At 48.4% G+C, this 115,343-nt stretch carries 112 protein-coding genes, 17 tRNA genes and 2 riboswitches (1 of these 131 only partly in view); of the genes, 60 read left to right on the top strand and 69 right to left on the bottom strand.

The genetic code is table 11. The features are described 5' to 3' along the window. Positions 1-173: 173 nt before the first annotated feature. Positions 174-866 carry a hypothetical protein gene (locus XMG48_RS03600; RefSeq protein ID WP_173480667.1) on the top strand — a complete coding sequence of 231 codons (693 nt, stop codon included), beginning with the start codon at positions 174-176 and terminating at the stop codon, positions 864-866. On the opposite strand, the gene XMG48_RS03595 is transcribed toward XMG48_RS03600, so the two are convergent. Continuing rightward, positions 863-1,843: a hypothetical protein gene (locus tag XMG48_RS03595; protein WP_173480666.1), complete on the bottom strand. Its 981-nt coding sequence runs from the start codon at positions 1,841-1,843 to the stop codon at positions 863-865. The two genes, XMG48_RS03600 and XMG48_RS03595, sit on opposite strands and share 4 nt — an antisense overlap. Continuing rightward, positions 1,843-2,688 (bottom strand): alpha/beta fold hydrolase, encoded by an 846-nt coding sequence (locus tag XMG48_RS03590; protein WP_173480665.1) that lies wholly within the window; start codon positions 2,686-2,688, stop codon positions 1,843-1,845. The genes XMG48_RS03595 and XMG48_RS03590 overlap by 1 nt, the downstream gene beginning before the upstream one ends. A 139-nt stretch (positions 2,689-2,827) precedes the next feature. Between XMG48_RS03590 and XMG48_RS03585 the strand changes: the two genes are divergently transcribed. From XMG48_RS03585 to greB, 10 genes are all read left to right on the top strand, one after another. Next, entirely contained in the window at positions 2,828-4,063 is a 1,236-nt protein-coding gene (locus tag XMG48_RS03585; protein ID WP_173480664.1) for a biotin/lipoyl-binding protein, read from the top strand. Then, the gene (locus tag XMG48_RS03580; RefSeq protein WP_173480663.1) at positions 4,060-7,203 is read left to right on the top strand and encodes an efflux RND transporter permease subunit; all 3,144 of its coding nucleotides are present in this window, start codon (positions 4,060-4,062) and stop codon (positions 7,201-7,203) included. Before XMG48_RS03585 ends, XMG48_RS03580 begins: the two co-directional genes overlap by 4 nt. 116 nt (positions 7,204-7,319) lie before the next feature. Beyond that, entirely contained in the window at positions 7,320-8,519 is a 1,200-nt protein-coding gene (gene dapC, locus XMG48_RS03575) for a succinyldiaminopimelate transaminase (RefSeq protein WP_173480662.1), read from the top strand. Between the two features lie 8 nt (positions 8,520-8,527). Continuing rightward, complete coding sequence (locus XMG48_RS03570) at positions 8,528-8,869, top strand: arsenate reductase (protein ID WP_254443544.1); 342 nt, start codon at positions 8,528-8,530, stop codon at positions 8,867-8,869. A gap of 15 nt (positions 8,870-8,884) precedes the next feature. After that, positions 8,885-9,916 carry a 2,3,4,5-tetrahydropyridine-2,6-dicarboxylate N-succinyltransferase gene (gene dapD / locus XMG48_RS03565; protein ID WP_173480660.1) on the top strand — a complete coding sequence of 344 codons (1,032 nt, stop codon included), beginning with the start codon at positions 8,885-8,887 and terminating at the stop codon, positions 9,914-9,916. Between the two features lie 26 nt (positions 9,917-9,942). Next, positions 9,943-11,085, top strand: a complete 1,143-nt coding sequence (gene dapE, locus XMG48_RS03560) for a succinyl-diaminopimelate desuccinylase (RefSeq protein WP_173480659.1) — start codon at positions 9,943-9,945, stop codon at positions 11,083-11,085. A 1-nt stretch (position 11,086) separates the two neighbouring features. Beyond that, the gene (locus XMG48_RS03555; protein ID WP_173505624.1) at positions 11,087-11,896 is read left to right on the top strand and encodes a putative RNA methyltransferase; all 810 of its coding nucleotides are present in this window, start codon (positions 11,087-11,089) and stop codon (positions 11,894-11,896) included. Between the two features lie 39 nt (positions 11,897-11,935). Then, positions 11,936-12,319: a hypothetical protein gene (locus XMG48_RS03550; protein ID WP_173480657.1), complete on the top strand. Its 384-nt coding sequence runs from the start codon at positions 11,936-11,938 to the stop codon at positions 12,317-12,319. Then, positions 12,304-13,287: a zinc transporter ZntB gene (locus XMG48_RS03545; RefSeq protein WP_173480656.1), complete on the top strand. Its 984-nt coding sequence runs from the start codon at positions 12,304-12,306 to the stop codon at positions 13,285-13,287. The genes XMG48_RS03550 and XMG48_RS03545 overlap by 16 nt, the downstream gene beginning before the upstream one ends. Beyond that, complete coding sequence (gene greB / locus XMG48_RS03540; RefSeq protein WP_173480655.1) at positions 13,287-13,787, top strand: transcription elongation factor GreB; 501 nt, start codon at positions 13,287-13,289, stop codon at positions 13,785-13,787. The genes XMG48_RS03545 and greB overlap by 1 nt, the downstream gene beginning before the upstream one ends. A 7-nt stretch (positions 13,788-13,794) precedes the next feature. Here the strand turns inward: greB and XMG48_RS03535 are convergent. The 4 genes from XMG48_RS03535 to XMG48_RS03520 all read right to left on the bottom strand — a co-directional run bounded on the left by XMG48_RS03535 (position 13,795) and on the right by XMG48_RS03520 (position 14,174). Then, positions 13,795-13,870 (bottom strand) — tRNA-Lys (locus XMG48_RS03535). 28 nt (positions 13,871-13,898) lie between these two features. Continuing rightward, positions 13,899-13,974, bottom strand: a tRNA-Lys gene (locus tag XMG48_RS03530). Between the two features lie 16 nt (positions 13,975-13,990). After that, positions 13,991-14,066, bottom strand: a tRNA-Asn gene (locus XMG48_RS03525). A 20-nt stretch (positions 14,067-14,086) separates the two neighbouring features. Next, positions 14,087-14,174 (bottom strand) — tRNA-Ser (locus XMG48_RS03520). A 250-nt stretch (positions 14,175-14,424) separates the two neighbouring features. Here XMG48_RS03520 and XMG48_RS03515 point away from each other — a divergent pair. Both XMG48_RS03515 and XMG48_RS03510 read left to right on the top strand, forming a co-directional pair. Next, positions 14,425-15,195, top strand: coding sequence for a class II aldolase/adducin family protein (locus XMG48_RS03515; RefSeq protein WP_173480654.1), 771 nt, complete (start codon positions 14,425-14,427; stop codon positions 15,193-15,195). A gap of 17 nt (positions 15,196-15,212) precedes the next feature. Continuing rightward, positions 15,213-16,388, top strand: a complete 1,176-nt coding sequence (locus XMG48_RS03510; RefSeq protein ID WP_173480653.1) for a mandelate racemase/muconate lactonizing enzyme family protein — start codon at positions 15,213-15,215, stop codon at positions 16,386-16,388. A 12-nt stretch (positions 16,389-16,400) separates the two neighbouring features. Here XMG48_RS03510 and XMG48_RS03505 read toward each other — a convergent pair whose 3' ends face one another. The 3 genes from XMG48_RS03505 to XMG48_RS03495 all read right to left on the bottom strand — a co-directional run bounded on the left by XMG48_RS03505 (position 16,401) and on the right by XMG48_RS03495 (position 18,815). Further along, positions 16,401-17,264 (bottom strand): amidohydrolase, encoded by an 864-nt coding sequence (locus XMG48_RS03505; protein WP_173480652.1) that lies wholly within the window; start codon positions 17,262-17,264, stop codon positions 16,401-16,403. Next, the gene (locus XMG48_RS03500; RefSeq protein ID WP_173480651.1) at positions 17,264-17,986 is read right to left on the bottom strand and encodes an SDR family NAD(P)-dependent oxidoreductase; all 723 of its coding nucleotides are present in this window, start codon (positions 17,984-17,986) and stop codon (positions 17,264-17,266) included. The genes XMG48_RS03505 and XMG48_RS03500 overlap by 1 nt, the downstream gene beginning before the upstream one ends. Positions 17,987-18,083: 97 nt before the next feature. After that, a complete protein-coding gene (locus tag XMG48_RS03495) occupies positions 18,084-18,815 on the bottom strand; it encodes a glutathione peroxidase (protein WP_173480650.1) in 732 nt (243 codons plus the stop codon). Between the two features lie 181 nt (positions 18,816-18,996). On the opposite strand from XMG48_RS03495, the gene XMG48_RS03490 reads away from it, so the two are divergent. From XMG48_RS03490 to XMG48_RS03480, 3 genes are read left to right on the top strand one after another with little or no spacing between them, the layout of a single operon-like run. After that, positions 18,997-20,349 (top strand): DEAD/DEAH box helicase, encoded by a 1,353-nt coding sequence (locus tag XMG48_RS03490; RefSeq protein ID WP_371731410.1) that lies wholly within the window; start codon positions 18,997-18,999, stop codon positions 20,347-20,349. Then, positions 20,349-21,137, top strand: a complete 789-nt coding sequence (locus tag XMG48_RS03485; protein WP_173480649.1) for a class III extradiol ring-cleavage dioxygenase — start codon at positions 20,349-20,351, stop codon at positions 21,135-21,137. The genes XMG48_RS03490 and XMG48_RS03485 overlap by 1 nt, the downstream gene beginning before the upstream one ends. After that, on the top strand, positions 21,127-21,708 hold the full coding sequence (locus tag XMG48_RS03480; protein WP_173480648.1) for a hypothetical protein: 582 nt from the start codon (positions 21,127-21,129) through the stop codon (positions 21,706-21,708). The genes XMG48_RS03485 and XMG48_RS03480 overlap by 11 nt, the downstream gene beginning before the upstream one ends. A 13-nt stretch (positions 21,709-21,721) precedes the next feature. On the opposite strand, the gene XMG48_RS03475 is transcribed toward XMG48_RS03480, so the two are convergent. The 4 genes from XMG48_RS03475 to hemA are packed head-to-tail and all read right to left on the bottom strand — an operon-like array spanning position 21,722 to position 25,659. Next, complete coding sequence (locus XMG48_RS03475; protein ID WP_173480647.1) at positions 21,722-22,465, bottom strand: molybdopterin-synthase adenylyltransferase MoeB; 744 nt, start codon at positions 22,463-22,465, stop codon at positions 21,722-21,724. After that, positions 22,465-23,289, bottom strand: coding sequence for a peptide chain release factor N(5)-glutamine methyltransferase (prmC, locus tag XMG48_RS03470; protein WP_173480646.1), 825 nt, complete (start codon positions 23,287-23,289; stop codon positions 22,465-22,467). Before prmC ends, XMG48_RS03475 begins: the two co-directional genes overlap by 1 nt. Positions 23,290-23,292: 3 nt before the next feature. Then, a complete protein-coding gene (gene prfA, locus XMG48_RS03465; RefSeq protein WP_173480645.1) occupies positions 23,293-24,378 on the bottom strand; it encodes a peptide chain release factor 1 in 1,086 nt (361 codons plus the stop codon). A gap of 15 nt (positions 24,379-24,393) precedes the next feature. Next, positions 24,394-25,659, bottom strand: coding sequence for a glutamyl-tRNA reductase (gene hemA / locus XMG48_RS03460; protein ID WP_173480644.1), 1,266 nt, complete (start codon positions 25,657-25,659; stop codon positions 24,394-24,396). Positions 25,660-25,823: 164 nt separating this feature from the next. On the opposite strand from hemA, the gene XMG48_RS03455 reads away from it, so the two are divergent. The 11 genes from XMG48_RS03455 (at position 25,824) to XMG48_RS03405 (ending at position 32,147) form a co-directional block, all read left to right on the top strand. Then, the gene (locus XMG48_RS03455) at positions 25,824-27,533 is read left to right on the top strand and encodes a tetratricopeptide repeat protein (protein ID WP_173480643.1); all 1,710 of its coding nucleotides are present in this window, start codon (positions 25,824-25,826) and stop codon (positions 27,531-27,533) included. Further along, complete coding sequence (gene lolB, locus XMG48_RS03450) at positions 27,515-28,087, top strand: lipoprotein insertase outer membrane protein LolB (protein WP_173480642.1); 573 nt, start codon at positions 27,515-27,517, stop codon at positions 28,085-28,087. The genes XMG48_RS03455 and lolB overlap by 19 nt, the downstream gene beginning before the upstream one ends. A gap of 96 nt (positions 28,088-28,183) precedes the next feature. Beyond that, positions 28,184-28,259 (top strand) — tRNA-Gln (locus XMG48_RS03445). 72 nt (positions 28,260-28,331) lie between these two features. Continuing rightward, positions 28,332-29,273 (top strand): ribose-phosphate pyrophosphokinase, encoded by a 942-nt coding sequence (locus XMG48_RS03440; RefSeq protein ID WP_173480641.1) that lies wholly within the window; start codon positions 28,332-28,334, stop codon positions 29,271-29,273. Positions 29,274-29,384: 111 nt separating this feature from the next. Continuing rightward, positions 29,385-29,975, top strand: coding sequence for a 50S ribosomal protein L25/general stress protein Ctc (locus XMG48_RS03435; protein WP_173480640.1), 591 nt, complete (start codon positions 29,385-29,387; stop codon positions 29,973-29,975). A gap of 21 nt (positions 29,976-29,996) precedes the next feature. Continuing rightward, positions 29,997-30,590, top strand: coding sequence for an aminoacyl-tRNA hydrolase (gene pth / locus XMG48_RS03430; protein WP_173480639.1), 594 nt, complete (start codon positions 29,997-29,999; stop codon positions 30,588-30,590). Positions 30,591-30,599: 9 nt separating this feature from the next. After that, positions 30,600-31,691 (top strand): redox-regulated ATPase YchF, encoded by a 1,092-nt coding sequence (ychF, locus tag XMG48_RS03425; RefSeq protein WP_173480638.1) that lies wholly within the window; start codon positions 30,600-30,602, stop codon positions 31,689-31,691. 127 nt (positions 31,692-31,818) lie between these two features. Then, positions 31,819-31,895, top strand: a tRNA-Met gene (locus tag XMG48_RS03420). Between the two features lie 3 nt (positions 31,896-31,898). Next, positions 31,899-31,973 (top strand) — tRNA-Gln (locus tag XMG48_RS03415). Positions 31,974-31,991: 18 nt separating this feature from the next. Beyond that, positions 31,992-32,068, top strand: a tRNA-Met gene (locus XMG48_RS03410). Positions 32,069-32,072: 4 nt separating this feature from the next. Beyond that, positions 32,073-32,147: transfer RNA gene (locus tag XMG48_RS03405), tRNA-Gln, on the top strand. Between the two features lie 322 nt (positions 32,148-32,469). Here XMG48_RS03405 and serB read toward each other — a convergent pair. The 7 genes from serB to queA form a co-directional block, all read right to left on the bottom strand. Continuing rightward, positions 32,470-33,681, bottom strand: coding sequence for a phosphoserine phosphatase SerB (gene serB, locus XMG48_RS03400; RefSeq protein ID WP_173480637.1), 1,212 nt, complete (start codon positions 33,679-33,681; stop codon positions 32,470-32,472). Between the two features lie 43 nt (positions 33,682-33,724). Beyond that, complete coding sequence (rnr, locus tag XMG48_RS03395) at positions 33,725-36,199, bottom strand: ribonuclease R (RefSeq protein ID WP_173480636.1); 2,475 nt, start codon at positions 36,197-36,199, stop codon at positions 33,725-33,727. 78 nt (positions 36,200-36,277) lie between these two features. Then, a complete protein-coding gene (gene secF / locus XMG48_RS03390) occupies positions 36,278-37,198 on the bottom strand; it encodes a protein translocase subunit SecF (protein WP_173480635.1) in 921 nt (306 codons plus the stop codon). A gap of 12 nt (positions 37,199-37,210) precedes the next feature. Continuing rightward, complete coding sequence (secD, locus tag XMG48_RS03385; RefSeq protein WP_173480634.1) at positions 37,211-39,064, bottom strand: protein translocase subunit SecD; 1,854 nt, start codon at positions 39,062-39,064, stop codon at positions 37,211-37,213. 70 nt (positions 39,065-39,134) lie between these two features. Next, entirely contained in the window at positions 39,135-39,464 is a 330-nt protein-coding gene (gene yajC / locus XMG48_RS03380; protein ID WP_173480633.1) for a preprotein translocase subunit YajC, read from the bottom strand. Positions 39,465-39,506: 42 nt separating this feature from the next. Beyond that, positions 39,507-40,625 carry a tRNA guanosine(34) transglycosylase Tgt gene (gene tgt / locus XMG48_RS03375; RefSeq protein ID WP_173480763.1) on the bottom strand — a complete coding sequence of 373 codons (1,119 nt, stop codon included), beginning with the start codon at positions 40,623-40,625 and terminating at the stop codon, positions 39,507-39,509. Positions 40,626-40,655: 30 nt separating this feature from the next. Next, positions 40,656-41,690, bottom strand: coding sequence for a tRNA preQ1(34) S-adenosylmethionine ribosyltransferase-isomerase QueA (gene queA / locus XMG48_RS03370; protein ID WP_173480632.1), 1,035 nt, complete (start codon positions 41,688-41,690; stop codon positions 40,656-40,658). Positions 41,691-41,799: 109 nt separating this feature from the next. On the opposite strand from queA, the gene XMG48_RS03365 reads away from it, so the two are divergent. From XMG48_RS03365 to XMG48_RS03355, 3 genes are all read left to right on the top strand, one after another. Further along, positions 41,800-41,885, top strand: a tRNA-Leu gene (locus tag XMG48_RS03365). A gap of 108 nt (positions 41,886-41,993) precedes the next feature. Then, positions 41,994-43,160 carry a DUF6538 domain-containing protein gene (locus XMG48_RS03360; protein ID WP_173480631.1) on the top strand — a complete coding sequence of 389 codons (1,167 nt, stop codon included), beginning with the start codon at positions 41,994-41,996 and terminating at the stop codon, positions 43,158-43,160. 63 nt (positions 43,161-43,223) lie between these two features. Next, a complete protein-coding gene (locus XMG48_RS03355) occupies positions 43,224-43,868 on the top strand; it encodes a TMEM165/GDT1 family protein (protein ID WP_217363803.1) in 645 nt (214 codons plus the stop codon). 137 nt (positions 43,869-44,005) lie between these two features. Here the strand turns inward: XMG48_RS03355 and XMG48_RS03350 are convergent, their stop codons facing one another. From XMG48_RS03350 to thiM, 7 genes are all read right to left on the bottom strand, one after another. After that, positions 44,006-44,419, bottom strand: a complete 414-nt coding sequence (locus XMG48_RS03350) for a cytochrome c (RefSeq protein WP_173480629.1) — start codon at positions 44,417-44,419, stop codon at positions 44,006-44,008. Continuing rightward, entirely contained in the window at positions 44,416-44,625 is a 210-nt protein-coding gene (locus XMG48_RS03345; protein ID WP_173480628.1) for a heavy-metal-associated domain-containing protein, read from the bottom strand. The genes XMG48_RS03350 and XMG48_RS03345 overlap by 4 nt, the downstream gene beginning before the upstream one ends. A 16-nt stretch (positions 44,626-44,641) precedes the next feature. Continuing rightward, positions 44,642-45,109, bottom strand: coding sequence for a c-type cytochrome (locus XMG48_RS03340; RefSeq protein WP_173480627.1), 468 nt, complete (start codon positions 45,107-45,109; stop codon positions 44,642-44,644). A gap of 6 nt (positions 45,110-45,115) precedes the next feature. Next, positions 45,116-45,583, bottom strand: coding sequence for a cytochrome c (locus XMG48_RS03335; RefSeq protein ID WP_173480626.1), 468 nt, complete (start codon positions 45,581-45,583; stop codon positions 45,116-45,118). Positions 45,584-45,762: 179 nt separating this feature from the next. Beyond that, positions 45,763-46,560 carry a bifunctional hydroxymethylpyrimidine kinase/phosphomethylpyrimidine kinase gene (gene thiD, locus XMG48_RS03330; RefSeq protein WP_173480625.1) on the bottom strand — a complete coding sequence of 266 codons (798 nt, stop codon included), beginning with the start codon at positions 46,558-46,560 and terminating at the stop codon, positions 45,763-45,765. Next, the gene (thiE, locus tag XMG48_RS03325; protein ID WP_173480624.1) at positions 46,557-47,177 is read right to left on the bottom strand and encodes a thiamine phosphate synthase; all 621 of its coding nucleotides are present in this window, start codon (positions 47,175-47,177) and stop codon (positions 46,557-46,559) included. Before thiE ends, thiD begins: the two co-directional genes overlap by 4 nt. Then, positions 47,174-47,959 carry a hydroxyethylthiazole kinase gene (gene thiM / locus XMG48_RS03320; RefSeq protein ID WP_173480623.1) on the bottom strand — a complete coding sequence of 262 codons (786 nt, stop codon included), beginning with the start codon at positions 47,957-47,959 and terminating at the stop codon, positions 47,174-47,176. Before thiM ends, thiE begins: the two co-directional genes overlap by 4 nt. A gap of 44 nt (positions 47,960-48,003) precedes the next feature. Beyond that, positions 48,004-48,092, bottom strand: a riboswitch (TPP riboswitch). Positions 48,093-48,162: 70 nt separating this feature from the next. Then, positions 48,163-48,265: riboswitch (TPP riboswitch) on the top strand. A 79-nt stretch (positions 48,266-48,344) separates the two neighbouring features. Here thiM and thiC point away from each other — a divergent pair. Continuing rightward, positions 48,345-50,234, top strand: a complete 1,890-nt coding sequence (thiC, locus tag XMG48_RS03315) for a phosphomethylpyrimidine synthase ThiC (RefSeq protein WP_173480622.1) — start codon at positions 48,345-48,347, stop codon at positions 50,232-50,234. A gap of 321 nt (positions 50,235-50,555) precedes the next feature. On the opposite strand, the gene XMG48_RS03310 is transcribed toward thiC, so the two are convergent. Next, complete coding sequence (locus XMG48_RS03310) at positions 50,556-51,272, bottom strand: hypothetical protein (protein ID WP_173480621.1); 717 nt, start codon at positions 51,270-51,272, stop codon at positions 50,556-50,558. Between the two features lie 644 nt (positions 51,273-51,916). On the opposite strand from XMG48_RS03310, the gene XMG48_RS03305 reads away from it, so the two are divergent. The 6 genes from XMG48_RS03305 (at position 51,917) to XMG48_RS03280 (ending at position 57,380) form a co-directional block, all read left to right on the top strand. Further along, positions 51,917-53,437, top strand: a complete 1,521-nt coding sequence (locus tag XMG48_RS03305) for an ABC transporter ATP-binding protein (RefSeq protein ID WP_173480620.1) — start codon at positions 51,917-51,919, stop codon at positions 53,435-53,437. Then, on the top strand, positions 53,434-54,513 hold the full coding sequence (locus XMG48_RS03300) for an ABC transporter permease (RefSeq protein ID WP_173480619.1): 1,080 nt from the start codon (positions 53,434-53,436) through the stop codon (positions 54,511-54,513). Before XMG48_RS03305 ends, XMG48_RS03300 begins: the two co-directional genes overlap by 4 nt. Next, a complete protein-coding gene (locus XMG48_RS03295) occupies positions 54,513-55,436 on the top strand; it encodes an ABC transporter permease (RefSeq protein ID WP_173480618.1) in 924 nt (307 codons plus the stop codon). The genes XMG48_RS03300 and XMG48_RS03295 overlap by 1 nt, the downstream gene beginning before the upstream one ends. A 27-nt stretch (positions 55,437-55,463) precedes the next feature. After that, positions 55,464-56,534: a BMP family ABC transporter substrate-binding protein gene (locus tag XMG48_RS03290; protein WP_173480617.1), complete on the top strand. Its 1,071-nt coding sequence runs from the start codon at positions 55,464-55,466 to the stop codon at positions 56,532-56,534. Positions 56,535-56,670: 136 nt separating this feature from the next. Next, positions 56,671-57,084, top strand: a complete 414-nt coding sequence (locus XMG48_RS03285) for a nucleotidyltransferase substrate binding protein (protein ID WP_217361984.1) — start codon at positions 56,671-56,673, stop codon at positions 57,082-57,084. Beyond that, entirely contained in the window at positions 57,066-57,380 is a 315-nt protein-coding gene (locus XMG48_RS03280; RefSeq protein ID WP_173480616.1) for a nucleotidyltransferase family protein, read from the top strand. The genes XMG48_RS03285 and XMG48_RS03280 overlap by 19 nt, the downstream gene beginning before the upstream one ends. Positions 57,381-57,422: 42 nt before the next feature. Here XMG48_RS03280 and XMG48_RS03275 read toward each other — a convergent pair. Next, positions 57,423-57,498: transfer RNA gene (locus XMG48_RS03275), tRNA-Ala, on the bottom strand. A 186-nt stretch (positions 57,499-57,684) separates the two neighbouring features. Between XMG48_RS03275 and XMG48_RS03270 the strand changes: the two genes are divergently transcribed. Further along, positions 57,685-58,443 (top strand): IclR family transcriptional regulator, encoded by a 759-nt coding sequence (locus tag XMG48_RS03270; RefSeq protein ID WP_173480615.1) that lies wholly within the window; start codon positions 57,685-57,687, stop codon positions 58,441-58,443. Between the two features lie 41 nt (positions 58,444-58,484). Here the strand turns inward: XMG48_RS03270 and gltX are convergent, their stop codons facing one another. Together gltX and XMG48_RS03260 are read right to left on the bottom strand one after the other, a co-directional pair. After that, complete coding sequence (gene gltX, locus XMG48_RS03265) at positions 58,485-59,966, bottom strand: glutamate--tRNA ligase (RefSeq protein ID WP_173480614.1); 1,482 nt, start codon at positions 59,964-59,966, stop codon at positions 58,485-58,487. A gap of 72 nt (positions 59,967-60,038) precedes the next feature. Continuing rightward, entirely contained in the window at positions 60,039-60,665 is a 627-nt protein-coding gene (locus tag XMG48_RS03260) for a transaldolase family protein (protein WP_173480613.1), read from the bottom strand. A gap of 73 nt (positions 60,666-60,738) precedes the next feature. Here XMG48_RS03260 and XMG48_RS03255 point away from each other — a divergent pair, with 73 nt between their 5' ends. From XMG48_RS03255 to tal, 3 genes are all read left to right on the top strand, one after another. After that, complete coding sequence (locus XMG48_RS03255; RefSeq protein WP_173480612.1) at positions 60,739-61,677, top strand: carbohydrate kinase; 939 nt, start codon at positions 60,739-60,741, stop codon at positions 61,675-61,677. A gap of 131 nt (positions 61,678-61,808) precedes the next feature. Beyond that, positions 61,809-62,789, top strand: a complete 981-nt coding sequence (dusA, locus tag XMG48_RS03250; RefSeq protein WP_173480611.1) for a tRNA dihydrouridine(20/20a) synthase DusA — start codon at positions 61,809-61,811, stop codon at positions 62,787-62,789. A 37-nt stretch (positions 62,790-62,826) separates the two neighbouring features. Continuing rightward, entirely contained in the window at positions 62,827-63,780 is a 954-nt protein-coding gene (gene tal / locus XMG48_RS03245; RefSeq protein WP_173480610.1) for a transaldolase, read from the top strand. Positions 63,781-63,983: 203 nt separating this feature from the next. Here tal and XMG48_RS03240 read toward each other — a convergent pair whose 3' ends face one another. Next, the gene (locus XMG48_RS03240; RefSeq protein WP_173480609.1) at positions 63,984-64,277 is read right to left on the bottom strand and encodes a type II toxin-antitoxin system RelE/ParE family toxin; all 294 of its coding nucleotides are present in this window, start codon (positions 64,275-64,277) and stop codon (positions 63,984-63,986) included. Between the two features lie 3 nt (positions 64,278-64,280). Beyond that, the gene (locus tag XMG48_RS03235) at positions 64,281-64,541 is read right to left on the bottom strand and encodes a type II toxin-antitoxin system Phd/YefM family antitoxin (protein WP_173480608.1); all 261 of its coding nucleotides are present in this window, start codon (positions 64,539-64,541) and stop codon (positions 64,281-64,283) included. A 265-nt stretch (positions 64,542-64,806) separates the two neighbouring features. On the opposite strand from XMG48_RS03235, the gene XMG48_RS03230 reads away from it, so the two are divergent. The 3 genes from XMG48_RS03230 to XMG48_RS03220 are packed head-to-tail and all read left to right on the top strand — an operon-like array spanning position 64,807 to position 67,158. Next, complete coding sequence (locus tag XMG48_RS03230) at positions 64,807-65,529, top strand: 5-oxoprolinase subunit PxpA (RefSeq protein ID WP_173480607.1); 723 nt, start codon at positions 64,807-64,809, stop codon at positions 65,527-65,529. Then, positions 65,529-66,251 carry a 5-oxoprolinase subunit PxpB gene (pxpB, locus tag XMG48_RS03225; protein ID WP_173480606.1) on the top strand — a complete coding sequence of 241 codons (723 nt, stop codon included), beginning with the start codon at positions 65,529-65,531 and terminating at the stop codon, positions 66,249-66,251. The genes XMG48_RS03230 and pxpB overlap by 1 nt, the downstream gene beginning before the upstream one ends. Further along, complete coding sequence (locus XMG48_RS03220; protein WP_173480605.1) at positions 66,244-67,158, top strand: biotin-dependent carboxyltransferase family protein; 915 nt, start codon at positions 66,244-66,246, stop codon at positions 67,156-67,158. Before pxpB ends, XMG48_RS03220 begins: the two co-directional genes overlap by 8 nt. A 204-nt stretch (positions 67,159-67,362) precedes the next feature. On the opposite strand, the gene XMG48_RS03215 is transcribed toward XMG48_RS03220, so the two are convergent. From XMG48_RS03215 to ppnN, 8 genes are all read right to left on the bottom strand, one after another. Then, on the bottom strand, positions 67,363-67,806 hold the full coding sequence (locus XMG48_RS03215; protein WP_173480604.1) for a transposase: 444 nt from the start codon (positions 67,804-67,806) through the stop codon (positions 67,363-67,365). 480 nt (positions 67,807-68,286) lie between these two features. Then, positions 68,287-68,778 carry an STAS domain-containing protein gene (locus XMG48_RS03210; RefSeq protein ID WP_173480603.1) on the bottom strand — a complete coding sequence of 164 codons (492 nt, stop codon included), beginning with the start codon at positions 68,776-68,778 and terminating at the stop codon, positions 68,287-68,289. Beyond that, positions 68,772-69,941 carry a PP2C family protein-serine/threonine phosphatase gene (locus tag XMG48_RS03205; protein ID WP_173480602.1) on the bottom strand — a complete coding sequence of 390 codons (1,170 nt, stop codon included), beginning with the start codon at positions 69,939-69,941 and terminating at the stop codon, positions 68,772-68,774. Before XMG48_RS03205 ends, XMG48_RS03210 begins: the two co-directional genes overlap by 7 nt. Positions 69,942-70,016: 75 nt before the next feature. After that, positions 70,017-70,718 carry a VacJ family lipoprotein gene (locus tag XMG48_RS03200; protein WP_173480601.1) on the bottom strand — a complete coding sequence of 234 codons (702 nt, stop codon included), beginning with the start codon at positions 70,716-70,718 and terminating at the stop codon, positions 70,017-70,019. Positions 70,719-70,795: 77 nt separating this feature from the next. Then, complete coding sequence (gene hrpA / locus XMG48_RS03195) at positions 70,796-74,710, bottom strand: ATP-dependent RNA helicase HrpA (protein ID WP_371731411.1); 3,915 nt, start codon at positions 74,708-74,710, stop codon at positions 70,796-70,798. A 99-nt stretch (positions 74,711-74,809) separates the two neighbouring features. Beyond that, entirely contained in the window at positions 74,810-76,396 is a 1,587-nt protein-coding gene (locus XMG48_RS03190; protein ID WP_173480599.1) for an AMP-binding protein, read from the bottom strand. 1 nt (position 76,397) lies between these two features. Then, positions 76,398-77,180, bottom strand: coding sequence for a class II glutamine amidotransferase (locus XMG48_RS03185; RefSeq protein ID WP_173480598.1), 783 nt, complete (start codon positions 77,178-77,180; stop codon positions 76,398-76,400). 119 nt (positions 77,181-77,299) lie between these two features. Continuing rightward, a complete protein-coding gene (gene ppnN / locus XMG48_RS03180) occupies positions 77,300-78,667 on the bottom strand; it encodes a nucleotide 5'-monophosphate nucleosidase PpnN (protein WP_173480597.1) in 1,368 nt (455 codons plus the stop codon). A 169-nt stretch (positions 78,668-78,836) separates the two neighbouring features. Between ppnN and XMG48_RS03175 the strand changes: the two genes are divergently transcribed. Continuing rightward, the gene (locus XMG48_RS03175) at positions 78,837-80,225 is read left to right on the top strand and encodes a PhoH family protein (RefSeq protein WP_173480596.1); all 1,389 of its coding nucleotides are present in this window, start codon (positions 78,837-78,839) and stop codon (positions 80,223-80,225) included. Between the two features lie 10 nt (positions 80,226-80,235). Here the strand turns inward: XMG48_RS03175 and XMG48_RS03170 are convergent, their stop codons facing one another. After that, complete coding sequence (locus XMG48_RS03170; RefSeq protein ID WP_173480595.1) at positions 80,236-80,775, bottom strand: pyridoxamine 5'-phosphate oxidase family protein; 540 nt, start codon at positions 80,773-80,775, stop codon at positions 80,236-80,238. Between the two features lie 284 nt (positions 80,776-81,059). On the opposite strand from XMG48_RS03170, the gene mqo reads away from it, so the two are divergent. From mqo to XMG48_RS03155, 3 genes are all read left to right on the top strand, one after another. After that, a complete protein-coding gene (gene mqo, locus XMG48_RS03165; RefSeq protein ID WP_173480594.1) occupies positions 81,060-82,562 on the top strand; it encodes a malate dehydrogenase (quinone) in 1,503 nt (500 codons plus the stop codon). A gap of 78 nt (positions 82,563-82,640) precedes the next feature. Further along, positions 82,641-82,946 (top strand): membrane protein insertion efficiency factor YidD, encoded by a 306-nt coding sequence (gene yidD / locus XMG48_RS03160; RefSeq protein WP_371731412.1) that lies wholly within the window; start codon positions 82,641-82,643, stop codon positions 82,944-82,946. 2 nt (positions 82,947-82,948) lie between these two features. Continuing rightward, positions 82,949-85,108, top strand: coding sequence for a hypothetical protein (locus XMG48_RS03155; protein ID WP_371731497.1), 2,160 nt, complete (start codon positions 82,949-82,951; stop codon positions 85,106-85,108). Positions 85,109-85,138: 30 nt separating this feature from the next. Here XMG48_RS03155 and XMG48_RS03150 read toward each other — a convergent pair whose 3' ends face one another. After that, the gene (locus XMG48_RS03150) at positions 85,139-85,951 is read right to left on the bottom strand and encodes a mechanosensitive ion channel family protein (protein ID WP_173480592.1); all 813 of its coding nucleotides are present in this window, start codon (positions 85,949-85,951) and stop codon (positions 85,139-85,141) included. 104 nt (positions 85,952-86,055) lie between these two features. Between XMG48_RS03150 and XMG48_RS03145 the strand changes: the two genes are divergently transcribed. After that, complete coding sequence (locus tag XMG48_RS03145) at positions 86,056-86,631, top strand: TIGR04211 family SH3 domain-containing protein (protein WP_173480591.1); 576 nt, start codon at positions 86,056-86,058, stop codon at positions 86,629-86,631. 25 nt (positions 86,632-86,656) lie between these two features. Continuing rightward, positions 86,657-86,791 (top strand): hypothetical protein, encoded by a 135-nt coding sequence (locus XMG48_RS12060; RefSeq protein ID WP_256368146.1) that lies wholly within the window; start codon positions 86,657-86,659, stop codon positions 86,789-86,791. On the opposite strand, the gene XMG48_RS03140 is transcribed toward XMG48_RS12060, so the two are convergent. The 4 genes from XMG48_RS03140 to XMG48_RS03125 are packed head-to-tail and all read right to left on the bottom strand — an operon-like array spanning position 86,788 to position 89,300. Beyond that, positions 86,788-86,991, bottom strand: a complete 204-nt coding sequence (locus tag XMG48_RS03140; RefSeq protein WP_173480590.1) for a hypothetical protein — start codon at positions 86,989-86,991, stop codon at positions 86,788-86,790. The genes XMG48_RS12060 and XMG48_RS03140 overlap by 4 nt on opposite strands. 44 nt (positions 86,992-87,035) lie before the next feature. Continuing rightward, positions 87,036-87,722 carry a M48 family metallopeptidase gene (locus tag XMG48_RS03135; protein WP_173480589.1) on the bottom strand — a complete coding sequence of 229 codons (687 nt, stop codon included), beginning with the start codon at positions 87,720-87,722 and terminating at the stop codon, positions 87,036-87,038. A gap of 26 nt (positions 87,723-87,748) precedes the next feature. Next, positions 87,749-88,738, bottom strand: a complete 990-nt coding sequence (locus XMG48_RS03130) for an NAD(P)/FAD-dependent oxidoreductase (RefSeq protein ID WP_173480588.1) — start codon at positions 88,736-88,738, stop codon at positions 87,749-87,751. Positions 88,739-88,745: 7 nt separating this feature from the next. Continuing rightward, positions 88,746-89,300: a glutathione peroxidase gene (locus XMG48_RS03125; protein ID WP_217363604.1), complete on the bottom strand. Its 555-nt coding sequence runs from the start codon at positions 89,298-89,300 to the stop codon at positions 88,746-88,748. A gap of 326 nt (positions 89,301-89,626) precedes the next feature. Here XMG48_RS03125 and XMG48_RS03120 point away from each other — a divergent pair, with 326 nt between their 5' ends. Beyond that, entirely contained in the window at positions 89,627-90,109 is a 483-nt protein-coding gene (locus tag XMG48_RS03120; RefSeq protein WP_173480586.1) for a peptidylprolyl isomerase, read from the top strand. Positions 90,110-90,460: 351 nt separating this feature from the next. Here the strand turns inward: XMG48_RS03120 and XMG48_RS03115 are convergent, their stop codons facing one another. Together XMG48_RS03115 and rlmKL are read right to left on the bottom strand one after the other, a co-directional pair. After that, positions 90,461-91,675: an ammonium transporter gene (locus XMG48_RS03115; RefSeq protein WP_173480585.1), complete on the bottom strand. Its 1,215-nt coding sequence runs from the start codon at positions 91,673-91,675 to the stop codon at positions 90,461-90,463. Between the two features lie 244 nt (positions 91,676-91,919). Next, positions 91,920-94,082, bottom strand: a complete 2,163-nt coding sequence (gene rlmKL / locus XMG48_RS03110; RefSeq protein ID WP_173480584.1) for a bifunctional 23S rRNA (guanine(2069)-N(7))-methyltransferase RlmK/23S rRNA (guanine(2445)-N(2))-methyltransferase RlmL — start codon at positions 94,080-94,082, stop codon at positions 91,920-91,922. A gap of 275 nt (positions 94,083-94,357) precedes the next feature. Here rlmKL and rmf point away from each other — a divergent pair, with 275 nt between their 5' ends. Together rmf and XMG48_RS03100 are read left to right on the top strand one after the other, a co-directional pair. Then, on the top strand, positions 94,358-94,564 hold the full coding sequence (gene rmf / locus XMG48_RS03105) for a ribosome modulation factor (protein WP_173480583.1): 207 nt from the start codon (positions 94,358-94,360) through the stop codon (positions 94,562-94,564). A gap of 99 nt (positions 94,565-94,663) precedes the next feature. Beyond that, positions 94,664-95,155, top strand: coding sequence for a peptide-methionine (S)-S-oxide reductase (locus XMG48_RS03100; protein WP_173480582.1), 492 nt, complete (start codon positions 94,664-94,666; stop codon positions 95,153-95,155). A 27-nt stretch (positions 95,156-95,182) separates the two neighbouring features. Here the strand turns inward: XMG48_RS03100 and XMG48_RS03095 are convergent, their stop codons facing one another. Continuing rightward, positions 95,183-96,220 (bottom strand): quinone-dependent dihydroorotate dehydrogenase, encoded by a 1,038-nt coding sequence (locus XMG48_RS03095; protein WP_173480581.1) that lies wholly within the window; start codon positions 96,218-96,220, stop codon positions 95,183-95,185. A 119-nt stretch (positions 96,221-96,339) separates the two neighbouring features. Here XMG48_RS03095 and XMG48_RS03090 point away from each other — a divergent pair, with 119 nt between their 5' ends. Beyond that, entirely contained in the window at positions 96,340-97,191 is an 852-nt protein-coding gene (locus tag XMG48_RS03090; RefSeq protein WP_173480580.1) for an ion channel, read from the top strand. Between the two features lie 4 nt (positions 97,192-97,195). Here XMG48_RS03090 and XMG48_RS03085 read toward each other — a convergent pair whose 3' ends face one another. Further along, the gene (locus XMG48_RS03085; protein WP_173480579.1) at positions 97,196-98,077 is read right to left on the bottom strand and encodes a TIGR01777 family oxidoreductase; all 882 of its coding nucleotides are present in this window, start codon (positions 98,075-98,077) and stop codon (positions 97,196-97,198) included. Between the two features lie 80 nt (positions 98,078-98,157). Between XMG48_RS03085 and XMG48_RS03080 the strand changes: the two genes are divergently transcribed. Further along, on the top strand, positions 98,158-98,772 hold the full coding sequence (locus tag XMG48_RS03080) for a riboflavin synthase subunit alpha (RefSeq protein ID WP_173480578.1): 615 nt from the start codon (positions 98,158-98,160) through the stop codon (positions 98,770-98,772). Here the strand turns inward: XMG48_RS03080 and XMG48_RS03075 are convergent. Continuing rightward, the gene (locus XMG48_RS03075) at positions 98,751-99,647 is read right to left on the bottom strand and encodes a LysR family transcriptional regulator (protein WP_173480577.1); all 897 of its coding nucleotides are present in this window, start codon (positions 99,645-99,647) and stop codon (positions 98,751-98,753) included. The genes XMG48_RS03080 and XMG48_RS03075 overlap by 22 nt on opposite strands. Positions 99,648-99,763: 116 nt before the next feature. On the opposite strand from XMG48_RS03075, the gene XMG48_RS03070 reads away from it, so the two are divergent. Beyond that, positions 99,764-101,377 carry a GMC family oxidoreductase gene (locus XMG48_RS03070; protein ID WP_173480576.1) on the top strand — a complete coding sequence of 538 codons (1,614 nt, stop codon included), beginning with the start codon at positions 99,764-99,766 and terminating at the stop codon, positions 101,375-101,377. 43 nt (positions 101,378-101,420) lie between these two features. On the opposite strand, the gene XMG48_RS03065 is transcribed toward XMG48_RS03070, so the two are convergent. From XMG48_RS03065 to XMG48_RS03000, 14 genes are all read right to left on the bottom strand, one after another. After that, a complete protein-coding gene (locus XMG48_RS03065; protein WP_173480575.1) occupies positions 101,421-101,807 on the bottom strand; it encodes a hypothetical protein in 387 nt (128 codons plus the stop codon). Between the two features lie 14 nt (positions 101,808-101,821). Beyond that, positions 101,822-104,425, bottom strand: coding sequence for an aminopeptidase N (gene pepN, locus XMG48_RS03060; protein WP_173480760.1), 2,604 nt, complete (start codon positions 104,423-104,425; stop codon positions 101,822-101,824). An 11-nt stretch (positions 104,426-104,436) separates the two neighbouring features. After that, the gene (locus tag XMG48_RS03055; RefSeq protein WP_173480574.1) at positions 104,437-105,279 is read right to left on the bottom strand and encodes a DUF2797 domain-containing protein; all 843 of its coding nucleotides are present in this window, start codon (positions 105,277-105,279) and stop codon (positions 104,437-104,439) included. Next, the gene (locus XMG48_RS03050; RefSeq protein ID WP_173480573.1) at positions 105,272-105,541 is read right to left on the bottom strand and encodes a YeaC family protein; all 270 of its coding nucleotides are present in this window, start codon (positions 105,539-105,541) and stop codon (positions 105,272-105,274) included. The genes XMG48_RS03055 and XMG48_RS03050 overlap by 8 nt, the downstream gene beginning before the upstream one ends. A gap of 80 nt (positions 105,542-105,621) precedes the next feature. Further along, positions 105,622-106,482 carry a rhomboid family intramembrane serine protease gene (locus XMG48_RS03045; protein WP_173480572.1) on the bottom strand — a complete coding sequence of 287 codons (861 nt, stop codon included), beginning with the start codon at positions 106,480-106,482 and terminating at the stop codon, positions 105,622-105,624. Next, positions 106,482-107,444 carry a metallophosphoesterase gene (locus tag XMG48_RS03040; protein ID WP_173480571.1) on the bottom strand — a complete coding sequence of 321 codons (963 nt, stop codon included), beginning with the start codon at positions 107,442-107,444 and terminating at the stop codon, positions 106,482-106,484. Before XMG48_RS03040 ends, XMG48_RS03045 begins: the two co-directional genes overlap by 1 nt. A gap of 2 nt (positions 107,445-107,446) precedes the next feature. Then, the gene (locus XMG48_RS03035) at positions 107,447-108,331 is read right to left on the bottom strand and encodes an NAD(+) kinase (protein ID WP_173480570.1); all 885 of its coding nucleotides are present in this window, start codon (positions 108,329-108,331) and stop codon (positions 107,447-107,449) included. Between the two features lie 96 nt (positions 108,332-108,427). Then, a complete protein-coding gene (locus XMG48_RS03030) occupies positions 108,428-109,342 on the bottom strand; it encodes a 1-aminocyclopropane-1-carboxylate deaminase/D-cysteine desulfhydrase (protein ID WP_173480569.1) in 915 nt (304 codons plus the stop codon). A 16-nt stretch (positions 109,343-109,358) separates the two neighbouring features. Further along, a tRNA-Val gene (locus XMG48_RS03025) sits at positions 109,359-109,434 on the bottom strand. A 198-nt stretch (positions 109,435-109,632) separates the two neighbouring features. Further along, positions 109,633-109,709: transfer RNA gene (locus tag XMG48_RS03020), tRNA-Asp, on the bottom strand. 4 nt (positions 109,710-109,713) lie between these two features. Then, positions 109,714-109,789, bottom strand: a tRNA-Val gene (locus tag XMG48_RS03015). 51 nt (positions 109,790-109,840) lie between these two features. Next, positions 109,841-109,917: transfer RNA gene (locus XMG48_RS03010), tRNA-Asp, on the bottom strand. 4 nt (positions 109,918-109,921) lie between these two features. After that, positions 109,922-109,997: transfer RNA gene (locus XMG48_RS03005), tRNA-Val, on the bottom strand. Between the two features lie 117 nt (positions 109,998-110,114). Further along, positions 110,115-110,191 (bottom strand) — tRNA-Asp (locus XMG48_RS03000). 169 nt (positions 110,192-110,360) lie between these two features. Between XMG48_RS03000 and XMG48_RS02995 the strand changes: the two genes are divergently transcribed. Beyond that, entirely contained in the window at positions 110,361-110,918 is a 558-nt protein-coding gene (locus XMG48_RS02995) for a SecY-interacting protein Syd (protein WP_173480568.1), read from the top strand. A gap of 21 nt (positions 110,919-110,939) precedes the next feature. On the opposite strand, the gene XMG48_RS02990 is transcribed toward XMG48_RS02995, so the two are convergent. Next, complete coding sequence (locus XMG48_RS02990; RefSeq protein ID WP_173480567.1) at positions 110,940-111,611, bottom strand: DNA-3-methyladenine glycosylase I; 672 nt, start codon at positions 111,609-111,611, stop codon at positions 110,940-110,942. Then, positions 111,611-112,009, bottom strand: a complete 399-nt coding sequence (gene msrB, locus XMG48_RS02985) for a peptide-methionine (R)-S-oxide reductase MsrB (RefSeq protein ID WP_173480566.1) — start codon at positions 112,007-112,009, stop codon at positions 111,611-111,613. Before msrB ends, XMG48_RS02990 begins: the two co-directional genes overlap by 1 nt. A gap of 163 nt (positions 112,010-112,172) precedes the next feature. Here msrB and XMG48_RS02980 point away from each other — a divergent pair, with 163 nt between their 5' ends. From XMG48_RS02980 to htpX, 3 genes are all read left to right on the top strand, one after another. Continuing rightward, the gene (locus XMG48_RS02980) at positions 112,173-113,387 is read left to right on the top strand and encodes a pyridoxal phosphate-dependent aminotransferase (protein ID WP_173480565.1); all 1,215 of its coding nucleotides are present in this window, start codon (positions 112,173-112,175) and stop codon (positions 113,385-113,387) included. Between the two features lie 80 nt (positions 113,388-113,467). Then, positions 113,468-113,836: a hypothetical protein gene (locus XMG48_RS02975; protein ID WP_173480564.1), complete on the top strand. Its 369-nt coding sequence runs from the start codon at positions 113,468-113,470 to the stop codon at positions 113,834-113,836. An 80-nt stretch (positions 113,837-113,916) separates the two neighbouring features. Further along, complete coding sequence (gene htpX, locus XMG48_RS02970; RefSeq protein WP_173480563.1) at positions 113,917-114,804, top strand: protease HtpX; 888 nt, start codon at positions 113,917-113,919, stop codon at positions 114,802-114,804. Here the strand turns inward: htpX and XMG48_RS02965 are convergent. Continuing rightward, on the bottom strand, positions 114,801-115,343 hold the 3' portion of the coding sequence (locus XMG48_RS02965; protein WP_173480562.1) for an ATP-NAD kinase family protein. It continues 570 nt past the right edge of the window; only the last 543 of its 1,113 coding nucleotides appear in the window; its start codon lies off the right edge, out of view; it ends in the stop codon at positions 114,801-114,803. The genes htpX and XMG48_RS02965 overlap by 4 nt on opposite strands.

Raw genomic sequence — 115,343 nt, 5'->3', positions numbered from 1 at the left:
GGCGTGGCCTTATACATGCATCTACGGTGTTGCTTCTCTTGCTAATGGCTAGACCATTAGCGGCGAAAAGCGCCTTGTATCTGCAAATATCAGGCCTCGCTGAGATACTATGTACTTGTTCGTAGATTCCCTAAACATATTATTACCGGTATCTGATCAGGATCCCAGCTCAAATGGCTAGAACTGCACAAATAGTGACGCTCATCATGGCACTCGCTCTTAGCGGCTGTGTCGGTGTTCAAAACAAAGAGCTTCGCCTGCAGAATCTCGCCAAGTCTGACGTCGATATGATCGTTGATCAACACATTAAGACGATCAACGCGATGAGTCGTGAACTCACCATCAAACTCTACAAACGCAACCCACGCGAACTCAAAAAAGCGGCCGCTGGTACGACCGTTGAGACGCGTCTGAAACAGCTTTTAAGCTACCCAAGGCCTATCAGTCATCCAGAACTCAATCACCTATACGGAGTTGATGCGCTCAAACTGGCTTTTGATGAGGAGTATCAAGGGGACCGAGTCTTCGCTCTAATGGTCGCTATCACAGGTATGGTTCACGCCTCATACAACTACCGTGAAGAGTTCTTTATGCTCAACGAGATCGATTCACAAAAACTGTATAACTCGGCACGTAATTTAGAGAAGATCGCTTGGCAACTGCACAACTTCAAAACATCAAGTGGCGAACTGTTCATTCTGACTGACAGCATGAATGAGGGAGTGATTAACCTCAGCTACGAGCGACTCTTCGGGAAGATGATTGCCACTCAGGATATGCTCGCTGAGATTGTTGCGCAGACGACAGATCGAACCATCAATCGAATTGTTCTAAGTGTTGCTACAGCTCCATTTCTGCCTATTTAAGGTAGTATAATCTTCTCGATCTTGTGGTTAGCATTCAGCGCTAACGTAATGTCCGCTCGTGTTGGAATCTCATCGAGCATCCAGCGCGTCAATCGCTCATAGTGAGCAATAAAGCGTGTAATCTCAGTGCCATCCATAATCCGCAATGGGTCTGCAGGTGCTATCTCGTCATACAGCAATGAGGCTCGATCTTTGAGTTTCTGCTCTTGGACCGTACGCCAATCGTACACCGCCTGCATGTTGGGCACTTTGAGCATGACGAGCATATCTAAGAAGCTGAACAGCTCTTGATAAGAGGTTGCCAGCTGTTGATTGACATAGTGTCGCCAGACACCCTCAGGGTCTTCGAGGGTCTCTAACTCATTAATAGGTGAAGCGAGCGACTCTTCAGGCTCGGCAATACCACCGACACACCAACCATCAAAAATAATGACATCCGCAGAACCATGCCACTCTTGCCACATCTGTTCTGGTACACGCTCATCGGTCGATTTATCAAAAATTGGGATCCGAGTAAGGTCGTCTGGCCCCGCGTGCTTGAGTCGATTTAATAGTTCTATACCCAAATCAACATCATGGGTACCAGGCACTCCACGTGTCTTTAAAAGAGGGTGAACGGACTGTGCCAACGCGTCCCTCTCAGCACGCGTCAGATAGAGATCATCGATTGAAAACCCCGTTACTTTCAATCCAAAACCCTCGGTGAGAATCACCTCTAGGAGGTTATAAAGTGTCGCTTTTCCTGCCCCTTGTGCACCATTAATTCCGACAATTAAAGGGGAACCCGGCGTTAGTCGATCCAATATAGAACAAGCAACGGGCACGTAGATCTGCTCAAACAGCTCATTCAAACCTAGATCGACATCTAAAGATTCGACGGTCGGCGCAAATGCTCGAGTGACCGCATCAAGCGCCTTTGCTCTCATCTCTGGGGAACCAGGCAACCTATGTTTAGGCCAGGTCACTATGCTGCCCATTAGGCATCACTCCTTTTAAGAAACACTGTAATTGCTTGGACCTCAAAGGGCGTCATTAGAGGCGGCGCGTGTCCAAGACCCTGCAACTGCAACAACTCCAAATCGGGCTTGTGTTCAAGCATTGCATCCACAATCTCTTGCGTCAGCAAGTCAGATGCGGTGCCGTGAATCAGCATCTGCGGGCACTCTATCGTTTGCCATAATGGCATAAGATCAATGTCTTCGTTAGAACCCAAGCGAACGTTAATGGCAATCGCTGGGTCATAGTGAAGATGCAGGCCATCATCAGCCTGTCGCGAACCATATTGAGCCACTCGTTGCCATTGCATTTCGGTTAAATCGCGAAAACTGGGGTAAGTGCATTTGATGTGATTAATAAGCGCCTGTTGATCAGTAAACAGAGGATCTTTAACGTAGGCTGCAATGCGCTGCAGAGACGCTTTGGGTATGTGACAACCCACGTCATTCAGAACAAGTTTTTCAATGTTGGCTATCTTCAGGCTAGCAGCAGCCATTGCCAGAATCCCGCCAAGGGAGGTTCCTACCCAATGGACAGGCCGGTTATCTACAGCGTTCAACACCGCACTGATAGCCGGCAGATAGCTCTCTGGACTGTACTGCTCAGGTTGTTTCAACCAATCACTCTGACCACGTCCAGGCAGATCAATAGCAATACAAAGAAAATCATCCCCTAGCGCTTCGATCAACTCATCAAAATCACGACTACGGCCTAACAATCCGTGAACACAAAACAACACTTTTTTTGCCAAAGGAGAACCACTCTGCCAATAAGCGACACGATAGTCGTCACCGTCCAAATGATAAGTAGTCGATTTTAATTCCATGAACTCTCAAACGCTGGGTAAAGTTTTGTAAAATCTTGCCTGATCTCATTGAAACGGTCCAGTTTCGCTGTGCGAACGTAGATCTCAAGCTGTATACTAACTGACACTTTAATTTAACTTCGTAGGGAGAAAAGCCTCCGTGAAACGGTTACTGAAATGGCTTCTACCAATCATCATTCTTGGCATCGCTATTGCTGGATTCATCTCGTTAAAATCAAGCAAACCCAAAATGCCACCCAAACCGATCACGGAACGATCTTGGAGCGTCAATGCAATTGCCGCGTCACCTCAATCGATCGCGCCAGAGATTGAGCTCTATGCTGAAGTTGAAAACCCCCGCCAGGTGGTTCTGCGCGCCTCCATTGCTGCCGATGTTCAATCGGTTGAAGTGCGCGAAGGTGCAACAATTAAACAGGGCGATCTACTGATTCAACTCGACACCCGAGACATCGATCTTCAAATCGCTCAACAGCGTGCCCAAATCGATGCTCTAAAAGCACAACTGTCGGCAGAACTGCTTCGTTTTGAAACCGATAAAAAAGCATTGGCGATTGAAGAAGAGATGCTAGTGATTGCGCAACGCTCTCAACAGCGCCAGCTTAACCTGTCGGGTAAAAAACTCGCCAGCCAAGAGCAGCTCGACACCGCTGAGATGAACACCCAACAGCGCCAATTGAGCCTTGTATCTCGCAAGCAGTCTTTAGCGGACCACCCCAACCGCGTTGCGCAACTCAAAGCATCGATTGCCCAGTCACAGGCTCAGTTAGATAAATCGCTGCTTGATCGCGAACGCGCTTTCGTGAAAGCACCTTTCGATGGTCGTGCAACCAAAATTTCAATTGCCGTCGGTGACCGCCTAAGAGCCAATGATGCGCTTGCCTCTGTCTACCCAAATTCAGATCTTGAAGTTCGTGCTCAACTACCTAGCCGTGCACTAGCACTTATCAAGAGCCAATCGTCACTCGCTGACCTTGAGGCGGTCGCAAAGATTGATGGTCAGCAGTTCGAACTTGAACTTGATCGTCTCAGTGCCGAAGTTGCGACTGGATCGACCGGTGTGGATGGCCTGTTCCGTTTTGTCGATTCAGACTACCTTCCCGAGCCTGGTCGCACCATCAGCGTTGCACTGACGCTACCAGAGCTGAATGATGTCATCGCACTGCCGCCAGTGGCGCTTTACGGCACGGATCGCATCTATCGTATCACCGACTCTCGACTCGAAGCGGTTACAGTCAACCATCTAGGTTATCGAACTAACTCAGATGAGAAGCGTGAGATTTTGATCAAGAGCGATCAGCTCAACGCCGGTGATAAGATCATTACAACCCAGCTACCCAACGCGGTCAGCGGCATGTTGGTTGAGGTGAAACAGTGAGTCAGGCAACCGGTCTTAAAGGGTTTGTCAGCCTATTTACGACCCACCGGGTTGCGGCAAACCTGTTAATGATATTGATGTTAGCGGCCGGTCTATTGGGCCTTAACCGTCTTAACATCCAGTTCTTTCCAACCTTTGAGCTCGATATTATCAACATAACCGTTCCCTGGAGCGGTGCCAGTGCTGAGGATGTACAAACCTCTATCGTGGTTCCTGTAGAGGAGGAGCTTCGTGCGCTTGAGGGGATCAAAAAGCTCTCGGCCATTTCACGTGATGGCAGTGCCGTTTTTCGTCTAGAGATTGAAGACGGTACCGATGTAGATTACACCCTGTCAGAGGCAAAGCAGAAGATGGATGGCGCACGTTCAGCACTGCCTTCTGATGCCGAAGATGCTGTTGTACAGCTGCTGACACGATACGACAACATTGCTGATCTGATCGTCACCAGTGATCGTGCCTCACTTGAAGAGCTAAGAACTCTGGCGCGTACCTACGAGCAGCAACTTCTACAGCGCGGCATTCGTAAAATCGATTTCACCGGCATGCCAGAGCAAGAGATTGCTATCCAGTTCAGTCCAGACAACCTTAATCAACTAGGCCTCACGCTTAGCGATATTTCGGGATTAATTCGCCAACGCTCAGTTGACCTACCTGCGGGCGTTGCAGCACAGGATGATGGCGCTCGAAGAATTCGCAGTTTAGGCCAACAGCGCGATGTTACCGGCTTTGAAGAACTACCGTTGATCACTGCAGGCCAAGGCAAACTGGTTCGCCTTGGCGATATCGCGTTGATCGAGCAGCGCGACAAAGAGGATCAAGTACGCCTCTACCATGAAGGCAACCCAGCGATTGTTCTGAGCCTGAAACGAACAGAATCAGAGAACAGTTTAACGACCGCCAATCTGTTTAACACTTGGCTGGAAGAGACCCGCCCCACTCTGCCAGAAGGCGTTGAACTACTGACCTACAATGAGCAGTGGACACTGATCAAAGACCGTATCGACCTTCTTATCGAAAACGGTGCTAGCGGCTTAGTTCTAGTTGTCTTGATTCTATTCCTCTTCCTAAACGGCCGTGTCGCCTTCTGGGTAACTATTGGTATTCCAACCTCATTCATGGCGACCCTAGCGGTGCTCTACCTAGTAGGCGGCTCGATCAATATGATTTCGCTGTTTGCACTGATCATGGCACTGGGCATCATTGTCGATGATGCGATTGTCGTTGGTGAAGATACCCTCGCACATGCTCAGATGGGAGAGAGCTCTCGACGTGCCGCAGTTGGTGGCGCGCTTCGCATGCTCGCTCCTGTGACCGCCTCATCGATGACCACCATCGCGGCCTTTCTGCCACTGATGATGATCGGCGGTATCATTGGCAACATTCTGTTTGATATCCCGCTGGTGATCATCTGCGTCATCATCGCATCGCTGGTTGAGAGCTTTTTGGTGTTGCCAGGCCACCTCCACCACTCATTAGCACGAGGGGATGCAGCACACCCATCGAAAATCCGAATCAAGCTGGATAATGGGTTTAACTACTTCCGAGACCGCATCTTCAGACGCTTCGTTGAAACGGCAATCAACTATCGTTGGGCATCCATTGCAACCGGTGTCGGTGTACTGATCTTTGCTGTTGGCTTGCTTGTCGGTGGTCGAATTCAATTCACCTTTTTCCCAAGTACCGACCAAGACACCTTCTCGATCAACACTCAGTTTGTCTCTGGCACCAGTGGTGATCAGGTCAGTGAGTTTCTCTTCTACATCGAAGATCAACTTCACAAAACAGATGAAGAGTTGGGTGGCGGCATTCTTAAGTTCGCACTTATTCGCCAAAACATCTCCCAACCATCACGTAATGCGTCGCCTAAACGCGGGGATATCTATGGTTCAATTCAGGTTGAGCTAACCCCAGGGGACAACCGAGAGGTCTCGACCAAAGCGTTTACACGAGCACTGCGCAAAAACATTGAGCAACCTGCCGGCCTAGAGCGCTTATCGATCGATGTCGATCGAGGCGGTCCTCCAGGCAAACCAGTTGAAGTTCAACTCACGGGAAGCAATATCAACCTGTTGAAACAAGCCTCACTTGAGCTCCAAGAGAAGCTGAAGGTTTATAACGGGCTCAGTAATATCGATGATGACCTCCCGTTTGGTACTTCTCAGCTAATCTACACCCTGACTCCGGCTGGTGAAGCGGCAGGTTTAAGACTTGAGCAGGTTGGACGTCAGTTAAGAGCTGCCTTTGATGGCCAAGAGGTACAGAGCTACTTTGAGGGCCGTGATGAGATCAGCGTGCGCGTTCAGATGCTCGATGAGCAGAAAAATCAACTAAGCTCGCTCAGTCAGCTACCGATCGTGTTACCGGATGGTCGAGTGACACCGGTATCCAACGTCGTCAACTTCACCGCACGTCAGGGTTTCGATTCACTGCAGCGTATCGATGGTCTTCTGTCGATCAACGTATCGGCTGACCTTGATGAGAGCGCCAACAATGCCAATGAGATCATCGCTGACCTGCAGCAGAAGGTAATGCCTGAGATCCTCGGTAAGTATGGAGTTGACGCGAGCTTTGAGGGTAAAAACCGTGATCAACGCGAAACCCTTGGTGATATGAAAACCGGCCTAGTCATTGCACTGGTGCTGATCTACGTGATTCTGGCTTGGGTCTTTGGTTCCTACAGCTGGCCAATCACGATCATGCTGACCATTCCGCTTGGATTGACCGGCGCACTATTGGGACACTGGGTATTAGGACTGGATCTGACCATCCTGTCACTGTTTGGCTTCTTCGGTCTTTCCGGGATCGTGATCAATGACTCAATCGTCTTGGTGACGTTCTACAAGAAGTTACGTGAACAGGGTATGGCGATTAAAGAGGCGGCTATTGAAGCCTCCTGCCAGCGCCTGCGTGCCGTGCTGCTAACATCACTAACAACCATTGGCGGCCTGACACCCATCCTATTTGAAACCTCCATTCAAGCTCAGTTCTTGATCCCAATGGCGGCTGCCATCGTATTTGGATTAGGTTATGGCACCTTGTTAATACTGGTTGTGGTTCCATCCCTGCTGACACTGATCGAAGGGGGTCGGGAGAAGCTAGGAATGAAACCGATCAGCTCTTACTCGGTCGATACACCTTAAAGCAAATTACGACCTGTGTTCTAAGGCGGCGATCCATTTATTGGATCGCCGCCTTACGTTATACTGTCGCACCCATTTTTAATGACTAGAGCGCTTGGTCGCTTGAGACACTGTTTATGAATCGAGATCTTTCGTTACTACAGCCTTATCCTTTTGAAAAACTGGCAAAGCTATTGGGCGGTCTAAGACCACCTCAAGAGATGGAGCACATCTCATTGGGCATCGGTGAACCGAAACACCCTGCCCCTGAGTGTGTGACTAAGGTGTTAAACGAAACCGTCGATCTTGTTGCAAACTACCCAACGACCAAAGGCAGTGCCGAGCTTCGCGATACGATTGCCGCTTGGGCCACACGACGCTTCAAACTGAAGAGCGATAGCCTAACTGGAGAGCAGAACGTGCTACCGGTAATGGGTACTCGTGAAGCGATCTTTGCTTTCACTCAGTGTGCAGTCGATCGCAAACCAGGGGCTTTGGTACTATCACCAGATCCCTTCTACCAGATCTATGAAGGGGCCGCTTACCTAGCGGGAGCAGAGCCTTACTTCTTACCCACTTTGGCTGAAAATGGGTTTATTCCAGATTACGACTCGATCACTGATGATATTTGGGAACGTTGTGAGCTGCTATTTATCTGTTCACCCAACAACCCAAGCGGTTCAGTCCACTCTGCAGAGACCATCAAAAAGCTGATTGCGCTAGCGGATAAATTCAACTTTATCCTAGCCTCTGATGAGTGCTATTCCGAGATCTATTTTGACGAAGCGAACCCACCCGTAGGTCTCCTAGAGGTCTGTGCGCAACTTGGCCGTCACGATTACAAAAATTGTGTCGTATTCCACAGTCTCTCAAAACGTTCCAACCTGCCTGGACTTCGCTCAGGTTTTATCGCCGGTGATGCCGCTCTAATCAAGCCGTTCCTGTTGTTCCGCACCTACCATGGATGTGCGATGCCACTTCAGGTTCAGAAAGGCTCCATTGCCGCTTGGAATGATGAGACTCACGTCCAAGATAACCGTGAACAGTACCGTCAGAAATTTGCAGCTGTTCTTGAGATTCTTGAACCGGTTATGGATGTCAAAATGCCAGATGCTAGCTTCTACCTTTGGGCGAAGACACCGATCGATGACGACGCTTTTACCGCAGGACTGTTTGAACAACAAAACCTAACAGTACTACCCGGTCGTTACCTCTCGCGTGAGACCGATGCAGGACTCTACCCTGGTGCCGGTTATGTTCGTATGGCACTGGTAGCAACGGTTGAAGAGTGTGTCGAAGCGGCTTGGCGAATTCGCCGTTACATCGAGTCGCTGTAAGGATGGCTATGAACCTTTACGGCATTCCAAACTGCGACACGGTAAAAAAAGCGCGCAAGTGGCTCACTGATCAGGGTGTGGAGTTTACCTTCATCGACTTTAAAAAGAGCCCACCCACAGCCGAACAGATTAAGCAGTGGGTTGACGCGGCCGGTATTGAGGTTGTCCTAAACAAACGCGGTACAACCTGGCGCAAGTTGGACGATGCCACTAAAGCGATTACAGATGAGTCTGTATTGATCAATATGATGAGCGAACAGCCCAGCATGATCAAACGCCCAATTTTTGAATTCAATGGTCAGATTGAGGTCGGTTTTACCACTGATACTCAATCGGCATTAACGATTTAACACGAGGATATAGAGATGACTAATTTTGCATTTGGCCTAGGTGTAGGTACTAAATCAGCGGCTGGCGACTTGCTAGAGGTCTACTACAACCAACCACTACTTAATGCAGACTCAGCACTGGTTAATGCTGCAGGTAAAGCCGTGGGTTACACCGGTGGCAACGCTGCGATCGAGGTAGATGCCGCTCAGCTAAAAGCTCTAGAGGCTGCATTTTTGAGCGTTGGCGCTGAAGATCAAGCCGAGATTGTCGAGGTTCTTGAAGGAACCGCACAGCCCGTCATCTTGACGATCCTTGAATCTGACGATGCACCAACGACCACGGCTGAAGTCTACCTTAAGCTGTCATTGATCTCGCACCGTCTCGTTAAGCCTCACGGCCAGAACCTAACCGGTATCTTTGGTCTGCTACCGAACATCGCCTGGACGAACGAAGGTCCAATCGCGGTCGATGAGCTCTCTAAGCGCCAGCTAGCCGCTCGTGCACAGGGTCGCATGCTTCACGTTCACTCAGTCGACAAGTTCCCACAGATGGCGAACTACGTTGTGCCAACGGGTGTTCGTATCGGTGCCGCATCTCGAATCCGCCTAGGTGCTCACGTAGGTGAAGGCACCACTGTTATGCACGAAGGCTTCATCAACTTCAACGCAGGCACTATGGGTGTCAGCATGGTTGAAGGTCGTATCTCTGCCGGCGTCGTCGTAGGAAACGGCTCAGACCTAGGCGGTGGTTGTTCGACTATGGGCACTCTCTCTGGCGGCAACAATGTCATCATCTCTGTTGGTGAGAACGCACTGCTAGGTGCCAATGCAGGTCTAGGCATTCCACTAGGGGATCGCTGCACACTGGAAGCGGGCCTCTATGTAACAGGCGGCTCGAAAGTGACCATTCTTGATGACCAAAACAACGAAGTAACCACGGTTAAAGCGTCTGAACTGGCTGGCAAGTCGGATCTACTGTTCCGTCGTAACTCACAAAACGGCCGTATCGAAGTTAAAACAAACAAGTCAGCAATTGAGTTGAATGAAGAGCTACACGCTCACAACTAATCCTGAAAGACAAAGGTAGATAGAAGATGACTCAGCGCTCCGCCACTCTCGAACTTGCTTGCGATCTAATCAGCCGCCCTTCTGTTACCCCAGAGGACGCAGGTTGCCAAGCAATGATGTGTGAGCGCCTTGAAGCGCTGGGCTTCACTATCGATCATATGCCGTTTGAAGAGGTGACCAACTTCTGGGCACGTCGAAACCAAGAGGGTCCTGTACTCTGTTTCGCAGGACACACAGACGTCGTACCAACCGGCCCTATTGAGCGCTGGAAAACTCCACCCTTTGAACCGACCATCATTGATGGTCAGCTGCACGGGCGCGGCGCGGCTGATATGAAAGGCAGTATAGCTGCCTTTATGACGGCACTGGATCGATTCGTTGCTAAACATCCGGATCATAAAGGCTCTATCGCTCTTCTGATCACCAGTGATGAAGAGGGTCCCTACGTCAATGGCACAACGCGAGTCATTGATACCTTGGAAGCTCGCAACGAGAAGATCACCTGGGCAATTGTGGGCGAGCCATCGAGCACAACCTTGGTTGGCGATGTCATCAAGAACGGTCGTCGCGGATCGCTTGGCGCCACCCTGAAAGTGAAAGGGGTTCAAGGCCATGTCGCCTACCCTCATCTGGTGCGCAACCCCATTCACGAATTCGCGCCAGCATTAGCCGAACTGTCACAAACTGAGTGGGATCAGGGCAACGACTTCTTCCCACCCACCAGTTTTCAAGTCTCTAATATCAACGCAGGCACCGGTGCGACCAACGTTGTACCTGGCGAAGTCGAAGTGAAGTTTAATTTTCGTTTCTCAACCGAGGTGACTGACACTGAACTGCGAACGCGTGTTGAATCGATTCTAGAGAAGCACAATGTTGAGTATGAGATTGAGTGGAACCTATCGGGTCAGCCTTTCCTAACGGCAGCCGGTGATCTAGTCGATGCGGCTCGTGATGCCATTCGATCGGTCACAGGCCGAGAGACCGAACTGTCAACAAGCGGTGGTACATCAGACGGTCGCTTTATCGCTCCGACAGGTGCACAGGTGGTTGAGCTAGGTCCTGTTAATGCCACCATTCATAAGATTGATGAAAACGTTTCTGTCGCCGATCTAGACACCCTCTCCGAGATTTATGAACAGGTCATGATCAACCTGTTGACTGACGCCTAACATGGAGCTGATCTGCCCTGTCTGTCAGGAGCGACTATCACTCAACGAGCAAAAGAAAACGCTCCGATGTGATAACAATCACAGCTTTGATCGAGCCAAACAAGGCTACTGGAACCTGCTTTTAGTGCAAAACAAACGCAGTAAGGATCCTGGTGACAACCCCGAGATGATTGCTGCGCGAAGTGACTTCTTGAATGCCGGCTATTACGCCCCAGTCTCAGACACTTTGAACGAACTAGCTCGGCAATATACTGACACCCACCCAAGCGTTATCGATTTAGGCTGCGGCGAAGGCTACTACACCCTCGCACTGCAAAACACCTTAGATCAGGCCGAGATTCTAGGCTTAGATATTTCCAAACACGCCATCAAAGCGGCCTGCAAACGCTCGAAGTCAATCACCTGGGTGGTTGGATCATCAGCTAACATCCCAACAGAGAATCACAGCTTAGATCTCGCTGTCATCGTATTCAGCCGCATACTCGGCGAGCCTATCGCAAACGCCCTGAAAGAAGATGGACACTTAATCATTGCCTATCCAGGCGAGCGCCACCTCTACTCACTGCGCGAAGCGATCTACGATGAGGTGCGAGAAACCGACTCTTCACCCGAAAGCGCTTTAGGTACACAGTTCGAACGCATTGATGAGCGACGTGTTCATTTTGAGATTGAACTCACCTCACGCGACGCACTGCATAACCTATTTATGATGACCCCCCACGGCCAACGCGCAGCAAAACAGCTGGCTGATTATCAACAATTCACGACCGAAGTGGATATTCATCTCGCAGTTTTCAAGAAAAGCGCCTAAATTACCCCTATACCCTGTCATTCGCGTTAAGGAACAGTGATGAGCGAGCAACGCCACCCCGACATCGAGGTCTACGTCAAAGAGCGCACAGCCCAACAGATCCTAGAGTGGGTCCAAACACTCGGCACCCTGACAACCGATAAGAGCACTAAAGAGTCGATAAAATCTAAGCTCCTCATCGGCGATGTTGAAATCCCCGTTTTGATTCAACAGCGTGTTATCGGTAAAGCGTGGAGCTCTGTTTGGTTTGATAGCAGCGAGACACCCTGGGCAACCGATCTCGAATGTGCGCATCAAATCGCGAAAGAGATGGAGACTCAAACTCGCTGTATCGCCTCCGGCTGGCAAGAGGGAGATGAGCCCGATGAGTGGTATAAAGTCCACCAGGGGGTCGAGGAGAAAATTGTATGGAATACGAACTAAAACAGCCTGCACTACTCCACGCTCTTTTGCTAGATGGTCAGGGCGGTGCTATTGCACTGAATTCTGAACAGATCTCTCAGCGGAGTGAGCTTGACGGTGAAGTTTGGATACATTTGGACTACACCGAAAAAGAGAGCCACACCTGGCTAGAGGAGCACTCAGGTCTATCGCAATCAGCGATCGATACCCTTCTAGCAGATAAGGTGCGTCCAAGAACAACCAGACTCGATGATGAACTGCTCATCGCATTGCGAGGGGTCAACTTAAACGTCAATTCTGACCCTGAAGACATGGTCTCTATACGCCTTCTTCTTAAACAGAATTGTCTCATCACGACACGCAAGCGTCGCCTACAATCTGTGACACAACTGGTTGAACAGCTCCAACAGGGCAAAGGCCCAAACACCCTCTCGGATCTGATCACAGAGTTGGCAGACGGCCTGACAGAACGTATTGGTCGTTTAGTAGAAGAGTTAGATGTGCGGCTTGAGTCCCTTGAAGAGCAACTGGAGCAACAGGGCTCAAAGAGCCTGCGTGAACCGCTAGCCGAGATGCGTACGACTAACGCTCGACTCAAACGTTATTTAGGCCCACAAAAAGAGGCTCTGACACAATTGATAGCCTCTAAGAGCACTCTTCTCAATGACGATCATCGCGCCTCGCTGTTTGAGACGAATGACCACCTCACTCGTCATATAGAAGATCTAGACATGTTGCGAGAACGCGCAGGTGCGGCACAAGATAGCATCATGGCCCAGCTGTCAGAGCAACTGAATGAGCGTCTATACCTTCTCGCCATCATCTCCGGACTCTTTCTACCCTTAGGATTTTTAACCGGTCTACTCGGAGTAAATCTTGGTGGTATACCCGGTGCTGACAACAGTTCAGCGTTTTTCATTTTCCTAGCAGCTCTATCGGGTACGACCGGCTTACTGGTCTACCTACTTAAGCGCAAAGGCTGGCTCTAGTGGGCCGTTGGCGACCCCCTGCAGAGAAGAGCTCCCCCTACATTACCAAAGAGGGGTATGAGCGCTTGAATGCAGAGCTTAAACATCTTTGGAAGGTAAGACGCCCAGAGGTCACACAAGCCCTCAAAGAGGCTGCTGCAGAGGGCGACCGTTCAGAGAATGCAGAGTACATCTATCGTAAAAAAGAGCTCAGAGAGATCGATAGGCGCGTTCGATACCTCGCTAAACGTATGGATCACTTTAAAGTGGTCGAACATCTACCAGAGCAACGCGATACCGTCTTCTTTGGTGCCTGGGTGACCCTAGTTGATGAAGAGGATAACGAGATTGAGTACCGAATTGTCGGAGCCGATGAGATCAACCCTAAACTAGGTTACATCAGCGTTGACGCCCCACTGTCGAAAAAACTGCTAAAGCGTCAACTGGGCGAAGAGATAGAACACAATACACCAGACGGAAGAACACTCTGGTATGAGATATTGGCGATACGATATGAGTAGCAAGAAATGGTGGGTCGTATAGGATTCGAACCTATGACCAATTGATTAAAAGTCAACTGCTCTACCAACTGAGCTAACGACCCTGAACAGGTAATGTGAGATTTGTGAGAATGGTGGGTCGTATAGGATTCGAACCTATGACCAATTGATTAAAAGTCAACTGCTCTACCAACTGAGCTAACGACCCACTCCAAATCTCGGTTTGGCTCCTCGAGCTGGACTCGAACCAGCGACCAATAGATTAACAGTCTACTGCTCTACCAACTGAGCTATCGAGGAATAAACCTTGGACATCCTAATGGCGGAGGGACAGGGATTCGAACCCTGGGAGCCTCTCGACTCGTCGGTTTTCAAGACCGGTGCTTTCGACCACTCAGCCATCCCTCCGTTAGGATGGGCGCAGATGTTACCGTCCTCAGTTTTTCTGTCAACCATTAGCCACAAAAAATTCACAAAAAAGTGAAAAAAAGTTCTTTTTTGATCACCCAATGATCAGTTTGTTCAAGGATTGATCAGACAAGCGACATAAATCGGAAATCTTCCAACAAACGCCTTAGCGAATTGTGATGAATGTCAGTACTTGCAGCGACCGCCCTGTGATAGGATTCGACTAACAATTTCTACATTGAGTAACGCTATGTACAACATTCCTCAGGTCAATCTTCGGGGCAAAGTATCCGATATCGAGTGGCAAACGCGCATCGATTTAGCCGCAGCCTACCGACTGGTCGTACTGCATGGTTGGGATGATCTTATCTATACCCACATCTCGGCACGCATCCCAGGTACAGAAGAGCTACTGATCAACCCGTTCGGCCTACGATTCGATGAAGTAACCGCTTCCAATCTGGTCAAGATCGACATTGATGGCAATAAAATCGATCCAGACTTTCCGTACGACATTAACCCTGCAGGTTTTACCATTCACAGCGCGGTGCACCTTGCACGTCACGAAGATCAGTGCGCATTTCACTTGCATCACCCCGATCTGATAGCAGTTGCGACTCGCAAAAAGGGACTACTGCCATTAAGTCAGTACTCAGCCTTTGCGCTAGCCAGCATCGCCTACCACGAGTACGAAGGTTTGGCGGTTAACCCAGAAGAGATAAAGCGTCTTCAGGATGATCTTGGCACCGCCAACTTCTTCATGTTGCGAAATCATGGTGCGCTGACAATGGGCAAAACCATTGGCGACGCTTTCATGCACATGTACGACCTGATTATGGCCTGTGAAGTACAGGTCAAAATGCAGCATAACGCGACTGATATTGTTCCTGTTCCACAAAGCGTGATCGATGGCATCAAAGCCCAGGCAAATGTCGTACATACCGGAACAACGGGTGGCCAAAAAGCTTGGCCAGCGATGCTACGAAAAGTTAAACAAGCTTACCCAGAATTTGATCAATAATTATTAGAGTTTAAGCAATGAAAATCACCGAAGTAGAGATTTTTGATATTCACTGTCCAGAGCGCCCGCCCTGGAACCCTGTCTTTGTCCGCATTCATACCGATGAAGGTATTCACGGCCTCGGTGAAGCGGGCCTCGCCTACGACTGGGGACACAGTGCAGCGGCCGCAATGGTTAAAGAGATCGCCGAAGCGGTTTTGATCGGCTTTGACCCGTTTAAGACAGAGCTTTTATGGTCACGCATGCTACGTGAGAGCTTCTGGGGACTTGGCGGAGGCCCTGTTCTCTATTCGGCGATGAGTGCCATCGACACCGCACTGTGGGATATCAAAGGTAAAGCACTGGGTCTGCCTGTTTACCAACTTCTCGGTGGTAAGACGAATGACAACCTGCGCACCTATGCCAGCCAACTACAGTTCGACTGGGATAAAGATTGCACCAAGATGCTGACGCCTGCTGATTACGCCCGTGCGGCCTCCAAGGCGATGGCAGAAGGCTATGATGCCGTTAAAGTCGATCCGATCGTCTACGATGCTAACGGTGATTCAAGCTTTGACCGCACCAAGCTCTTTAAACCAGCACAGATGAAGCTGTTTGGGGATCGACTGCGTGCCATTCGTAACGAAGTCGGTGACGAAGTCGACATTATCTTCGAATCACACTCTTTAATGGGTGCCGCATCGGCCATCCAGATGGGTAAAGTGATCGAAGAGGTGGGCTGCATGATGTACGAAGAGCCGGTGAACTACCTCAACTCTAAAGTGCACAAAAAAGTATCCGAGGGTGTTAACGTGCCCATCGCAGGGGGTGAACGCCTATATCACCGCTGGGATGTTCGTCAGTACTTTGAAGATCAATCGATCGATGTACTTCAGCCTGATGTCGGCCTCTGTGGCGGCTTCACTGAAGCTAAGAAGGTGTGTGACTACGCCGATGTCTACGACATTCGCATTCAAGCCCACGTGTGTGGTGGACCCGTAGCAACCGCCGCGTCACTGCAACTGGAAGCGGCGATACCTAACTTCCTTATTCACGAGCACCACACCTATGCCATCAAATCGTGGAACCGTGAGCTCTGTATTCAGGATTATCAGCCAGTAAACGGTAAGTTCAGTGTTCCAGACCTTCCTGGTATCGGCATTGAACTGAACGATGAGATTGTCTACCGCTCACCGAATGTGAAGGTTAAGTAGTCAAATAGAAGACTAGAATCGGTAGATCTCACGCGCGTTGAGGTCTACCAACTTTTCAATTGGCAAACTTGCCTCTTGCAACACTCGCACAACCATCGACCAATAGTCGCTATAGCTCATAGAGAGTGTAATCAGAGGAAAGTTGGAAGCGACCATCACCCTACTCTCACCAAAAATCGAAACGACAGTTTCAATCGTCTGCTTAAGTGTTTTTTCGGTAAACGACCGATCGAGCATTTCAAAGCCAGAACATTTCACTTTTAGATTAGCCAATCCAGATAGCTTTTTAAGTCCAGCCAGCCACATCTCACTCTCTGTCTCAGGCAAAGCAGATGAACCGAAACCCTGATGGTTCAGAACAACTTGAAGTGCAGGAAATTGTTTAAAGAGATTAAACACCTTATCAACATCATCGAGCTCGGTAACATCAAACTGCAGTTCAAAGATAAGGTCAGCCTGCTCTAAACTTCGCAAATTAAGCAGGGTATTCGGGCTACTAAGAATCGTATCTAGCTGATCATCAAAAATATCTCTAACTCCAACAAGTGAAGTGCGTTTAGACAATTCAGATAGCTGCTGATTAAACTGGTCAGGGCTTACACAAAGATCAACACAACCCACTGTCTTGATGGGCAGCGCTGCTTGAGACTCTACCCAATCAACCTCCAACCAAGATTTTGAATTATTAAAGCCCGCCTCTATATGAGAGTATCCAGATAGGCTTAGCCCATCAGATAGAAACAGATCAGACGCTCCAAAATCCCTGAGTAGTTTCGATTTATCAGGCCAGTATGGGGCTGAGTTTGGCTGCAACCAACCATACTCACCTTCAGCAAGATTAAACAGATGCAGGTGCGGATCAGTAATATTGATCATTAGCGCGTGGTGTATCCGCCATCAATCGGCAACATGGCACCGGTGACAAAACCCGCCTCATCACTGGCCAAGTAAGCCACCATTGCGGCCACCTCATTAGGTTGCCCAATGCGCCCGATAGGCTGCTCATTGGCCTCTGCCTGATGCACTTCATTGAGATCTGAACCTGAGCGAGCACAATAGGCTTCAACCGCTTTGGTGTAGAGCGGCGTCTCGATCGTACCTGGGCAGACAATATTGGAGCGGATATTAAACTGGGCGTAATCGATTGCAGTGGTTTTGGCGAGTGAGGCCAGAGCGTGCTTGGTCATGTTGTATGCACAGGAGTTCGACTTAGCGACTGACGATTGATCTGAACCGATAAAAATGATCGAACCGCCCTGCTCTTTCATGTGCGGCACAGAAGCTTGAACAAGCGAGAAGGCACCCTTCACGTTCAGATCAAACATCGAAATAAAATCCGCTTCGCTCGTCTGTTCAATATTAGCGGATAGATGACGCCCAGCGTTGGATACAACCACATCGATGCTGTATTGATCGGCAATATGATTAACAGCGTTCGTTACCTTTTGATGATCCGTCACATCGCAGATCAACGTCTCGCCAACGGCGCTTGGGCTGATGTCGAGGTTAAATACCCTATCGCCCAGCTCAGCAAAGCGCTCTGCAATCGCCAAACCTATCCCCGAAGCACCACCTGTAATCACAACTGTTCGCTGCATAACTCACCTATCTAGATTGATGAGCCATTGTAACCAGCCAGTGCCAGACAGGTCTATAAACCTGTCTGGCACTGTTTGATAAGGGTTTAGCTATATATTATTTGGCCAACCAAGCCTCTAGTTCATCAGCACCACCAATACGCTGCCCATCGATAAATACCTGAGGGGTGGTTCCCTGACCGGTAACAGCCGCTAAGGTTGAGTAACTTAGGCCTTTTGCACCTAGGTTTATCTCTTCGTAGCTGTATCCCGCTTCGCGCAGCGCCTTTTTGGCACGAGTACAGTGCGGGCATCCTGGTTTGGTAAACACAGTAACGCGCATAGGCTGTTCCGCATTCGCATTGATGTAGTTCAACATGGTGTCAGCGTCTGACACTTTGAATGGGTCGCCTGGCACATCCGGTTCGATGAACATCTTCTCGATGACGCCATCTTTAACCAGCATCGAGTAGCGCCAGCTGCGCTTACCAAAGCCAAGATCCGCTTTATCAACCAACATACCCATGCCGTCGGTAAACTCGCCATTTCCATCAGGAAGCATGTAGATATTCTCTGCACCCTGATCACCAGCCCAGGCATCCATCACAAATGGATCATTCACTGATAGGCAGATGATGCTATCCACACCCTCTTTGGCGAAGACAGGAGCCAATTCGTTATAGCGAGGCAAGTGCGTGCTTGAACAGGTCGGTGTAAATGCACCCGGTAATGCAAACACAATGACCGTTTTACCCTTGAAAAGATCATCTGTTGTGACTTTAGCCCACTCGTTATTGTCACGAATTGGAAATGTAACCTGTGGAACTGCTTGTCCTTCACGGTTCGTCATGGCTTAACTCCTATATGTAAAGCTCGTTCGTTTCGATAGATTTAGAATATGAGAAACAGATCTTTTAATAAAATTAATTAAAACTAATCACTCCATATTTAAAACCTATAACAACAATAAATAGAGAGCCCTGTTGCCTAATCTGATAGAATCGCGCCATTCATTTATGTAGGAACTTTGCGTGTTTAGCGAACTCGATATCAGTGATCGTATCTTAAAAGCGATCGACCAAATGGGCATTACTCAACCCACCCCAGTGCAACAGGAGAGCATCCCTGTCGCGTTAGAAGGTAAAGACCTTCTGGTTGGTGCAGAAACAGGCAGCGGTAAAACACTCGCTTTTGTTGTGCCACTGCTGCAAAAGCTGCTCGATACGCCTAAACCTCGCTCGGGCACACGCGGATTGATTCTGACCCCTACTCGAGAGCTGGCTGAACAGGTCGAAAACATGTGCGCCGAGCTAGCGGCATTCACACAAATTCAGGTTCAGAGCGTATGTGGCGGTGAAAACTGGTCAAACCAGGTTGCTCGCCTACGTAAAAACCCAGAAATTTTAGTGGGCACACCAGGTCGCTTGAAAGAGCACCTTGAGCGCAACACCCTCGATTTTGATGATCTTGAGTATCTTGTTCTTGATGAAGCCGATCGCATGCTCGACATGGGCTTTAAAGATGAGATGAGCTTTATTATTGATGCCTGCCCTACAGAGCGTCAGACGCTACTGCTCTCTGCAACGCTCAACCACAGCAAACTTCAAAGCCTGATCAATGTTGGTCTTAAAGAGCCGGTTCGATTGCAGCTAGCGACTGCACAAGATGCTGTTGAGACGATCACACAGCAGATGATCCTAGCTGATCACCCTGGTCACAAAGAGAAGATACTACTTTGGCTTCTAGATAACGAAGAGCATGAGAAAGGGATTATCTTCTGTAATACCCGTGCCTTTGCAGAGCAGCTTGGTACTAAATTACAACGTGAAGGTCGTCGCATTGGCATTCTTCATGGCGAGATGGAGCAGCCGGAACGTAAACGTATTCTCCAGCTATTCAGAGATGGCCGCATCAACCACCTAATCGCAACCGATGTTGCTGCACGTGGATTGGACATTGAAGGTGTCGACCTCGTCATCAACTTTGATATGGCGCGTAAGGGTGACGAGTACGTTCACCGTATCGGCCGCAGTGGTCGACAGGGACGCAAAGGTTTGGCCATCAACCTGATCATGTCGAACGAGTGGAACCTATCCGCGACCATCCAGCGCTACCTTAAAGTGACGTTTGAGATGCGATCCATTGCGGGACTAAAAGGTCACTACAAGGGGCCTGAAAAAGTTCGTAAGAACGGCCGCGCAGCGGGTACTAAAAAGCGCAAAGAGTCTGATAAACGTAAGAGCAGCGATAAGCCTAAGGTTAAACAGCGCGCTCGCGATAAGAAGGATATCGGCAAGCGTCGTCAACCAACAGCTGCTGCATTAGGCGATGGCAATGCACCAATGATGCGCCGTAAGACTACGGGACTGGATCCAAACGACTGATGAAACAAGCACTGCCCTCTTTCTATTTGAGCCACGGCTCACCGCTTGATGCATTGGTGTTCGGGGAATCTGAACAGCAGCGCCTTGATGAGCTAGAAAAATACCCGCAACCCAAGGCAATACTCATCATGTCGCCCCACTGGTTTACTGGCGGGATTAAACTGACCTCATCACTCCAGCCTGAAACCATTCATGATTTTTACGGTTTCCCTGATGAGCTGTTTGCTATTCAATACCCTGCCAAAGGGGATTTAGAGTTGGCGATTTACACGCAGTCGCTACTCACCTTTGCCGGTTATGAAGTGGAGTTGGATGCACAACGCGGTTTAGACCACGGAGTCTGGGCCCCGCTTAGACATCTCTATCCAGACGCAGATATTCCGGTTGTGGCTCTCTCTATGCCAAGAACCAGCACGCCTGAATCACTCTACAAAATGGGGTATGCACTGCGTTCCTTAAGACAAGAGGGGGTGCTCGTCATTGGATCCGGCAGCACGACCCACAATCTAAGAGATGTTCGCCAACCTGGTCAGCCTGAGTACGTAACCGTGTTTACCGACTGGCTAAAAACTCGACTGGAAAAACGTGAACTGGCCACTCTACTAAACTACCGTTCAGTGGCCCCTTATGCACAAGCCGCCCACCCCACTGATGAACACCTTATACCGCTCTACTTCGCACTGGGTGCGGCAGGTGATGAGTGGATCAATCTGAAACATATGAACGACGAAGTCCGACACAGCGCTATCGCCATGGACTCTTGGATGTTTGGCATCAATGCTGAGTAAGCTGTTTAAATCAAACATCGATAAACTCAAAAAGGCTCTACTCAAAGAGGATCTCAAAGGCTTTAGGGAGATCCTAAACAGAGTCGACCCTGCTGAACTATCAACTGCATCAACACAGCTCATTGAAGCGACGATTAACGAGTCCGCACCTGACTATCTAGAGTCACTTCTGCAGAAACTGCAGATCGCTGACACTGAGACACTGCTTAATTACGGGCTATTAGCCTGCACCACTGAACAGCCGATCAAGACCCTAAGAGTGTTACTAAGAGAGGGGTTAAATCGCATCTCCAACCAGCAAATCAATCAGCTGAGTAGGTTTATTGTAAACAATAGGGAGAGTGATCGAATGGCCCTGCTCAGCCTAGTGTCACAACATGGCTGTGACCTCAACGGTGCGACTGAAGCGATTGTGTTCGCAATTAAAAATGAAGATAGAGAGCTGATGAAGTTTTTGATTGAGTCCGGTGTCAGACTGAACGAGCAACAGTTAACAGAAGCCTCTGAAACCTTTCAAAGCTACGCCAGCCGCATTGTAGCTGACAAAACATTGAGAGACAGTTGGCTTTAAATCCCACTAAGATTTAACCACAGACCTCACAAGTTGCTCGCTTAGATAACTTCAACGTTTGAAATTGCATCGTCTTGGCATCAATAAGCAGCAACCGCCCTTCTAAAACCTCGCCGATGCTAGCCAACACTTTGAGTGCTTCCGCTGCTTGAATCGTACCGACCATACCAACAAGAGGCGCAAACACGCCAGAGGTTGAACAGTTTTGATCAACATTGGCATCCGCAGGATAGAGGCACTGATAGCAAGGTGTTTCAGGGTGGCGAGGATCATAAACACTGACCTGCCCTTCAAAACGAATCGCAGCACCTGAGACCAGCGGCTTACCGGCCTCAAAACAGGCTCGATTCAGTGCATGGCGGGTTTGGAAGTTATCGGTACAATCAACGACCAGATCCACACTGCTGACGGTGCGTTGCAACAACTCACCATCTAATCGATCAGTGATCACGCTGGCCTGGGTATTGGGATTGATCTCAGCAATCTGCGCTTGGGCCGACTCTACTTTAAACTCACCCAATCGTTGATGCGTATGGATCACCTGACGCTGAAGGTTGCTTAGCTCGACTCGATCATCATCAGCCAGTACCAACTCACCCACACCTGCCGAAGCCAAATAGAGTGCAACTGGGCTGCCTAATCCACCCAAGCCAACGATCAACACTTTGGCGTTTAACCAAGCCTCTTGACCGGCCGCGTCGACTTCCGGCAACAGAAGGTGTCGGCTGTATTGCAATAACTGTTCATCATTTAACATCAGACTCTCCAACAACCACCGGTAATTCTGGGATTACCCCCATAATCTTGTCGTGTTTCAACCTGTTCAAATCCAACCTGTTTAAGTTTATTGGCCACCTGCTCCGCTTGATCATAGCCATGCTCTAGTAGCAACCAGCCATCACCCTTCAAATAGGCTGGAGCTATCTCAATAATATAGAAGAGATCGGCTAGCCCTTCATCCTCGGCAGTCAATGCCGTTAGGGGTTCAAAGCGGACATCACCCTGCTCTAAATGAGTATCTTTAGGATCAATATAGGGTGGATTTGAAACGATTAAATCGTACTGACCGGCCAAAGGTTCAAACCAAGAACCGGATAGCACCGTTAAATTAGAGGCGCCTAAACGAACTGCGTTTCGTCTTGCCAACTCAGCGGCCTCTGCAACGAACTCCACAGCACTCACTTGCCATGCAGGGTTTTCCAGCGCCAACGCGATGGCGATAGCACCCGTTCCTGTACCTAGGTCGACTGCAGATGCTTTCGAATTGAGAGGCAACTCAAGGGCCCACTCAACCAAGGTTTCGGTATCAGGACGAGGAATTAACGTGTGTTGATTGACCTCTAGATCAAACGACCAGAAGCCACGACGTCCCGTTAAGTGAGCGACAGGAGTGCCCTGTGACCGTTTAACTAGGAGTGAATCAAACTGGCTAAGCTGCTCTGCTGTCAGCTCTTTTTCCGGCCAAGTTCTAAGATAACTGGGGTCTTTTTGAAGGACAAAGCAGAGTAGATGTTCTACATCGACGCGAGCAGAGTCTGATTTCAGCTCTGCCGATTTCGCTAGGGCCTCGTCGATGCGCATCAATTAATCGTCAGACAGCGCCGTTAGCTGCTCTGCCTGATACTCCTGCATTAGCGTATTGAGAACCTCATCCATATCACCCTGCATCACCTCATTTAGCTTGTAGAGGGTCAGGTTGATACGGTGATCGGTCAGACGTCCCTGAGGGTAGTTGTAGGTACGAATACGTTCTGAACGATCGCCCGATCCAACCAAGCTTTTACGGGCGCTGGCCTGTTCCGCTTGCACCTTATCGATCTCTGCCTGCTGCAGACGTGAGGCGAGCAGCGCCATCGCTTTAGCACGGTTTTTGTGCTGCGAACGCTCCTCCTGACACTCAACCACTACACCTGTTGGGATGTGCGTAATACGAATTGCGGAGTCTGTTTTGTTGACGTGCTGACCACCGGCACCGGATGCACGGAAGGTATCAACTCGCAGGTCCGCTTTATTGATATCGATTTCGGCCGACTCATCCATCTCAGGCATTACCGCAACGGTACAGGCCGAAGTATGAATGCGTCCCTGGGATTCGGTTTCAGGCACACGTTGTACACGGTGCGCACCCGATTCGAACTTCAGTCGAGAGTAAACGGCATCGCCGATAACACGAGTTATGATCTCTTTGTAACCGCCGTGCTCACCTTCATTCGCACTGATGACCTCTACCCGCCAACCGATCTTCTCGGCATAGCGTGAGTACATTCGAAACAGATCACCGGCAAAAATAGCCGCCTCATCACCACCGGTTCCCGCTCGAATTTCAAGAAAGACGTTACGACCATCATTAGGGTCTTTCGGCAGCATCAAAATTTGCAGATCAGCATCAAGTTGCTCTTCTAGGGCTTTAGCCTCTTTGAACTCCTCTTGCGCCATCTCTTTTAGATCAGCGTCGTCCTCTTCCATCATCAGAAGCGCGGTCTCTTGATCCTCTTTCGCCTGATTCCACTGGTTAAAGGTGGCGACGATCGGCTCTAGGTCCGAATATTCACGTGAGTAATCACGGAACTGATCTTGATTGCTAATAACACTCGGATCGCTCAGCAGAGCCGACAGCTCTTCAAAACGATCAACCAACGACTCCAGTCGCTGACGTATGGATTCTTTCATCTTTAATTTCCGACGCTAATCTTTCGATTGCGGATTGAGTTGAAACAGCTCTTGAACCGATCGCTGCAGATCGTCACGACCCTCGGCAGACGCTTTGCGCAACTGCACACTAGGCTCGTGTAAAAACTTGTTGGTTAAACCATTCGCTAAACGCTTTAGCACCTCTTCAGGTGACTTACCATTTTGCAGTTGCGATAGCGCCTTCTCTAGCTCTTCATCGGCTATGCTCATCTGCTGCTGTCGAAGAGCAGTCAATGTATCGACGGCATCCAACTCACGCAATTGACGCATGAAAAGTTCTGCACCCTGCTCAATGATCGCCTCAGCCTCTTGCGCGGCCTCCTGTCGTGAGCGCTGATTCTCTTCGATCACCTCCGTCAGGTCATCAACGGTGTAGAGGTAGACATCCTCAAGATCGCCCACCTCGGCTTCGATGTCACGAGGAACGGCAATATCCACCATAAACATAGGACGGTGACGACGAACCTTGAGCGCACGCTCAACACTGCCTTTACCCAAAATAGGCAACTGCGATGCCGTAGAGGTAATCACGATATCCGCGTTAGGAAGCTCATCAGGGATAGAGGCAAACTCAACCGCTTTACCATCTACCTCATCAGCCAATGCCAGAGCACGTGATAGCGTTCGGTTCGCGATGGTAATCGATTTGATTCCAGCATTTTTCAGGTGTCGAGCCACCAGCTCGATGGTTTCACCGGCACCAATCAGTAGCGCTCGGCTATCCGCCAAATCGGCAAAAATGTGCTGCGCCAAGCTGACCGACGCATAGGCAACAGAGACTGGGTTCTGTCCAATACTGGTCTCGGTTCGAACCTGTTTGGCCACAGAAAAAGTCTGTCTAAAGAGTCGACCTAACTCTGCATGCGCTCGTCCCGCCTCTTGCGAAACAGAGTATGAGTCTTTCAACTGCCCAAGGATTTGAGGTTCGCCCAACACTAAGGAGTCCAAACCCGATGCGACACGCATCATGTGACGTGCAGCACCTAAATCCCAGTGCTCATAGATACAGTTGGCGAGTTGTGACTTATCGACCTGGTGATAGCTAGCCAACCAGTTGAGCAACTGATCTGATCCATCACCCTCTAAACGGCAGTACAACTCAGTACGGTTACAGGTAGAGAGTATAGCCACCTCTTCAAGTGCGGCCTCTTCACAGGCTTGCTTTACAGCGTCAACCAAAGACTCGGGCGCAAAGGAGACACGCTCCCTGATCTCAACCGGAGCGGTTTTATGGTTAATCCCTAAAGCGAGTAAAGACATGAATCCCTTTTGTACCTAAATATTACAGGTCGCTAATAATACACGGTAAAGACTAGTCTAATAAGACCTAGACCACTGTTTTTGTTCTGTTTTGCAGCTTATACACATGACAACACCCGATCGGTTTTCTATAGTGATGAGATTGGTAACCTAGGAGTTGAGATTTGAGATCGACAATAATCAGTGCATTGGCCCTTTCGGCTCTTCTAGCGGGTTGTACTCCTACAAAACCAAACAGCCCTTCAGAGCAGGCAGAACTTAAAAGCGCCGACTCGACTACCATCTATACACCGGGCGAACTTAACCAAGAGTCTTTGCTAGATTTGATCAGCGCTGAGCTCTATGGTCAGAATCGGGACTTTGCTCAATCCCAAGCACTTTTTTACAAGCAAGCACAACTCTCGCAAAGCCCTGAACTGGCTGAACGCGCTACTCGCATTTCACAATTCATGCGTGATGCAGAGCTTGTCGAGCAGTCGGCAACACTATGGCAAACGCTCGATCCAAACAAAGCCTTACCCTTTCAAATTTTGCTTAACCTCTACTTTCAAGAGGGCAAAATCGATCAAGCGTTGGAGCTCCTAGCAAGCCGTTCCGAATTTAGTGCTGAGACTTATGGCCTGATCGAAAGCCACCGTGCAACCTTACAACCCACGGAACTCAATGCACTGTTCGATCTCCTTCAGCATCTAGGGCCAGAGCAACAACAAAAGCTACCCAATATTCTGCTTCAAGCGCGCATCCAACGCTCACTTCAGCAACCCAACAAGGCCATTGATCTACTTGATCAGGGGCTGGCCATTGATCCTAATAATGCCGATCTAACTTTGGATAAGGCACGCGTCATTGGCATCGACCTTGAAGAGATCCCACGCGCACTGGATCTCATGCAGCCTGCACTAATAGAGCATACAGACCACAGAGAGCTTCAGGCTTTCCAAATTCGACTGCTTCTAATAGAGAGCCCAGATCAAGTCCCTAACCTAGTTGAGTCGGCCATCAACGAGAGTAATGAAGATCCACAACTGATCTACTACTACGCACTGCTACTGCTGGAAAACGAATTGCTCGACCCGGCTGAGCGTTGGATAGACCGCCTGATTGCCATGGATCCAGAGAACAGCGATATCTACCTCTACAAAGGAGCCATCGAGCAACAGCGTGGCAACACCGAAGCGGCTCTGAACGCTTACGGCAAGGTTAAATCAGGTGACAATCTACTAAACGCTTTTGCAAGAACCTTAGAGCTCATTGATCCAGCAACATCTAGCAGTGAGTTAGAGGTGCGCCTAACGACGCTCATCAAACAAGATCCAGAACGTATAGAGCCTTTGACCCGCATCGCCGCCGAATGGTTACTGGATCAACAACGCAATCAAGAGGCGATCGACCTGATCGACGAACAGCTAAAAATTGTTCCACAAGCCAACTCGCTGATTTATGCGAAAGCGATCGCTTTTGAACCGATCGATCCTGAGCAGATGCTGATCAACCTTGAACTAGCACTCTCATTGGATGAAGAGAACCCAAGCCTTAAAAATGCTCTAGGCTACTCAATGCTGCTCTATTCAGACGATTTTGAGAGGGCATTTAACCTGATTAAAGAGGCTTACCAGTCAACCCCGGACGATCCAGCAGTCATCGACTCTATGGGGTGGGCGTTTTATCTATCAAATAACTATCAAGAAGCTCTGATCTACATCGAACAAGCCTTTAAAGCTTTTCCCGACCCAGAGGTCGCTAAACACTACATTCAGGTGCTGGCCAAATTGGAACGGATTGACGAAGCCAAGACATTACTGGACACTCTGCTTCAAGATCACCCTGAAAACCGTCATACCCTTGAGGCCGAGCAGTGGCTAAACAGCTTGTAAAACTTTTTATACTGATCAGCTCAATCGCGTACCTAAGCGGGTGCATAACAAAACCTAAACCTATTCCTGTGCAACCGCTGACTGAACCCGTTCACTTCTCCTTTAGTGTGAGCGGAAAACTCGGTGTACGCGGAGATCAGATCAGCGAAAGCGCCCGCTTTAACTGGACCCAAAACCAACAGACGTTTGACCTAGCGCTGATCGACCCCTTTGGCCGCCAGGTCATGAGACTGACCGGCAATGATCGTTTTGCAAAGCTCGAAACGGACGATCAACAGAGCTACGTAGCAGATTCAGCCGAAGCCTTGATGCAGGAGTTATTGGGCTGGCAACTTCCAGTAAATCATGCCCTCTACTGGATTCAAGGCAGACCCGATCCAAGACAACCCTTCGTTGCAAAAGAGCCTGGGCAATTTCTGCAAAACGACTGGCAGATTAGCACGCTCGCACAGACGACTCTTAGCAGCGGCAAGACAGCACCTCGCAAGCTTAAAATGAGCCACACCCAACTGGATGTCACCTTAATCATCTCTGACTGGCAATTCCCACACTGATTCTGTGTAAAAAACAGTCAACAGGGGTTGATTTATAGCGCCTCTAATTTAAAATGTGCGCCTCTTAAATTTAGTGGGAAACCACTGGAGAGCGCTAGGGGTATAGCCAAGTTGGTAAGGCACTGGATTCTGATTCCAGCATTCGTAGGTTCGAGTCCTGCTACCCCTGCCATTTATTACGATGACAGATCCTCAACAAACGACTTCATCATACATTTCTTTTGACAAAGAGCAGGACTACGACGTGTCTAAGATGATGGTATTTACTGGCAATGCAAACCCAGCATTGGCAGAACGTGTAGCAGAGCGCCTAGATTTGGATCTTGGCCAAGCGACAGTATCCCGCTTCAGCGATGGTGAAGTAAGTGTAGAGATTCAAGAGAACGTTCGCGGTAAAGACGTTTTCATCGTGCAGTCGACCTGCGCACCGACAAACGACAACCTAATGGAGCTTATGGTCTTCATTGATGCTATCCGTCGTGCGTCAGCAACACGTATCACAGCGGTAATTCCTTACTTCGGTTACGCCCGCCAAGATCGTCGTCCACGTTCAGCACGTGTACCGATTAGCGCTAAAGTTGTGGCGACCATGCTAACCAACGTAGGCGTTGACCGCGTTTTGACAGTAGACCTGCACGCAGACCAGATCCAGGGTTTCTTCGATATCCCTGTTGATAACGTCTACGGTTCACCTGTTCTTCTAGACGACATTAACGACCAGAACTATGACGATGTTGTGGTTGTATCACCAGACATCGGTGGTGTTGTTCGTGCTCGCGCAGTCGCCAAACAGCTTGATACGGATCTTGCGATCATCGATAAGCGTCGTGAGCGTGCGAATGAATCACAGGTTATGAACCTCATCGGCGACGTTGAAGGTCGTACTTGTATTCTTGTTGATGACATGTGTGATACAGCAGGCACACTGTGTAAAGCAGCAGCTGCATTGAAAGAGAAAGGCGCGAAACGCGTTGTCTCTTACATCACACACCCGGTTTTCTCTGGCCCAGCCATTGATAACATTGCAAATTCTCAGCTTGATGAGATGGTTGTTACTGACAGCATCCCACTAAGCGAAGCCGCGAAAGGCTGTAGCAAAATTCGCCAACTTTCACTGGCACCCATGTTGGCAGAAGCGGTACGCCGTGTCTGCAACGAAGAATCAATCAGCGCGATGTTCCGTTAAGAACAGCTGATTTTAAGAGCTTCGGCTCACTAAACGCCCTTCGGGGCAAACAAAGCTGTAGAGATCTGGTCGCGGGTCCCTGCAGTTTTTAAATTTATATAGGTATATAAAATGTCTAACTTCACTCTAAATGTAACTGCCCGCGAAGATCAGGGGAAAGGTGCGAGCCGCCGCCTGCGTCGCGCTGGCCAAGTACCAGCAATCGTTTACGGTTCAGCTGAGCCACAGAGCATCAGCCTAAGCGCAAACGAACTAAGTAAAGCACTTCAAAACGATGCGTTCTACTCATCGCCAATCGCGCTAGACCTAGACGGTACTAAGACAGTTGTAATCATCAAAGATCTACAGCGCCACCCTGCGAAGCCTGTTGTTCTTCACGCTGACTTCCAGCGCATCGATGACAACCAGCGCATTAAGATCCGCGTTCCACTTCAGTTCGTTAACTTCGAAAAATCAGCGGCTGCTAAAGCATCTGCTAAATTCGCTGCAGAAACAGCTGTTGTAGAAGTAACTTGTCTAGCTAAAGACCTTCCTGAGTCAGTCTCTTGTGACCTTTCTCAGATCCAGACTGGTCAGATTGCTCACCTTTCAGACATCGCTCTGCCAGAAGGTGTTGAAATCGTTGCTCTGCGTCGCGGCGAAGACCACGACCAAGGCATCGGTTACTGTTACTCACCACGCGGTGCTAAAGTAGCAGGCTAATAGCCTAATACGTGCCAGCTTATGGAAGGTATCAGCCTCATTGTCGGACTAGGCAACCCAGGTGCTGAGTATCACGAAACACGCCATAACGCTGGTGCAGAACTGGTTGAGCAGCTCGCTGCTCAACACAGTTCACCTCTTCAGCCCAACAAAAACTACTTTGGGCTCTACAGCAAGATCCTAATCAACGGACAACCCGTTCATCTATTGGTCCCAACGACCTTTATGAACCGGTCAGGCAAAGCCGTTGCAGCACTTGCAAACTTTTTTAAGATTCCCATTCAATCCATTTTGGTCGCTCACGATGAGCTAGATCTACCACCGGGTGTATCACGTCTAAAAAAAGGCGGCGGTCACGGTGGACACAATGGTTTGCGTGACATTATTGCCAGCATGGGCAATAACAAAGATTTTTACCGCCTCCGTTTAGGTATTGGACATCCGGGCAGCGCTCAACAGGTTGCAGGATTTGTACTGCGCAAAGCACCGATTGCTGAACGTAACTCTACCCAACAGGCGATTGATGAAACGTTGAGATACATCCCGATGATTGTCTCAGGGGATCATGCCAAAGCAATGAACACACTTCACAGTTTTAACGCATCAGCGAAATAGGACAGTATCATGGGATTTAAATGTGGCATCGTCGGCCTACCAAACGTCGGCAAATCAACGCTCTTTAACGCGCTTACTAAAGCGGGTATCGATGCAGAGAATTTCCCATTCTGTACCATCGAGCCGAACTCAGGCATCGTTCCTATGCCAGATCCACGCCTAAACGCACTGGCGGAGATCGTAAACCCAGAGCGCATCCTGCCAACCACGATGGAGTTTGTGGACATTGCAGGCTTGGTAGCAGGCGCCTCAAAAGGCGAAGGTCTTGGTAACAAATTCCTTGCTAACATCCGTGAAACGGATGCCATTGCACACGTGGTTCGCTGTTTCGAAGATGATAATGTCATTCACGTCGCTAACCGTATCCACCCACTTGAAGACATTGAGACGATCAACCTAGAGTTGGCTCTGTCGGATATGGAGTCCTGTGAAAAGCAGCTGCAGCGTGTACAACGTTCAGCTAAAGGCGGTGACAAAGAGGCGGTTGCACAGAAAGCACTGCTGGAAAAACTAATCCCTCACCTATCAGAGGGTCAGCCAGTTCGCTCACTAGAGCTCTCTGATGACGAGCAGAAACTAGCGAAGGGATTCCACCTACTAACGACTAAACCGACCATGTACATCGCTAACGTCTCTGAAGAGGGTTTTGAAGATAACCCTCATCTAGATGCGGTTCGTGAGTTTGCCGCTAATGAGAACGCTGAAGTCGTTGCGATCTGTAACAAGCTAGAGTCTGAAATCTCAGAACTGGAAGATGACGAACGCCTTGAGTTCCTACAAGACATGGGTATGGAAGAGCCAGGCTTGGATCGTGTAATTCGTGCAGGTTACCAGCTACTGGGTCTGCAAACTTACTTCACAGCCGGTGTTAAAGAGGTCCGCGCTTGGACCGTCAAGATCGGTGCTACTGCACCCCAGGCTGCAGGCGTCATCCACACCGATTTCGAAAAAGGCTTCATCCGTGCTGAGACGATCAGCTACGATGATTTCATCGAATATAAAGGTGAAAAAGGCGCTAAAGAGGCGGGTAAAGCTCGCCTAGAAGGTAAAGATTACATCGTCAAAGATGGCGACGTTATCCACTTCCGTTTCAACGTTTAAAACGAAAATTTGTGAATTGATCAGCGATTGATCGATTCACAATTTTATCAGGCCGAATTTGGGTTTTTCCCTTAGATTCTATTGACATAGAAGCCTATAGAAGGAATAATTCGCGGCCTTGAAAGATGGCAATGTAGCTCAGTTGGTTAGAGCAACGCATTCATAATGCGTGGGTCACAGGTTCGAATCCCGTCATTGCCACCATCTAGGGGTATAGCCAAGTGGTAAGGCAGGAGGTTTTGATCCTCCCATGCGCAGGTTCGAGTCCTGCTACCCCTGCCATCTAAGTCTTTCAAGCATGGCAATGTAGCTCAGTTGGTTAGAGCAACGCATTCATAATGCGTGGGTCACAGGTTCGAATCCCGTCATTGCCACCATTCTAGGGGTATAGCCAAGTGGTAAGGCAGGAGGTTTTGATCCTCCCATGCGCAGGTTCGAGTCCTGCTACCCCTGCCATTTTTTTGAGTAATACTGCTTCATCACCACATCAATCTCATATTTCCATCGCGACCTTTTCAAGGACGCTCCAACAGTTAAAACTAAACACTAATGACTTTAGCATTGTTGGAGCCTTATCGCAGATGAGGCGATTTTCTAGGTATTGATCGCGACCTTTTCAAGGACGCTCCAACAGTTAAAACTAAACACTAGTGACTTTAGCATTGTTGGAGCCTTATCGCAGATGAGGCGATTTTCTGGGTATTGATCGCGACCTCTTTAAGAGATGCTTCAACAAAAAACCTCGCCGTGGCGAGGTTTTTTTGATTCAGACGCTCAATCACACATCCCGATCGCGGAAACCAATCAGGTAGAGAATGCCATCTAGGCCTAGGGTGCTGATCGACTGCTTAGCATTCTCACGCACTAGAGGTTTCGCTCTAAAGGCAATGCCTAAGCCCGCGATAGAGAGCATTGGCAGGTCGTTTGCACCATCCCCCACTGCGATGGTCTGTTCTAGAGAGACACCCTCTTTGGCAGCAATCTCACGCAGCAGCTCCGCTTTACGCTCACCATTGACTACCGTACCGACCACTTTACCGGTCACTTTGCCATCTTGGATGTCGAGCTCATTAGCGTGAATGTAATCAAAACCTAAGCGCTTCTGCAGGAACTTAGCAAAGTAGGTAAAGCCACCTGAAAGGATGGCAGTCTTATATCCAGTGCGTTTAAGCTGTGACATTAACTGTTCGGCACCTTCGGTCATTTTCAGGCGCTGAGCGATGCCTTCAAGGACCGACTCATCCAACCCTTCTAGCAGAGCAACACGACGCTTAAAGCTATCATTGAAGTCGATTTCACCGCGCATAGCCGCTTCGGTAATCTCAGAAACTTGCTCGCCAACACCGGCCTCTTTGGCCAGTTCATCGATCACTTCCGCTTCAATCAGTGTCGAGTCCATATCGAACACCACCAGACGGCGGTTACGACGATAGATGTCGTCACGCTGGAAGGCGATATCCACACCCAGCTCTGATGCCAAAGTTAGCAGAGTCGCTCGCACTTCAGCTTCATCCGCAGACATATCACGTACAGAGAACTCGACACAGGCTTTACTGCTCTCCTCTTCAACTGCATCAATTGAGACGCGACCAGATAGGCGTGAGATGTTATCGATATTAAGATCGTAACGCGCAGCCACCTCAGTCACTTTGGCGATATGCTCAGCCGAAATGCGTCGTGCTAGCAGAGTGATGATGTGACGTGACTTACCCTGTGCACCGACCCAGCTTTGGTACTCATCTAGAGTGACCGGTTCAAAGCGCGGCACCATGTTCATCTCGTGCGCTTTGAACAGCAGATCACGCAGCAGCGGTGAAGATTCAGCCTCATGAGGTACTTTTAACAGTAAACCTAGGGATAGGGTGTTGTGAATGACTGCTTGACCGATGTCTAGAACCTCAACATCGTATTTAGCCAAAATCGTAGTAATACCCGCGGTGACGCCCGGTTTATCGGAACCAGACAAGGTCAACAAAATCAGTTCGTTCATTCTCTTACTCGAGTCAAAGAAAGCTGTATGCGATTATACCCAGTTAAGAGCGCTTGCGCTTAGACGCGCCGCTCTTTTTTGCTCCACGGCTTTTGCTGGCTGTCTTACCGCCAAACTTTTCACCCGAGCTACCGCCTGAACGACCACCGCTTGAACGCCCAGAGCCTGAACCCTTAACGCGCGCACCTGATTTAGCACCACCCTTACCTTTCTGATCAAACAGCCCCATGGCCAAACGCTCTCGGACTGATGGTTTTTTCGTCGGTTTGTTTTTCTCTGAATCGAGCAGTTCGAAATCGATCTTACGCTCATCCAGATTGACTTGTGCAACGCGCACGCCTAATCGATCACCTAGCTTAAAGACGCGTCTTGTACGTTCGCCGATCAAACGCTGCTTGCCCGCTTCGAACTGGTAGTAATCACTTGGTAGGCTAGTGATATGAACGAGGCCATCGACAAAAAGATCATCCAACTCAACAAATACACCAAAGCCTGTTACCGCAGAGACAACGCCAGTGAACTCTTCACCAATCTGGCTCTGCATGTACTCACACTTCAGCCAAGAGACCACGTCACGTGTCGCCTCATCGGCACGACGCTCAGTCATCGAGCAGTGTTCACCGAATTGCAGCATCTGCTCTGCACTGTAGTTCATGACAAAGCTTGGGTTGCGTACAAAACCATCCGGTCTCGCTGCCCCTTTAATCTTCTTATCTTCGTGAATCGCTGATCGAATCATCCGGTGGACAAGAAGATCAGGGTAACGTCGAATCGGTGAGGTAAAGTGAGTGTACTCCTCATACGCCAAACCAAAGTGGCCATGATTATCAGGGCTATACACAGCCTGCTGCATCGAGCGAAGCATCATGGTTTGGATAATGTGTCGATCCGGGCGGTTTTCGATCGCCGACGCCAGTTTAAGATAGTCTTTAGGCTCCGGTGAATCACCACCCGGCAGCGCCAAACCCAACTCTCCTAAAAAGGCACGCAGGTTTTCCAGACGCTGCTCTTTAGGGCCGTCATGGATACGGTAGATAGCAGGTTTTTTGCGCTTCGCTAAGAACTTAGCCGTTGCCACATTGGCAGCCAACATACACTCTTCGATGAGCTTATGCGCATCATTACGTGTCACAGGTACTATGTTCTGAATCTTACGCTCATCACTAAAGACGATACGTGTTTCGGTGGTATCGAAATCGATCGCTCCACGATCATCGCGCGCTTCGCGAAGTCGGTGGAACAACCCATGAAGCGTCTGTAGGTGAGGTAGCACCTGTTTATATTGATCACGCCATAACTCAGCGTCAGCCGAGTCATCATCGCGATCCAACATAGCACCCACTTTGGTGTAGGTCAGACGGGCTTTAGAGTTTATGATCCCTTCAAAAAACTCCGCATCACCGATAGAGCCATCTCGTTTAATATTGAGCTTACAGACCATCGCCAAACGATCAACGTTGGGATTCAGCGAACAGAGTCCGTTGGATAACAGCTCAGGCAGCATCGGCACAACATACTCGGGGAAGTAGACCGAGTTACCCCGTTTAACCGCCTCTTTATCCAGCTCGCTATTCGGTTTGACATAGTAAGAGACATCCGCAATGGCTACCCATAGACGCCAGCCACCCATACGCTTCTTCTCAGCATAGACAGCATCATCAAAGTCGCGAGCATCTTCACCATCAATCGTGACAAACGGGAGATCACGCAGATCGACACGATTGGTCTTGTCCTTTTCCCTAACCTCAGGAGTTAAATCACCGATCTCTTGATGGACGCCGGCACTCCACTCATTGGGAATGTCGTGGTTATGAATGGCAACTTGAATCTCCATGCCCGGCGCCAAGTGATCACCCAGTACTTCAACCACTTTGGCGCGCGCCGGGTGGCGTTTATCCGGTTGTTGAACCAACTCAACAACAATCAGCTGGCCATCTTCGTATTTAAGATCTTTATCAGGATCCGGCATGACCACAATCTGATTGGTAATACGCTGATTTTCTGGGATCAATGAGCCGAAACCATTCTCACCATCAAAACGTCCCACCACCTTTTTCAAAGGACGTTCTAGCAGTTCAATCACTTTACCTTCAGGTCGACCACGATGGTCAGACCCGATCTCTTGAACAAGAACACGGTCGCCATCAAATAGCTGCTTCATCTGGCGAGCACTGATAAACAGATCATCACCTCCGGCATCGGGCTTCACAAAGCCAAAGCCATCACGGTGACCAATGACACGACCTGGAATCAGATCCATCTTCTCAATCAAGCCGAATTGATTGCGACGATCCGAAATCAACTGCCCATCACGGCACATTGCGATCAAACGACGACGCACCGCTTCAATATCATCTGGATGACTGAGCTTGAGCTCGGCACACAGGTGCGCATGGCTTATAGGAGCACCCCACTTACGAAGAAACTCAATAATGTAGTCTCGACTGGGCACAGGTCGGTCGTATTTACCCGCCTCTTCCTGTGCGTTAGGGTCATTTTCGCGCCACTGTTTACTCATTAATCATCCAATCCATAAAAGTGTTTCATTCATATTAACCTGAAATAAAAAAGCCGGCATCATGAGCCGGCTTTAGCGTTAGGGCATTTCGTCTATTTCTGACTCTTCTTTAGGCGGAGGAATCAGATCCTCTTTCGTAATCTTGAGTGCCAACAGCAGATTCGCTGCGACATAGATTGAAGAGTAGGTACCAATTACAACACCCGCCAGCAATGCAATCGCAAAACCACGAATCGTCTCACCACCGAAGACCAACAGCGCAACCAGCACAAGCGCGGTAGTTAAAGAGGTCACCAATGTACGGCTCAACGTCTGCGACAGCGAGCTGTTCAATATCTCAAGCGGACCACCTTTACGCATGATGCGGAAGTTTTCACGGATACGGTCATAGACAACTATCGTATCGTTCAACGAGTAACCGATCACCGCAAGCACCGCCGCTAAAACTGTCAGATCGAAATCCAACTGCATGATCGAGAAGAAGCCAAGCACGATGGTCACGTCGTGAACCAAGGCCAATACAGCACCAAGAGAGAACTTGAATTGGAAACGGAACGCTAGGTAAACCATGATCATCGCAAGCGCCAGCAGCATGCCTAGGCCACCCTGTTCGCGAAGCTCTTCACCGACCTGTGCACCGACGTACTCGTTGCGACGCAACTCGACTGCCGAGCCATCAGCTTTAAGCGCCTCAACCACTTTGTCACCCAACTTAGGGTCGTGCGTCTCACCCAAGCGGATTAGCACATCGGTACTGGACCCAAAGTTTTGCACAACAGCATCTTCATAACCCGCCGTCGACAGCTGCTGACGAATAAGGTTCAGATCCGCTGAGGCTTCATAACCCACTTCAACCAAGCTACCGCCTGTGAAGTCGAGACCAAAGCGAAGACCGTTAACCGCTAATGACGCGACTGAGGCGATCATCAAAACGATCGAGAAGATACCAAAGGCCTTACGTAGGCCCATGAAATTATAGAGTTTATGAACTTCTGACATCTCTAGACCTCCTTACAGCTTGATCGACTTAAGTTGTTTGCCGCCATACACCAGATTCACCATCAGGCGAGTCACAAGAATGGCTGTAAACATTGAGGTCAAAATACCGACTGACAGCGTAATTGCGAACCCTTTCACCGGCCCCGTACCCATCGCAAATAGGATCAACGCTGCGATCAATGTCGTGACGTTGGCATCCAGGATCGTTGTGAAGGCACGTGCAAAACCGGAGTGAATCGCTGACTGCACCGGCATGCCGACTTTAAGCTCCTCTTTGATGCGCTCAAAGATCAGCACGTTGGCATCCACCGCCATACCGACAGTCAAAACAATACCTGCTATACCAGGCAGGGTCAGCGTGGCTGAAAGAATCGACATAACCGACACCAACATCACCAAGTTCAGTGTCAATGCAATGTTGGCAATTAGACCGAATACACGGTAGTAAGCCAGCATAAAGAGCATCACCAACGCGAAACCAATTTGAACGGACGTCAAACCAAGCTCGATGTTTTCAGCACCCATCGATGGACCTACGGTGCGCTCTTCGACGAAGTAGATAGGTGCTGCTAGTGCACCAGCGCGTAGCAACAGCGCCAGCTCAGACGCTTCTTGCGGGTTATCTAGACCGGTAATACGGAAGCTAGAGCCCAACGCACTCTGAATCGTTGCAAGGGAGATGATCTTCTTCTCAACGTATGGCACACGTTTTTCAACCTGCTGACCATCAACAGTCTCAGTCACCATACGCGCCTTAAACTCGACAAACAGAACCGCCATGCGACGTTGAATAGCATCACGCGTCGTGCGGTTCATTAACTGACCCCCTTTGGAATCAAGGCTGATTGATACCTGAGGCATGCCGTTCTCATCGAAGTTCGACTGCGCATTAGAGACGCTAGAACCGGTAATGATGACATCACGCTCAAGATTCGCTTTACGGTTCTCGTCTGAACGGAATGGGTAGGTTTCAGTCAGCGCACGAGAGGTGTCAGGTTTTGCTTCTAGACGGAACTCAAGGTTAGCCGTTTTACCAATGATACGTTTGGCGGCGGCCGCATCCTGAATACCCGGCAACTGAACCACGATACGGTTACGACCTTGACGCTGTACCAGCGGCTCAGCCACACCCAGTTCGTTGACACGGTTACGCAGCGTTGTCAGGTTCTGCTTAACGGCATAATCTTCAATATCACGCAGTGTCTGCTCACTCAAAGAGATCTGCAGGCTCGAGTAGTCCTCTTCATCCAGATCAGTGATCAAAAACTCCTGGTAGCTCTTTCTGAGTAGCGAAGAGGCCTCATCACGCGTAGCAGCATCGGCAAAGCGAACCGCTAGCGTACCATCATCCAGAGTCTCTACCTGACGGTAACGCAGACGCTCTTTACGCAGGTTAGATTTGATCTCACTGACGTACACTTCAAGACGCTGAGAGACGGCAGTCACCATATCCACTTCTAGCAGGAAGTGGACACCACCACGAAGGTCCAGACCCAGTTTCATTGGGCCGGCACCGATGTCTGTCAGCCAGCTAGGTGTCGTGGGTGCTAGGTTTAAAGCTACGGTGTAATTTTCACCCAGGATACGGCCGATCACTTCACGGCCACGTAGCTGAGCATCACCATCGGCAAAGCGGATCAGACCTTTACCCTCTTCTGCTTCAAGCGATTTGTACTCGATCTGGTTGTTATCCAGAGCAGCCGTCACGCGAGCAAGAGTGCGATCATCCACTTTAAAATCTTGTTTGGAACCCGACACTTGAACCGCAAAGTCGTCAGGGTATAGGTTTGGCATAGCGTAGATAGCTGCGAACAAAAGTGTCACAACAATCATCAAGCTTTTCCAAAGGGGAAAACGATTGAGCATTACAGGCCCATCCTTTTAAAAACAGAAAAGCGCCGTTACCGTTCAGTAACAGCGCTGTAAGCAAGGTCGATTAAATACCTTTAATAGTGCCTTTTGGCAGTTCAGACGCAACGTGAGTCTTCTGGAACTTAAGCTCAACACCTTCTGATACTTCAAGTGCAATGTAGTCGTCAGATACACGAACAACCTTACCGATGATACCGCCAGCAGTGATCACTTCATCACCTTTAGCAAGACCAGAAACCAGTGCTTTGTGCTCCTTCTGACGTTTTGCTTGTGGGCGCCACATGAAGAAGTAGAAGATCAGACCGAAACCCAGTAGGAAAATAAGGTTAAACATACCTGGATCGGTAGCACCAGCTGCACCTTCAGCGTAAGCAGGTGAAATAAAGAAGCTCATTAAAAGCACTCCTGTAACATCATTTATATAAGTTTATTTAAGTTATTCAGCCAACGCTGGCGTTTCCATGCCACGTCGACGGTAGAACTCATCTACGAAGGCGGTCAATGTACCCTGTTCAAGGGCTCCACGCAAACCTGCCATCAAGTCTTGGTAGTAGTGCAAGTTGTGAATCGTATTCAACTGCGAACCTAGAATCTCGCCGCACTTATCAAGGTGGTGCAGGTAAGATCGACTGAAGTTCTGACAGGTGTAACAACCGCACTCCGCATCCACTGGTCCAATATCTGTTTTATGGGACGAGTTACGGATTTTTACAACCCCTTCACGGGTAAATAAAAAGCCGTTTCGTGCATTACGGGTTGGCATGACACAATCGAACATATCAACCCCACGACGCACCCCTTCCACCAAATCTTCAGGCTTACCCACGCCCATCAGATAACGTGGCTTATCCTCCGGCATCTTATGCGCCAAATGATCCAACACTTTGATCATCTCATGCTTAGGCTCACCCACCGACAGACCACCAATCGCATAGCCGTCAAAGCCAATATTAGTGAGCCCCTCTAGAGATTCATCACGCAGGTGTTCATACATACCACCCTGCACAATACCGAACAGAGCCGAAGGACTTTCACCGTGCGCATCTTTAGATCGCTGTGCCCATCGCAGAGAGAGACGCATAGAGTCAGCCGCCTCCTGCTCAGTGGCAGGGTAAGGCGTACACTCATCAAAGATCATGACGATGTCAGACCCTAGCTTGCGCTGGACTTCCATCGAGACTTCGGGGCTGACAAAGACCTTATCGCCATTCACAGGCGATTGAAAAGAGACACCCTCTTCTGTGATCTTGCGCATTTTACCTAGGCTAAATACCTGGAAACCGCCTGAATCTGTCAGTATCGGTTTATCCCACTGCATAAAGTCGTGCAGATCGCCATGAAGTTCGATCAGATCGGTACCAGGACGCAACATCAGGTGGAATGTGTTACCTAATAAGATATGAGCACCTGTCGCCTCAACATCACGTGGCAGCATACCCTTTACAGTTCCATAGGTACCCACAGGCATAAACGCAGGGGTTTCGACCTCACCACGCGGGAAGGTCAAACGACCACGACGCGCTTTACCTTCGCTCGTAATCGTCTCAAATTTCATAAAACAGTGACGGCTCATCTACTTTCCTGCTTAACCTTGGGTGTTGCGCGTTAAGAACATCGCATCACCGTAACTAAAAAATCGATATTTCTGTTCAACGGCCTCTTTATAAGCCGCCATGGTGGTTTCATATCCAGCAAACGCAGAGACCAACATCAACAGTGTCGACTCCGGTAGGTGGAAATTGGTGACCAGAGCATCCACCACTTTGTATTGATAGCCTGGGTAGATAAAGATCTGCGTATCGCCAAAAGTTGGCTCAATACGGCCTGATTGGGCTGCTGATTCAAGCGAGCGCACACTGGTCGTTCCCACCGCAATGACTCGATTCCCCCTCGCCTTGACCGCGTTTACCGCATCACATACCGATTGATCGACCTCGATGTACTCGGCATGCATCTCATGGTTTTTAATGTCATCCACCTTTACTGGACGAAAGGTACCCGCGCCGACATGCAGAGTGACAAACGCACGCTCTACACCTTTGGCTTCTAACTTAGCGATCAACTCATCATCAAAGTGCAGACCAGCAGTTGGCGCTGCGACAGCCCCGGGCTTTTTGTTGTAAACAGTCTGATAACGTTCACGGTCAGAGAGTTGGTCCTCACGTTTGATATATGGCGGCAATGGCATGTGGCCAACACGCTCTAGCGCTTCAATGATCGACTCGTCAATATCAAACTGCAGATCGAACAGGCCATTTTCACGACCTACGACCTCTGCGTTTATACCCCCTTCGAACTGCAGTTTAGCGCCCTCTTTTGGAGTACGACTGGCACGCAGATGGACAAGGGCACGCTTCTCACCGATGACACGCTCCACCAACAACTCAACCTTTCCGCCACTCTCTTTCTGCCCAAACAGACGTGCCGGAATGACCCGAGTATCGTTAAAGACCATCAGATCACCAGGTTCGACCAGATCGAGAATGTCGCCAAACGAGCCATGCACACGTTCACCCGTATTCCCATCGACCTGCAACAGGCGACTGGCGGTACGTTGTTCTAACGGGAAGTGTGCGATCAACTCTTCAGGCAGATCAAAATCAAAATCACTAAGCTTCATAGATACCGAGCGTTAAAATTGCGGGGCGCAAATATTAACAAAATCTACTTAAAAACGTCACAGAAGATTGACCTATTCTGAAACCCGCTTATAATGCGCCACACTCTCTGCCGGTGTGGTGGAATTGGTAGACACGACGGATTCAAAATCCGTTGCCTATAAAGCGTGTCGGTTCGAGTCCGACCATCGGTACCATTTATTTGGTATAGATTACAGAGAGACACTTTAGAAACCTTGAGATCCCTTAAGGTATCCCATTGTTTTCCTTGCGAATCCTCATGATCCGCGTCCAAGGAGTAGACAATGGCGTATACACAAAAGCATCCTTCGTACACCTTCGTTAAAGACTCTATCTATTATTTTTCTAGAGCTGTTCCTAGCGATCTTAGACACCACTACAAGTCTTCAAGGATTGTTCAGAGCCTTCGCACCAAATCATCTACACGAGCAGCAACAGCATCTAAACTTCTTTCATCTCGCTTAGATGACTACTGGCTAGGTCTGCGTCTTAAGGAGATGAACGTGCCTGCAGCACACCTACTGACCTCTCAAGCAACAACCAACCTGGACTCCACTCTTCCTACAATTGATGAAGCTATGGAGACTTACCTTTCAGTTAAGGGGCGGAGTAAAGGAAAGTATTTCTTTAGCCATACCAAGAGAGCCATAGGATATCTGAATGAATGCTTGGGTCTTCGCTGCTTAGACCAATACACAACAGCAGACGCATCCAAACTAAGAGACTGGCTGCTTGAACGTGGGCTTCAAATGAGTTCCATTCAGCGTAATTTCACGTGTATTAAAGCCGTTGTGTCTTTTGCAATTAATGAGCTTGGTCTTGAGTGTAATAACGCGTTCCAAGGTGTTTACCTTGCTAATGATAGTGATAAGCATAAGCGCCTGCCCATTCCATTAGATAGCATCAAAAAGATTCAACAGGAATGCATGGTTTTAGATGATGACCTAAGACATCTCATAGCTCTCATAAGCGACACAGGTATACGTTTAGGAGAGGCTGTAGGGCTTCTTAGAACAGATATTATCCTTGAAGCAGAAACACCGCATATCATAATCCAAAAGCACTCACACAGGCCCTTAAAGACCTCTGCAAGCGCTAGAGTTATTCCTCTCGTAAGGTCTTCATTGTGGGCTGCTAAACGACTCCTAGAGAGCCCCCTAAATGAGTTTTGCTTCCCAAGATATGCAAACCAAAATGAATGTAAAACAAACTCTGCAAGCGCCGCTTTGAACAAGTGGATAAAAATAATTGCAGGAAAGGACGCCGTTATTCACGGACTACGCCACAGTTTTAGAGATAGATTGAGAGCAGCAGATGCACCTTCAGAACTTATAGACCAGTTAGGTGGCTGGAGTGTTCAAAGTGTTGGGCAAGGCTATGGTAATGGCTACCCACTTAAAACCTTGCACAACTGGATGACCAGAGCTATGCGCGTTAATGATGACGACTAACGGCACAAAGTAGCCATATTATGAAGATCAATTTAATGTAACGAATTAACTAAAAAGTTTCTTTTGAAAAGATTAGAATCTTTAAAACTCCATAAGGCTCCTATTGTGATTCAGTCTGAGTTTGTTACAACTTTGGTCTCTACATTTTCTTTAGTTTCACTAGCAGAAATTGGCGATAAAAGTCTGTTGGTCTGTATGGCGCTTGCTACACGCTACCGTCATTGGCCAGTATTTTGGGGTGCAGCAATAGCATTTCTAGTCTTAAACTTGCTAGCTGTTATTTTTGGTTCAACCATAGCGGCGTTGGTACCTGAATCAATAATTTTAGCGACTGTAGCAGTGATGTTTATCGTTTTTGGTGTGTTGGCACTTAGAGCTACCGAAGATGAGGAAGATATTGAGCTAGAAGAGAAAGCGAGTCATGGTATCTTCATAACAACCTTTTTAATGATTTTAGTTTCAGAGTTTGGTGATAAAACCCAAATAGCTGTAGCGGCATTATCAACCACTATGGATGCTCTATCCGTTTGGATTGGCGGTAGCCTAGGTTTGATTGCGATATCCGTATTAGGAATTTGGGCGGGTAAAGCTCTTGTTAGAAAAATCCCGCTTCATTGGCTGCACAGAGCAGGTGGAGTTCTTTTTTTAATGTTTGGTGGCTTTGCAGGGTATAAGTTTATTAGCACTTTAGGCGCTAATTATTTCTGAGCCTAACTTCGTACTTTTCGACTGTGGCAAACCAATTAATTTGTAGTGACGTCTGAAGGTCATAAACAGTCGTCAGCTAAAGAATATTCAGTTGTGGCTCACAAAAAATAACCATGAGCCACGCCCAGACAATCTTTTTACATCTTATGTGGAACCGTTTTGATTCCATTTATCTCCTGCATTTCACGTATATATTGAATGATTGCAGGAACTTGCATGAATGTAATCTGTTCTTGTGCAGGCATATCACCAAATGGCCAGTGATGTTGCCGTGTACCGTTTTTAATAGCACTCACAATAGACTGATTTGAATGATGCCCTGGATTGTAAATTGAGTGAATTAAAGGAGGTCCCTTATCACTACCTGATCCATTTTCACCATGGCATTGCGCACAGTTATCCTTGAATACTTTGGCGCCAAACTTGGCTCTATCGCTCAGCGCACCAGTTTTAACATCGACGTGATTCTCTTTATGACCTGCGTGTACTGGAACACTTAACCCCAGAACAAACGAAGAACAAAGAAGCATTTTTAAACTTTTATTTATCACTGATTTACCACTTCAGATTCATAGCCTGCATCTTGGAGTAGACTTAGAACTTCATTTATGGGTTTTTCTGTCGCCAGTGAAACTGTTTTACTATCAAGATCTACACTGACCTCACTGATTGCAGTATCTGCAGCCAATGCTTCCTGAATTGATGATACGCACCCTCCGCAGTTCATCCCTTCAACATACAATTTAATGTTATTCATAGTAATTTCCTCTACGTTATTTATTGTTAACCATCTCTGTATGTCGTTGAGCCAAGTCCTTAGGCCACTCAGATTTAATATAAGCTAAAACATGCCAAATTTGCTCATCTGTTAGCTTTTTCTTGAACGCTGGCATATTTGATTTGTACTCTTTGCCTGCAATTGCCTGTACACCAAATTTAGTAAGCTTAAACAAAAGCTGATCATCGTGATGCCAAGTGTGTCCTGACTCATCATGCGGTGGAGCGGGTAAGTAGCCCTTTAAATCACGTTGTTTCCAATTAACTTGGCCCTCCAGACTGGAGCCGTGGCAGGAAGCACACTCAGCGAAGTAAATTGCTTTTCCCTTCGCTACAGCCTCTGCATCTTTGTAGGGGATACGCTCATCTGGTTGCTGGAAGCTGAAATATAGAAATAGTGACACTGCAAGTAAGGCACTGATAACGATGACTACAGTGTGATTCAAACTCTTAATTTGGAACATAGTTATTTAATCTTTGTACCTGTCATGACAAGCCTTACAGGACTTCGCTAATTCACCATATGCATCCCTAACAGCATCGAGATCTTGCAATGTGGCGGATTCTACTAGGGTAATTGAATTTAATAGGTAAGTTTGACGATGCGCATCAAATCTACTCCACTCTTGCCAAATTAATGGCATAGCTTCAGATGGCTTTTGGTTTGAACCCACTGGGAAATAGTTAAGCATTTCATTCCCCCACTTTACCAACTTCTCCGACTCTAAAGTGATTGTTTGAAAATCAGGAGCTTTAATCGCCTGCTTGATGGTTTTCATGGATTTCTTAGCCTGCTTAAAATTATCCATTCGCTCCTTAACAACTCCAGTTGCACCAGAGTGTGCATAAGCAGCAAATGCAGCAACAAATAAAACACTGGCCAAGGTAAGTCTAAGTGATTTTTTCCGCATTACTTTTACCTTCAAGATAACTTCCATCAAATCATGCAACCTAAACCTGTCATTAGATTGAAAGGCGATATAAAAACATCAATAGTTACACTTGAAGAATAACTAGCTTCTCCTTTTGACTGAGCTGCAGAGTTTACGCGAAGTGTCTCTTATGGGTCGAATACAGACAACTGCTATGTTGAAGTAACTAAGTTAGGTTCAAACTATTATTCTGCAAGACTCCAAAAGTGATTAGTGGGGCCATGACCATTGCCTACGCAAAGCCTATCTGCTGCTTTAATAGCGTTGGTAATATAACCTTTAGACTCTAAAATGGCTTCTTGGATCGAGTAATTCTTACCAATAAGGGTGGCTAGTGCTGAACTAAGAGTGCATCCTGTTCCATGAGTGTTTTTCGTTTCAAAACGCTTTTCCTCAAACCATATCAGACTGCCGTCGGTTGCTAAAAGGTCTGGACTGTCTTTACCCTTTAGATGCCCTCCCTTAAGTAAAATGGATTCTACTCCTTGATTCAAAAGGTCTTTGGCTTGAGCTTCCATTTCAGCTCTACTAATAGCTTCTTTTTGACCCAGAAGCACAGCAGCCTCCGGAAGATTTGGCGTTATTAAAGTGGCTAGTGGTAGAAGAGAATTTTTTAGTGCATTTACGGCATTTGAATCCAACAAAGGATCACCACTTTTGGCGACCATCACAGGATCTAAAACGATAGGAACATTTTTGGTTTTCAAACATTCTGCGACAGTTGTAATTATTTCGGTTGATCCCAGCATTCCAATTTTTATGGCATCCACACGAATATCATCAAAAATAGCATCTAGCTGAGCTTTGATTAAACTAGCTTCTATCAACTTTACAGCCTTAACCCCAGAGGTGTTCTGTGCAGTCACTGCTGTGATAACCGACATTGCGTAACCACCTAATGCAGAGATAGTTTTAATATCTGCTTGAATGCCCGCCCCACCTGATGAGTCTGAGCCAGCAATAGTAAGAATGTTCTTGATCATGTTTTGCTCCATTCTTTTCTAAGGTTTTCTACCGATTGTTTTGGGTCATCCGAACGTGTAACTGTTGATACAACTGCTATACCTGAAACTCCAATAGATTTAAGAATAGGGATATCAGATGATGACATTCCTCCTATCGCATATGTTGGAATAGATGACTGCTTGACAGCATCTTTCAAACCATCAAACCCAATAGGTGGAGCATGATCTGACTTTGTTTGAGTTGCTCTGATAGGGCCTATACCGAAGTAATCAGCAATCTGCTGATTCGCTTCATTGATTTGAGAACTATGCTCAATGGACAGACCCAAAATTTGAGTTGGGGCAAGTGATGCTTTGATAGCAGCTAATTCACCATCACTCTGACCTACATGAAGTCCGCACTGAGGCAACTCTTTAGCCACGTTTACTCGGTCATTCAGAATTAGCTCACAATCATATCCCTTGAGGTCTTTCATAAGCAGAACTGCTTTACTGAAATAGCCAGCATCACTGATATGTTTGTCACGATACTGAATTAAATGCGCACCGCCTTCAGCCGCAAAGTTAACCTGATCTCTAATAGACCAGGGTGATTCAGTATCGGTGATGACATAAATAGGGCCAAGTCTGTTCACAATGTAACCTGTGAACGACTAGTCACTGCCTCCCCAGACAGAGATGCAAGTGTATCTATGAACTCTACCCAGAACGAACCAGGGCCTTTACATTTATTCTCTGCAATCTCACCCGCTATACCGAAGTACGTTAAAGCTGAAACAGTAGCTTCAAATGATGGTTGACCAATACAGAACGCAGCAATAACGCCATTCAAAGAGCAGCCCATAGTCGTTACTTTACTCATGTAATAGCTGCCATGAGGGATCTCTACAGTTCGCTCACCATCAGTGACGACATCAATCGCCCCCGTAACTGCGACAACAGATCCGAGCTGATTAGCTAGGGTGCATGCTGCATCAATAGCTGACTCTACTGAATCTCGCCCATCAACGCCTTGGCCCGAACTTTCAAGACCAGCGAGAGCCATGATTTCAGACGCATTACCACGTATTACGGTTGGTTTTAAAGCCAGTAATTGTTTAGAGGCTTGTTGTCTATACTTGGTTGCACCAACGCCTACAGGGTCAAATACCCAGGGCTTACTCTGAGAATTCATCTGCTTGGCTGCTTTACACATAGCTTCCAACCAAGCAGGCTCCAGGGTTCCAATATTCACAGTCAGTGCATTTGAAATTGCGGCAAAGTCTTCAACTTCTTCTAGGCTATGCACCATAGCTGGTGATGCACCAGCAGACAGCAAAACATTTGCCATACTGTTCATGGCTACAAAATTAGTGATGTTGTGAACTAGTGGTGATGCAGAACGCATCTGATCAAGGTAGTGTCCGATATTTTCCATGGTCTCTCCAAGGCCACAGAGAGACGGGGAATCCTAGCTTTATGACTAGTGGATTCTCGACTCCCTACGCCAGCATTATCTGGTTCAGGTACTAAGGGTGCTTCTCAGCCTTTTGGCGCCCCTGTCTTTTTTCAATGTATTTTTTACGCTCGCATTTGTAAATAGATCTCTGTTGATTTGTTTCATTTTTGTGTTTATTTTAAAAAAACTTGTCGGAGTGCCTTATTGGCTGAGATCGCACATTGTGCGGGATCCGCAGAACCTGAACGGGTTAGAACCCGCGTAGGGAACAAGATTTCTTGATTCTGCAGTCACCCTTATCTTGGGTCGCCACGTATCTATTCGATACCACTCGACAAGCAATCCAGTTAGTTCAGGAGTGCTTATGTCAGAAAATACAAAACCTACCAGCTCACAAACAGCTCAAGAGTCTGCGAGAGACTTTATCTACTCACTATCATCTAACCCTTTGCCGGGTTCGGAGAGAATCTATGTCCAAGGATCTCGAGCGGACATACAAGTTCCCATGCGAAAAATTAGTTGTAATCCAACACCGATAGCTGATGAGAAAGATGCCTCAAATTGGGAGCAGAACGAACCTATCTATGTTTACGAAACAGCGGGTGCATACTCGGACCCCAATAAGCACATAGACGTTACAGAAGGGCTTGAGCCTCTTCGTGAGGGATGGATCACTGAGCGTGGAGACACAGAGGTCTTAGATGTTTTAAGTTCTGAATATGCTCGCTTACAACAGATAGATATTCGAGGAGAAGCAAAGCGTTTTCAAAAACGAGTTCGTATTCGCAAAGCCTTGAAGAGCAAATGTGTTACTCAAATGCACTATGCGCGAAAAGGGATCATCACCCCAGAAATGGAGTTTATCGCTATCCGTGAAAATCAAAACCTGGAAGCGATAAAAAGCGAGCTGCTACGTAAACAACATCCAGGTGAGAGCTTCGGAGCCAATATTCCTGAAAAAATAACAGCAGAGTTTGTGCGTACAGAAGTTGCAGAAGGCAGGGCTATTATACCCTCTAACATCAACCATCCTGAGTCTGAACCTATGATTATTGGGCGCAACTTCCTAGTAAAAGTGAACTCTAACATTGGTAATTCAGCAGTTACTTCTTCAATAGAAGAGGAGGTAGAAAAGCTTGTATGGTCAACTCGATGGGGTGCGGATACATTGATGGATCTATCAACTGGCGATGACATCCATCAGACGCGTGAATGGATTATTCGTAATTCACCCATACCCATCGGAACAGTACCCATTTATCAGGCACTAGAAAAAGTTGACGGGATTACAGAGAACCTTAGTTGGGAAGTCATAAAAGATACGCTTATTGAACAAGCAGAACAGGGCGTAGATTACTTTACGGTCCACGCAGGGGTGCTTCTTGAATACGTACCTATGACTGCCAATCGTTTAACAGGGATTGTCTCTCGCGGTGGTTCCATTATGGCTAAATGGTGTCTCTTTCATCATCAAGAAAACTTCCTTTACACTCACTTTCGGGAGATATGTGAGATCTGTGCCGCCTACGACGTAGCATTATCTCTCGGTGACGGGCTGCGTCCAGGCTCAATCATGGACTCGAACGATGAGGCTCAATTTAGTGAGCTTCGAACACTCGGTGAGTTGACGAAAATTGCTTGGGAATATGATGTTCAGGTCATGATCGAAGGTCCTGGTCATGTTCCGATGCAGCGAATTCAGGAAAATATGACTGAAGAGTTAGAACATTGCCATGAAGCACCGTTTTATACTCTAGGACCTCTGACTCAGGATATAGCACCTGGTTACGACCACTTCACTTCAGGGATTGGTGCAGCTCAAATTGGTTGGTATGGATGCGCTATGCTCTGTTACGTGACCCCGAAAGAACACCTAGGCCTACCTAACAAGGAGGATGTGAAGGACGGGCTGATAACATATAAAATTGCAGCTCACGCCGCTGATCTCGCTAAAGGCTTCCCTGGCGCACAGGTTAGAGATAACGCCCTGTCAAAAGCTCGATTTGAGTTTCGCTGGGAAGATCAATTTAATCTCTCGCTTGATCCATACAGGGCTAGAGAGTTTCATGATGAAACGATGCCTGCACCCGCAGCAAAGGTAGCCCATTTTTGCTCAATGTGTGGTCCTAAATTCTGTTCAATGAAGATCAGCCAGGAAGTAAAAGAATATGCTGATATCAAAGCACATGGTATGAAAGAGATGTCAGGTAAATTTGAAGAGCTTGGTTCATCTTTATATCACGCTAGTAACTAGGAAAATATTGGGCAAGTAACACTAGCTACCTTTGGGGACCCATTGTCTACTCCTTGGACGCGGATCATGAGGATTCGCAAGGAAAACAATGGGATACCTTAAGGGATCTCAAGGTTTCTAAAGTGTCTCTCTGTAATCTATACCAAATAAATGGTACCGATGGTCGGACTTAGAGACTGCCCAAGTACACCACCTTTCCTTGCAAAACATATACTTACATACCTTAGGTTCACCCTCAAGAGACCTTTTTGTGTCTACGGTTTTGTCTACGGATAAGTCCCTTTACCCGTAGGACGCTCTAACTCTCTTTCTGAGCTAAATTCACCGAAAATCTTTAAGACACTCATCAATTGAATCGGATAATGAGTAACCCCCCTTCACCCTGGGCTTTATAGATTTGTACCAATCATCAACAGGGCTGCTTTTCTGACTTAAAGGCATGCCACGATACATTAGCAATGGATTTACTTGCACTAGGCTCAATTGCTTAGGAAGCCGTGTTTTAACGTTGCGCAAGAAATTGAATCTGGTCAACTCAAGCTTAGCTTTTCTATAGGCGTCTCCAACGTATGCCGTCAGGTCACTAATGTTTACCAAACAGTAATTTCTTCCTAATACATTATCTTGTAGATAAGTAAGGTATTTGCGCGCAGCTTTGCTAAGGTTCTCAGTCAAAGCATAGGACATGCGATCGACAGTTAACTCCATATGTTGATAGGTTTTAAAATAGAGCCTGACATGGTCTTCCTGAGAAAGAGACCATATTGGATGGGACTGTCTAAAGTTGACTACTTCGTCCTTTAAATTGCATGGTCTAACATCTAGAACCAAACCAGTATTAATTGAGTAGGTTACTAGTTGTTCATTTGCTTCATTATCTAGACAAACTTGTGATGCGATATCTGGCTCTCCTTCCTGCTTGAGACATTCAACGATCTTACGCTGCATAGAATGGTTATATCTTCCCCAAGATCGTTCTTCATATGGAAATGTTGGTTCTGCAACTTCAAAAACGGAAGCATCTAGTCTACAAGTCAATTTTTTATCCCCTTTAGTATCTAATTGAAAGAAACTAGAAAGTCAGGTTTCATGCGGGTTGCAATGATTTAAGTGTTCCATATAGAGAACACTTACGAGCTAACTTTCTATCGTTAGGGGAACTTAAGAATCTGAATTTCAATCTACTTGCTAATTAGTGCTTGCGATTTTTGATAGGGTGAAGGGGGGTTACTCATTATCCGATTCAATTGATGAGTGTCTTAAAGATTTTCGGTGAATTTAGCTCAGAAAGAGAGTTAGAGCGTCCTACGGGTAAAGGGACTTATCCGTAGACAAAACCGTAGACACAAAAAGGTCTCTTGAGGGTGAACCTAAGGTATGTAAGTATATGTTTTGCAAGGAAAGGTGGTGTACTTGGGCAGTCTCTAAGTCCGACCATCGGTACCATTCATTAGGTACAAAGAGAGCATCTAGAGAAAACACGACCACGCGTCGTGTTTTTTTATGCCTAAAATTACTAAGAAAACCTTCCCAGTTACCAAATACTTTATCTAACCCCTAAATATAGAATCACTCAGTGACAGAGTGATGACATATGATCCTTCCCTAGGTATTCTTACTCAATTGTTAACCAGACAGTCAGACAGCGACTGTTCTTTCAGCCACCAAGAGAAAGCGATTTAATGGCAGATGCGCTCTTAAAGATTAATGGCCTGACGAAGGCATACCCGGGTGTTGTCGCCAATAACAATGTCTCTTTCGAAATCAAAAAGGGCGAAGTTCATGCCCTTTTAGGTGAGAACGGTGCCGGTAAAAGCACACTGGTTAAGATGATCTACGGCCTGGTTAAACCTGACTCTGGCCAAATGACACTCAACAACTCCGACTACTCGCCAGTGTCGCCCAACGCGGCTCGCTCATCAGGTGTTGCGATGGTGTTTCAGCACTTCTCCCTTTTCGATGCGTTAACCGTTGCTGAAAACATTGCACTGGGCATGGATGACGCACCCAAGCCACGTGAGCTATCCAAAAGTATTGAGCTCGTCTCACATGCCTATGGATTACCGCTTGAGCCAAACCGTATTGTAGGGACCCTGTCGGCGGGTGAACGTCAACGCGTTGAGATTATTCGCTGCTTGTTACAAAACCCTGAGCTTTTGATTATGGATGAACCCACGTCGGTTCTGACTCCCCAAGAGGTCGAGATCCTATTCAAAACTTTGCGCCAGCTTAAAGAGGAAGGCACCTCCATTCTTTACATTTCACACAAGCTTGAAGAGATTCGTGCTCTGTGTGATGAAGCGACCGTACTTCGCCATGGTGAGAAGGTCGCAACCTGTGTGCCGTCAAAAACCACGGCTCGCGAGATGGCGGAGATGATGGTGGGTGCCAGCTTTGCAAACCCGGTTAAATCCAGCCGAAATATTGGTGAAACCATACTCTCTGTTAAAGCCCTCTCTTCGTCCTCACAAGATCAATTTGGCACTTCACTTAAATCGATCAATATCGACCTTAAAGCCGGTGAGATACTGGGTATTGGCGGAGTTGCTGGTAATGGTCAGGATGAACTCCTTTCGGCACTCTCTGGCGAACTTAAAACGAACGCAAATGCCATTCAATTTAATGGCGAACCCATCGGTGAGCTAGGCCCTATCAAACGTCGTCAGCTAGGTCTTCTGAGTGCACCCGAAGAGCGACTAGGCCATGCAGCCGCTCCTGCCATGTCACTGAAAGAGAATACTGTGATTACTGCAGCTCGCCGTATGGGGCTTTTGAAAAGTGGTTTTGTGAACTGGTCTAGCGCCAATGACTATGCCGAAGAGGTTATTGAAGACTTTGACGTGCGCACCCCTGGCACTCACACTCCAGCCGGCTCTTTATCAGGCGGTAACTTACAAAAATTTGTCGTGGGCCGTGAGGTTTTGCAAAAGCCAGAAGTGCTGGTCATTAACCAACCTACTTGGGGAGTCGATGCGGCTGCAGCGGCTTCTATTCGGCAAAAACTATTGGACCTTGCTGATAATGGTGCGGGTGTCGTAGTGATCAGCCAAGATTTGGATGAACTGTTAGAGATCAGTGATCACTTCTGTGCGCTAAATGAGGGCTCACTCTCTGAAATCGTTCCCACTGCAGGGTTAGGTATGGATCAAATAGGTTTGATGATGGGCGGATCGACTGCCTCTGTTGAGGAGAGTGCACAGTGATACGTTTTGAAAAACGGTTAGCGCCGTCACGAACAACCACCATCCTGACTCCAATTATCGCAGTCATCCTTACCATGATTGCCGGCGGCATTATGTTTGCAGCCTTGGGTAAAGATCCGTTTGAAGCCATACGCATCATCTTTTGGGATCCACTCTTTGATGAGAACTTCGCCTCCTACTCACGACCACAACTACTGGTTAAAGCAGGCCCACTGATTCTGATTGCTATTGGTCTGTCGGTCGGATTTAAAGCGGGCATCTGGAATATTGGCGCTGAGGGTCAGTACATTATGGGGGCTATCTTTGGTGCCGCTGCTGCACTGGCCGTCTACCCTGCTGAATCACCGTTTATTTTCCCCACCATGATCATTGCTGGCGCTTTCGGCGGATGGCTCTGGGCTATGATCCCTGCAGTTCTTAGAACCAAGTTTAAAACGAATGAGATTCTCGTCTCGTTAATGCTGGTCTACGTAGCTGAATCGATTCTAGCTTCCGTAGCGCAAGGGCTTTTAAAGAACCCTGACGGATATGGATTCCCGGGTTCACGCAACCTGCAACAGTACCCAAGTGCGTTCAATGGTGAAGTGATTGCCAATTCCGGCATGCACTGGGGCGTCATCACTGCATTTATTGCGGTGATCTTTACCTACGTCATGATGACTCGTCACATTCGCGGATTTGAAGTTCGTCTAATGGGTGAAGCACCTAAAGCAGCCCAATTTGCCGGTGTCTCTACGACACGTCTAATTGTCTTCTGTCTTGGTTTCTCTGGAGCCTTGGCGGGTCTAGCAGGAATGTTTGAAGTGGCAGGCCCAGCAGGCCAAATCACCATCGACTTCAACTCTGGATACGGCTTTACAGCCATCATCGTTGCCTTCTTAGGACGACTTCACCCAGTGGGTATTCTGTTAGCTGGTCTATTAATGGCACTGACTTACATCGGCGGTGAATTAGCACAGTTGATGTTGGGACTTCCCGGCGCCTCCATCCAGCTATTCCAAGGTATGTTGCTTCTATTCTTGCTGGCGACGGATATGTTTACCAACTACCGAATTCGATTGGGAGCGGCTCAATAATGGATCTTTCAGGAATCAGCCCCGTCCTTTTGATCGCCTCTTTAATGGTATCAGCCACTCCGATCTTGCTGGCTGCCATTGGTGAGACCGTCGTAGAAAAGTCCGGCGTGCTTAACCTAGGTGTTGAAGGCATGATGATTGTCGGTGCGGTGGTCGGTTTTATAACGGCCGTTAATACGACTAGTCCTGCACTGGGGTTTGTAACGGCGGCTATTGCCGGTGCGTTGCTATCGACTATCTTCGCAACCTTGGTGCTCTTCTTTAAATCGAACCAAGTGGCGACTGGCTTGGGGTTAACCTTAGTCGGCTTAGGTATCTCTGCGCTGTTGGGTAAACCTTATGAAGGGATCAAGTCACCCACCCTTCAAGCCTTCGAGATTCCCGTTCTATCAGACATCCCTGTATTGGGGCCTATGCTGTTCTCACACGATCCAATGGTCTATATCTCTATTCTGATCGTGGCAGCCGTTTGGTTTGTTCTTAAGTACACGCGCATCGGTTTGGTACTTCGCGCAGTAGGTGAAAATCACGATGCTGCTCACGCCCTGGGCTATAAGGTTATCCGTATCCGCTTCATGGCGATCATGTTCGGTGGTGCTTGTGCTGGCTTGGGCGGTGCATACATCAGTCTGGTTCGTGCCCCACAGTGGACCGAGGGTATGACAGCGGGTGCGGGTTGGATCGCACTGGCAATTGTTGTATTCGCCAGCTGGAAGCCTTGGCGAGCACTATTGGGCGCTTATCTATTTGGTGGCATCACCGTGCTGCAGCTTAATCTGCAAGCAGCTGGTGTCGCAATTCCAGTTGAGTACTTGTCTATGTCACCGTTTTTGATAACAATTCTCGTACTGGTCATTATTTCGGCAAAAGGGAATCACGGGGCACCCGCCTCCCTTGGCCGCCTGTTCCACGCCTCAAACTGAGGTTAAAAAACTCACTAGGGAGACCCTATGAAACTTAAATCAATCCTTACTACTGCGGCTGCGGCGATCACGCTTAGCTCTGCAGCAATCGCAGCCGACGTTAAAGTTGGTTTCGTCTACGTTGGCCCTGTGGGTGACGGTGGTTGGACTTACGAGCACAACCAAGGCCGCCTAGCGGTTGAGAAGCACTTCGGTGATCGCGTTGAAACGATCTACCAAGAGAGCGTTCCAGAAGGTGCTGACTCTGAGCGTGTTATGACTCAGATGGCTCTTCAAGGCGCTGATCTGATCTTCACAACCTCTTTCGGTTACATGGATCCAACCATCAACGTTGCTAAGAAGTTCCCTAAAGTGAAGTTCGAGCACGCGACTGGCTACAAGCAAGCAGACAACGTATCTGTCTACTCTGCTCGTTTCTATGAAGGCCGTGCAGTTCAGGGTCACATCGCGGGTAAAATGACTAAAACCAACAAAGTTGGTTACATCGGTTCATTCCCAATCCCAGAAGTTATCCGTGGCATTAACTCGGCTTACATCCACGCTAAGAAAGCGAATCCAAATGTCGAGTTCAACGTTGTTTGGGCTTACACTTGGTTCGATCCAGCTAAAGAAGCAGATGCAGCTAAAGCTCTAATCGAGCAAGGCGCTGACGTTATCCTTCAGCACACTGACTCAACTGCACCACAGGCTGCTGCACAGGAAGCGGGCAACGTAATCACTTTCGGTCAGGCATCTGACATGGCTGAATACGGTCCAATGCCACGCGTTTCATCGATCATCGATAACTGGGCACCATACTACATCGCACGTACTCAAGCAGTTCTAGACGGTACTTGGGAATCAGTAAACACTTGGGACGGTATCGGCGCTGGCATGGTTGGCATCGGCGAGATCTCGTCTGCAGTACCTGCAGACGTGAAAGCTGAAGCAATCGCACTACGTGATGCACTAGCTTCTGGCGAATACCACGCATTCACTGGCCCAATCAACAAGCAAGACGGTTCTGCTTGGTTGGCTGAAGGCGAAACAGCGGATGATGGTACTCTTGCAGGCATGAACTTCTACGTAGAAGGCCTAAAAGGTTCTATCCCACAATAAGCTGAAATTGCTTTGAAAGAGCCCTGGTAACTGAGTTGCCGGGGCTTTTTTATGGGCAACTATTTGAAGTTGTCTGGGCATCAATTTGAGTGGAAAGTGTGTTTAAATAAGACTTAGTTCAAACAATGTGATGATTATGGAATTAGATCTAACACCATTTAACAACGCTCTTAAGAAGCTAATAGAAGGATTGGAGCGTTATCAGCTTGATACCTCAGACGATCAAGTCCGTGACGGTTTAATTCAACGCTTTGAATTCACGTACGAACTCGCACATAAGATGATTCGCCGGTACCTTGTTGAGAGTTCCGCCAACAGTGACAGTATTAATGAACTCAGTTTTCAGGGTTTAATTCGCACGGCTTCTGATAAGAAATTAATTAAAGGCAACTGGTCAGATTGGAGCACTTATCGAGAGATGAGGGGTAAAACTAGCCATACTTATGACGAAAGCGTTGCCATCCAAGTAGTGGAAGGAATTCCAGCATTTATTGATGAAGCTGTTCACCTGCAAAAGATATTAACGAACAAATGCCAGAACTCAATCTAGATCATTTACGGATCAGTGAGCACGAATTAGAAACGGTAAGAGGCATCCTTGAATCGGAAGTCTCTGGCATTTCAGTCATAGCATTTGGCTCCAGAGTAACTGGAAAATCTCGACCCTACTCAGATCTAGATTTAGCTATTATGACTGAGACCCCTCTTGGCTTGAGCAAAATTGCTTCGATCAAAGACGCATTTGATCGGTGTGACCTAGTTTGGCCGGTAGACGTTGTAGACTGGTCTACAACCTCTGAACGATTTAGAAAAATCATAAAAGATTCATACGTTCGAGTTCAGTGAAGTTCAAACAAAAAAGGCCACCTTACGGTAGCCATTTTTATTTGGTGGAGCCTAGGAGGATCGAACTCCTGACCTCTTCGCTGCCAGCGAAGCGCTCTCCCAGCTGAGCTAAGGCCCCATCAGAGCAAGCAGGATATTAATCAAACCGAACAGCCCTTGCAACTGCTAATCTCTCAAGAGTGCGAGAGAGATAATAATTTTCATTCTGAAATAAATTCACAATATGAAATATTCACTATTTGAAAAACTTACTGCATCATGAAAAATACACTAACTAGATGACAATATTATTGAGAAGCCCAAAATGAGTGATAATTCCGGATCTAAAATACAGGTAATCGATCGTGCTGTTCAAATCTTAGAAGCACTGGCTCGCTACTCAAAACCGGTTAAATTAAAGATCCTTAGCGCCGAAACGGGACTTCACCCATCGACTGTTCACCGTATTTTGCACTCTCTTAGCGACAACAAATTCGTTGAAGCCAGTGGTAATGGTGAATATCGCCTTGGCCAAAAACTGATCCAGCTGACTAGCGGCTTGCACTCAGAAGTCGATATTAGAGCCGTTGCCCTACCCCACATGGAAGCACTGCGTGATCGTACCGGCGAAACGGTGAACCTGACATTGCGCGAAGGCGATGTCGTTATCTATTTTGAGAAAGCGACACCTAATCGTATGATGCACGTTAACCAACTGATCGGCAGCCGTGCACCACTGCATGTCACAGCAGTCGGAAAGCTGATGCTAGGCTTGGGAGGCGACTCCAGTATCGATGGTTATGCAAAACGAACTAACCTACCTGCATACACTCGCAACACACTTAGCGACATAGACGCCCTTAAAAGAGTTTGTCACGAATCGGTTGAACGAGGCTATTCACTGGACGATGAAGAGGCCGAAATTGGTGTGGGCTGTATTGGCGTGCTGATTTACGATCGCAACGGTAAGGTGGCTGCAGGACTTTCTGTATCAGCGCCTATCGAACGACGCAAAGAGGAGTGGATCGCTGACCTAAAGGCAACGGGAGAGCGAATTTCTGAGCAGTTGGGGTTTAGATCTTAGTTGAGCACCAGACAGGCATTTAAACCTGTCTGGTTTTCTCATTAAACGATCGAGCGAAACTCTTTCTCCCAAGCCTTCGTCTGCTTCTTGGACGGGCCACCGACGATGTCCAACGCATGACGCAAGCGAGCACGGCTCATATCCGGACCCAGAATCGACATTGAATCTACGACAGAGACAGACTGTGACGTACCTGCAATCGCGACAAACAGCGGGAATAGGAAGTCACGGATCTTGAACTCCATCGCATCACTCAAGCCTTTTAGGCTATTAAAGAGTGAGTCACGATCCCATTCGCGCTGCTGATCAAGATGCCATACTGCAAATTGCAGAATACGACGAACATCTTCCTCTTGAAGCGACTTATGAGCAAAGCTCTCTAAGGTGATTGGCATCATGCCCGACAGGAAGAAACTCGCTAAAGGTGCCACATCAGAGAACTTCTCAACACGTGGTTGGATCAGTGGAATAATCTGCATCAGATACTCTGGATTAAGTGCCCACTTCTGGAACTCAGCGGCAAATGCAGCAGGATCCAACTCTTCACGAATCCATAGGCCGTTCAACCAACTCAGCTTCTCCTGATCGAAAACAGGACCACCGAGTGATACACGCTGGATATCGAAGTTTTCGAACATCTGATCACGAGTGAACTTCTCAGACTCGTCTGGCATCGACCAACCCATACGGCCAAGGTAGTTCAACAATGCTTCTGGTAGGTAACCCATGCGTTTGTAGAACAGGATCGAAGTTGGGTTCTTGCGCTTGGAGAGCTTTGACTTATCAGGGTTACGCAACAACGGCATGTGGCAAAGCTGAGGCATATCCCAGCCAAAGTACTGGTATAGCAACTTGTGCTTAGGCGCCGAGTTAATCCACTCCTCACCACGAATCACGTGCGTGATCTCCATTAAGTGATCATCAACTACGTTCGCTAAATGATAGGTTGGCATGCCATCAGATTTCAGAAGAATCTGCGCGTCTACTAAAGCCCAGTCAAGCTCAATGGTACCGCGAAGCATGTCATCAACTTCACACACACCGTCAACAGGCACCTTCATACGAACAACGAATGGCGCACCCGCAGCCTGACGTTTCTCAACCTCATCAGCAGGTAGAGCCAAATCACACTCTTTAAGCGCACGATTTATGCCCTGCTCTTTTAGAGATGCACGTAGCTGATCAAGCTCCTCTCCGGTACGGTAACAGATGAAGGCATTACCCTCTTCAACAAGACGCATCGCAAAGTCTTTGTAGGCATCTTTTCGCTCAGACTGACGGTAAGGACCGTGCGGACCACCCACATCTGGACCCTCATCCCATTCCAAACCTAACCAGCGCATAGAGTCGAGGATTGCCTGCTCAGACTCAGGCGTTGAACGAGTCTGATCGGTATCTTCGATTCGCAGAATAAATTGGCCGCCATGCTGGCGAGCAAAGGCAAGGTTAAACAGTGCGATGTAGGCAGTACCTACGTGTGGATCGCCTGTTGGAGATGGAGCAACACGTGTACGAACGGTCATAAACTTAATAGATCCGAAAATTAATAATGGCGTGAATTATAAAGAACTGTTGTCTGATCTTAAACCGACATTTCAGCTCTTCGCGGCCTCTTCAAACTGCGCGATGGCTGCTTCCGTCATCTCATCACTCAATAGATCATTCAGCAAGGCACCCGGAATCGTAAAGCAACGATGACCGAGCGTGACCAAATGCTCGAACTGATCGATCGAGCGCAGGCTTGCGACTAGGATCTTTGTGTTCTGACAGGCAGCGCGCAAGCCTGTAAAAATAGCGTCCACATCACGATTGGATTCCGCCAATCGGGCGTAATAGGGAGCAGCATAGGCAGCGCCTAGGCGCTCTGCTGCAGCTCCTAAATGGACTGAGTAGACACCCGTAATGGTCGTACGCTCAGGCACGGCCAATTGGGTTGCCAGAACAAAGCCTCTTTCATTGGCTGGGATTTTAACGAGGGTGTTATCACTGATCGATAGAATCTGTTCTGCCATCGCTTCCCAATCGTCACCGAAAACCTGAAGTTGCAGGTGATCAAAGCCTAGATCCATCGCTTGATCAAGCAGCGCTTTATAAGTGTCGATTGAGCAGTGCAGACCGGCTCTTTGAATCAGAAGTGGATTGGTCGTGACGGCCGAGAATAGACCCGTTGGTGATACTCTCTTCCAATCTTTTACGTCAGCACTATCAAGCAACCATTCCATGAGGTTAAAATCCACTTATAAAACTAAAGTTTGACATTATAGAGCGTTATAACGCTCTACTTAAGGAGTTTTGATGTTTTTGTGTTGCGGCGATGCCTTGTATGACGTTTTCCCTGGCGATTCTGCCTCTACTGGTCAGGTGACATTAAATGCGACGGTGGGTGGATCCCCCCTGAATGTCGCTATCGGCCTAGCACGCATGGGCAACCCTACCGGTTATTTAACCGCAAACTCCAACGATCCATTGGGTCAAAAATTGGCGGGGCACCTTGCTGCTAACGGCGTAGAGACTAAGTTCTTAGCCAGTAGCGATCTCAACACGTCACTGGCGATGATCGCTCTCAACGAAAATGGCCACCCTGCCTACTCTTTTTACATCGATGGTTGTGCAGATGTCTCTTTAACTCAAGAACAGTGCCCAGATCCCTCTCAGTTTACAGCCATCTCGTTAGGCTCCTACAGCACGGTTGTTGAACCGGGTGCAAGCACACTGGAGTGGTTTGCCAGTGAGGCACGAAACGCGGGTGCGTTGATTGCCTATGACCCCAATGTACGCCCAAGCATTCAACCAGACCCCGCTGTATGGCAGGCCAAGGTTGATCGTTTAGGCAAAATCGCTCACGTAATGAAGATGTCCGATGAGGATATCGAGTTCCTGTTACCTGGCAGTTCAATCGAAGATTACGCCAAAGCTTGTTTAGCACTTGGCCCACGCTGGGTGTTTGTTACTCAGGGTGGTGACGGAGCGCATGCTTTTGGAGCCAAAGGAGAGTACTTCCACTCACCGGCACCAAAGATTACCGTTAAAGATACCGTTGGGGCAGGTGATACCTTCCAGGCTGGATTAATTCACGAAATATTCCAACAAGGTGGCCCTGATAATCTGGATAACCTTGATGCGGCAAAACTGATAAAATTTGCAGCCCATGCTGCGGCAGTAACCTGTGAGCGAAATGGTGGTGATTTGCCAATGCTTGCCGATATTTCAGCGCGTTTTGGTGATTTGAGTTAACCGATGTTGGAGCGGTCTTGAAAAGGCCGCGATTCTTGCAAGTCTGATCGCCTCATCTTCGATAAGGCTCCAACAGATACAGTGTAATTAGAGAGTAGGGTCAGACCGAAGGTCAGACCTTGGTGTGTTTAATGACTACAACAAGCTTCTCCCGCAAATTTTCAGTCGCTCCCATGATGGATTGGACGACGCGTGATTGTCGTTTCTTTCATCGCCTGATGTCTCGCCATACTTTGCTGTATACCGAAATGGTGACGACGGGTGCACTGATTCATAACGACCCTGCTCGCTGGTTGGACTATAACGCCGAGGAACACCCGCTTGCTCTGCAGCTTGGAGGTAGTAATCCTGAGGATCTCGCTAAGTGCACAAAGTTTGCCGAAGAGTGGGGTTACGATGAGGTGAACCTTAATGTGGGCTGCCCGTCGGATCGTGTCCAGAACAATATGATCGGTGCCTGCTTAATGGCACACCCTCAATTAGTTAAAGAGTGTTTGGGCGAGATGCAGGCAGCGGTATCAATCCCAGTGACCGTTAAACACCGTTTAGGCATAGATGATCTCGACAGCTACGAGCTGCTAGAGCAGTTTGTTGAGACGGTTGCTGAAAGCGGTATCAACAGCTTCACCATCCACGCTCGTAAAGCCATTCTGGATGGCTTAAGCCCTAAACAGAACCGCGAAGTACCACCGCTTATCTACGACAATGTCTATAAGATCAAACAGCGGTTTCCAGAGTTAGAGGTTGTGATCAACGGTGGCATCAAAACACTGGATGAGTGCGAAGAGCACCTGCAGCATGTAGATGGTGTGATGATTGGGCGTGAAGCTTACCAAAACCCCTACCCGCTTCTTAGCCAAGTAGACTCAAGACTCTTTGGTGAAACTGGCACACCGCTTGCTAGAACCGAAGTGGCAGAGCAGTTCATCCCTTACATTGAACGGGCCATGGCCAATGGCCATTCGCTCTATGGTGTGGTGAAACATTTGCTAGGACTATTTCATGGCGAGCGCGGTGGTAAGCAGTTTAGACGCCATCTCAGTGAAAACGGACATAAACGCGAAGCGGGTGTTGAAACCTTCCGCGAAGCTCTTAAATTTGTAACAGAGTAACGATACTCTAAGTCGATCAGCTACAAGGACGAGATAGATGAATCAACTAGACCAACTTAAATCCATGACCACCGTCGTTGCCGACACTGGTGACATTGATGCTATTCGACAGTTCACGCCACAGGATGCGACCACCAACCCCTCACTGCTTCTAAAAGCGAGTGAAGATCCTAAGTACGCTCACCTGCTAGAACAGTCGATCAACTGGGCTAAAGTACAGGGCGGAAGTGACAGTGAGCAGCTGGCTAACATGACCGACCACCTCGCAGTTTTGATTGGTAGTGAGATCACTAAAATTGTACCGGGCTACATCTCTACCGAGGTTGATGCACGCTTCTCTTTCGATACTCAAGCGACACTTAAAAAGGCCTACCGTCTGATTGAGCTTTATGAAGCGCAGGGCATTAGCAAAGACCGTGTGCTAATTAAGATTGCTTCAACTTGGGAAGGCATCCAAGCCGCTCGTGAACTCGAGAAGAACGGCATCCGTTGTAACCTGACGCTGTTATTCGGATTTGCTCAGGCACAGGCTTGTGCCGATGCTGGTGCTTACCTGATTTCACCTTTTGTCGGTCGTATTTTGGACTGGTACAAAAAGCAGACTCCTGACGCTGATTTCACTGGTGATAATGACCCTGGCGTGCAGTCAGTGACGCGTATCTACAACTACTACAAAGCGAATGGCTACGACACCGTTGTCATGGGCGCCAGCTTCCGTAATACCGGCGAGATCATCTCTTTAGCGGGTTGTGATCGTCTCACCATTGGTCCAAGCCTACTTGAAGAGCTAGCTGCTGCGACAGGTTCTATCGAACAGCGTCTCGTTGCAGCGAATGCTAGCAGCCAGGATGCCAAAGTGGGCCCAACCGAATCAGCGTTCCGTTGGGGCATGAACGAAGACGCTATGGCGACTGAAAAGCTGTCAGAGGGTATTCGTAACTTCGCGATCGATCAGGTTAAGTTAGAGAAGCTGTTGGCTTCAAAAGCCTAAGGGTTGGAGCAGTCTTGCAAAGGCCGCGATTTCTGTAAGATCTAATCGCTTCATCTTCGATAAAGCTCCAACAACTCCCCAATGTTGGAGCGGTCTTTGTAAGGCCGCGATTACCTTTAGTCCTAATCGCCTCATCTTCGATAAGGCTCCAACAGCTCTCCAATGTTGGAGCGGTCTTTCAAAGGCCGCGATGATATTTTAGGCTACTCTGAAATTGGCTTCATCAACCTCTCTGAGCGCCAAACTCTGACGACTGTAATCCAATTTTCTGTGATTCGATAAACGACTCGATATGGAGGACGGATGAGCTCCCTCAGTGTATCGACTTGGAACTCAGGAACAACTCGCCCCATTTTAGGGTTTTCTAACACCAACTCCATTGCGTGAATAAGATCACCCACTATCTCTTCGCCTCTCACCTCTAAACCTTCAGATTTGAAGTGTTCCAATATCTCTTTTAGATCCGTTCGAGCTGAGTGAGTGAATTTGATCTGCACGATTTAGATCCCGAGATCCGCTTTAAGCTCATCGAGGGTTAGAGTTTTCTCCTGCTTTTCTTCCAACAAACCTTTAGCGACGGCTTTAACAAACTCTAACTGATCACTCTGCTCTTCAAACTCAGCTAAGCTTTGAATAACAGCAACACCACGACCGCGACTGGTTAACAGAACAGGACGTTTGGCTGTTTGTGTATGTGTGACCACTTTTCCTGGATTAACCTTTAAATCCTTCAGCGGGACGATATCTTCTGAGAAACGCATTAAGAAACCTTTTAGCTGGACCTGTTAATAGAACCTTTATACTAGACATTAGTTTTTGATTCTGCAATTCGTTAGAGGAAGCTCGCTAAAGCTGGGATCACTCTAGATCTAATCGCTGCATCTGCGATAAAACTAAAACCACCTGTTGGAGCGGTCTTATAAAGGCCGCGATTTATTTTATTAGATTTTCTATCGCCTCATCTTCGATAAGGCTCCAACGTAGTCGTAGATAGACTCAAAAGTTGGGGGCGATTAAACTGAGTGCATGAAATTAAATGCAGATTTAGGCGAACGCGTTAACGGTAAACTGCTTGGCATGGATGCTGAGCTTATGCCGCTGCTTGATCAGGCTAATATCGCTTGCGGCGTGCATGCTGGCGATCTGAAGACCATGCGCGACACCCTGCGACTCGCAAAAGAGTACGGCGTCGAAGTAGGCGCACACCCCTCCTACCCTGACTCTGAAAACTTTGGTCGCACCTCTATGACTCTGCCTAGGGAAGAGTTGATTGAGGTGATCACCCATCAGGTCGATACCCTCAGTCAGATAGCTGAAGAGGAGCAATACCCGATTCACTACGTGAAGCCACACGGTGCACTTTATAACGATATGATGGCTGATAGTGAGCTGTTTGATACTGTTTTGGATGCTATCAAGCGCTGCTCAAAACCACTCAAACTGATGCTATTAGCCAACGACAAACACACTGAGTTTTCGGCTTTGGCCGATCGTAAAAAGGTTGAACTGATCTTTGAAGCCTTTGCCGATCGCGCTTACACTGACCAAGGTCAGTTGGTCTCCAGAGGCCAAGCCCATGCGGTCCATGCGGCGTCTGATGCAATTAATCAAGTGCTTCGATTAGTTGAGGAAGGGGTTATCCTGTCTGAAAACAGCCACCCTTTAATATTCCCTGTCGAATCAATCTGCGTGCATGGTGATAATCCAGAGGCGCTTAAGGTTGTGCAACAGATTCGAGCGCTAATCTAATGGCACAGTGGCGATTTGAGACCGCCTCAGAGTGCGCCATCATGATCTACTTTGATGGTGAGCTGAGTGTTTCATTAAATGAGTCTGTTGGGCAGCTCAACTCACTACTTATAGAGCGACTAGCGCCTATTCTTATCGATTTGGTTCCATCCTATAGCTCTATTTTGCTGAGCTATGATGTCTGTAAAATAAGTGAGTCCGAGCTCAAACAGGCTCTAATCCTTCTGCAACAGGAGCCTTTAGAAGCCGGTCAATCGATTAACCCATCATTGGTCCACCTGCCGGTCTGGTACTCTGAAGAGGTCGGTCAGGATCTAGAGCGTGTGGCACAACAGTCCCGCCTGGAAGTTGATCAGGTGATTAAGATCCACAGCGGTACTGACTACCGAGCCTTTGCACTGGGGTTTGCTCCTGGGTTTGCTTATCTAGGCGAAGTAGACCAACGCATCGCAACTCCAAGACTGGAAACGCCAAGAGTCTCTGTACCTGCTGGGTCTGTTGCCATCGCCGATCAACAGACGGCTGTCTACCCTGCTGCGTCACCGGGTGGCTGGAATATTATTGGTCAATGTCCGGTTGAGCTGTTTAATCCAACTCAAGCACCCTACTCTCTGATTCAGCCTGCCGATCGGGTTCGATTTGTCTCCGTCAATCAGGATACATTTGAGCGGATCAAACAGTGCCCAGAACACTGGTCTCTGTCGGAGGGCAGTTATGTCTAGCTGGACGATCACTAAGGTACTTGGTCAGGTTGCGATTCAAGATAACGGACGAACCGGATTTGCTCATTTAGGGATAACCGAATCAGGCGCGGCCGATAAGTGGGCGATGCGCTGCGCCAATGCACTGGTGGGTAATGCGGAATCTGAACCAGTTTTAGAGATCACGCTAGGTGGTTTTGCGTTTACCAGTGGTTGTGACGTCAGTCTGGCCGTCACCGGTGCAAAAGCGCCTCTGCTTCTTAACGACACTCCAATAGACCAGTATCAGACCATTAAACTGCACAAAGGTGATCGGTTTGAAATCAAACCCGCTTCAGAAGGGGCTCGTCTCTATTTAGCGGCATCGGGTGGGTTTGATACAGAGAGACTGTTTGGCAGTGCCTCGACCTGCACCCGAGAAGGCTTAGGCAGTGAATTATCGGTTGGTGATGAACTTCCACTTTCAAAACCCAGCATCACTGATTCGGTGGCTCTCTCAGTTGATCAAATTCCACAGTTTAAACGCTCGATTCGATTGGGCTTAGTGAAAGGGTTACAGAGCCACCTTTATGACTGGCAGGCTTTTGATCGTTTTTTCCAAACGCGTTTTGAAGTCTCTCCACTGGCAGATCGAATGGGTTACCGATTGATAGCCGATAACCCTATCAAGCCACCTGTAGGGGGTATTCGATCTGAGGGTATCAATCTAGGCGCCGTTCAAATCCCCGCCGATGGCCACCCCATCATTATGCTCAATGATCACCAAACGATCGGGGGATATATGAAGATCGGCTCGATCTGCCGAGCCGATCTAGCACTTCTAGCCCAAGCCACACCTGGGACCGAGGTTTTCTTCTACCCGATCTCTGTCGAGCATGCACAGCATCGCCTTAGACATCAGCTAAAACGCGTTCCTAAACTGGTTTAATTGTTGGAGCCTTATCGTAGATGAGGCAATTGCACTTAAACCGAAAACTTCGCGGCCTATTCTAGACCGCTCCAACAAGAAAACGGCTCGAGCTGTTGGAGCCTTATCGCAGATGAGGCGATTGGACTTAAACCTAGTGCTTCGCGGCCTTTGCAAGACCGCTCCAACGAGAAAGGCTAAGTGCTCCAACGAGGCGATTCATATTCAAACCCACTTAGCATCCCAGTGACTATATTCTCGAACCGTTTTCACCAACCCTGCTCTGACAGGGTTGTAGATTATATATCTAGCAATATCTTCGATAATTTCTTCACTGCGAATGGCATGATCATAGAAACCTTGCTGCCAAATATTTCCGTGGCTGAAACGAAGATAATGCTTGCGTGATACGGATGTTTTAACTGATTGCATCAGTTTTCCCAAATCAATAGCGTCATGCCCCATCTGTAGTAACCAATGTATGTGATCTGGCATCACGACGTAGGCTAACGTGGATATTGGTTGGCTATTGATAGCATAGACCGCTGATCGGGCTAACCGAAAATCGTTAAACACTGGACGTCGGTCTTTTGTTGTCGCGATTAGATGGTAGATCTGATTAGGGATTGAGGTTCGCCCTTTGCGAAGGGCTTTGGTACCCGGTTTCATACATTCATCCTTGACTGCTATGAAACGTTTAGCTTAGATGAAATTTCTGGGTTTGCTTGATTATTTTTATCGCGGCCTATTCTAGACCGCTCCAACTAGGGAACGGGAGGAAACGTTGGAGCCTTATCGTAGATGAGGCGATAGGGACTTTAACCGAGAACTTCGCGGCCTATTCTAGACCGCTCCAACTTGGGAACGGGAGGAAACGTTGGAGCCTTATCGTAGATGAGGCGATTGGAACTTTAACCGAGAACTTCGCGGCCTATTCTAGACCGCTCCAACTAGGGAACGGATCGAACTGTTGGAGCCTTATCGTAGATGAGGCGATGGGACTTAAATCGAGAGCTTCGCGGCCTTTGCAAGACTGCTATAACTGGGGAGCGGGTTTAACTGTTGGAGCCTTATCGCAGATGAGGCGATTGAGCTTGAATCTGGATTTTTCGCGGCCTTTGTAAGACCGCTCCTACGGTGGAGCAGGCGTTATTTTTGGCACTCTAGGACTTCGACTAGGCCTTTGAATTCGTCTCGGTTTTTGTCGTTTAGGTCGATGAGAATGCGGTGGGCTTCGATGATTTTAGCGCGCACGGCTTCGTCGGACTCTTGAACGAATGGCACTTCGGTTAGATCTTTCTTACTGGTGGGCAGCTCTTCTAGAAGCAGGAAGATGTGATCGAATCCCATGGCGTATAGGATTTTGGTGATGTCTGGGTTGGTTGATACGATGGTTGGACGGGGCATATCACATTTGGCGCTTTTAACGGCCAGCTTTGCGATCAGTCCAAGAGAGGTGCTGTCGATATTGGTGGTCTCGGTCAGATCGATCAATGTATGAGTGACATCATCTCGACTGAGCATTGAGCGCAGGTGTTGATCTATTGTTGAGCAGAGCGTCAGACGCACATCACCAATAAATTTAACCACATAGTGGCCATCTTGAAAGGCGAACAACAAGCCGCCATCTGTCGTTAACATCGACGTGAAACCATCATTATTGCAACATCATCAGGCAACTCCGCCTCTTCATCTACGACCCGTTTTAACAAAGTCTCTGGAGAGGGCTGTTCAGCCTGACACAACCGGAGCAGATTCTGCTCTTTCTCTTCGAGTTTGTCACCCTTTATGATCTCTAAAATACCGTCCGAAAAGAGGTAGATTGAGAAGTCAGAAGCCAATTCGCAGCTGTGCTCTTCATAGAGCGGCTCTTCAAACAGCCCCACTGGCATTCCCCGCCCTTCTAAGTAGTGCGCTTTATCGCCCTGCACTAACACCATAGAGGGGTGATGCCCACCTATACTATAGGTCAGTTTTGCGGCTTTGGTATCAACCACACCAATCAACATCGTCATGTGCTTACCAAAACTGGTCAGTAGAATCTCTTTATTGAAGTGCTCTAACAGCTGTTGTGGATTCTCCAACCGATCACTTTCGCCTTTAAAGTAGGCTCGTTGTAGGCGATTGGTCATGTTTTTCAGTAGTACTGTCACCAGTGCGGACGAGGCTCCGTGTCCTGACACATCAGCCAAATAGAATAGATACTGATCGTTTTTCAGCGGAATCAGATCGATAAAGTCACCGCTCAACAGAAGTGAGGGTCGCAACAGATATTCGCAGCTAAGCGATTCATCAAGCGATTGATGAGTAGGCGGCAGCAGTCGCTGCTGAATTTGCGCAGCCGCATCCTGATCGGCTTTTAGCTCTTCTAAACTCTGGCTCAGTGAATCTCTTAAGTAGCGCGCCGATTCAATCGCGATGGCACGGTCTAGTTGGCGATCTAATGAGCGCACCAGACTTAACGGGTCATTGCGCACTTCATCAAGACTGAACACACCATCGGCCCCATTACGAAGGGCTCGCACGAGCGTGTTTTGTTCAAGCTGAGAGATAAATGCGATGGTCGGTTTTGGACTGACTCGTTGCGCTAATTCACTGAGTTGCTGAGTTTCAGGAAAGGAGTGGAAATCGAAAAAGAGAAGCGAGGTAGAGTGGTGTTCTAGATAATCTTCGACGGCATCGAGTGTCGCGCAGGTGGCCAATCTAAGACCATCCACCTGGCTCAATTCACAAAGATCAAAAATAGCATCTATGGTCTCGGTATCCGAGGAGTAGATTAAAATTCGAGTCTCTTGTGAATCCATCGCAGGTTTCGTCAAACAAGTAGCAACATATTAAGTACCGAGACTACTCCTGCGAAGGTGTGAAGTAAACTGCTGTTAGAAGTCGTCTGCGTTGTATTCTACACGACCATCATTGACTTCGAATTCACGCTTCTGCAGGTAGGCATCTCGAATGAACGTGTAACGATCACCCGTAACAACCCCTTCACGATCAAGCAACGACGCACGCTTATCAACCACTTTCAGCGCTTTTAAGCCGTAGCGTAGCTCATCAGACTCAACCTGGTTCAGTGGGTCTAGGTACATATCGGGAATAATACCTACCCCATCACGAACAGTGGAAGGTCCAAACAGAGGCAGAACAAGGTAAGGGCCTGATTCAACACCCCATGCACCTAAGGTTTGTCCAAAGTCTTCATCGTTTTTAGGAATATCCATGGCTGATGCCACATCAAACAGACCACCAATACCGATGGTGGTGTTGATGAGAACGCGCGATAGATCCTGGGTTGCTTCAACGGGTTTAAGCTGAAGAACGTTATTAAAGAAGGTGACCACATCACGCAGATTATCAAAGAAGTTACTGACGCCCTGCTCGGCCACATCTGGCATGATAAAACGGTAACCTTGAGCAACCGGCTTAAGAATGGCGCGATCTAGGGATTCATTAAAGTTGAAGACACCACGGTTAAAGCCTTCCCAAGGGTCATTTAACTCCGAATCTTGAGCCACTGCTGTGACCGAATTGAGTGACAGACTCAGTACAAAAAGAGCCAACAACTTATTTAAAACGTTCATTAAAAACTACCTAATTATCCGTTAGCGCCTAACCAATGATTTATGAAGTATAGGCCAAGAATTCTTTAATGGATCTATTATCCAGAAACTTCTGTGAACCTCTGCTTAAGACGCTTCTCAGAAATTTTAAATTCTGTGCCAAGCTCTTGAGCAAACAGTGAGACTCGGTACTCTTCGATCCACCACTTAAAGTCGATCAACTCGCTACCCACTTCGCCAGTATCACGCGCTTTGGCAACGGCTGCTTCATACTGTTGTTGCCATTTAACCAGCTCATCCGACCACAAAACCTGCTGGCGTAGGGTTCTTTGGTACTTATCTAATCGCACTTCAATCGCTTTGAGGTAGCGCGGTAGATGTGCCAGCCACTGCGGTGGCGTCTCGGTGAGGTAGGTTTTATCAATCAATCGATCAAGTTGCGCACGAATGTCATTCAGTACCGGTACCGTCTCTAATGAGACCTTACCGTTCAACGTCTTCGATATGCGATGCACGCGTTGATGAAGTTCTATGACAAAGGCTGCAATAGTTTTGGCCTGTTCATGCAGATCGGCTCTCACCCGATCTCGCGTCTGGCTAAACTCCGACTCACTGGTAGGAAGATTGTCCTGATCGATCAGGCTCAGTGCCGCGGCCATAATGATCTGCTCTTGCAGGAAGCGTTCATTATATTTTTTACCCGCCTGCAGAATCGCTTGCGCCAAATTAGGCAGGCTTTTACGAATATCTTTAACCTGAGTTTGCAGAGATATCAGCACCAAACGTGCCACACCTCGATGTGACTGGCGTTGTGCATCCAAGGGCTGGCTCAATAAGGTCAGCTCGACATTCTCACCCTTATCGATCAGTGCAGGGTAGGCTTCCACTTCGATACCGCCAGCATGTTTAACGGTTTTCTGTTTATCGAGTTTGCCAAAACTCCACTCCGTTAACTCTGTCTCACCCCAACTCTGTTTAGGTGCTTGCTGAATCGCTGTCTGTGCCGCATCACCGAGCTTACGTTGTAGCTCGGACCAATCACGCCCCTGCCCTAATAGGTTACCCTGCTCATCGATTACGCGAATATTGGCTTGATGAATCGGCTCAAGCTGCACACTTTTCAGCTGATCCACCTGAACACGGTGCCCAGTCAGACGCAGCAGTTGCAGTGACACCGCCTCAAACAGATCGCCATCACCAAATGCCAGCTTCTCCATTAACTCGGTGACGTAGTTAGGGATCGGCACAAACTGTTTACGCTCAGCCTTAGGCAGGCCACGTAGCAACGCCTCAAGCTTGGCGGCCAACATACCCGGTACCAGCCAGGCTAGACGTTCGGTACTGAGTCTGGGCAGCAGTGGCAGAGGGCAATCAATACTCAAGCCATCATCGACCGCACCTAACTCAAATTTGTAGCTCAGTTTTAAAGGCGCACCCTCGATCAACAATACTTCTGGGTACTGTTCATCTCGAACATGATCTGCCGAGCGTTGCAGCACATCCTGCTCGGTCAAAAAGAGCAGCTTAGGGGAGGCCTGTTCTGCTTTTTTGCGCCAAGATTCAAACCCAGCTCCGTTGACGATATCTGATCCCGCGTGTTGATCCAGACGCTCTAAGTAGAACTGAAACAGTGTCTCTTCATCGACCAACAGATCGCGTCGGCGCGACTTATCCTCAAGCGCGGCAACGGACTCTAAAAGATCTCGATTGTGTTGGAAAAACGGCGCCTTAGTCTGATATTCACCCTCGACCAGTGCACTTCGAATGAAAATTTCATGGGAGACTTCGCGATCGATCGGACCATAGTGCACCTTACGTTTAGGCACAATAACTAGGCCGTAAAGTCTGACCTGCTCACTGGCCACTACCTGAGCACGTTTTTTCTCCCAATGCGGCTCTAAGTAGCTACGTTTGATGAGGTGCTTAGCCAAGGGCTCAACCCACTCTGGGTTAATCTCGGCAAGGGTATGAGCAAACAGCTGACTGGTCTCAATCATCTCTGCAGCGACCACCCACTTCGGTGCCTGCTTAAATACGCCTGAGCCAGGGAATATTTTAAAGCGGCGGTTACGCGCACCAAGATACTCACCACGCTCCTGCTTGAAACCGAGGTGTCCCAAGAAACCCGAGATAATTGCTCGATGAACCTGATCGTAACTGGCCGGTTCACTGTTCTCTTTCAGATCAAGCGACTTGATGCTCAGATGCAGCTGTCGATGCAGATCTCGCCACTCTCGCATTCTTAGGTAGCTAAGGTAGTGTTTAGTACACCACTTGCGCAGTTGATTCTGGCTCAGCTCAAGGCGTTGCTCCTCAAAGGCATTCCACAAATTAATCAGAGTGATGAAATCGGACTTCTCGTCATGGAACAACTTGTGTTTTTCATCGGCTGCTTGGCGCTTATTCTGCGGACGCTCGCGAGGGTCTTGGACACTCAGTGCACTGGTAACGATCAATATCTCACGCAGTGAGTGCTGACGACCCGCTTCAACAATAATACGTGCAATCCTTGGGTCGACAGGCAAGCGCGCCAGCTGTTTACCCAAATTGGTGATTGAACGCTTTGCATCGACCGCTTGCAGTTCTTCAAGCAGTTTATAACCATCATTGATGAAGCGTTTATCGGGTGGATCGATAAAGGGAAAACGATCAATATCACCCAATCGAAGTTGCAGCATCTGCAGAATAACGGAGGCGAGATTGGTTCTACGAATTTCCGCATCGGTGAACTCAGGACGAGAGAGAAAATCCTCTTCCGAGTAGAGTCGAATGCAGGTGCCGGGAGCTACTCGCCCACAGCGACCTGCACGCTGGTTGGCGCTCGCTTGTGACACTGGCTCAATCGGTAAGCGCTGTACCTTAGATCGATAACTGTAGCGCGACATGCGAACCAGACCGGGGTCAATGACATAACGAATCCCCGGCACTGTCACGGAGGTCTCTGCCACGTTGGTGGCTAAGACGATACGACGCCCTGCTGAGCGACCCGAGGTAAAGACCTTGTTCTGTTCCGCTAACGACAGCCTTGCATAGAGCGGCATAATCTCGACATCTCTGAGATCAGCCCTGCGCAATTTCTCTGCACTCTCTCGAATCTCTCGTTCACCCGGTAAAAAGATCAGAATGTCGCCAGGCATACCACTCGGTTTAGCTCTGTCGATGGCAATGAGTTCATCGACAGCGTTGAGAATGCCCTGCTGAATATCACCACTCGCCTCATCATCCTCATCCGTGGATTCGTTCAATGGGCGGTAGAGTGTCTCTACCGGGAAGGTTCTTCCGGAGACCTCTATCACAGGTGCATCACCAAAGTGTTTCGAGAAACGCTGCACATCGATGGTTGCAGAGGTAATGATCAACTTAAGATCGGGGCGTTTAGGCAAAATTCGTTTGAAGTAGCCCAATAAGAAGTCGATATTGAGGCTGCGCTCATGCGCCTCATCGATGATGATGACTTCGTATTTGTTCAGGTATCGATCGTGCTGAGTTTCGGCCAGAAGGATACCGTCCGTCATCAGTTTAATCTGAGTCTCTTCGCCAATCTGATCGTGGAATCGAACTTGATAACCGACTCTAGAGCCCAGTTCAGTTTTCAACTCTTCAGCAATGCGACTGGCAACCGTGCGCGCGGCTAATCGTCGTGGCTGTGTATGTCCAATCAACCCTTTACAGCCTAACCCCAACTCTAGGCAGAGTTTTGGCAACTGGGTCGTTTTACCGGACCCGGTTTCACCTGCGACCACCACCACTTGGTTATGCTGGATTGCATCGAGTATCTCTTGGCGTGCACCCGTCACCGGCAGGTCTGGGTAGTCGATCGGTAGCAGAGCTTTTTCGGTCTTCTGCGCCACTATCGCTTCCGATCGCTCTATGCGTTCAACCGCCTTTTGCAGTGCCGTTTCATCGATTTCTGCTGCCTCGGAGAGTCGTTCCAATGCACGACGAATAGGGTATTGGTCGCGTATTTGGCAACGCTCGAGGCGGTCAATAAACGGTTTTAATGTCGGATGCACAATGGGACTCATAATTTTTGATAGCCGCGAATTTTACCCAACTGGTAAAAAGGCTGCCAGAGAAGCGATTAAATAGTTGGTTTGGCCCAAGGGTTAGGGTTAATCAACCAGTCCCGATCGTAATACTCGACCGACAGAGCTATGGGGCAGAGCCCGTCTCAGCTCAATAAGATGTGGGACTTTATAGGCCGTTAAACGTTGACGACAGTAGTTACGGATCATTTTCTGCGTCAAACGACGGTTGTTGGTCACTACGAATAGACGGAGCTTGATTTCGCCATCCTCCTGATAACTGCCGAAGGCACAATCGGTGATGTCAGGGTGCTGGGAGATGAGCGCTTCGACTTCAGAGGGGTAAATCTTAAAGTTTCCAACCAGTGAGATGACATCAGACTGGCGCTCAATCATATGCAGTGAACCATCTGGGTCCACACGTCCTATATCACCTGTCCTAAACCAACCTTGCTCAAACTGGGTGTCAACTTGACCGGCATACCCCAACATCACTTGGGGGCCTCTAATGCAGATCTCTCCTGCACTGCCTTGAGGCAGTTCACTGCCAGACTCATCTTGAATACGTACCTCAGTCTCTTGCAGCGGTCGACCGACTGCGCCGGTCACGAACCTGCCACTCGAGTCCAGCGTCACAACGGGTGAACACTCGGTTAGGCCATAGCCCTGCGAGATAACGCAGTGAGTGATCGCTTGCCATTGATCACCAATGGCTTGATTGAGTGGTGCACCACCTGACAGAGTGCATTTGAGCATTGAGAAGTCGAGTTGAGGAAAGAGCGGATGCTGTACTAAGCCCATAAAGAGTGGAGCCACACCGGCAAACAGGGTCGGGCGAAAACGATCAAACAGCTCTGCAATGTGATTGATCTCTTTGACATCCGATGCCATCTCAACCACCCCACCCTGACACCAGGTCATTAAACAGATCATTGAGGGGTAGCTATGATAGATCGGCAAGGGCATCAGTAATCTTTGCGGGCCAGAGATACCGATATCTACAAGCCGATGATTTAACTGCCCAACATTACTGAGCAGGTTTCTGTGACTCAATTGCACCGCTTTTGCCTGCCCCGTGGTAGCGCTGGTCAGCTGTATCATTGCCACCTCATCCACCTCTGATCGTGCACTGAGCATCAAGGAGTCTGAGTGATAGACAATCGCTTCACGAAATTGAAAATCCGCCAAATTGGGTGAGCGTTTGCATATATGGCGCCAAAGTCGCTTAAGTGGAAACAGAAACCAATTTGAAAAGTCTTCAGGGGAGCAGCTTACAGTGGTTAGGCCATGGCCTCGACGGACTGCTAATTCGGCTAAGTTAGAGTGTGAGTGACAGGCAATCAGTGCCTTGGCTTGCGTCAGTTTCGCGACCCGCTCTAACTCGGTGATATCAGCGGAGGTTGTCAAACAGACTGGAACCAAACCGACACGCCAAAGCGACATTAACAGCACCGGGTAGTGAGCACCATTGGGCATCTGAACAATGACTCTATCCCCTGCTGAGAGGTTTAGAACCTCGACAAACCATTGTGACACGGCGCGGCAGTGACCATTCAGCTCAGAGAAGGATAGCTGTGTATTACCCTCCCGTACGGCAGGTGCATTGGCGTATTGGTTTGATAACCATTGAGGCAGTTGCGAAAGGCTGTTTATTGAGAGGGGCAATTGAGACATCTTATTCACTGCGATAGAAGCAGGTCTCTCCCTCTTTGAATACCCGAGCTTCACCTGACTGAATAGGCTGCCATACCTCGTTATCGGTCAGTGGCTCTGTCGCGATCACTGTGACGATATCGTTCTCCTGTGTCTCCCCTCTAAAATCGACCGTCAAATCACAATCTTTTAGCTGAGCGACACCAAAAGGCGCGCGCCGGGTAATCCAATGCAATTTAGTAGTGCAGTATGAGAAGAGCCAGTCGGAGTCACACAGCAGCATATTGAAAACCCCTAGCGCACGAAGCTTATGACAGCACTGGGTAATCAATTCAAACAGAGGTTCCGATTTTTGGGGAGGTTCTGGAAAGGCTAGTCGAACCTGATCCAACAACCAACAGAAGGCATACTCCGAATCGGTGGTACCCACTGGTTTGTAAAAGCGTAGAGGCCAATCAAAAATCACCGGATCCAACTGTCCGTTGTGGGCAAAGGTCCAGGTAAAACCCCAGAGTTCGCGACTGAATGGGTGGGTATTTTCTAGATTGACTGAACCTACATTGGCTTGGCGAATATGGCTGATGACGTTCTTGCTTTTGATCGGGTAGTGACAGACCAACTGAGCAATGGGTGAGTCGACACTGGGTTGCGGGTCATGAAAGGCTCGCTGAGCCTTTCCTTCGTAGAAACCGATACCCCATCCATCCTTGTGCGGTCCAGTACCACCGCCACGCTGCATCAAGCCGGCGAAACTGAAACAGATATCGGTGGGTACATTAGCGCTCATACCCATTAACTCACACATAGCGACTCCCTGTCTTTAAGCTAGTGGAAGTATAACTGATTAAACGACCGGGGGCTGACCTCTATTTTGGAGATTAACTAGATTGCGGATGACAGGCTAAAGCCAGTCATCCTTCTAAGTTAACTAGCAAGCTTAAAGCAGGGAACGTAACCCGCAAAATCAATCTTCATTCGACGCTGCTCAATGAATCCATTCAACAATTTATCGAGTGCAGTGATCACCTCGGGATCGCCATCTAGGATGAAAGGCCCCTTTTCCGCAACCGCTTTAACAGCAGGCTCTTTAACGTTGCCTGAGACAATACCCGATAGTGCTTTACGAAGTTCTGACGCCAGTTCAGAGATCGGCTGACCTTTGTGAAGATTCAGCGCGGCCATATTGTCGTGTGTCGGTTCAAAAGGCAGTTGCAACTCGTAAGGTATCTGCAGTTGCCAGTTGAAGTGGTAAGCCTCACCGGACTCTTTACGCTGTTCGGTGACTCGGTTGAGACCCTCTTTCATCAATGCAGCCACTTTCGACGGATGATCAATCACAACCTGATACAGCTTGCTGGCCTCTTCACCGAGCGTCGCTTTAACAAACTGATCGATCTGCTCGAAGTAGGCCTCGCTACCTGCAGGGCCTGTAAAGATAAAGGGCATCTCTACATTGCGATTCTGTTCTTGAAGCAAGATGCCAAGCATGTAGAGAATCTCTTCTGCTGTGCCCGCTCCGCCTGGGAATACAATGACGCCATGACCGAGTCGCACAAAAGCTTCTAGGCGTTTCTCAATGTCCGGCATGGTAATCAGTTCAGAGACAATCGGATTGGGCGATTCAGCCGCAATGATGCCGGGTTCAGTAATGCCTATGTATCTTGGGTCGCTAATGCGCTGTTTAGCGTGTGCAATGGTGGCCCCTTTCATTGGACCTTTCATAGCACCCGGGCCACAGCCGGTACAGATATTGAGGCCTCTTAAGCCCAGTTCGTAACCCACTTTTTTGGTGTAGGCGTACTCATGGCGAGCAATAGAGTGACCGCCCCAACAGACCACAATGTTGGGTTTAATGTTGGGTCTTAGCGATTTAGCGTGTCTTAAAATGTGAAATACTGTATTGGTCAGTTTCTCACCTGGCGTTAAGCCCTCACAGACATCATTAAGCTCGTCTACTACATAGACAAGGTCTCGTAACACCGAGAAAAGGTGCTCACGAATACCATCGACCAACTCACCATCCACAAAAGCCGACGCTGGTGCATTGATCAGATCCAGCTGCACACCACGGTGTTTATTGACGATGTGCACATCAAAATCTTGGTATTTCTCAAGCACTTCGGCCGTACAGTCCATCTCACTACCGCAGTTGAGTACCGCCAAAGCGCATTGGCGAAATAGAGGGTATAGCCCAGAATCGCTTCGATCCCGAATACGCTCTACTTCATAGGGTGAGAGCATATCCAAACTCTCAAGAGGTTTGACACTGGCACTGACAAATAGATCGCTCATAACACTCTCCTTCGCGTAATCACGATGTTATTATTTACGTTTATACATGAAGGATAGATGACATTCAGCTAATCGGCAGAACATATTTGCCAAAGGCGAATGCATCGATTAGTTTAAAGTTATCGGTGAGTTTTTCATCGATCCCTCTCTGCTGCAGAAGGAACCGCCAATGAGCGCATCCAAGCTTTATATCCTTGATACCAACGTGCTGTTGCACGACCCCAAGTGTCTTGTCGAATTTAAAGAGCAAGATATTGCCATTCCGATGACCGTGCTTGAAGAGCTCGACGACATCAAAGATCGGAAGAAGAACGTAGCGGCAGAAGCGCGTGCTGCGATTCGCGAAATTGATAAAATTCTGAGCAACGCCAAAGACCCTTCAGAGATTCTAGACGGTGTGCAGATTTTATTGGATGGTAAAGAGCGCGAGATCGTATTTGGTAAGCTCTCCATCTACCCTGATCATGAACTGGCTCATGACAAAGGGTTCTTGCCAGCAGACCACAATAAAGACAACCGAATCATTAACTGCGCCCTTCACTTACAGCGAGTGCTTCCTAAGCGCCAGGTGATTCTGGTCACTAAAGATTTGAATATGCGTCTTAAGGCGATGGGAGCTGGCTTAAAACGCGTTGAGGATTACCGTACCGACCAGCTCGTCTCGGACATCGATCTACTCCCTGCGGGCCATCTTCATTTAGAGACCCCTTTTTGGGAGGGGGTTGATTCCGTTGAAAGCTATCACGAAAACGAGCACACCTGTCACAGAGTAGACCGCGAGGTGCTGCCAGAGACCTACCCTAATGAATATATTTGGGACGACTCGCAGGATTTTGCCGCTAAAACCAGCCGTGTCGAAGGTGACAAGGTCATCCTTCAGGATCTGGGCTACCAAAACCTGATGCAGCAAAACTGCTGGGGCATTTCACCCATCAATATTCAACAAGCCTTTGCCATGGAAGCGATGCTGGATCCTAATATTGATCTAGCCGTTCTGCTTGGGTCCGCCGGTTCGGGTAAAACCTTGGTTGCCCTAGCCAGTGCTCTGGAGTTGGTTATTGAACAGCGTCGCTACAATAAAATTATTGTCACTCGCTCGACGCCACCGGTCGCTGAAGATATCGGCTTTTTACCAGGCACCGAAGAGGAGAAGATGACTCCATGGATGAGTGCGATTAACGATAACTTAGAAGCGATGCACGAACAGGACGAACGCCCGCAAAGCAGTGTTAAGTATGCGATTGAGAAGGCTAACATTCAGTTCAAGTCTCTCAACTTCATACGTGGGCGAAGCATTCAGAACGCCATTGTTTTGATTGATGAAGCCCAAAACCTAACGCCGCAACAGATGAAAACGATCCTGACTCGCTGTGGTAAAAACACCAAGATGGTCTGCCTAGGAAACTTGGCCCAGATTGATTCAAACTACCTAACCGCACTCACTTCAGGCTTAACTTACATTGTTGAACGCTTTAGAGACTATGAGGGCTCTGCCAGCGTTCACTTTGAGGGAATCTTCCGCTCTAAACTGGCCGAATACGCCGAAGAGCATCTCTAAACATCCCGTTTTAGGGTACCAGTGCTGTGACTCCATCTGGGGTCACGGCCACTCTTTGATGACCCTCGCGATTTAGCTGCAGAAGATCAAACGAGCTGATCTTAATCTCCACCACACAGAACCAGTTCTGTTCGACAAATTCCACCAGTGGATCAATTTCTGAACCCGGTGGTAACTTGGTCGTGTAGTCCGCAACCGTCGGCCCCTCTTTGACCCTATCCCAACGTTCATCAATGGCTTCCTTGTCACTCATTAACGTCGCTAACCCTTCAGCTCGTAACTGCTGTTTTAACTGTGGATTCCAGAAGCAGAGTGAGACATTTGGATTATGTTGCAGCTGCAAAATTTTTGGTGATCGGGAGTCACTATAGAAACGCAAAAGCCAGTTATTCGATTCGATCTCTCTTAAGACAACAGAGCGTGATTGCGGTCGACCAGCATCATCCACTGTAGAGAGAGTAAACACCCTCCAAGGGTGCCCTTTTTCCACCAGCGCATCTTCAACAAATCCCCACAATTCAAGGGGTTTTAGACTTTTTAAGTCGATCATTGGATACATCCATCTGAGACATTGGTCTATCTTGAAAAACCGTCCATTTCGCCGAAGTCCAGTAACTACGTGGCTTATAGTTATCTGTCATAGCTGTATAACAAAACAGTTAGGCGATAGAGACTAGAAACCATGATGCGGCGCAATATAATTGGCACCACTGAAATATGGGTGACACATTTATCTGTTACCCACCGCCTCACTTCCAAGGCCTATTTGCCAAAAGCTTATAGGAGATTGAGTCGTAAGGCACATTTGTTCAACACACAGATGGTAGTCGAGTTATGGATTCAGAAGTAGATGTATTGTTAGTTGGCGCAGGAGCGATGAGTACGACGCTTGCCGTTATGCTCCAGGAGCTGGACCCTAATCTGAAAATGATGATGGTCGAACGTCTCAACCACGTGGCTAGCGAAAGCACCGATGGTCTTAATAACGCGGGTACTGGGCACGCAGCCTATTGTGAGTTGAATTACACCCCTCGCCAGGCTGACGGCTCAATTAACTGCAGCAAAGCTTTCTCAATTAACGAATGTTTTGAGATCAGCTTGCAGTTTTGGTCATACCTTGTGAATAAAGGTGCGCTTCCTCATCCTAAGAAGTTCATCAACACAACGCCCCACTGCAGTTTTGTCTGGGGTGAAGATAACGTCGATTTCCTTCGTAAGCGCCACCAAGCACTTTCACAGCACCCTCTTTTTGAGGCGATGGAGTACAGCGAAGATCCTGAGCAAATTCGCGAGTGGATGCCTCTAGTGATGCAAAACCGCGAAGATAACCAGCCGATTGCTGCTACTCGCGTGCGATATGGATCGGACGTTAACTTTGGTGAACTTGCGCGCTTCATGGTCAATTTCCTTGAAGTTAGTGGCAACTTCGAACTCAAACTGTCGTCAACAGTCCAAGATCTTAAACAGGAAGAGGATGGCCGTTGGTGCGTCAAACTGAAACACTCTGCTAAGCCAGACACCTACAAAGTCCGTGCGAAGTTTGTCTTCCTCGGTGCCGGTGGTGGAGCTCTACCTCTGTTGCAAAAATCTGGCATCCCTGAAGGTGAAGGGTACGGCGGCTTCCCAGTTAGTGGTCAGTGGTTGATCTGTAAGAACAAAGAGGTCATCGAGCGTCACCAAGCCAAGGTATACGGCATGGCCCCCATTGGTGCGCCACCCATGTCAGTACCCCACTTGGATACCCGTGTTATCAATGGTGAAAAAGCACTGCTGTTCGGTCCTTTTGCAGGGTTCACTACTAAGTTCCTAAAAAATGGCTCGTTGATGGATCTGCCGATGTCATTGAGCCCAGACAACTTGATGCCAATGATGTCAGTTGCCCGCAACAACATGGATCTGACCAAATATCTAATCAGTGAAGTAATGCAGACGCACGGTTCACGTGTAGAGTCACTTCGCAACTTCTTCCCAGATGCTGAAGAGAACGATTGGGAACTCTCTTACGCCGGTCAGCGTGTCCAAATCATCAAACCGGGCAATGAAACCAAGGGTAAGCTAGAGTTCGGTACAGAGGTGATCTCTGCAGCTGATGGTTCGATAGCGGCACTATTGGGCGCATCACCGGGTGCATCAACGGCAACCAGCACGATGATCTCGATCATCGAAGAGTGCTTTGCTGAGCGCATGCAGAAGTCGAACTGGTCCGAGAAGCTAAAACAGATGATTCCATCCTACGGTGAATCATTGGCGACCAATAGCGATCTTCTTCGCACGGTGCGGGCTAAAACGCTTGAGACACTACAACTGGATGAGAAAAAGGCCTCTCAAGCGGCCTAACTCTTTCTATTTCTGGGACCCCACCGGATTGGTTTATTGGCGTTAAAGGACTACCATTGCGTCAATAAGGAGTCCGGTGTGGTTAAACATTTTTTTGAACATCTTCTCGTACTGACGGTTCGGTTCTATCAACTGTTCATCAGTCCTGTACTGGGTCCGCGCTGTCGATTCTACCCAACCTGCTCTAGCTATATGATCGAAGCGATTCAACTGTACGGCCCCCTCAAAGGCACACTGCTCGGTTTAAAACGCATTGGACGCTGCCATCCAGGGTCTGATGGTGGGATAGATCCGGTTCCAGGCAGTGAGCTTGAGAGCAGTTATCAACAAGAACTTGCCGAACAAAGCTGCGGCTGTTCACACCCTGAGAACAAGGAGCACTGATCGTGTTTTCTACTGCCAGCCTTACAGGCATTGCTCTGCTCTACATGGCTCTTCTGTTTGCATTAGCGATTTTTGTTGAGCGTAAGGTAAGGAAACAGTCTGGTCTTAGCTTCCAGGGACCCATCTACGCCCTCTCATTAGCGGTCTTTTTTACCTCTTGGACCTTCTATGGCAGCGTTGGATTCGCGCTCGAGAACGGACTCCAGTTCTTTGCCATCTATATCGGTGCCATTTTAGGTCTACTCTTTGGTGCCAAAGCGATCAAAAAAATGGTTCTGGCCAAAGAGAGTTTTCGTTTAACGTCCATTGCCGATTTCATATCAACGCGTTACAGACGCTCTCAGCGCATTGCCGCTCTGGTGACCATCATTGCGATTCTAGGGCTGCTGCCTTACATCGTTCTTCAGTTGCGTGCGATCAATAGTGCGTTTGATGTACTGACCAACGACTCAGCAACCCAAGGTAGCTGGTCGGCTGCCATCATCACACTGACGCTCGCGTTTATTACGATTCTTTTCGGTGCCCGAAAAATTGATCCGACTGAACGTCACCAGGGCATTATTGCCGTGTTAGCCGCCGAGTGTCTGGTAAAGTTGTTTGCCTTCATTGCCCTGGGTCTGTTTGTCACCTTTGGTCTGTTTGATGGGTTTGACGATCTCCTCAAGCAAGCGGAGCAGGCCAACTTACAGTCGGTTTACAGCTTTGGTGGATCGGACAGTTTCTTAACCTGGGTTGCCCTAATCATACTAGGCGCAGCCGCCATCCTGATGCTGCCAAGACAGTTTCATGTCACGGTCGTTGAAAATCCGGGTACGACACACATCAAGAGCGCCCTGACGCTCTTTCCTATCTACACGCTTGGCATCAACCTATTTGTTATTCCTATCGCACTGGCCGGGCTGTTGCTCGGGCTTCCAAAAAGCTCTGGTGATCAGTTCGTTCTATTGATACCTAAGCTCGCTAATAGTGAGGTGATGGCCCTGGTGGGTTACCTAGGCGGATTCGCCGCCGCCACGGGTATGGTCATCGTTACCCTAATTACCCTAGCGACGATGACATCAAACCACTTGGTGATTCCCATCTGGCGTCGTTTTAAACCGGATCTCAATTTAGGCGCCTCACTGCTCCATCTGCGCTGGATACTCATTCTAGGCATTGCGTTAATTGCCCATCTGTTTGCCAACCAACTCGATGCACCTTACTTGTTAGTTGCATTGGGTTTAATCTCGTTCGCGGCAGTTCTGCAGTTAGCACCCGCTGGGTTAATCGGTCTATTTTGGCGTAAAGGGAATAGTTTAGGCGCAGCACTGGGCTTATTGTCTGGCTTTATTCTCTGGGGCTTCACCTTAGTGCTACCGCCTATGGTTGGTGAGGGCTGGATCGATGCCAGTGTTATGACGAATGGACTGTTTGGCCACTCATGGCTGCGTCCTAATGCACTGTTTGGACTGGAATTTTTACCCCCACTCGCCCACGGCGTATTCTGGTCACTCTTGTTTAACATCACGCTGTATGTGGTTGGCAGTAAACTCTACAAGCCTCGTAAGGTTGAGAGAGCTCAGACAGAAGAGCTGTTTAACGCCACTAACGAGATGTTAACGGACCGATATCGCAATGCCCGCCCCACTGGGCTTGAAGCCTATATTGAGCGTGAGCCGAAAACCCAAGAGGCTGAGCTTCTTCTCAACCGTTTTCTAAGCAGTGATGCGGCGGATCAGGTACTTGGCAGCATTTTGACGGACCTCCAGCTAGGTGCTCGCACTCATTTCACCATTGTCGAATTGATGGAGTTTCATCGACTACTCGAGCAACGATTAGCCGGCTCTATTGGCGCAGCAGGTGCACATTCAGCAATTGAAGAGTCTATTCGCTACTCCGACCGAGAATCCGCCGATCTAAAAGCGCTCTTCTCTCACATTGCCAGCGAATTAAAATTGAGCAGTTCAGAAACCGAAAACAGTCCTCTGTTTGAGTCGCTGCAAGATAATAACGAACAGCTTAACAACGAGCTCGCTAAGCTAAAAAATGCGAACAAGGTGTTAGAGGAGAAGGTTGATCGTCAGTACGAAGTGATTCATGGGCATCGCTTAGAGATACAGAAGCTAACCCATGAAAACCAGACACTGAAAGCACGATTGGGGCTCTCAACTGATGAGAGTTAGTACCCGCAGAGTAAAGAATCAGAGGAGGCTTTAGGCCTCCTCTTTTTTGAGATGAACATCCATTTGCGGGTAAGGAATAGAGATGCCTTCCGCATCAAAACGCACTTTAATCTCTTCGGTCAGTGCCCAACGGACCTCCCAATAGTCTTCGGTTTTAACCCATGGGCGCACAATGAAATTAACGCTGCTATCGGCCAATTCTGATACCGCAATTTTAGGGGCAGGATCCTCCAAGACTCGACTATCGGCCGTCACAACCTCTGTTAAGATCTGTTTTGCTTTACGCAGATCATCGTCATAACTGATACCAAAGATCATATCGATACGACGTGTCGGTCTACGGTTGTAGTTCGTGATGATCCCTGAATAGATCGAACCATTTGGCACAATCACTTCGCGGTTATCTCCGGTACGCATCACCGTATTAAAAATCGTGATCTCTTCAGCTACGCCGGATATGCCAGCCACTTCGACAAAGTCACCCTCTTTGAATGGGCGGAAGAAGATCAGCAAGACACCCGCAGCAAAGTTTTTCAACGAGTCCTGCAGTGCCAGACCGATTGCCAAACCTGCGGCACCGACCAGAGCGATCAATGAGGTGGTATCAACACCCAATTGACCCAGCGCGGCAACGATAACCAGCAGCGTCAACAGAATGCTGATGACGGAGCGGACAAAGTTGACCAGCATATTGTCCATTGATGTACGGTGCAGCCCTCTCTCAAGCAGTCGGGTTGCAAATTTGACTAACCAACGACCCACCACAAAGATGGCCAAAGCCGTGGCGATATTGATAGACCATGGGACTAAGTAGGTATCCATAAGAGATTGCAAATCAGGCATAGTTAAACGTCCAAAAAGGCTAAATTTAAGCTGCGGGTAAGGTTGATAGTGATAAAATCACTCCCATATCTACACTATAACCTAGGTAAAGCAGTTTCCCAGCTATGCGTTCAGTTTTTTCTCTATTTGCTCTTCTAATGTCAAGCCACCTCTATGCGGCTGATTACCATATCGCCGATGATGTTCAGCTCTTCATGCACAGCGGCCCCTCTTACGAATACCGCATCGTCTCTAGAGTTCGCAGTGGCGATCCCGTGACTCTGTTAGAGCGCGGCAAAGATTACACCAAGATCAAACTGGCCGATGGCAAAGAGGGTTATGTTCTCACTCGCTACTTAGCAGAGGGACAAAGCAAACTGACAGTTCTGCAGACTGAGCTACCGGATCTAAAACAGCAGCTAGCGTCGCTTAGTGAAGATTTGGCAAAGAAAAACGATCAAATCGCCCAACTCGAAACAGAGTTGGCAAGCTACCGCGATGAAGCGACTGACTCGACCACAGAGCTTGTCATCAAAGATAAACGGATTCGCGAACTTGAGTTTCAAGTCGCTAATATGGATCAATCAAACCTAATGCGCTGGTTAACGCATGGCGGACTGATCGCCTTAGCAGGTTTGATCGTTGGATTGATCCTTCCCCACCTTCCTCGTCGTAAGAAGAGACAGGATGAGTGGTTTTAATTAACAAAAACAGAGAGAAGTGAGTATGGAAATGGTTATTCTAGGCGCTCTGTGTATTGCTGCAGCACTGTACATCATCAGCACAAATATTCAGTCTAAAAAGCCTGTTCTGCAGCCGATTCGTATCGAAGAGCGCAGCCAGAAAAAGCGTCGCCGCTAAGCTAAGTCTTCATCGGTAATGGGACGTGGCGTAAAGTCTGCGATCCCATTTTCAATGGTCCATGCACGACGCCCCTGCTCGACACGAATAACACCTTTGAATCGTGCTTGAAGGTAAGGTACGACCTCTTCAAGGGTGTCGATATCACACAAAATCACACCACCACGATCATCTTCAGTCGAAAATAGAAACGATTGCACCGTACACCTCTAATAAACAGTCACGCCAGTCTAACAACTTACCTCTACCAGTTTAAGTAGGCGAAGCGATCTTTTATCTCTTGTTTGGCCAACTGATAGTCTGGAAAGAAGCGGCTAACCAGGGCCCAAAAGCGTGGACTGTGGTTCATCTCTTTCAAATGACAGAGTTCGTGAATGATCACATAGTCCTGCAGAGTGTGTGAAAGGTGTATCAATCGCCAGTTAAGCGTGATCTCACCGCGACTGGAACACTGCCCCCATTTACTCGTATAGCTGCCTATATTGACGGATGAGGGCTTTAGACCAGTGAAACTCGATAACTGCTCAGAACGTGCAATTAACTGCTGTTGGGCAGCCCCCTTTAGTGAAGATTGAAGCTGTCGTCTGATTGACTGATCTGTTGAGCGCGCATTGACTTTAACCCTGACGGAACGGCCAGTGTGACAGATTGTTTTCTCTTCGGGTGTTAATTGAGAGACCTTCTCAAGTTGGTAGTTGATGCCATTAACGACCAGAGTCTCTGAATGCAGATCAATGGAGTGCTTACTCAATGCTTTCTGCTGTTGTACTAGCCTAGGAGTGACCCAGGCCTGTTTGCTCAGAACCCATTGCTGAATATCAGCCTCACTAATGAATAGTGGTGCTTTGACAACGACTCTACCCCTGTCGATTTGAATCGACAGAGTTCGACGTCTACTGGATCGCTCTAGGGTATATTCGAACTCAATCAATCTGTGCCATCTTAACTATGCGGGTGTTAGGACAGACTACCGCTTGTACTATAAGAGTCAATAATGACATCGGCCAATTCATTGGCACTCTTCCAAGCTCCTGCCAAACCGGGCTCATTAATCCAGTCTCCACAGGCGCCAATCGAAAGTTCAGCATCCCACAAAGGTTCCGTTAATTGAGCACTCTGCAGAGTTCGACTGTAGAGCCAACGGTGAATTTTTGAGGCGCTAGGCTCTATCGATTCACCCAGCCAATCAGACAATAAGCCCTCTATTTTTTTCAGCAGAGCCCCCCGATCATCATCAATGTGTGATTCGCTCCAAGATTCACGCATTTCAACTCGAACCAACAGCCCCTCTCGGCCAGGTTTGTCACTCTCGACCACGATACGGTAGAACTCTGGATGCTCTCCCTCAATCACAGAGACTCCGTCTAAGCGCGATGGTCGCGTCTCTAACTGAAACAGTGCAATCCAATTGGCTGAGGTTGCTGCTTGCTCAGCGCGATGAGCAAAGCGTGGTGAGGTTTCAAGAAGTGGCACCGCCTGTGGCGCGGGCGCGGCAACAACTACCGCATCAAAATAGTCGATCAGTTCACCTTGATCATCTCGAATCAGTACACCCTGCTTATCGCTCCACACGACACCTATACGGGTTTCAGTGTGGAGAGTAGTACCTTTGAGAAGTTCACGAGTAAACAGACTGTTACGACCCGCGCCGATCTTGTACTCAACGGACTCATGTTGTGTGAGGCTAAAATCCGAGCGCGTGGTACTCCAGGTCTCAATCACACCGGTGTCGACATAGGCATTTAAGAAACGCTCAAACTCGCTGGAACAGCCATCTAGATAGGGAGCACCTAGATCAGCAGAGAGTTGACCCACGCGAGAAGAGGCTAAACGCCCACCCGTTCCTCGTGATTTCTCAAACAGATCAACAGTAAAACCTGAAGTGGTCAGTCTATTGGCGAGTGTAGCACCGGCTAAACCAGCGCCGATAATAGCTATCCTTGGCATATTGATCCTATGAATTGGGCTCTACCGCAATGGCCTTTTCAACGGTATTAATGAAGCCTCTGTTTTCGGGCGATGTGACACTTGAGTAGACATCAATGACTTTACCATCACGGCCAATCAGGTACTTGTAGAAATTCCATTTCGGGGCGGTTCCTGTCGCAGCAATCAAATCCGCCCATAGAGGGCTCGCTTGATCCCCACGAACCACTGACTTCTCAAACATCGGGAACTTAACACCGTAAGTTAAACGACAAAACTCTCTGATCTGCCCCTCCTCACGATACTCCTGATTGGCGAAATCACCGCTAGGGAAACCTAACACTGCAAAGCCTTGGTCTTTGTACTTAGCATGCATCGCTTCAAGACCTTCATACTGCCCGGTAAAACCACACTTACTGGCTGTATTGACGATCAAGACCACTTTGTCTTTGTACTCTTCGCAGAGGTTGACCTCTTTTTCACCGGCTAGCTCACGAACGGTATGATTCAGCACGTTAGTGCAAGTATCAGCTGAGGCTGTTTTAAAGCCAAAAACGGCTGCCAGTAGGGTTAATATTTTCATAAGCTTCATTGTGCGCCTCGGTGTTGATTTTTACTTCAATATTTACGCTCAGATAGAGGTTTCGGATGACCGATACAGAGGATGACAGGTTGAAACCTGTTAAGTACACGGATGTGCTGTATGCGGTAATTGCAGGAGCAAATTACTGTCACCGGTGCTTTGAACTATCTACGGAGTAACCGTGACTGGCTTCAGCCTGTCATCGGCTCTTAGTCATCGGTGATTTACCCTACAACCTGCCCTTGTAGTTTGTTAGCATAGTCGCCTACATTCACGGAGCACTGCGATTCACTAATGGTCTGCATCTCCAATATAAGGAGAGAAAGATGCAAATCGCTGACAAAACTGTTGTCTCTATTCACTACACTCTTACCAATGCTCTGGGCGAGACGATTGATAGCTCTGTAGGACAGGATCCTCTTGTCTACCTACAAGGTGCTCAAAACATCATTCCCGGTCTAGAAAACGCCCTAACTGGCAAAGCGGTTGGTGATGCACTTCAGGTTACCGTTGAACCGGCTGAAGGCTATGGCGAGATTCGTGATGAATTGATCCAAGAAGTTGATCGCAGTGCGTTCCAGGGCGTTGATGATATCGATGTTGGCATGCAGTTTATGGCTCAAACACCTTGGGGGGAGCAGCCTGTAACCGTTGTTAAAGTTGAAGGCGACCAGATCACTCTTGATGGCAACCACCAGCTTGCTGGTGAAACGCTCAACTTTGATGTTGAAGTGGTTGAAGTACGTGAAGCAACCGCTGAAGAAGTTGAGCACGGTCATGTTCATGGAGCTGGCGGTCACCACCACTAATCCACCATCGATCTAACATTAAAAAAGCCGAGTTAAATAACTCGGCTTTTTTGTGATTGTTGCAAGGGAACCTGCGAACAAGTCCATAGTATCTCAGCGAGACCTGAAATGTGCAGATACAAGGCGCTTCTCGCCGCTAATGGCCGTAGCCCTTAGCAAGAGGAGCAACGCCGTAGATGCATATTGCAGGCCACGCCCTTGGGGGCTTACAGTCAAATCCACCCTCTGTGTTGCGCTTTCTTGACTTAGCCCGCTAGGCCTTCGAAACCACGCCTTGATGATGAATTCGACTGTAAGCCTGAGATGCCATGGACTTATTCGCAGGTTCCCTAGAGCAACGGGATCAATCGCTTATTTGCGATCATCCGAAGTGGCTTCGATACGGTGAATACTTAGATCCGCACCACGGAACTCGTCCTCTTCATCCAGACGGATGCCCGCTACTGCATTCACAATACCGTAAACCAGGAAGCCACCGATCAAGGCCACTGCGATACCTGCAAGAGTACCCACAACCTGAGCACCTAGGCTTACGCCACCAAGACCGCCTAGTGCTTGGCTACCGAAGATACCTGCTGCAATACCACCCCAGGCGCCACATAGACCGTGTAGAGGCCATACACCCAGTACGTCATCGATCTTCCACTTATTCTGAGCCAGTGTGAACAGCCAAACAAATAGTGCACCGGCAATACCACCTACAAACAGCGAGCCCATTGGGTGTAGAACGTCAGAACCAGCACAGATCGCAACAAGACCCGCAAGCGGACCGTTGTGAATGAAGCCTGGGTCGTTCTTACCAAGAAGGGTCGCAACGATGATGCCGCCGACCATTGCCATCAAGCTGTTGACTGCAACCAGACCAGAGATACCGTCCAGTGTTTGAGCCGACATCACGTTGAAGCCGAACCAACCGATACATAGGATCCATGCACCTAGAGCGAGGAATGGAATGTTTGATGGTGGGAACGCCACAACACGATCGTTACGGTAACGACCTTTACGTGAACCTAGAACCAAAACAGCCGCTAGGCCGATCCAACCACCGACACCGTGGACTACGACAGAACCAGCGAAGTCGTGGAAGCCTGCACCAAAGGTCTCTTCAAGCCAGCCCTGGAAACCGTAGTTACCGTTCCAGATGATGCCCTCGAAGAACGGGTAGACTAGACCCACACAGAGTGCAGCTGCGATAAGCATTGGGTAGAAGCGAGCACGCTCAGCCACACCACCCGAGATAATTGCAGGAATCGCTGCCGCAAAGGTCATTAGGAAGAAGAATTTCACCAACTCATAGCCGTTACCTTCCGCTAAAGTGGCTGCATCGGCAAAGAAGGTGACGTCGTAGGCAATCCAGTAGCCAACAAAGAAGTAGACCACTGCAGAGAAACCGAAGTCGGTCATGATCTTAACCAGTGCGTTGACCTGGTTTTTATGACGGACAGTACCTACCTCAAGGAATGCGAAGCCAGCATGCATCGCGAATACCATGATGGCACCCATCAAAATGAATAGTGTATTGGAACTTTGTACCAGTGTTTCAACGGCACTGTTGATCGTTTCCACCCTTAATCTCCTCAAATTGCTTAGAAATGCACATATAGGGTGCAGCTCTATATTTCATGCACACTTTTGGTGCATTTAATGACTATGCGATGAGTTTTAGACGGCTTAATAAAAAAAGATAAAATGTTTTTTCTATCTACTTTCAATAACTTAAAAACTAATCACTCACTTTCAGCAAACTCCGTGCTGCAAGACTGTGCATTAGTTAGCAAGTAACGTACCAACTTTGGGCATTAAACGAATTTTATGCCTTATGGCGGATCTCAAAGCTGTAGTGAATCTTCGAGTTACGTTTGAAATCAGGATCAATCGTACGATGAGATGTATCCACAATCTCAAAAGCGTCGAGCTGCTCGTAGTCCAACTTAAAACGACGATAGTTATTTGAAAAGATCAGAAGACCACCGGGTTCAAGCAACGCCATTGCCCCTTTAATCAGCATGACGTGATCACGCTGCACATCTAGGATGTCAGTCATTCTCTTAGAGTTAGAGAAGGTCGGTGGATCCATAAAGATGAGATCGAAGGTCTCTGAACGAGGGCGATCAAGCCACTGGATACAGTCCGCTTGAACGAAATCAGCACGTTTAGCATCCAGTTTGTTCAGTTCAAAATTGCGTCGGGCCCAATCGAGGTAGGTTGCCGACATATCGACACTGGTCGTGCTGATCGCACCACCGGCAGCCGCATGGACACTGGCGGTAGCGGTGTAACAGAAAAGATTTAGGAAACGTTTACCCTTAGCGAGAGACTGAATCTGTTGCCTAACAGGACGATGGTCTAGGAAAAGACCTGTATCTAGGTAATCTCTTAGGTTGACCTCGAACAGACAGCCATGCTCTTGTACCGTCAGCGTCTCACCCTGTTCGGTCTGTCGTTGATACTGATCGCTGCCCTGCTGACGCTTGCGTTGTTTCAATACAATCGAGTCTGTGCCCAAAGCAAACACTCTTCCTACAACGGCCATCACATCTTGAAGTCGCTTAAAGGCCTTTACAGGATCGACTTTCGCAGGCGGCGCATACTCCTGAACCACAATCTGATCAGCGTATCGATCGATTGCGACCGCGTACTCTGGCAAATCAGCGTCATAGACTCGGTATGCCTCGATTGACTCACGTTTCACCCACTTAGAGAGCTGTTTAAGGTTTTTCTTAAGTCGGTTCTCTAACATCAGCGCCCCTTCAGACAGGGGTGCACTATCTTGGTGCACAACATCCGAATCGGAATCTGCACTGTTTTGCGGCACACCCTCCTGCGGGTAGACGGTAAATAGCAGTAATTGACTGGGCAGTGCGCCATTAAAGAGCTTGTAGAGCTTGTCTGCACGCAGACCCATCACCTTGCCAAGCTCAGGGTTCGAAGTAAACACCCCCACACGCCAGTGATGCGCTTGGGCTTTTAAGAAATCACCCAGCTGGCTATACAAAAATCTTAGGCTTGAACGATCACCCAATCGTTCACCATAAGGGGGGTTAGTAATTAACAACCCTTTATCTTCTGGTGATGGAAGTGACAAGCTAGCCAGATCACAACGTTCAAAATGGACGAGTGACTCGACACCTAAGGCTTGAGCGTTGTTGTTTGCACGCTGCAGAACATTTGAATCGGCATCAAAACCAGTTAGACGAGGGTAACCCTCTCTGTTTAGCCCTGCTTCACGGCGCTGTTTTGCATCTTGGTAGATCTCTTGCCAGATAGACGGCTGGTGTTGGCACCAACGATCAAAGCCCCAGCGACGACGTAACAGACCCGGCGCAATATCCGCCATCATCAATGCAGCTTCAGTGATTAAGGTTCCAGAACCACACATAGGATCAACTAGCTGTTTAAAGTCACCTTGATTGGGCCAACCCGCACGCATCAATAGCGCTACTGCAAGGTTCTCTTTAAGCGGCGCAGCACCGGTTTGAAGTCGGTATCCACGGCGGTGCAGACTCTCACCGGACAGATCAATTGCTACCTGAGCTGTCGTTTTGCGCAGATGAACGTTGATGCGCAGATCAGGGTACTGTTTGGCAACGGAGGGACGACTGCCGGTCTCTTCACGAACGGAGTCAACAATCGCATCTTTCACTTTAAGAGCGCCAAAGTGGGTGTTATTGATCGACTCATTACGGCCGTTAAAATCAACGGCCAAAGTCCCCTCAGCCCGGATGTGCTCCAGCCAATTAATCGACTTAATATCGTTATAGAGTGCTTCTGTCGAAGTCGCATCAGCCTCTTTCAATAGCAACAGTACTCTGTTTGCAAGACGTGACCACAAACAGATCGTGTAGGCTGTGGCAAGATCACCCTCTACCTGAACCCCTGCTTGAGTCTCTTTTAACCCCTCTATACCGATCGACTTCAACTCGGCTAGCAGTAGAGACTCAACGCCCTTGGGGCAGGTAACGAATAATTTCATTTCAACACTCAATTTGGTTAACGCCGAATGAAATGAAAAATTTTCATCCGCTATATTGGCCCTATTTTAAAGCATTACGCTTCATCTGTAAGTCACTGATTCAGCCGACTTTGCTGCTGACGCGAAAAGGTTAAATCTATTAGATGGGGAATTTAAATTGAGCAATACAATTACTTTAAATTGCCAATCTGGTCTATTACTAAGCTGTGACTACCAATTGTTGTCGCCAAAAAATCACTGCGAAAGCAGATACTCACTCAATACGAGGCGTATATATGAAAAGACAGAAACGAGAACGTAGCAATTCACTATACAAACGCGGTTTTACTGCCGGACTGGAGGGTAAATCACAGTCAGATTGTCCGGTATCAACGACAGACTTACGCAGCCACTGGATGACAGGATGGCGCGAAGGGCGAGAAGCCCACTGGAATGGCCAATCAGGTGTTTCAGCGATACAGGTCAATCCAAGTTATCACTAACAACATTTAATCAAGTAAGGCTCCTAATGATACCCATAGGAGCCTTTTTCGTTTTAAGATCCCACCTTCACAGTTAAACACCAATTTTGAGCAGGGCTAATGGAACAGATTTACTTTGCTGGGGGCTGCCTATGGGGTGTCCAAGAGTTCATGAGGCATGTTCCTGGCGTCATCACCACGCAAGCAGGCCGAGCTAATGGCACGTCTAACAGGACAGACGTTGAGTATGATGGCTATGCGGAGTGTGTACAGATCGACTTCGACCCTGAACAGATAGCCCTAGTCGAGCTGATCGAGTGCTTGTTTGAAATAATCGATCCCTACAGCATCAACCAACAAGGCCAAGATATTGGTCCCAAATACAGAACGGGGATCTACAGTCGAGAGCGCGAACACTTGGACGAAGCACACCGAATACTCAAAAGCCGCGAGGATTATAAACAGCTGGCTATTGAGGTACTCCCCCTATCCAACTACGTCAAAAGTGATGACGAGCACCAGGACCGACTGACACGTCATCCCGAGAATCATAGTTTATGCCACATCCCGCTAACACTGCTCTATAAATACAAAAAAGCCGCTAATCGATAGCGGCTATTCAGTGTCAAAGCGTTGAGCTTAACGGTGTCCCAACAAACGACGATCACGAATCGCCTCAGCCGCTTCAGTGATCAGTTTAGGACCACGGTAGATGAAGCCTGTGTAGACCTGAACCAAGCTAGCACCCGCCTCGATCTTCTCGACAGCGTCAAAACCTTCAGTGATACCACCAGCACCAATGATAGGCAAAGCACCATCCAACTCACGTGCCAAGATTTGGATCGCACGAGTCGATAGGTTGCGTACTGGAGCACCGCTCAAACCACCCGCCTCTTTTGCAAATTCAGAGCTCTCTACACCACCTCGTTCAATGGTGGTATTGGTCGCAATCACACCATCCATCTCGTAAGTTTTGAGAAGATTAGCGGTCGTTACGAAACCCTCTTCATCCATGTCGGGCGCAATTTTGATCGCGATCGGGACGTATTTGCCGTGAATACCTGCCAAGCGGGCCTGTTCATTCTTCAGCATGTCCAAAAGAAGGTTGAGACTCTCACCCTGCTGAAGATCACGAAGACCCGGCGTGTTCGGGGAGGAGATGTTAACCGTAATATAAGTAGCGTAGGGGTAGACCTTACGCAAACAGATAAGGTAATCATCGGCCGCATTTTCATTAGGGGTATCTTTGTTCTTACCAATGTTGATACCCAGTACGCCTTTAAAGTTCGACGCCTCAACATTCTCGATCAGTCGATCTACACCCAGGTTATTAAACCCCATGCGATTGATGATCGCGCTGTGCTCAGGTATGCGGAATAGACGGGGTTTAGGGTTGCCCGGTTGAGGACGAGGAGTCACGGTACCGACTTCAACAAAACCAAAACCCATAGCCGCCAAACCGTTAATAGCACCCGCATTCTTGTCCAGACCAGCCGCTAATCCAACGGGGTTTGGAAAACGAATGCCCATGACTTCTGTTGGTGCTTCCACCATTTTCGCACCAAGAAGCTTCGGCATACCCAGATCGGCGGCCAAGTTCATACTGCTCAGTGCAAGGTCGTGAGACTTCTCGGCATCTAAGCGAAACATCAAAGAGCGGGCTAGGTCGTATAACATGATTATCCAATCGAAATTTTAGTTGGGCGAATTATACAGAGTGGTCATTCTGAATGACAGTTTGCTTAAGTCACCGGTGTCATAAATAATATTCATCTATCTATTCAGGAGATCAACCGGTGACTCAGCACAATAAGCACAACCGTTTAATGGGCATTTTAGGGGTCCAAGGCGTTGATGTCCGTGAGAACCATAGAGCCAAACAGTGGGGACGACTCTTTGAGTGGCCACTCCTATTTCTGGCGTTTTGGATACTGATCGACTGGTATTTTCAAACCACAAACCATCACGAACAGCTCGCCATTATCGGTCTCAACGACTGGGTGATCTGGGGCTTTTTTGCCTTAGATCTTGTGGTTATGTTGGCGTTGGTAGACAACAGACTACGATACCTAAAAGGCAACTGGATGAGTCTGGTCATCGTGCTAACCGGAATACCGATTTTATTGAACGCTTTAGGCTTACAAAGTGGCGTCTTAAGATCGCTGAGATTGCTGATTTTTGCCAGTATATTCACACGCCTATCTAGCGACCTTCGCTCGGTGTTGGGCCGGCATAACCTTGGAGTAACTCTGGCGATCGCACTGGGATTTCTGATCCTAGCCGCCTTCCTCATCTCTGGACTGGATCCGGCGTTTAAAAACCCGATCGATGGCTTCTGGTGGGCTTGGGTCACGATGACAACCGTCGGCTACGGCGACCTTGTTCCAACCACCCTTGAGGGTCGTATCGTTGGCATGCTTCTGATTTTGGTTGGCATCGCGATCTTTTCAATGCTGACCGCTAGTTTCTCTGTCTTTTTTATCGAAAAAGATGAAGAGGAGAAAAATGACCGGGAAGACGCTATGGTGCGACGCCTTCAGATGCTTGAAGCTCGTTTAGAGCGAATAGAACAAAACCTCAATAAAGCGGTGACTTCGTTGGAGCAGATTCAAACGCTCGAGTCTGAAAAGCGCTCACCCAAAGATTAAAGGATTAGATAACAGCGGTTAATGCTTGATCCAGTGAAGGGTATTTGAAATCAAATCCGTGCTGAGTCAACTTCGCAGGAATCACAGCCACCCCTTCAGTCAGCAGTGCAGCCCCCTCTTTGCCAAGCATCAACTTGGGCATAAAAGCTGGCATTGGGAAAAAGGTTGGACGCTTCAAGACTCTGCCAAGCTCCTCTGTAAAGACTTGGTTGGAAACTGGGTTAGGTGCGGTCAAGTTGAAAGGCCCACTCGCATCTGGGTTATCAATCAAAAATAGAATGGCGTTGACCTGATCGTCTAGATGAATCCAGGACATCATCTGCTGGCCGTCGACAATGCGACCACCTAAGCCCAGTTTAAAGGCAGGTAGCATCTTCTTCAGGGCGCCACCCTTACCAAGCACGATGCCTGTTCTCAGTAGCGCCACTCTGACACCCTCTTGTTCAGCACTTAAGGCAATGTTCTCCCAGCTTTTGCAAAGCTCACTGGAGAAGTCTTGAACCAGAGGTTGATCCGCCTCAGAAAGCGTCTGATTACTGCGAGTCGCCCCGTAAAAACCGATCGCTGAGCCACTGACTAGCACCTTGGGTTTAACCTCTTGTTGAGCAATCCAACGCACTAACTGCCCCGTAACTCCTTCACGACTGGCACGCAGGGCCACTTTTCGCGAGTGAGTCCAAGGTTTATCAGCGATCGGTAAGCCTGCTAAATTGACAATGGCATCGACAGCGGTGTTCAAGTCAGACAAATTTGAGATTGTTTGAACACCGGCCACTTTCGAGGATCGTTTGTGTATCAATAGAGTGACTCGGTCACCTCGAGCGACGAGCGCTCTAGCGACTGCATCACCAATAAACCCTGTACCGCCTGTCAAAAGAATGTGCATGCTGTTAAACCCTTAACTGTTTGCTTTATCTACGTCCCATGCTAGCGTTCGGACTGCTAAAGCTAAAGGAAGAATCGATAATGTTTACTGGTATTGTTCAAGGTGTGGCGACAGTCACTGCCCTCACCCCAGCCGATAATTTTATGACATTGCAGCTTGAGTTCCCGGAAAACTGTTGTGATAACTTCCAGATCGGAGCCAGTGTCGGACTTAATGGTACTTGTTTAACGATTACCTCATTTGAAGGTAACAGAGCCAAGTTTGATGCGATCCAATCGACACTAGAACTGACCAACCTTGGCGATTTGCAGGTCGGGTCACTGGTCAATTTTGAACGTGCCGCTAAGATTGGCGATGAGATTGGTGGGCACCTAATGTCGGGCCATATTTGCGACCGAGTAGCGATAACAGCGATCGAAAAGACAGAGACCAATTGCCGAGTTGAGTTTGATCGTCCGAGCCAATGGGCACCCTATCTATTGGATAAAGGGTTTGTCGGACTGAATGGCTGTAGTTTGACGATGACGCAAGTAACGGATGACCGTTTCTCTGTTTGGCTAATCCCAGAAACCTTGGAGCGCACACTGTTTGGCAAAGCTAAGGTAGGTGATCTGATCAACCTAGAGATCGACCCTCAAACGCAAGCGATTGTCGATACGGTCGAACGATACCTTCAGGAGCGCGGCAAAAACTGATCTCTGTGCTGCGCGATTAACTGCTCTAACTCAGTTGAGATAGAACGAACATTGGCGCGACGCCTCAGCTCTAGAGGCGTCAGCAGCCAGTAGCTTCGTATAAAGCTAATCTCCTTTGGCAGAACCTGAACAAAACGCGGGTCATCTTGCACCATATAATGGGGTAACACCCCAAACCCTCCACCATTAGCAATAAACTGGAATTGGGACATCACGGTTGCCCCCTGAAAGCGCTCAATCAGTTGGTCATCGATCAATCGGTTAAACCCTAACTGCTCAGTGTAGAGTATATCGGGAATATAACCGGCAAACGGGTGCTGTTTAACCGATTCAATATCCTCTAAATCTACGGAATTATTCTGCAGATACTCACGACCTACATAGAGAAAAAGCTGGTAGTCCGTCAGTTTCTTACAATGAATATCCCGCCTCTCAGAGGGCTCCAATGTGATCGCTATGTCCACCTCACGCTTCATCAAGTTAAGGCTCTGTGGAACGGGTACCAAGCGTAGGTTTAGATCAGGGTTACGATGGACAAAATGGGTTAATTGATTTGCTATAAAGAGGTTTCCCAAACCATCTGGCGCCCCAATTCTTAGGTTCCCGGATAGGGATCGCTGATCTGAAGCCGCTCTCTCTTTGGTCAAGACAGTAATGTCTTCACACTGTTGAGCCAGAGGCAAAACAGCTTCACCGGCCGGAGTGAGGTGCAAGCCTTTATCATCCGCCTCAAACAGTGGGGTTTGCAACGCATCTTCAAGAGCGGCTATTCGACGCGACACCGTTGTATGGTTCACGCCCATTCGTTTTGCTGCAGTCAAATAACGACCCGCGCGAGCGACCTCGAGAAAGTAACGCAGATCGTTCCAATTCAATTTATCATCCATCATCTGTGCAATTTAGCACAACAAACCAGCAAAATAATCAAAAATTACTGCACAAATAATCATAAGATGGTGCACACACTAATAAGCATAGAAAGGATAACGCCATGTCTACTGTCAAAGATCTTGGAACTTACGATTACGTCATCGTTGGCGCTGGGTCTGCCGGCTGTGTATTAGCCAACCGTTTGAGTCAAGATCCAAATACTCGTGTGCTTCTGCTTGAAGCGGGTGGCAGTGACAACCAGTTTTGGGTACATGTTCCAGTGGGTTACCTCTACTGTATAGGCAACCCAAAAACTGACTGGTGTTTCTCAACCGATGCCGAAGAGGGGCTTAATGGTCGTTCACTTATCTACCCTCGCGGTAAAGTAATGGGGGGCTGCTCTTCGATTAACGGCATGATCTACATGCGTGGGCAAGAGCGTGACTATGATGAGTGGGCATCATTAGGCAATCAAGGCTGGAGCTGGCAAGAGGTTCTTCCTTATTTCAAACGCTCTGAACGACACTACCAACCCGCTGATGAGTTCCACAATGATAAAGGGGAACTGTTCGTTCAAGAGCAGCGCTTGAGCTGGCCGATTCTAGAAGCCGTTCGAGAGGCGGCTGAAGAGGTTGATGTACCGAAAACCTCAGACTTCAACCGTGGTGATAATGAGGGTTCAGGTTATTTCCCAGTTAACCAAAAAAATGGCATTCGCTGGAATGCACGCAAAGCCTTTATCAACCCCGTTAAAGCACGTCCTAATCTCACCATTATGACTCACGCTCAAGTCACCAAGCTGCGTATTGAAAACCGACGCGTTGTGGGTGCTGATCTCATCGTTAACGGGCAAGTTGCGAGCGTAACGACCGATAAAGAGCTACTGCTCAGTGCCGGTGCGATCAATTCGCCACAAATTCTACAGCTTTCTGGCATTGGCCCTGCCAAGGTTTTAGCGGAGCACAAAATCGAGATGGTGCACGAGCTCCCTGGTGTCGGTGAAAACCTACAGGACCACCTACAGTTGCGAACCATCTACACCGTTGAAAACACAAAAACTCTGAATGAGTGGCAGTCAACCCTGTTGGGTAAAGCGCAAATTGCGGCTGAATACTTCTTAAAACGTTCAGGCCCAATGTCAATGGCCCCCAGTCAGCTCGGTATCTTTACTAAATCCTCGGATGAGCATGCTACGGCGAACATTGAGTATCACGTTCAACCTCTATCGCTTGAGAAATTCGGTGAGGATCTGCACGAGTTTCCGGCTATCACCGTCTCGGTCTGTAACCTGCGTCCAGAGAGCCGCGGTACCTGTCATATTCAATCGACCGATCCTAATGTTCCGCCAGCAATTAAACCGAACTACCTTTCGACGGACGGCGATCGCAAGGTTGCAGCAGATAGCTTACGCCACGCTCGCAAGCTAATGGCGACTCAGCGTTTACGTGAATTTAATCCAATTGAGTTAAAACCGGGCGCACAGTTTCAATCGGATGAAGAGCTCGCGAAGGCCGCAGGTGATGTCGGTACAACAATATTCCACCCGGTCGGCACCGCAAAAATGGGCAGTGATGAGATGTCCGTTGTGGATGCGCGATTGAGAGTGCACGGCATTGACGGTCTGCGCGTAGTGGATGGTTCAGTGATGCCAACCCTTACCTCGGGTAATACTCATGCACCGATCACTATGATTGCAGAGAAAGCGTCTGACATGATCCTTGAGGATAACGCTTAAACTAAAAGGGGCAGATCAATGATCTGCCCCTTTGGGATTGAGACTATTTGTAGATTCGCTCATCAAAAGGATCTACAGGCTCTTCCAGCATTTCGTCCTCTTTGAAGAAGAGTACGCGTCCTTCGAACTTAAACCCCTTAGTCGAGAACCAGCGTTCTGCCTGTTCACGCTCCTCTTCCGCTTTTCTCACCTCCAACCAAGCCATCACGACTCGATAGAAGAAGATACCAAACAGAGCAGCACTCGCGCCTAAGAAGAAATCAGAGGCTAGAGCGAAAATCAGTAGCACCAATGCAACAATCCAGACCTTAGAGCTTCGCGCATTTTTCAGTGCATCGTTTTCAGCCCCGTACTGATCTAGAAAGTTCAGGTAACGACGGTAGTTCTGTTGCAGATCAAACTTAATCGCAGAATCGATAGAGATAGCCATACCGATGACTCCTATTACACCAAGCTCTTACTGACGACTTCATAAACATCGGGCGACAGCGCCTTCTGCTTCATGATGCGTTCCAGTTGAGCTCTCATTAACTTTTGCTTATCACTAGTATAGCGCTTCCAGCGAGTTAAAGGCGTTAACATTCGCGATGCAATTTGAGGGTTCTGTTCATTCAAGCGAATGATCCAATCAGCCAAGTATTGGTAACCCGAGCCATCCGGCGCATGGAATTGAACTGGGTTTGCACTGGCAAAAGCACCAATCAGACTGCGCAGTTTATTGGGGTTTTTTGCATCAAATAGCTCATCGTTTTCAAGTGCTTTAACTCGATCCAGAGCGCCCTCTTTGGAGTCACAGGCCTGCAGTGAGAACCAACTGTTCATCACCAGCGCTTCACCTGACCACTGCTGCTTGAATGCCGCAAGCGCCTGTTTAGCTGCTTGGGCATCTTCAGAGTGAACCAGTGCCGCCAGTGCAGACTGTTGATCCGTCATATTGTCAGCGCTGTTGAACTGCTCCATTGCTAACTCAATGGCGCCTTCATAGTTAGCCGCGATCAGGTAACTCAAGGCTAAATTTTTCAGACTGCGCTTAGCCACTTGATCTGCAGTTGGTTGGTAAGCCTCTTTAGAGGTGCAACGCTGATAGACTGCCAACCACTCTGGTGCTAGGGCTTTGCCTAGGGCTTTAACAAAGGCTTTACGAGTCGCGTGAATTGCTTCAACGTCAATGACCTCAGCCAATTCACTCAGATAAGCCTCGCTTGGCAAAGTGCATAACTTAGCCAGCATCGCCTCATCTAAAGACTCATCTTCCAGTAACGCTCGCCAAGCATCTAAAAGCGCTGAGTTGGGTTCGACCGCCGCACCCGCAATGCCTGCTTGCAGTTTGTTCACTAAGTAGCGCTGTCCCGACTCCCAACGGTTAAAGCCGTCAGTATCAAAACGCATCAGATGCAGCAGTTGCTCATCCGTGTAGTTAAAACGCAACTTAATCGGTGCTGAGAAGCCGCGAAGCAGAGACGGAGTTGGCTGTTCAGAAAGGCCTTCGAAACTAATGCTCTGTACCTCTTCCGTAAGTTCCAAAACACCTGAAGAGAGTTCCGTCCCCTCCTGTGTGAGCAGTCCAAAACGGATGGGCATATGGAAGGGTGCTTTATGATCTTGACCTGGAGTGCTTGGGCAGCTCTGTTTAAAGGTCAGCTGGTAGGTTCCTGATGCAGCATCCCACTGATCAGAGACCTCAACCACAGGAGTACCTGCTTGGGAATACCAGCGTTTAAACTGTGTTAAGTCGCGCCCTGAAGCCTCTTCCATCGCGGCCACAAAGTCATCCGTCGTAACGGCCTGGCCATCATGACGATCAAAGTAGAGATCCGTACCTTTTCTGAAGGTCTCTTCACCCAAAAGCTGATGGATCATGCGCACCACTTCTGCGCCTTTCTCATAGACGGTCAGCGTGTAAAAGTTTGAGATCTCGATAAACGATTCCGGTCTCACCGCATGCGCTATGGGGCCAGCGTCTTCAGCAAATTGTGCCGTTCGCAGCAGTGTCACATCTTCGATTCGCTTCACGGTTCGCGAGTTCATATCGGCCGAGAACTCCGCATCACGAAAGACGGTAAAGCCCTCTTTAAGACTTAACTGGAACCAGTCACGACAGGTGACACGGTTGCCTGACCAGTTATGGAAGTACTCATGAGCAACCACCGCCTCTACTCGCTGAAACCCAAGATCTGTTGTGGTCTTTTGACTGGCTAATACACAACTGGTGTTGAAGATATTGAGCCCTTTATTCTCCATCGCACCCATGTTGAAGAAGTCGACGGCCACGATCATGTAGATATCAAGATCGTACTCACGGCCATACACCTCTTCATCCCAGCGCATCGATCTCTTTAGGGAGTCCATCGCATAGGCAAGCTTGTCGTGATCTTTAGGTTCAGCAAAAATTTGCAGCTGAACTTCACGTCCAGAGGCTGTTGTGAACTGATCTTCAATGCAGCTTAAATCACCCGCCACTAAAGCAAATAGGTAGGCGGGTTTGGGGTGTGGATCCTGCCAAGTAACCCAGTGACGTCCGTCATCAGTGACCCCTTTATCAACGGCGTTACCGTTGGATAGCAACACGGGATACTGTTCGGGATCAGCAATGATGGTTGTCTCAAACAGGGACATCACATCAGGGCGATCAAGGTAATAAGTGATGCGTCTAAAGCCCTCTGCCTCACATTGGGTACAGAAGACACCATCCGAACGGTAGAGACCCTCCAATGCAGTGTTCAGCTGTGGCTGAATGCAACAGAGCGTTTGCAAGGTAAATTGATCAGGAACAACCGCAATCGTCAGTGATTCATCCGTGACCTTATACTCGCCTTCAGGCACCTGTTGGTCATTAATGCAGATTCGTTTGAGCTGAAGGTCTTTATCGCCATTTAAAATCAGAGGGGCATTGCGAAGATGAGAGTCGGGGTTACGACGCATCTGCAACGTCGCAAAGACTAACGTCTCCTCTTCATCCAACTCAAAACGAAGCGCTACTGAATCGATCAAAAATTCAGGAACACGATAATCTTTTAGATAAATTGTGTTGGGTTGTGCACTCAAGATTGTCTCTCCAATCACGCGAAAAATTTAATGTTGTAGGCGCCAAACTTGCGCAGGTTGATCACGCCCGTATCTAACATGAGGTACTGGCCTTTAACCCCTTCTAGGATGCCCTCTACAACGGGCGTTTTATCAAAGTTAAAACTGGTTACCTTGGCAGGGTGGTTACGCACTGGGAAGTTAATTTTAACGACCTCTGCATCAAGCTTACGGATCGCATCGCCAGATTGAGCACTGATGAGCTGTTGCAAGGGCTCATCACAGAGTTCAAACAGACGATCGCGCTCCTGTTTCAGATCAAGAGGCAGAACATCGCCTTTCAACATGGCACGCCAATTGGTTTTATCGGCCACCTGTTTAGCAAATATCGTTTCAACAAGACCTGACTGCAGGCGGTTATCGACCTCCATAATCGGAAGTGCTTGCACAGCACCCTGATCAATCCAGCGAGTCGGGATCTGGGTTTTGCGAGTAATTCCCACCTTGAGCCCCGAAGAGTTGGCTAGATAGACGATGTGTGGGGCAAAACAGTTCTTCAAACCCCAGCTTTCATCACGACAGGTTCCTTCGGCAAAGTGACAGGTTTCAGGCTTAACGATACAGGTGTCACAGCCCGGAAGTTTTTTGAAACAGGGGTAACAGAAACCTTGATTGAAACTTTTATTGGATTTACGACCACAGGAGAGGCAGTTGATTTGTCCGATGTATTCAAGGCGAATGGGTTGGCCAATAAAATCATTCACTAACGGACCAGCCTCGCCGTTCAGGGATAGCTCATAACGGACAGGAGAGTCGAGATGCACTCGCATCTTCTCCAATATACCCTCTGCTCGCAGCGATAAAGCGTCATTAGTCATCGGTTAGGATTCTCAACACGTCAGGCTGCATTGGATCCGAACCATGCTGTTTTCCATCAGGACGAGTACGATCGATGAAACCTACACGCTGATCCTCTGGAATATCACGCGCCACCTCATAGGCAATGACCGCACGCATACTGGTCTCACGCTGTTCAGGAGATAGTTTTTCACCATTGGGCCATTTACCAATTTCAACGGCCACTTTGAGCGCCTGATAGACATCAGGCGTCATGGTTTCGATCATTTTTTCGTAATTCAAACCGCTACCCATTCATTCAAATTTCAAGCGTTCAGAATACCATAGAGAGGATCGTTTGAGAGGGCTTTTGATACTGGCTTTTAAGAGGATTTGGGCAGCCAAACTCGGCTAATCAGTGCGAAGGCCAAACCCGACAGCAGACCGGCCAAATGAGCGGTATTAGCAATAGCCCCTAAACCTATGAATTCCAGCGCTCCGGTATATCCCAGAGCCAACCAAAAAATCATGAACCCAAACAGCGCTTTAGGGAGCCTAAACAATGGCCTACTGCTCAATTGATCCCATAACCAGGTGTAACCCAACACAGCAAAGACGACACCAGAGAGGCCACCAAAGAGCGGGCCCGTCACCCAAAACTGAGCCAGATTAGAGAGAGCTGCCGAGAAAAGCACCAGCAGCAAGAAGTGGGTCGTCCCCTGAAGGCGCTCTATCGAACCACCGATCATCCAGACCCAAAGCAGGTTAAACAAGATATGTAGCAGAGAGAAGTGCATAAACATCGGAGTCCAAATCCGCCACAACTCTCCCGATGAGAGCATAGTACTCAGTGTGTGATACTCAATCTGGCTGGAGCTGAGTGTAAAGTCGGCAAAACTGAATCTCACCATCCAGCTGGCATTGCCACCGAAATCGATGAGCAGCGTGATGATGGCCGATAGGAAAATCAGTAAAGCCGTCGCAGGCAGTTGTTTTAGCTCTGAAATTTTAAAGGGGGATCGGCTTTTAGGGTTGTGAACTTGCACATTGATGCTAGCGAGATCCCCACCCTCTCGCCAATATTGAAAGAGTTCGAGGACTTTTTCGCGGTTAATGTGGGCCGCAACAAAGAGTGTTTGGCTGTCACCCTCTTCCACCACCCGATGAGGAATGGCGTTAGCCCATAAAAATTGGGTGAACTCTGTTAGATCGACCGTTAGATCGGTTTTAACCACAGGAACCACTAGCGCGGGAACTCCGCATCGACATCGACCCAGATGAACTTGCTGCTATCGAGCGTCTTTTCACCATCGAATCGGTAGGCCACCAACTTACCGTATTTAACCGCACTGTAATCTAGGCAGGCGATGTTATCGGCAACCGGTTTAGGTTCACCTTCACACCAGTAGTGGCCGATAAACAGTGGCCGCTCATCGCGCGAATAGAACTGCAGATCCACGTAATCAGCGGGTGTTAGCTCGGTACGAGCTATATGCTCCGGCAAAGGATCAGGTTGAAACACCACATCCCCCATTCGTTTAGGCTCTTGCGCCCAGAAACGAGTTCTGAAGAAGTGGCGTCTAAATCCATCTTTGCTGATCATCACTTCATTGTTGGGCAGTCGCAAATGGGTGCCACGGGTCAATCGATCCATGACCAAGAACTCAAAACTGTGCGGTTTGACAGAGTTCAAAAGAAATTGCTTATCCACGACTGGAGCAGAACCTACTCGCTCTTTTAAACGGTTGATCAAGGTTGAGTGCCAACAGGCATGCACCACTCGCAGATCATCATGCTCGATGAACAGTGGAATCGACTCAATCCAATCCAACAGCTCTTGTTCATCCGATTGACGATGAGCAAATTGATCTAAAGTCTCTTGAACAATGCGTTGGTGTCTGGGCGTGTGCTCACGAAGAAAGTCACCACTACCAACACCCTTAGGCGTTTTATAACAATAGTAGTTGTATTCGTGGTTACCCATGACAATTTCGGCGCCCGACTTTTCCACCATGGCCCGAACGATCTCATAGGTCTCAACAATGCGTGGACCACGATCGATTACATCACCGAGGAAAATAACGCGGCGGTTAGGGTGACGGTATGCACCATCAATTTCCCTGTATCCCATGCGGTTGAGCAGAAGCTTTAAACTCTCGCCGCAGCCGTGGATATCGCCAATTAAATCTATACCCTGTCTCTGCAAAACTACTTATCCCAGAGCTTTGAGCTCCAACCGAGCTTGGTCCGGCAGGTGCTGTAAAAATCGTAGTTTTCTGGGTGGAGCAGGCGCAGCTTTTGTGGCTTCTTACTGATCGTCACGGTATCACCAGGCGCCAAAGCGATGTTACTTTGGCCATCACAGGCTACGGACGGGTATGTTTCATTATTTTCACTGATCACCAGTTTCAGCTCAGAGTTACCGTCTACCACAATTGGGCGGCTTGATAGTGTATGCGGGAACATTGGAACTAAGACCAACGCGTCCAGTTTAGGGTGCATCAGAGGACCACCGGCTGACAGTGAGTAGGCGGTAGATCCTGTTGGTGTTGCGACGATCAAACCATCTGAACGCTGGGTGTAGACATACTGACCTTCAATCCAGAGTTCAAACTCAATCATTCGAGTCGCTTTACCTGGGTGCAACACACAGTCGTTAAGGGCCGTTGTCTCGGCGATGGGTTCGCCATTGCGCTTCACGGTGACATCCAGCAAGAAACGCTTATCAACTACGTAGTGGCCTTCTAGAACCTGATCGACCATCTCTTCGATCTCTTCAGGTTTAATATCCGTTAGGAAGCCAAGATTACCGCGGTTAACACCCAACACAGGCACATTTGACGACGCCAATGAGCGTGCAGCCCCAAGCAGACTTCCGTCACCACCCACTACGATCACAAGATCAGCCACTTCGCCCATCAGCTTTTGCGGCGAGACCTGCAGACCATGGCCAGGCATTAGCTCTGAAATCTTATCGTCAATGACAATGTTCAAATGACGCTGCTCAAGAAAGCGAATGAGCTGCTTCATGGTATCGATGACTTTTTTACTTCCTAAGCGGCCTATAAGACCAATATTGCGAAATTGATACATACCCTGTGCGTTTCCCTGCGGATATCAATGAATGATTAGACAGCAGTATAAAGCTTGTAGAGGGAGAACGTTAGCCGACCTAGGTGTTAAAAGCCGTTAAAAAGGGAGAGGGCCGACAAACTCATTTGCCAGACGGTTGATACGTTCTTGCTGAGCCCTAAGACCTTGCAAACCTCCGGTATGAACCATCAGTAGACGCTTCCCTGTTAAACGATGCTTGAGATACTGACGATTCAGATAGTGGAATACTCGCAAGGTATAGATTGGGTCTAGCAGTAGACCTAGAATCTGAGCTCGAACCTGCGTGGCCGCTAGTTCAGCAGTCACCTTGCCATAGCGTTGCTGCAGAGCCACCTCAATAGACCACTGCACGGATTGCTCCGTTTGAAGATGACCTGCTTGTGTCAGCAGCTCACTGACACGTTCATTTAGGTCGGCGAGGCTTCCTAGAGCAGACAACCCAATCAGCTCGACTCCATCAGGCGCTCCAGCGACTAAACCCGCCAAAGTTCCCCCAGATCCCACCGCCACATAGACCTGATCGTAGACGCGATTCTGCAAACAGGCTTGATGCCAGATAGAGGCACAGCCTTCGACGGCGCTATGATTACTTCCCCCTTCCGGTATCCAGTAGGGATTGATTAACTGATATTGATCCGCCAGCGACTGAGTAGGCTTTTCACGATAGGTGTCACGATCGATGAATATCAACTGCATGCCGCAGGCTTTAGCATCCTCAAGTGTTGGTGTGGATTGAGGTTCACCGCGAATAAAACCAACCGACTTAAGCCCTAGATTCTGTGCCGCGTAGGCCAGTGCGTGAATATGGTTGGAGTGAGGACCTCCAAAGCTGGCCACTAGATCACCAAGGTTGAGTTTAGAGAGATTAGGGAGCAGTTTGAACCACTTATTGCCCGAAATCAGACGATCAGTTTGATCTAGACGCAATAAATCAAAACTAAAGCCGTTAGGTAGATTTATAGTTTCGATAGAGATTGAAGGTGTCTGCATGAATCAGAACTCGATATGGTGGGCGAAGAGGGGTTCGAACCCCCGACCCTCTGCTTGTAAGGCAGATGCTCTCCCAACTGAGCTATTCGCCCATATCGTAGGCGTGTGCTAATTCGTTGGAGCATTGTCATCGACGATGCGATGAATCGCGACCTTTTCAAGATCGCTCCAACAAAAGCTGCAGAATCAGAGAACTGCGAACTCGTAAATGGCGGAACGGACGGGACTTAGCGACCCTGAACATCCCACATGAGCTGACAGGCAGGTATTCTAACTTGTCAATCTCAAAATGGCGGAACGGACGGGACTCGAACCCGCGACCCCCTGCGTGACAGGCAGGTATTCTAACCAACTGAACTACCGCTCCGTTATGGTGGGCGAAGAGGGGTTCGAACCCCCGACCCTCTGCTTGTAAGGCAGATGCTCTCCCAACTGAGCTATTCGCCCATAACGGTGGTTTGTCTTGCGACGTAATCTTTCAAACCAATTCATGAAAGATGGCGGAACGGACGGGACTCGAACCCGCGACCCCCTGCGTGACAGGCAGGTATTCTAACCAACTGAACTACCGCTCCGTTATGGTGGGCGAAGAGGGGTTCGAACCCCCGACCCTCTGCTTGTAAGGCAGATGCTCTCCCAACTGAGCTATTCGCCCATAACGGTGGCTTACGCCGTATCTGTAGGAGCATTGTCGAAGACGATGCGAAAATCGCGACCTTTGCAAGATCGCTCCTACAAGAAGTGCAGAATTAGAGGACTGCAATCTCATAAATGGCGGAACGGACGGGACTCGAACCCGCGACCCCCTGCGTGACAGGCAGGTATTCTAACCAACTGAACTACCGCTCCAGCAGTAACTGAGCATTGCTGCTCAAGAACAGGGTGCGAATTTTAATGGCTTTTCGATCAGAGTCAAACCTTTATCCGATATTTTTCTAAAAAATAGCGATTTTTTTAAACCAAACTGAAGGTTGATTATTTGTTAACCTACGCGCTGGATAAATTAGAGAGAAATGACATGTCCGCCGTTACCGCTCAATTGACTCGCCTCTTCGACGAATTCAAAACCGAATGCAAACAACAGGGTAACCCAACACTTCTGGTTGAAGAGGATTGGTTGAGCCCTGCACTGCTGCCAGGCTATGAGGTTGACCAAGAGTCTGAGTGGTTACCCAGCCCTATCAATAACTCGACTCTGGACATGTTTGAGCGACTTTCAGAAGCTCTAGAGATAGAGATTCCCCAATCGATCATTGATTACTACACCAGTTATTGGTCACAACCCATCTTAGCAACCCATACCGAGGGCGAATTAAGTCTCATCTTTGTCTGGAACCCTGAGGATCTGGAGCGCTTAAGAGAGAACCTCATTGGCCATGCTCTGAACAAAAGACGCTTGCGACAAAACATCAGCTTCTTCTTTGCTACTACTGAACCGGATGGCGATCAGATACTTTCGGTGGAGAGCGACACAGGTCGTGTGCTTCTAGAGAAGCCAGGACAGAAAAAGTTCAGTGTCATTGCTGAAGATCTAGAGAGCTTTCTCAGCCAGGTGAATTGTATCCATCACCAGTGACCCAACTGATTAGGAGATCGATTAACCAATCGACCTAGCCAAAAGACGACTGATTTGGCACAGATCAACGCCAGATTCGCTACGCCACTGGTTAAATGCTTCTTGAACCAGAAGTAGATCACGTTTAGCCGAGGGACGCTTATCAACAACGCCCTGCGCCTTTAACGCGACCACTACATCATCTGTCAGGACTGGACTGTCGCGACCGACAATTCGAAGTGCATAGGCTCCTGAGTTACCACCCAACTGTGATCCCTCTTTTTTCAGATAGGCCCATAAGCCAACGACGGTGTCCTCGACCGGCCAATCAGCCAAAAACTGACCAAAGCTACCCTGTTTTTGACTGACCTCATGAATCATCAAAGCGTTGATACGAGTTGCTTTAATTTTTCCAAAGTGGCGAATGAGATCCCTGTTCTGCATTAAGGCATCAAGGTGATCATCACTCATCAACGAGACCTTTTCAGGATCGAAACCAAAGAATGCTTTCTCAAAAGCGGGCCACTTACCGTCCACTAACGAGCGCTTGAGCCCTGCACAGAAGATACGCCAGGTCATCGCCGACAATATACGATCGTCCGGTGTTGCCATAAGTTCTGTCCGATTAGCCGCCCGTGGACCCAGCAGCTCGGCATCGCTCCAATCGGGGTAAAAATGCTTAGCCTGTTGCAGAAGGTGTGAAAAAGGTTTCATCAGTGATCCGGTTCAAAGTTAAGAGATGCAGAGTTAACACAGTAGCGAACACCGGTTGGCTGTGGACCATCGGGGAATATATGCCCCAAATGAGATCCACACTGACTGCAGGTGATTTCTGTACGCACCATACCATGTGAATGGTCGGGATGCTGATCCACCCTACCCTCACCCAACTCATCAAAGAAGCTAGGCCAACCACATCCAGAATCATATTTCAGAGAGCTATCAAAGAGTTCAGCATCACAGCATTTACAGCGATAAAGACCTGATCGCTTCTCATCAAAATAGGCCCCAGTGAAAGCGCGCTCTGTCCCTTTCTGGCGACATATGTAGAACTCTTCAGGTGACAATTTATCTCGCCAGTACTCATCGTCTTTTAAATCATCATATTGCATTGTGAAAAACCTCTCTAAGAGCTCGGTAAACTCTATACCCAAACCGAGCAAAGTCGTATAGTTACAACTAACACGGTTTGCTTATCAACACGTTGGTAGTACGACGTATTCTACTCAAATCGATCCCCTTTAAATTAATCTCCCCGTGAGAAGAGCTCTACCGATGTCTCAGATTAGAAAGTCCAACAAACTCAACAATGTATGTTACGACATTCGTGGACCTGTCCTTCAAGAAGCAAAACGCTTGGAAGAGGATGGCCACAAAATTTTAAAACTGAATATCGGTAACCCGGCCCCATGGGGCTTCGATGCCCCTGACGAGATTGTTCAAGACGTAATCTACAACTTGCCAAGCGCGCAGGGTTATTGTGATTCAAAAGGGCTGTTTGCAGCTCGTAAAGCGGTCATGCAGGAGTCACAACGCAAAGGCATCAAAGATGTCACCATTGAAGATATCTACATTGGGAACGGTGTCTCAGAGCTGATCGTGATGGCAATGCAGGGGCTTCTCAACGATAACGACGAGATGTTAATCCCTGCACCAGACTATCCGCTATGGACCGCAGCCGTCAGCCTAGCAGGGGGTACACCGGTTCACTATCAGTGTGACGAGGAGCGCGAGTGGTTCCCAAATATAGAGGATATTCGCAGCAAAATTTCTGAGCACACCCGTGGGATAGTAGTGATCAACCCCAACAACCCAACTGGTGCGCTGTACCCAGAATCGGTCCTTAAAGAGATTATCGAATTAGCGCGTGAACACAATCTGATCATCTTTGCTGACGAGATCTACGATAAAATTCTTTACGACGAAGCGAAACACACCTCGATCGCATCACTGACAGATGATGTGTTGGTCTGTACGTTTAACGGATTATCCAAGACTTACCGTGCGGCGGGCTTCCGTTCAGGTTGGATGTTTATAAGTGGTCCTAAGCACACGGCAACCGACTACATCGAAGGCTTAGAGATGCTGGCGAACATGCGTCTGTGTGCAAACGTACCGGCGCAGAATGCCATTCAAACTGCACTTGGCGGATACCAATCGATCAATGAACTGATTGTTCCTGGTGGTCGCCTATGCGATCAGCGAGATATCGCCTACAAGATGCTAAATGAGATCCCCGGTGTCAGCTGCGTTAAACCCAAAGGGGCAATGTACTGTTTTGTGAAGTTAGATCCCGAGATCCATCCCATCAGCAACGATGAGAAATTCGCACTGGATCTACTTCAGCAGCAAAAGGTGCTAATTGTGCATGGTAGCGGTTTCAACCTTCCGGATACTCAGCACTTTAGGATTGTATTTTTACCGGAACCAAGACTCTTGGAAGATGCCATCTCTAGAATTGGCACCTTCCTGAAAACCTACAAACAGTAACCCGAGCTCTACGGAATGGAGCCATGTCGTATCACTGTCACAATTAGCGACTATAGTGCGACTAACTAACAGGAGTAGTTATGTTTTTAAAGATCAAAAAAGATCGCGGTATTAAGATGAACCACAACGGCATGGATAAGAAGCTGGTTGTGGACATCACATCAAACTTTCTAATCAACATGGCGCACATTGGTGAGATCTCTTTCTACTCACAACATGAACCGCGCCAGCGCGTTGACCTAGCGGGACACTCATTTACTCAACCGGCAGGCACTCTGGTCATTCACTTGCAAATGGCTCACACCTACGCATCGATGACCGGTGATAGTCGTGAAGGGATCAACCGCGTGCGTGAAAAGGTCTACTACAAACTCTATTTCGCACCAGAGAACATCGACTCTTACCAAGAGTTGCGTAACGCTATCGAAGCTCGCGTCGTTAACCTTTAAGAGTTCACCTTTAAGGTTGAATTTAGGTTGCTTCGCCACAATTTGTGTTAATAGATAAATTGTTTGAGGAAGCAACCTAAATGCTCAGAATAATCCTTTTCTTAGCGACCAACCTTGCCATCATTCTGGTGGCCAGCTTGACGCTTAACATCCTTGGCGTTGGTCCATACCTAACATCGAACGGCCTAGACCTTGGCGCTCTACTAGCCTTTTGTGCAGTGTTTGGTTTTGCCGGCTCATTTATCTCTCTGTTTATCTCTAAGTGGATGGCGAAGAGAACAACGGGCACTCAAATTATTGAGCAACCTCGCAATGCCGAGGAGAAATGGCTGGTTGAAACGGTGGCAGAACTGGCTCAAAAAGCCGGTATTGGCATGCCAGAAGTGGGGGTATTCCCATCCAATGCAGCGAATGCCTTTGCGACTGGCTGGAATAAGAACAACGCACTGGTTGCGGTCAGTAGCGGTCTGCTTTCGCGATTCAAAGCCGATGAAGTGAAAGCGGTGCTAGCACACGAGGTAGGTCACGTTGCGAATGGCGACATGGTGACTCTGTCGTTGATTCAAGGGATTATCAATACCTTTGTGATGTTCTTAGCTCGTATCGTCGGTTACGCCGTTGATAGCTTCTTGCGCCGTGGCGATAACTCAGGCGGTGTTGGTATAGGCTTTTACATCGCGACCTTTATCGCTGAGATGGTCTTTGCCGTATTTGCTCATATGATTGTGGCTTGGTTCTCGCGTCGCCGTGAGTTCCGGGCAGATGAAGCGGGTGCAGACCTAGCGAGCAAGCAGGGCATGATTAATGCTTTGCAAAGACTGCAGGCTGAATCGGGTCAAGCGCAAGAGCTATCCGGACAGCTCACGGCCTTTGGCATCAGCAGCATTAAGAAGCAGGGCTTTATGGAGATGTTTGCGAGCCACCCTCCTCTAGCAGCTCGTATTGAGGCTCTGCAAAACCGCCGTTAAATTCCGACTCGGTAGATAACTGCGTCTCGATAACCGGTGTGCACCGCCACCACACCGGTTAGTTTTCGATCCAGCTCTGGGTCACCACTGTCAATAATAAGCGGGCGCCCATTAAGTCCGACGATTTTAGAGCGTGTCGCAACGACATAGAGACCCGGTAGACCTACCTTTTGAATCAGCTGCGGGCTCAACTGTTGATTACCGCGACCAAGAAGATGCCCCTGCCCGCCAATCGGTGTGATGACAATCTTGAAAGGCGCATCCCCCACTAGCTCAAGTAACTGCTGTGCTGAACAATCACTAGCGACAACCTCTCCATCTTTAATAAGATCGGTACCCAACAGCGTATTTTCGAGTCCCAACTCATCCATGATCGCCGCGACGGTTGTGCCGGATCCCATCACATAGAGAAGTTCGGGATCCATCTGCTCAACAAAATCGGCCGCGATATCAGCGACTACAAGCTCTTCAACCTCTTTGCCGCCCTCTTTCACAGACTGCACATACTGATGCTCTGCAGGCACAAGCAGTTCGCCATA

Source organism: Marinobacterium sp. xm-g-48 (assembly GCF_013282925.1).
Classification (GTDB): Bacteria; Pseudomonadota; Gammaproteobacteria; order Pseudomonadales; family Balneatricaceae; genus Marinobacterium_E.
The sequence above is the reverse complement of the archived record's forward strand: the minus strand, read 5'-3'. Positions and strand labels throughout refer to the sequence as shown.

What these genes read in the sequence shown, in the direction of transcription:
- XMG48_RS03600 (WP_173480667.1), top strand. Translation starts at nt 174, where the DNA reads ATGGCTAGAACTGCACAAATAGTGACGCTCATCATGGCACTCGCTCTT.
- XMG48_RS03595 (WP_173480666.1), bottom strand. Translation starts at nt 1,843, where the DNA reads ATGGGCAGCATAGTGACCTGGCCTAAACATAGGTTGCCTGGTTCCCCA.
- XMG48_RS03590 (WP_173480665.1), bottom strand. Translation starts at nt 2,688, where the DNA reads ATGGAATTAAAATCGACTACTTATCATTTGGACGGTGACGACTATCGT.
- dapC (WP_173480662.1), top strand. Translation starts at nt 7,320, where the DNA reads ATGAATCGAGATCTTTCGTTACTACAGCCTTATCCTTTTGAAAAACTG.
- XMG48_RS03570 (WP_254443544.1), top strand. Translation starts at nt 8,528, where the DNA reads ATGAACCTTTACGGCATTCCAAACTGCGACACGGTAAAAAAAGCGCGC.
- dapD (WP_173480660.1), top strand. Translation starts at nt 8,885, where the DNA reads ATGACTAATTTTGCATTTGGCCTAGGTGTAGGTACTAAATCAGCGGCT.
- dapE (WP_173480659.1), top strand. Translation starts at nt 9,943, where the DNA reads ATGACTCAGCGCTCCGCCACTCTCGAACTTGCTTGCGATCTAATCAGC.
- XMG48_RS03555 (WP_173505624.1), top strand. Translation starts at nt 11,087, where the DNA reads ATGGAGCTGATCTGCCCTGTCTGTCAGGAGCGACTATCACTCAACGAG.
- XMG48_RS03550 (WP_173480657.1), top strand. Translation starts at nt 11,936, where the DNA reads ATGAGCGAGCAACGCCACCCCGACATCGAGGTCTACGTCAAAGAGCGC.
- XMG48_RS03545 (WP_173480656.1), top strand. Translation starts at nt 12,304, where the DNA reads ATGGAATACGAACTAAAACAGCCTGCACTACTCCACGCTCTTTTGCTA.
- XMG48_RS03515 (WP_173480654.1), top strand. Translation starts at nt 14,425, where the DNA reads ATGTACAACATTCCTCAGGTCAATCTTCGGGGCAAAGTATCCGATATC.
- XMG48_RS03510 (WP_173480653.1), top strand. Translation starts at nt 15,213, where the DNA reads ATGAAAATCACCGAAGTAGAGATTTTTGATATTCACTGTCCAGAGCGC.
- XMG48_RS03505 (WP_173480652.1), bottom strand. Translation starts at nt 17,264, where the DNA reads ATGATCAATATTACTGATCCGCACCTGCATCTGTTTAATCTTGCTGAA.
- XMG48_RS03500 (WP_173480651.1), bottom strand. Translation starts at nt 17,986, where the DNA reads ATGCAGCGAACAGTTGTGATTACAGGTGGTGCTTCGGGGATAGGTTTG.
- XMG48_RS03495 (WP_173480650.1), bottom strand. Translation starts at nt 18,815, where the DNA reads ATGACGAACCGTGAAGGACAAGCAGTTCCACAGGTTACATTTCCAATT.
- XMG48_RS03485 (WP_173480649.1), top strand. Translation starts at nt 20,349, where the DNA reads ATGAAACAAGCACTGCCCTCTTTCTATTTGAGCCACGGCTCACCGCTT.
- XMG48_RS03480 (WP_173480648.1), top strand. Translation starts at nt 21,127, where the DNA reads ATGCTGAGTAAGCTGTTTAAATCAAACATCGATAAACTCAAAAAGGCT.
- XMG48_RS03475 (WP_173480647.1), bottom strand. Translation starts at nt 22,465, where the DNA reads ATGTTAAATGATGAACAGTTATTGCAATACAGCCGACACCTTCTGTTG.
- prmC (WP_173480646.1), bottom strand. Translation starts at nt 23,289, where the DNA reads ATGCGCATCGACGAGGCCCTAGCGAAATCGGCAGAGCTGAAATCAGAC.
- prfA (WP_173480645.1), bottom strand. Translation starts at nt 24,378, where the DNA reads ATGAAAGAATCCATACGTCAGCGACTGGAGTCGTTGGTTGATCGTTTT.
- hemA (WP_173480644.1), bottom strand. Translation starts at nt 25,659, where the DNA reads ATGTCTTTACTCGCTTTAGGGATTAACCATAAAACCGCTCCGGTTGAG.
- XMG48_RS03435 (WP_173480640.1), top strand. Translation starts at nt 29,385, where the DNA reads ATGTCTAACTTCACTCTAAATGTAACTGCCCGCGAAGATCAGGGGAAA.
- pth (WP_173480639.1), top strand. Translation starts at nt 29,997, where the DNA reads ATGGAAGGTATCAGCCTCATTGTCGGACTAGGCAACCCAGGTGCTGAG.
- ychF (WP_173480638.1), top strand. Translation starts at nt 30,600, where the DNA reads ATGGGATTTAAATGTGGCATCGTCGGCCTACCAAACGTCGGCAAATCA.
- serB (WP_173480637.1), bottom strand. Translation starts at nt 33,681, where the DNA reads ATGAACGAACTGATTTTGTTGACCTTGTCTGGTTCCGATAAACCGGGC.
- rnr (WP_173480636.1), bottom strand. Translation starts at nt 36,199, where the DNA reads ATGAGTAAACAGTGGCGCGAAAATGACCCTAACGCACAGGAAGAGGCG.
- secF (WP_173480635.1), bottom strand. Translation starts at nt 37,198, where the DNA reads ATGTCAGAAGTTCATAAACTCTATAATTTCATGGGCCTACGTAAGGCC.
- secD (WP_173480634.1), bottom strand. Translation starts at nt 39,064, where the DNA reads ATGCTCAATCGTTTTCCCCTTTGGAAAAGCTTGATGATTGTTGTGACA.
- yajC (WP_173480633.1), bottom strand. Translation starts at nt 39,464, where the DNA reads ATGAGCTTCTTTATTTCACCTGCTTACGCTGAAGGTGCAGCTGGTGCT.
- tgt (WP_173480763.1), bottom strand. Translation starts at nt 40,625, where the DNA reads ATGAAATTTGAGACGATTACGAGCGAAGGTAAAGCGCGTCGTGGTCGT.
- queA (WP_173480632.1), bottom strand. Translation starts at nt 41,690, where the DNA reads ATGAAGCTTAGTGATTTTGATTTTGATCTGCCTGAAGAGTTGATCGCA.
- XMG48_RS03360 (WP_173480631.1), top strand. Translation starts at nt 41,994, where the DNA reads ATGGCGTATACACAAAAGCATCCTTCGTACACCTTCGTTAAAGACTCT.
- XMG48_RS03345 (WP_173480628.1), bottom strand. Translation starts at nt 44,625, where the DNA reads ATGAATAACATTAAATTGTATGTTGAAGGGATGAACTGCGGAGGGTGC.
- XMG48_RS03340 (WP_173480627.1), bottom strand. Translation starts at nt 45,109, where the DNA reads ATGTTCCAAATTAAGAGTTTGAATCACACTGTAGTCATCGTTATCAGT.
- XMG48_RS03335 (WP_173480626.1), bottom strand. Translation starts at nt 45,583, where the DNA reads ATGGAAGTTATCTTGAAGGTAAAAGTAATGCGGAAAAAATCACTTAGA.
- thiD (WP_173480625.1), bottom strand. Translation starts at nt 46,560, where the DNA reads ATGATCAAGAACATTCTTACTATTGCTGGCTCAGACTCATCAGGTGGG.
- thiM (WP_173480623.1), bottom strand. Translation starts at nt 47,959, where the DNA reads ATGGAAAATATCGGACACTACCTTGATCAGATGCGTTCTGCATCACCA.
- thiC (WP_173480622.1), top strand. Translation starts at nt 48,345, where the DNA reads ATGTCAGAAAATACAAAACCTACCAGCTCACAAACAGCTCAAGAGTCT.
- XMG48_RS03305 (WP_173480620.1), top strand. Translation starts at nt 51,917, where the DNA reads ATGGCAGATGCGCTCTTAAAGATTAATGGCCTGACGAAGGCATACCCG.
- XMG48_RS03295 (WP_173480618.1), top strand. Translation starts at nt 54,513, where the DNA reads ATGGATCTTTCAGGAATCAGCCCCGTCCTTTTGATCGCCTCTTTAATG.
- XMG48_RS03290 (WP_173480617.1), top strand. Translation starts at nt 55,464, where the DNA reads ATGAAACTTAAATCAATCCTTACTACTGCGGCTGCGGCGATCACGCTT.
- XMG48_RS03285 (WP_217361984.1), top strand. Translation starts at nt 56,671, where the DNA reads ATGGAATTAGATCTAACACCATTTAACAACGCTCTTAAGAAGCTAATA.
- XMG48_RS03280 (WP_173480616.1), top strand. Translation starts at nt 57,066, where the DNA reads ATGCCAGAACTCAATCTAGATCATTTACGGATCAGTGAGCACGAATTA.
- XMG48_RS03270 (WP_173480615.1), top strand. Translation starts at nt 57,685, where the DNA reads ATGAGTGATAATTCCGGATCTAAAATACAGGTAATCGATCGTGCTGTT.
- gltX (WP_173480614.1), bottom strand. Translation starts at nt 59,966, where the DNA reads ATGACCGTTCGTACACGTGTTGCTCCATCTCCAACAGGCGATCCACAC.
- XMG48_RS03260 (WP_173480613.1), bottom strand. Translation starts at nt 60,665, where the DNA reads ATGGAATGGTTGCTTGATAGTGCTGACGTAAAAGATTGGAAGAGAGTA.
- XMG48_RS03255 (WP_173480612.1), top strand. Translation starts at nt 60,739, where the DNA reads ATGTTTTTGTGTTGCGGCGATGCCTTGTATGACGTTTTCCCTGGCGAT.
- dusA (WP_173480611.1), top strand. Translation starts at nt 61,809, where the DNA reads ATGACTACAACAAGCTTCTCCCGCAAATTTTCAGTCGCTCCCATGATG.
- tal (WP_173480610.1), top strand. Translation starts at nt 62,827, where the DNA reads ATGAATCAACTAGACCAACTTAAATCCATGACCACCGTCGTTGCCGAC.
- XMG48_RS03235 (WP_173480608.1), bottom strand. Translation starts at nt 64,541, where the DNA reads ATGCGTTTCTCAGAAGATATCGTCCCGCTGAAGGATTTAAAGGTTAAT.
- XMG48_RS03230 (WP_173480607.1), top strand. Translation starts at nt 64,807, where the DNA reads ATGAAATTAAATGCAGATTTAGGCGAACGCGTTAACGGTAAACTGCTT.
- pxpB (WP_173480606.1), top strand. Translation starts at nt 65,529, where the DNA reads ATGGCACAGTGGCGATTTGAGACCGCCTCAGAGTGCGCCATCATGATC.
- XMG48_RS03220 (WP_173480605.1), top strand. Translation starts at nt 66,244, where the DNA reads ATGTCTAGCTGGACGATCACTAAGGTACTTGGTCAGGTTGCGATTCAA.
- XMG48_RS03215 (WP_173480604.1), bottom strand. Translation starts at nt 67,806, where the DNA reads ATGAAACCGGGTACCAAAGCCCTTCGCAAAGGGCGAACCTCAATCCCT.
- XMG48_RS03210 (WP_173480603.1), bottom strand. Translation starts at nt 68,778, where the DNA reads ATGTTAACGACAGATGGCGGCTTGTTGTTCGCCTTTCAAGATGGCCAC.
- XMG48_RS03205 (WP_173480602.1), bottom strand. Translation starts at nt 69,941, where the DNA reads ATGGATTCACAAGAGACTCGAATTTTAATCTACTCCTCGGATACCGAG.
- XMG48_RS03200 (WP_173480601.1), bottom strand. Translation starts at nt 70,718, where the DNA reads ATGAACGTTTTAAATAAGTTGTTGGCTCTTTTTGTACTGAGTCTGTCA.
- XMG48_RS03190 (WP_173480599.1), bottom strand. Translation starts at nt 76,396, where the DNA reads ATGTCTCAATTGCCCCTCTCAATAAACAGCCTTTCGCAACTGCCTCAA.
- XMG48_RS03185 (WP_173480598.1), bottom strand. Translation starts at nt 77,180, where the DNA reads ATGTGTGAGTTAATGGGTATGAGCGCTAATGTACCCACCGATATCTGT.
- ppnN (WP_173480597.1), bottom strand. Translation starts at nt 78,667, where the DNA reads ATGAGCGATCTATTTGTCAGTGCCAGTGTCAAACCTCTTGAGAGTTTG.
- XMG48_RS03175 (WP_173480596.1), top strand. Translation starts at nt 78,837, where the DNA reads ATGAGCGCATCCAAGCTTTATATCCTTGATACCAACGTGCTGTTGCAC.
- XMG48_RS03170 (WP_173480595.1), bottom strand. Translation starts at nt 80,775, where the DNA reads ATGATCGACTTAAAAAGTCTAAAACCCCTTGAATTGTGGGGATTTGTT.
- mqo (WP_173480594.1), top strand. Translation starts at nt 81,060, where the DNA reads ATGGATTCAGAAGTAGATGTATTGTTAGTTGGCGCAGGAGCGATGAGT.
- XMG48_RS03150 (WP_173480592.1), bottom strand. Translation starts at nt 85,951, where the DNA reads ATGCCTGATTTGCAATCTCTTATGGATACCTACTTAGTCCCATGGTCT.
- XMG48_RS03145 (WP_173480591.1), top strand. Translation starts at nt 86,056, where the DNA reads ATGCGTTCAGTTTTTTCTCTATTTGCTCTTCTAATGTCAAGCCACCTC.
- XMG48_RS12060 (WP_256368146.1), top strand. Translation starts at nt 86,657, where the DNA reads ATGGAAATGGTTATTCTAGGCGCTCTGTGTATTGCTGCAGCACTGTAC.
- XMG48_RS03130 (WP_173480588.1), bottom strand. Translation starts at nt 88,738, where the DNA reads ATGCCAAGGATAGCTATTATCGGCGCTGGTTTAGCCGGTGCTACACTC.
- XMG48_RS03125 (WP_217363604.1), bottom strand. Translation starts at nt 89,300, where the DNA reads ATGAAAATATTAACCCTACTGGCAGCCGTTTTTGGCTTTAAAACAGCC.
- XMG48_RS03120 (WP_173480586.1), top strand. Translation starts at nt 89,627, where the DNA reads ATGCAAATCGCTGACAAAACTGTTGTCTCTATTCACTACACTCTTACC.
- rlmKL (WP_173480584.1), bottom strand. Translation starts at nt 94,082, where the DNA reads ATGAAATTATTCGTTACCTGCCCCAAGGGCGTTGAGTCTCTACTGCTA.
- rmf (WP_173480583.1), top strand. Translation starts at nt 94,358, where the DNA reads ATGAAAAGACAGAAACGAGAACGTAGCAATTCACTATACAAACGCGGT.
- XMG48_RS03100 (WP_173480582.1), top strand. Translation starts at nt 94,664, where the DNA reads ATGGAACAGATTTACTTTGCTGGGGGCTGCCTATGGGGTGTCCAAGAG.
- XMG48_RS03095 (WP_173480581.1), bottom strand. Translation starts at nt 96,220, where the DNA reads ATGTTATACGACCTAGCCCGCTCTTTGATGTTTCGCTTAGATGCCGAG.
- XMG48_RS03085 (WP_173480579.1), bottom strand. Translation starts at nt 98,077, where the DNA reads ATGCACATTCTTTTGACAGGCGGTACAGGGTTTATTGGTGATGCAGTC.
- XMG48_RS03080 (WP_173480578.1), top strand. Translation starts at nt 98,158, where the DNA reads ATGTTTACTGGTATTGTTCAAGGTGTGGCGACAGTCACTGCCCTCACC.
- XMG48_RS03070 (WP_173480576.1), top strand. Translation starts at nt 99,764, where the DNA reads ATGTCTACTGTCAAAGATCTTGGAACTTACGATTACGTCATCGTTGGC.
- XMG48_RS03065 (WP_173480575.1), bottom strand. Translation starts at nt 101,807, where the DNA reads ATGGCTATCTCTATCGATTCTGCGATTAAGTTTGATCTGCAACAGAAC.
- XMG48_RS03055 (WP_173480574.1), bottom strand. Translation starts at nt 105,279, where the DNA reads ATGACTAATGACGCTTTATCGCTGCGAGCAGAGGGTATATTGGAGAAG.
- XMG48_RS03035 (WP_173480570.1), bottom strand. Translation starts at nt 108,331, where the DNA reads ATGTATCAATTTCGCAATATTGGTCTTATAGGCCGCTTAGGAAGTAAA.
- XMG48_RS03030 (WP_173480569.1), bottom strand. Translation starts at nt 109,342, where the DNA reads ATGCAGACACCTTCAATCTCTATCGAAACTATAAATCTACCTAACGGC.
- XMG48_RS02995 (WP_173480568.1), top strand. Translation starts at nt 110,361, where the DNA reads ATGTCCGCCGTTACCGCTCAATTGACTCGCCTCTTCGACGAATTCAAA.
- XMG48_RS02990 (WP_173480567.1), bottom strand. Translation starts at nt 111,611, where the DNA reads ATGAAACCTTTTTCACACCTTCTGCAACAGGCTAAGCATTTTTACCCC.
- msrB (WP_173480566.1), bottom strand. Translation starts at nt 112,009, where the DNA reads ATGCAATATGATGATTTAAAAGACGATGAGTACTGGCGAGATAAATTG.
- XMG48_RS02980 (WP_173480565.1), top strand. Translation starts at nt 112,173, where the DNA reads ATGTCTCAGATTAGAAAGTCCAACAAACTCAACAATGTATGTTACGAC.
- XMG48_RS02975 (WP_173480564.1), top strand. Translation starts at nt 113,468, where the DNA reads ATGTTTTTAAAGATCAAAAAAGATCGCGGTATTAAGATGAACCACAAC.
- htpX (WP_173480563.1), top strand. Translation starts at nt 113,917, where the DNA reads ATGCTCAGAATAATCCTTTTCTTAGCGACCAACCTTGCCATCATTCTG.